Here is a 112,868-nt window from a genome sequence, read left to right as displayed (position 1 = left end):
AATTGGCAAAATTCCGTGAGTTAGCGCCAGAAATCGACATCGTTATTACAACCGCGTTGATCCCGAACCGTGAAGCGCCTGAGTTGTGGACCGAAGATATGGTCGCCGCAATGAAGCCCGGTTCCGTGATTGTCGACCTTGCCGCCGAGAAGGGGGGCAACTGTAAGCTCACCGTGGCGGACGAGAAAATCGTCACTAAAAACGGCGTAACAATCATTGGCTACACCGATTTTCCAAGCCGGATGGCCGCACAAGCTTCGACGCTTTATGCGACAAACATCCGTCACATGTTGACCGATCTAACGCCGGAAAAAGACGGCAAGATCAATCACAACATGGAAGATGACGTGATCCGTGGCGCGACCGTGACCTTTGCCAAAGAGATCACCTTCCCGCCACCCCCTCCCAAGATCGCAGCGATCGCAGCGCAAAAACCCAAAGAGGTGGCGCCACAGCTTACCCCCGAGGAAAAACGTGCGGCGGAAGTTGCGGCGTTTAAGGCGCAAACCAAACAACAAGTGACTTTGCTCGTTGTTGGGGCCGTGATTCTGCTCGGGGTTGGCCTTGTCGCCCCCGCGAGCTTCATGCAGCACTTCATCGTGTTTGTGCTCGCGGTTTTTGTTGGCTTCCAAGTTATTTGGGGCGTGGCACACTCGTTGCACACACCTTTGATGGCGGTGACCAATGCGATCTCGTCGATCATCATTCTGGGAGCGCTGATGCAAATCGGATCAGGCAGCTTCCTTGTGATCCTCCTTGCTGCGGTTTCGGTCTTTATGGCTGGGATCAACATATTTGGTGGCTTCCTCGTAACTAGGCGCATGCTTGCCATGTTCCAGAAATCTTAAGGGGGGCTGATTGATGGATTACGGATTTACAACCGCAGCCTATGTTGTCTCGGCTGTTCTTTTCATCTTGTCGCTAGGCGGATTGTCAGGGCAGGAAAGTGCGAAACGCGCTGTTTGGTACGGTATCGCGGGGATGGGTTTGGCCATTTTCGCGACATTGATTGGACCGGGGCTTGGCCTTTGGTGGCTCTCGGTTCTACTGATCGCGGGTGGTGGTGCTATTGGTTATCAGGTCGCGACACGCGTTCAGATGACTGAGATGCCACAACTCGTGGCGGCGATGCACTCGCTCGTTGGTTTGGCTGCTGTGTTTGTCGGCTTTGCCGCCCACATCGAGCTTGGCCGCGTGTTGGGCATGGATGCTACTACTCGGCAGGGTCTGGAAGGTTTTGCAGGCCTTTTGGCGCATAAAACCGGCGTTGAAGTCGCAATCCTGCGGGTAGAGTTGTTCCTTGGTATCTTTATTGGTGCGATCACCTTTACAGGTTCCGTTGTTGCTTATGGCAAGCTCGCGGGCAAGGTAAGCACAGTCGCAACGAAACTTCCGGGCGGCCATACGCTTAATGCAACGGCTGCTGGTATTTCGCTGATTTGCTTGGTTTGGTACTTCAATACTGGCGGGTTCTTTCCACTGTTCTTGATGACACTGGCCGCGCTTTTCATCGGCTATCATTTGATTATGGGCATCGGTGGCGCGGATATGCCGGTCGTTGTTTCCATGCTCAACAGCTACTCTGGCTGGGCGGCGGCGGCGATTGGTTTCTCTCTGAGCAACGACTTGCTGATCGTTGTGGGGGCCTTGGTTGGCTCCTCGGGTGCGATCCTCTCCTACATCATGTGTAAGGCGATGAACCGCAGCTTTGTCAGTGTGATTTTGGGCGGCTTTGGCGGCACAAGTGGGCCTCAAATGGAGGTCGAAGGCGAACAAATCGCCATTGACGCCGACGGGGTTGCCGCAGCGCTTGAGGATGCGGATAGCATTATCATCATCCCAGGGTACGGCATGGCCGTGGCACAGGCGCAGCAGTCGGTTTCCGAATTAACAAAACGTCTGCGCGCCAAGGGGAAGAACGTCCGTTTCGCGATCCACCCTGTTGCGGGTCGCCTTCCGGGGCACATGAACGTTTTGCTTGCCGAAGCCCGTGTGCCCTATGACATCGTTCTGGAGATGGACGAGATCAACGCCGACTTCCCGCAAACGGATGTTGCCATTGTGATTGGGTCTAACGACATCGTAAACCCCGCCGCACAGGACGATCCAAACAGCCCCATTGCCGGTATGCCGGTGTTGGAATGTTGGAAAGCCAAGCAAGTGTTTGTGTCTAAGCGTGGTCAAGGTACGGGCTATTCCGGTATCGAGAACCCGCTGTTTTATAAAGAGAATACACGGATGTTCTATGGGGATGCGAAGACTTCTCTTGATCTGCTGTTGACCAAGATTAGCTAGTCAGCCATTTACAAAACCACAGAGCGCCCCGCAAGAAATTGCGGGGCGTTTTGCGTTGGGGCGGCTTGTATACCAATGCACACTTCTAACATGTTGAAAAACATACAGCTATTTCTTGCGGTGAAGCCCGTCGTACATTATTCAATCGAAAACTCAGGAAAAGGCCCAGTCCATGGTGAAAGACCACTCACAGCGCTATCAACTCGCCAATGCGCTCCATGATCGCCCGTTTCCAGCGATACAAGCGCCCTCACAAGTGGCCTTTTTGGCGCTTCTGACGGGTCCCGCACCGCACCGCGACCTGTCGGCAGAACGCGCCCATCTTTTGATGCTGTTGGACCGTCACGGTGCAGCGCATCCTGCACCGGACGCCACGCATTATTTTGGTGCGATCGGGCGACATTTCTTGAAGTGGGAGAGCCACAGCGAATTTGTCACCTACACAATCATCACCGAAGGCGAGGCGCTCCGTCCCTTCGACCCCGTTGAATTTGATGTCTTCCCGCCCGATTGGCTTGACGCGGCCCCCGGAGAGCGGATCACATCGATGCTCATCCATGTCGCAAAAACTCCCGAGATTGAGAGCCTGACCCGCGACCTCAAAGACTGGTTTGTGCCAGAGAGCCTCGCGGTGAGTTATGTCGTGGATCAGTCGGCCGTTATTGCTTCGGATTTTCGGATTGATAGCGCGGGGCATGTACGATTTGCGTTGTTTGTGGCCCGGAATGTCGGGGTGCAACGGGTTGGCCGTATTATGCAGCGCATTTGCGAAGTTGAAACCTATAAGACGGCAGCACTACTGGGGTATTTGCGCGCCCAGCGGTTGATGCGGGATTTGGGCGGAATGGACGCCCAGCTGACCCAACTTGTGCTGGAAATGTCGGACTTGGAGGTCGCGCCCGAAGCGACTTTGGCTGCGCTGCTTCCCCTTGCGGCGCGCCTTGAGCAGGAAACCGCAGACGTGAGCTATCGGTTTGGGGCGACGCGCGCGTATGAGGCGATTGTCACACAGCGGATCTCGGTCCTGCGCGAAGAGCGTTTGAAGGGACATCAAACCCTTGCGGAGTTCATGATGCGCCGATTTGATCCCGCGATGCGTACCACCCAAGCGGCCTCGCGATTGTTGCAAAGCATGTCGGATCGGGCCCTGCGTGCGGGCGATCTGCTCCGCACCCGCGTAGATGTTGAGCGCAGCGCCCAGAACCAAGCCATCCTGCAAAGCATGGACAAACGCGCCGACCTTCAATTGCGCCTGCAAGAAACCGTCGAGGGCCTCTCGGTCGTTGCTGTCAGCTATTACACGGTCAATCTGTTGATGTATGTCCTTGCCCCGTTTGCCGCAGCTTATGGGGTGAACAAGGCGTGGCTTGTGACAGGGCTTGTGCCGATTGTTATGCTTTGTGTTTGGGCGGGTGTTCGGCGGGTAAAAGGGCGGATATCCAAACGACATTCGAGCGATTTTTAAAGCGATAATCCTGAAAACGAAAACAGCGCGTGGAGTGATCCGCGCGCTGTTTTTGTATTCTAACGTCCGCGAATGCGTGGGTCGAGTGCATCGCGTAGACCGTCACCAATGTAGTTGACGGCCAGAACGGTGAACGAGATCGCAACGCCGGGCCACATGACGCGTTCGGGGTATTGTTGCAGGTAATCAACGCCGTCAAACAACAAACGCCCCCATGTCGGGAAGTCGGGTGGGAAGCCAAGGCCAAGGAAGGAAAGCGCGCTTTCCGTGATGATCGCATTGGCAATTCCAAGCGTGGCCGACACCATAATAGGTGACATAACGTTGGGCAGGATGTGACGTACGATCATCTTTGTCGGAGGCGTGCCGATGGAATGAGCCGCCAGTACAAACTCGCGCTCCTTGAGCGCCAAAACATCGCCGCGCACGATCCGCGCGGCTTGCATCCAACTGGTCATCCCAATGGCAAACACCATCAGCACAAAGATACCACCCGCTGGACCAAATACGCGGCTTAGCGGGTCTCTGAACAGCATGATGGTGACCAAGAGAAGCGGCAACAAGGGCAGGGCAAGGAATAAGTCCGTGAAGCGCATCAGGAGGCCATCGAGGCTTTTGAAATACCCCGAAACAACGCCGACAAACGTTCCCACAACAAGCGACAGCCCCATCGCGGTTAGGCCGACAGCCATCGACACTTGGCCACCTGCCATCATACGCGCAAGCATGTCGCGCCCGAGTTGGTCGGTGCCAAAGGGATGTCCGAAACTCGGGCTTTGATTGCGGGCGCGGATATCGATGTAGGTCGGGTCGATCGTCCAGAGCCACGGACCGATGAGCACAAAGAGCACAATGAAGGTAAAGAAAACCAACCCCGCCATCGCGCCTTTATGTGTTTTGAATTGATCCCAAACGTCCCACCACTGACTGCGGGGAGCTTCCAAATCGACGATATCGAGGGAATGAACTGCAGGTTTAGTCATAGCGGATCCTTGGGTCGAGGATGCCATAGAGCACATCCGCGATCAGGTTAAAGAGAATGATAAGGATCGCAAAGATCACGGTGAGGGTCTGAACTGTCGGGAGGTCATTGGCTTGGATCGCTGTAATCAGGAGTTGGCCAAGACCGTTTACCTTAAACACCTGCTCGGTGATAATCGCGCCGGAAAAGACCGTTGGCACTCCAAGCGCAATCACGGTCACCACGGGGATCATCGAGTTGCGCAACACGTGCACCAAAACCACAGTTTTCTCGCTCAATCCCTTGGCACGCGCTGTGCGTACATAGTCTTGGTTGAGATTGTCGAGCATCGACGCCCGCATAAACCGGCTGATCTGTGCGGCGTTATAGAGCGCGAGCACAAAGACCGGCATGATCATTTGCTTCACTTGGAACACGAACGAGGACCAACTGTTGACCACATGGGTCGTGTCATAAATCGACGGGAACCATTGCAGCTTCACCGAAAACACCACGATGAGCAGCACGCCGGTAAAGAAGGTCGGAACCGAAAAGCCGATCATCGAGATGAACGTCCCGATTTGATCAAAGATGGAGTATTGCTTATAGGCTGAAATCACCCCGATCGGCAGCGCGATCAGCGTACCTACCACATAGGAAAGCCCAACAACCCAAAGAGTTTGCGGAATACGTTGAGCAACAACATCCATGACCGAGGAGCGCCACTGCCAGCTAATGATACGCGGCATGTCTTGGGAAAAATGGGTGCCAAACATGGCGTCAAAAATATAGATCGGCTCTACGATATAGAATTGGTAAAGCCATTTCACGAAACGGACGGGGATCGGTTGACCCAGTCCAAGGGCTTCGCGCATTTGCGCTTTGACTTCTGGTGGGACCGTCAGTGGCACGGAGGCCATTGGATCGCCTGGCGCGAGTTCAAGCAGGAGGAAGATCACCAACGAAATGAGGATCGTCGTTGGGATCGCAATCAAGAGCCTGCGAATAGTGAATGTCAGCATACGGAAAGTCCTAGGCCGAGTTAGTCGGCTCTATTTTTATGAATTTACCCAAGGTAGGGGCCTATGAAGAGAGGGCGCCCCCATCGCAGGGAGCGCCCAATTTCATAGATTACATGCGATACCAGTCGGCTGCATTCCACAGCTCGCTGTCCCATGTGTTCAGGATCACACCGCCAAGTGTATTGGAGTGCGCAGAAACACGGCCACGATCCACAAGCGGGATGATGACGTATTCTTGCATGAGCATGTCGTTCATAGCTTTCGCCATTACCGCACGATCTTCGATGTCGCCTGTTGTTGCCATTTTGGCCACGAGTGCGTCGTACTCTTCAGAACAGAAGCGTTGCATGTTGTTGCCCTGCCACTGGTTTTCTGGTTGAGGAGCTTGCTTACATTCCCAGTTCGCCATGTAGCTTTCTGGATCTGTGCCGTCAAAGTTGTTGGCGTACATTTCAACATCCGCAAAGAACTTCTGGAAGGTGTCGGGCGAACCGGGGTCACCACCAAAGAACACGGAGGCGTCGATGTTGCGCAGTTCAGTTTCAACGCCGATTCCTTCCCACCACTGTTTGATCAGCGCTTGGAAGTCTTGACGTACAGCATTTGTGGAGGATTGGAACAACATGGAGAGACGAACGCCGTCTTTCGCACGCACACCATCCGCGCCTTTAACCCAACCGTTGCTTTCTAGAAGCTCATTCGCGCCAGCGATATCTTGCACGAGGCAAGCATCGTTTGCAGTCGAAGCATAGATCGCAGGAGCAGGCAAAACGTTACATGTTGGACGTCCAGCAGCGCCGTAACCGATTTCAGTCAGCAACGCACGGTCGATCGCCATGGAAAGCGCTTTACGTACGTTGATGTCTGTTAGGAAAGGGTGTGGATGCGCAATCGTGCCGCGCTCATCGCCGAGGTCAGGGTTAACGTCGGTTTGGTTGACCATGATGCGTTCAACCAATGTTCCGAAGCCGGAAATGATTTCGCCTTTGCCCTTGGCTTCCATCGCTTCGAGAACTTCTGGAGCCAACTGAAGGTTCCAAGCGTAGTCAAATTCGCCTGTTTCCAATACCGCACGACCCGCAGCAGTCGCGTCGCCGCCACCTTTCAACGTTGCCGTTGCAAACGCTGGTTTGGCTGGGTCACGGTAATTCGGGTTCGCGACCAAGGACACAACGTCATTTGGGCGGAATTCGGTGACCATGAAGGGGCCAGTGCCGATAGGGCTAAAGTTCGCGTCTGTGCATTCAGGAGCTTTTGCGCCCAAGCAATCTGCGAATTGTGCTTTTTGAATGATCGGTGCTTGCGCACCTACAAAGGGTCCGTAGGGGAACGGCTTGGAAATGCCAAACGTCACCACAACGGTCAGATCGTCGGGTGTATCGACCGAAACGACGTCATTGTACTTCTCGGACTGGGAGCAACCGCCACCTTCCGTTGTGCAATATTCCCAGGTAAATCTAACGTCCTCTGAGGTGAGAGGGGTGCCGTCGGACCACAAAAGGCCGGACTTCAATTTCCAAGTGATGGTTGTCAAATCTTCGGAAACGCCACCGTTTTCAACCGTTGGAACGCTTTCGACGAGGAAAGGAACAATGGTGCCGTCTTGGTTGTAGCGGGCGAGGGGTTCAATAACCAAGCTGCCAGCTTCAAGGTCTTTTGTCCCGCCGGAAAGATAGGGGTTCATCAGCGAGGGCGCTTGCCAATAAATGATGTTCACATGGCCGTCTGCGCCACGTTCGGCATGGGCCATTGGGGCCAATGCAAAAGCAGCAGCAGCGCCCATTAGGGCTGTTTTAAATTTCATACTTCTCTCCTTGTTGGATGTTCGGACCACAGTTTGCCAAGTTTATCTCAGCGTTTTCCTGTTTACGTTTTTTCAATCGGCAAGATCATTTCGTTTCATACGATACTAACGACTCACTCCAATTATTGGTCCGCTACCGGTGCAGTTCAGGTTAGTTTGCTAAAAATTGCAAGTATTCGATATCATAAAACCTTCGAATGTACGTGGAGTTACGCTCCATTTGCCGAAATCAGTCGTCGATATGCACAAAGTTTGGTTTATATGGTCAACTTTCGGGCATTGTTGCAGGATTATTTGCCGAAAACTTTCTAAACGGAAAGGGGTTTGACTTTGCTCCCACGCGAAGATTAGCGTTGGGGGTATCAAAAACGAAGAAAAGCAAAGCCATGCTGGATCAGCCATTAATCGACATTAAGAACCTCCGCGTAGAGTTTGAAACTAATAGCGGAATCGTTATTGGGGTTGAGGATGTTTCTTTCACAATTAACCCCGGAGAGACCCTCTGTGTAGTAGGCGAATCGGGATCGGGAAAATCGGTTTCATCGCTTTCGATTATGCGATTGGTTGAATTTGGCGGTGGCGATATCGCCGGCGGCTCGATGGTTTTTGATCGGGGTGCCAAGGGTAAAATCGATCTCGCGTCTATTGATGCCAACGATATGCGCAGCATTCGCGGCAACGAAATTGGGATGATTTTCCAAGAGCCAATGACCTCCCTAAACCCGGTCTTTACGGTCGGGCGGCAGTTGACCGAAGGTTTGGTTCTCCACAAAAAGATGTCCAAATCCCAAGCCCGAACGCGCGCCATCGAATTACTGCGAGATGTGCGCATTCCGGAGCCTGAAAACCGCTTGGATCAATACCCGCATGAGCTTTCTGGCGGCATGCGGCAACGGGTTGTCATTGCGATGGCGATGGCCTGCGAGCCGCGCTTGCTTATCTGTGACGAGCCCACGACCGCGCTCGATGTGACTATTCAAGCTGAGATTTTGGCGCTTATCGATCGGCTAAAGCGTGAGCACGGAACCGCGGTTTTGTTCATCACCCATGACATGGCCGTCGTCGCGCAAATGGCGGACCGTGTGATCGTGATGTATCGTGGAAACATGATGGAAGAGGGCACCGTCGAGCAAATCTTCGAAGCCCCAAAGCATGATTACACCAAAGCCCTCTTGGCCGCCGTGCCAAGGCTGGGTGAAATGGATGGGAAACCCGCCCCTGAGCCAATGCGCATTATGGGCGACGAAGAAAAATACGCCGCCGTTGTTGCCAAGGCAAAAGCCAAACATGCTGCGGCCCCAAAGGACGTCAAACCGCTTCTGACCGTCAAAAACCTCACCACGCGTTTCCCCGTCAAGAAGGGTTTGATGCGCCGCACCGTGGCCAATGTGCATGCGGTAGAAGACGTTTCGTTCACTCTCAATCCGGGTGAAACGCTTTCGCTTGTCGGCGAGAGTGGATGTGGGAAATCCTCCTGTGGCCGCTCGATTTTACGTCTGGTGGAACCCCTGAGTGGCGAGGTGGATTTGGACGGGGTGGATATTCTTGGTCTCAACACCAAGGATTTGCGCAAAGCCCGTCGGGATATGCAGATGGTGTTCCAAGACCCGTTTGCCTCCCTCAATCCACAGGTGCGCTTGATTGATCAGGTCGCCGAGCCGATGCGCAATTTCAACCTCGCATCAGGGAGTGAGTTGACCGACCGTGTCGCAAGCCTTTTTGATCGTGTGGAATTGCCGCGCAGCTTCCTAAAACGTTTCCCGCATGAGCTTTCGGGCGGCCAACGCCAACGCATCGCCATCGCGCGTGCCCTTGCGTTGAATCCCAAACTTGTGATCGCAGACGAGGCGGTGTCCGCGTTGGACGTGTCAGTGCAGGCGCAAGTCCTCAATCTGTTGATGGAATTGCAAGCCGACCTCGGCATCGCGATGCTATTCATCAGCCACGATATGGCCGTTGTCGAGCGTGTTAGCCATAACACGGCCGTCATGTATTTGGGGCGTATCGTCGAGATTGGACCGCGCCAAGAAGTGTTTCAAAACCCACAACACAGCTACACCCAGTCCCTTATGTCTGCGGTGCCTGTGGCGGATCCACGGCGTAGAAAAATCAGTTCGGATGTCTCCTTTAAGCCCATTCCTTCGCCCATTTTCCCGAAGGATTATCAGCCAGAGCCTTCGACCTATACTGAAGTATCAAAAGGACATTTTGTCCTTAATTCATAATAATTTACCTTAAGACCTTAAGGTAAGGAGTTAACATGGGTATATCCCTCACTACCAGAGAGATCCTTGAAAAACTGGTGAGTTTTAACACCGTCAGCGATCGGTCGAACTTGCCGCTGGTTGAATGGGTTGAAACCTATTTGAACAGTCACGGCGTTGAGTCTTTTCGCGTCTATAATGAGACCGGCGAGAAGGCCTCGCTCTTTGCGAATGTCGGCCCAATGGTGGCGGGCGGAGTGATCCTTTCGGGGCATACCGACGTTGTGCCCGTAGCGGGCCAAGCATGGCATACTGACCCGTTTGAAGTGGTCGAAAAAGACGGCAAACTTTACGGGCGTGGCACTGCGGATATGAAGGGGTTTGACGCCCTAGCGCTTTGGGCGGTTCCGCATGCGCTGGCGGCGGGTATCAAGCGCCCGTTGCAAATTGCCTTGTCCTATGACGAGGAAATTGGCTGTATTGGGGCCCCGCCGATGATTGCGGCGATGGCGTCCCTTCCCAAGGCGCAGGCAGCGATTATTGGCGAGCCGTCGAGTATGAAAACGGTCACCAGTCATAAGGGCGGTATCGGGTTTAAAATCCATGTGCGCGGGTTTGAAGTGCACAGCTCCCTTATCCACACAGGTGTGTCCGCAATCATGTTTAGTGCTGACTTGATCCAGTGGGCCAGTGCTGTGAATGCAAAGCACGCCGAGACAGAGCCCAGCCCCTTGGCCGCAGAATTTGATCCGCCCTATACGACGGCGCACGTTGGAAAAATTTCTGGCGGCACGGCCCATAACATCACCGCCAAAGACTGCTATTTCGACATCTCCTTTCGGGTTGTCCCGGGCGAGACGACAGGAATGTGGAAAGAGCGTTTGCGCGCGAAGGTTTCAGAAATTGAGGCTGAAATGCAGGCCATCCACCCCGACACCGGCATTGATATTTCTCCCGATTTTGGCGTTCCTCCTCTGGCCCCTGAGGTGAATGGTGCCGCCGAAACTCTCGTCCGTACTTTAACGGGGGACAACGCCACGCATGCGGTTTCTTATGCCACAGAAGCCGGGCAATTTCAGGAGGGTGGCCATTCGGCGGTTGTCTGTGGGCCCGGCGATATTGCACAGGCGCATCAACCAAACGAATTTTTAGAAATCCGTCAACTAGAGGCCGGAGAAGCCTTTATGAGACGACTTATTACACATCTCGCACAGGATTAAGATATGCCCGTAAAGAACCGTTTTTCCGAACTTTTATCCGAAATTACAGAATGGCGTCGTGACTTTCACACCCACCCTGAAATCCTGTTTGAAACGCACCGGACCTCGGCGCGCGTTGCCGAACTTCTGCGGGAATTTGGTTGTGATGAAGTTGTCGAAGGCATTGGCCGCACCGGTGTTGTTGGGGTAATCAGGGGCAAGTCCGACACCAAAAATAAGGTCATTGGCCTGCGTGCTGATATGGATGCCTTGCCGATCCTTGAGGATACTGGGGTGGAATACGCCAGCCAAACCCCCGGTGCGATGCACGCATGTGGTCATGATGGGCATACGGCGATGTTGCTTGGTGCGGCGAAATACCTGTGCGAAACCCGCAATTTTGACGGTACAACCGTGGTGATTTTCCAACCCGCAGAAGAAGGCGGCGGTGGTGGGCGCGAGATGTGTGAAGACGGCATGATGGACCGCTGGAACATCCAAGAGGTCTATGGCATGCACAACTGGCCTGGCCATGCGCTGGGAAGTTTTGCCATCCGTCCGGGCGCGTTTTTTGCTGCCACGGACCAGTTCGAAATCTTCGTAGAGGGCAAGGGCGGACACGCGGCCAAGCCACAGGAAGTTGTGGACACCACCGTACTCGCCAGCCAAATCGTGCTCTCGCTGCAAACCATCGCTAGCCGTAATGTGGACCCTGTTAAGCAGGTCGTGGTGTCGGTGACCAGCTTTGAAACCGAGAGTAAGGCCTTCAATGTAATCCCACAGAAGGTGCACCTTAAAGGCACGGTTCGCACGCTATCAAACGATGTCCGCGACTTAGCCGAAGAGCGGATAAAAGCGATTGCGTCGCTAACAGCCCAAGCTTTGGGCGGCACCGCCGAAGTGAAATACATGCGCGGCTATCCCGTGATGGTGAACCACGAGGTTGAAACCGAATACGCGGTGAAAGCCGCCGAGAAAGTTTCGGGGGCTTGTGCGGATGCGCCGTTGGTCATGGGCGGCGAAGATTTCGCCTTCATGCTCGAAGAACGCCCCGGCGCGTATATTTTGATGGGCAATGGCGACACGGCAGCCGTGCACCACCCGAAATACAATTTCGACGACAACGCGATTCCTGCGGGATGTAGCTGGTGGGTTGAAATGGCAGAAAGCCGTATGCCCGTTTAAATCTATCGCAAAAATACAATAAAGGCCGGCCACAACAAAAACGTTGGGCCGGCCTTTTTCAATCTAAGTGGCGCAGAAAACGGGGGGTTATCCGCCTGTGTGGCTCATGTGGCGGGTCATTTGGCCGCCGAGCTTTTGGCGCGAATAGTCAAAGTCATGGCCTTTGGGTTTAAGCGCAATTGCCTCGCGAATGGCTTGCAAAAGGCCATCGTCGCCTTCGCTGGCACGCAGGGGCGCACGCAGGTCGGATTTGCCTTCTTGGCCGAGGCACGTGTAAATTTCGCCCGTACAAGTGACGCGCACGCGGTTACAGCTTTCACAGAAATTATGGCTTAGGGGCGTGATGAAACCAACCCGTTGCCGCGTTTCGCCAATCCGCACATACCGCGCGGGGCCGCCTGTGCGATCGGGCAAATCGGCCAGTGTATATTTCGTTGCCAGCGTGGAGCGCAGCTCCTCCAGCGACCAGAATTGGCCGATCCGTTCCAGTTCGCCGATGTCGCCCATCGGCATGACCTCAATAAAGGTCAAATCCATGTCGCGCGCGGCGCAAAACTCGGTGAGGGTAAACAATTCATTCTCGTTGAACCCCTTGAGGGCCACGGTGTTGAGTTTGACCTTTAGCCCCGCGTTAAGCGCGGCCTCAATCCCCTCAAGCACTTGGTATAAGCGCCCCCAGCGGGTGACCTCGGCAAATTTTTCTTCATTCAATGTGTCGAGTGAGACATTGATCCGCTTAACCCCATATCCGGCCAATTCCTGCGCGTATTTGGATAGTTGTGAGCCGTTTGTGGTGAGGGTAAGCTCGTCCAACGCACCACTTTTCAGGTGGCGTGACATGGACGCAAAGTAGCTCATGATGCCGCGCCGCACCAAAGGTTCGCCGCCAGTGATACGTAATTTACGTACCCCAAGGCCGATGAAGGCCGAGGACAAGCGATCCAATTCCTCAAGAGTTAGAAGCTCTTTTTTAGGGAGGAAATTCATCACCTCCGACATGCAATAAACGCACCGAAAATCGCAGCGATCTGTGACAGAAAGGCGCAAATATGTGATCGGGCGCAAGAAGGGGTCAATAAGGGGGTCAGTCATGTGGCGAGCCTATGCCCGTGCCGAACAGGGAGCAAGTCACAATCGAGTAATTTCAATTTGAAGCAGTCCCAAGCTTCCAAATCGCGTCTAACATGGATTGCGATTGGCGCTCCAACAAGTTTCCGTTCCATTTGATCCTCAGGTAAAGTGCTAAAGGTCTGATAATGTCGGCAATACCGTTTGGATAGGACTAGCTGTAAATGTGAAAAAGATCGTATAAAGTGCTCGATGGGGTGCGCAATGGCAAACCTGCATAGCAAATCAAATCGATCGCGTTTGGCGCGAAGAGCTACGCCGCATTAACCAACTGTTGCCAAAGGGGGGGCTGTTGGCTGGCGATGGTGCGGGTTCGAATTGCTGGGGTCTTCCTCGTAAAATACGCGATTCTGCGACGGGAAAAGTCTCCACGCAAGGCATTGGCACGGCAGATGATTTGCCAAACGTCGGAACCATGACGTGGGTTGGCGCTCCTTCTAAAGCTCAATCGGTAGCAGCTTCTTTGTAAGGAATTAAAACCGACTTGACGGTTGGCAATGCTTGTCAGGGTTGGGTTGAAATGAAGATTGAGCGTCCCGAAATCTTGACGCCTAAGAAAATCTCGCAATTCAGAAGTGATGCCACTGTGATCTCTGGGGCTTTGGGGTCGATACATGTCTTGCTGATATAACACAGGGGCTAGTTGAAGAATGGTTCACCCTCACGTTTATACGAACAGATTTCCCTCTGGGTATTCTTCCATTTATCTTACACCAAAAACCGTCAAGAATTATTGAACTCAAGGCAACACAGTTTGCTTCAATTGATTGTCCGAATTCCGTACCGCCGATAGAGGACAGTCGAATGTTCACTTCATTTAGCCTACCGTTTTCTCTTGCTTTGTAAGCGTCACTCGCTTGACCTTCGTTATAATTGTCTGGGGCGTTTTGCCGAAAAGATTTATTTTTTGCAGCTATTTTTTTCCAATAAGGCGGTGGTGATCTGAGAACAATTTGAGTTACGCCTTTGAGCGACTCTAAGTTCCTGTGGTGCTCTAAAAACGCGTTGAAATGCTGTTTTTTGAATCGAAAAAGAGGGAGATGTTACAAAGAAACGGCTTCGCATCGAGAAATGGATAGAATTCGAACATTGCACCATCTTCTTCAATCCTCTCAACCAAGCCCGAACCAAAAGAGGCCTGTTAGGGCCTCCAAAGTGAGCTGCACCAAAAATTGGCACTACCCGGATTCCCCTGAATCAACGTGCAAGGAGTCTTTCGCGGCCGTGTTGGGAATAGGGGGAGAGAGTTTTCGGTGGGTTGATGAATACCCGCCACCTGTGAGCACGAAAAAGAGACCCGTCGTGGCTAAAAGTACAAAGCAGGCTGCAAGAAAATCTGGGTGCCGAGGCATTCGTCAACTATCCCATTAAAAACGACGGACTAGAACTACATACCCTGCCAATGTGCACTCATTGAAGAAATAGGAATTCTGGCAAAACATAGGGGCATTTTCAGAAAAGAATAAAACTGCCCCGATCCGGAAACTGGCCCACCTTGCGGCGAATACCTGCAATCTGCTCCTAATGTCGAAATCTACGCCCCGCCGTTTTAGTCAAAATCTATGGATTTGGATTAGTGCCGCAAGCAGGCGTTTTATCATGTCAAAACTTTCGAGTAGCATTATGAAATTATGCCTAAGGAAAAGCAGAAGACGATATGGGAACGTTAAAAACGGCCCTGAAAGCTGTAGGTCAGCGCATTGGATAAGGTTCGGAAACCAACCTGAGAAACTTAGGTGATTGGGCATCTGGAATCGTCGCCGCGTTGGTGGATGATTTAGGCGTCGTATTCACGGCTTCGCCCTTTGGCTAGCCTTACTTTTTTGGTTTGTTTCTGCGATGCTAATTGCGACTTTGGCGCTAATACTCGAGGGGGAGGACGGGTCTAGTGATCCTGTATGGTTGATTATCCCTACGATTGTCGACTGCGGTTTCTGTTCTTTCGGTATCCGCAGATCGTTGAACTATTATCTGAATATTAGTTCAATTAATCTGAAGCTTTTACTTGATCGAACCTCCATGAATGCGGATCATAGCTGTTCCCCGACGCCAGAACACCAAGTGCTAAAGCCGCAGTACTTTCCATCGGCGTTACGCGCCAAATTCAGCTAGTGCCCGTGACCGAAAACAGCGGAAGAGAGTGATCGTTCAGCAGTTTTACTCCGCACTGTGCGGACCATTTATCCCACGCGCTGGCGATGCTGATTTCAGTCTTTGCCTTGTTGCCAATGTTGCCCTTGAGTGGGGGGAATATCTCAACGGCGAAGTCAACGGCATTACAAAAAACGCTCAGGGGCACCTGGGGCAGCGACAAGAGCGCCGCGCATTCAATTTCTGTTAATCGCATATTCAATTTCTCCTATTTGAGGGATGCGAATCATAATATGGCATAGGTGACTGACAGGACGGGCAGCCTCACCGTTACCTATTTTTGGATAAGTTCCTTTTATTTGAGACACCCCAGAAATTGTTGTGACAAAATATGGACAAAGGCAGGTAGAGTTATTTTATTACAATTACTTAGTTTGAATAAGCTCTGCCTTGGGAGGGGTGCATGTCTCGACGATTGATTGAAGTGACCTGCAATGCGGTGCCAAGTTGGAACGAACTGCGCGAAGCGTTCCGTTGGGATATCCCGCAGGACCTCAATATTGCAGAGGCCTGTTGTGACAGTTGGGCGCGCTCGCACCCTGACAAAGTGGCCGTCATTCATGTTGCCGAGGATGGCAGCGAAGAGCGCTGGACTTATGACGGTTTGATGCGCGCCTCCAACCGTTTGGCAGGGGCGTTTGCGGTGCAGGGTGTTACGCGGGGGGATCGGGTTGCGGTTCTTTTGCCCCAAGGCCCCGCCGTTTTACTCGCCCATTTTGCAGCTTACAAATTGGGAGCGGTTGTCCTGCCACTTTTTACGTTGTTTGGCGAAGATGCCCTGACATACCGGTTGCAGGATAGCGGTGCGAGGGTGGTGGTCACCGACGGGGAGAATATTGAGAAGATTGCGAAAATAAAGGACGGTTTGCCGGACTTGAAAACGGTTTACTCAACCGAAGCGGCAATTGGGGATGTGCGGTCCCTTTGGGAGGAAATCAACGCAAATGACGACGCGTTCGACTGCGAGATGACCCATCCAGAAACACCCGCAGTCTTGATCTATACCTCGGGAACAACCGGCGATCCCAAAGGGGTTTTGCACGGACACGGGTTCCTTTACGGACATCTCCCATCGATTGAATTACACCACCAAGGCTTCCCGATCGAAGGCGATTGTGGCTGGACACCCGCCGATTGGGCATGGATCGGCGGGTTGATGGATATGGCGATGCCGTGCCTGTTTTACGGTGTGCCGCTGATCAGTCGGCGCATGCGCAAATTTGACCCCGTTGAGGCCTACGCGCTGATCGCCCGCTACCAAATTCGCAATCTCTTTATGCCGCCCACAGCGCTTAAATTGATGCGCGGAACCCCAGTTCCAGAAGGGGTGAATATTCGCACCATTAGCTCAGGCGGGGAAAGTTTAGGGGCGGATTTGCTGATGTGGGCAGAGAAAACACTGGGGGCTCCCGTAAACGAACTGTACGGGCAAACGGAATGTAATTTGGTGGTCTGTTCGGCCAAGTCGTTCGACACACATCGCCCCGGATCGATGGGGCGCGCCGTGCCGGGGCATATCGTTGCGGTGATAGACGCTGACGGGAATATTGTCCCTGCGGGGGAAATTGGCGAAATCGCGATCCACGCGCCCGATCCCGCGATGTTTTTGCGCTATTGGAATAAACCCGAGGAAACGGCAGCGAAATTCACGGGTGATTGGCTGCGAACGGGCGATCTGGGGTCCTGCGACACGGAGGGATTTTTCCGTTTTTCATCGCGTGACGACGATGTGATCACATCCGCAGGCTATCGTATCGGACCCAGTGAAATCGAGAATTGTTTGACGTCGCATCCATTTGTGGCCATGGCCGCCGTGATCGGTGTACCCGACGCGCTGCGCACGGAAGTCGTGACGGCTTATGTCGTCTTGAGGGAAGGGGCAATTTGGGACGGGCTTGAGGAGGAGTTGATCGCCCTTGTGAAAGCACGCATTAGCCCGCACGTCGCGCCAAAATCCGTGACCGCCATCGACTCCATGCCGATGACAGCCACAGGTAAAATCATGCGCCGCGCCCTGCGAAACCGCTAGTTTTCGGAAAACCCCTCTGAAAACGTTGGGGCTTCGACTTCTGGGGCCGGGTGTGGAACCGTGTAATCCTTCATGTGCCGCGTGGCTTCTTTTTGGGCAAAGGGTTTGAGGCGTGGACCAAATTCGTTCAAAAATGCCTGTGCGCGCGGCACGTCGTGTTTGGAAAGATCGCGAATCCACCACGAAATCGCCTTTTGGATGAACCATTCCTTGTCGTCGACCATCCGCGCGGCCCATGCCAAAACGCGTTCGCGTGTGGCGATGTCGTCGGGTTTCGGGAAGTTTTGTTTGGTCCAAGGTAGTGTGATCACAAGCGCAGCACGTCGGGTCCACATATGATCTGAGTCGATCCATGTCTCGACCTCATCAAGGCGCGAAGGGTCGGCGACCACCCGTTTTTGGCCCGCTATACAGGCATGATCCGCAATGGCCCATGCGTCAAAATCTGGCACCCAACTCGTGATGAGATCCCATGCTTCCTCGTCGGGGCGCAAACGCGCTTGGGTCAGGAGTTTTGCCGCCGCGATCCGCGCCTCGTGGCAATCTGTGGCCCATAATGCGCGTGCCAATTCAACGCGTTGCGGCACGTCAAGTTCGGCGCGCCATGTTGCGACACATGCGTCAACCTCTGGGTTTGATACCCCAAGATACTTGCGGTCTGCCTTGTGATAGGCGCGCAACTGGAGGGCCTGTATTTCACTTCCTGTCGCCGCAAGCGCGGCCATCGCCGTTTCAATATTCATTCTACAGTCACCGATTTTGCAAGGTTGCGGGGTTGGTCGACGTCAGTGCCTTTGGCAATCGCGGTGTAATAGGCCAAAAGCTGTGCGGGAAGTGCGTACAGGATGGGCGCAAAAACGGGGTCGACTTCGGGCATGGTAAGTGTCTCCCAAACCCCTTGTCCCGCCTGGGCAATCCCCTTGGCATCCGAAATCAGCAGGACTTTTCCGCCGCGCGCCATAACCTCCTGCATATTGGAAACGGTTTTCTCAAAAAGGGCGTCCCGTGGGGCCATCACCACCACCGGAACCTTGTTGTCGATCAGGGCAATAGGGCCGTGTTTCAGCTCTCCACTGGCATAGCCTTCGGCGTGGATATAACTCAATTCTTTGAGCTTGAGCGCCCCTTCAAGGGCAAGCGGGAACATCGCGCCACGCCCAAGGAAAAGCACGTCTTCTGCTTTTGCAATCTTGCGCGCGATCTTCTTGACGTCGCTGCTGATCGCCAAGGAATGGCTGATGAGGCTGGGGATTTTCTTGAGATTTTCAAGATGTTTAGCCGCCGTTCCTACGTCGATTCCGCTGCGTTGTTGGGCCGCTTTGAGGGTCAGTAAACTAAGGAGGGAGAGTTGGCAGGTAAACGCTTTAGTCGATGCAACCGACACTTCAACGCCCGCCAGAATGGGCAGCGCGAGGTCACTGTCACGGGCCATCGAACTCTCTGTGACGTTCACAACCGAGAGGATCATGTCGGCCTTGCCTTTGGCGTAATGGAGGGCCGCCAAAGTGTCGGCCGTCTCACCTGATTGACTCACGAAAATGGCCAATGTACGGGCGGGGATGGGGGGCTCGCGGTAGCGGAATTCGCTGGCGACATCCACTTCGACAGGGATACGGGCGATTTGTTCAAACCAGTATTTCGCCGTTAGGCACGCGAGGTACGCCGTACCGCAGGCGACCATGGTGATGCGGTCAAACTTGGTGAAATCAAGCGCCTCGGGCAGGGTGATTTCGCCATTTTGCACATAGTGGGTCATGGCTTCTGCTAGAACGATGGGCTGTTCGGCGATTTCTTTGGCCATGAAGTGTTTGTGGCCGGCTTTTTCGATGCGTGTCGCGTCGAGGTGAACGGTCTTGATCGGGCGGCTAACGGGAGCGCCATCGGCCCCAAATATTTTGGCACCAGCGCGGGTGACGATCGCGTGGTCGCCGTCTTCAAGGTAGGTGATTTGGTCTGTCATTGGGGCAAGCGCGATTGCGTCCGAGCCGATGAACATTTCACCGTCGCCATGACCAATCGCCAATGGCGAGCCTTTGCGCGCAGCGATCAACAGGTCGCCTTGGCCCTCAAAGAGGAAGCAAAGACCAAAGGCCCCTTCGAGGCGGCCAATTGTGGATTTGGCCGCGGTGATCGCGTCCATGCCACCGTCCATATAAGACTGGGTAAGCAGGGCGATTGTTTCGGTGTCTGTCTCGCTGTCAAAGCGATAACCTGCGTCGGATAACTCGCGGCGAAGCTCTTGAAAGTTCTCGACAATTCCGTTGTGAACAACGCAAACGGGGCCAGCTTTATGCGGGTGGGCATTGCCCACCGTTGGCGCGCCGTGGGTGGCCCAGCGGGTGTGGCCAATGCCTGCTTTTCCGGCCAGTGGTTCGTGCACAAGGAGGTCTGAAAGATTGACAAGTTTGCCAACAGCGCGACGTCGATCCAGAACCCCATTGTCAACGGTTGCGATGCCCGCGCTGTCATAGCCGCGATATTCAAGCCGTTTGAGGGCTTCGACCAAAAGAGGGGCAACTTCGTGATGCCCGAGAACACCAATTATTCCACACATTATTTTTTACCTGCCGATTTTTTAGCTTTGATTGCCACTAAGCGAGAGAAAAGTTTCTCCGCGAGGCCGAGTTTATTAACTTGTTTCGCGCGTCCGATTGCGAGGGCTTCGGCGGGAACATCTGTCGTTATCACCGACCCACTGGCGGTCATTGCCCGATTGCCAACACTCACGGGGGCCACGAGCATGGTCGACGAGCCGATGAAAACATCGTTGCCGATTTCAGTCCGATGTTTCATGACGCCGTCGTAATTGCAAGTGACGGTGCCCGCGCCAAGGTTGCTGCGCAAGCCCACGGACGCATCGCCGACATAGGACAGGTGATTGACTTTGGCCCCTTCGGCGATGGTTGCGTTTTTGATTTCGACGAAATTTCCAATGCGCACATCTTCGGATATTTCCGCTCCGGGGCGCAGACGCGCATAGGGACCGATAATCGCACCACGGCTCACGTGACACCCTTCAAGATGACTAAAAGCGCGGATTAGCGCGCCGGATTCAATCGTCACTTCGGGGCCGAAAACCACATTCTGCTCAATGACCGCGTCGCGGCCAATGAAGGTATCGCTGGCGAAAAAGACGGTTTCAGGGGCGAGCAGGGTGACGCCGTTTTCCAACGCTTCTGCGCGTTTCATTGATTGGAAAATGCCTTCCGCGCGGGCAAGTTCGGCGCGGGTATTGATGCCAAGGGTTTCGGATTCATCGCAGGTAACGAAGCCAGCGGAGAGGCCGCGTTCACATGCAATGGCCACCACATCAGGGAGGTAAAATTCGCCTGCCGCATTGTCATTTTTAACGGCGTCCAGAAGATCGAAAAGTACTTTAGAGTCGGCGGCAATGACGCCGCTATTACAAAGTGTTACCGCCCGTTCTTCAGGTGTTGCGTCCTTGAATTCGACGATGCGCTCTAACGTAGAACCTTCCGTGATCAAGCGCCCATAGCGGCCAGCATCCGCAGCTTCAAACCCAAGCACGACAACCGCATGATCCTTGCGGGCCTCCGCGAGTTTTTCCAGTGTTTTTGGCGAAATAAACGGGGTGTCGCCATAGAGGACGAGGGCGTCGCCGTCAAAGTCCGCCAACGCGTCACGCGCTTGTAATACGGCGTGGCCGGTCCCTAGTTGCTCCTCCTGCAAAACAACATCCACAACGCCAAGCGATAATGCTTCTGCGCGCACCAATTCTGCCTCATGGCCCGCAACAACAACACAGCGTTGGGGCATCAAGGCGTCTGCTGAGCCCATCGCATGCGCGAGCAAGCTTGTTCCCGCAATCTTATGGAGAACTTTAGGCAAGTCCGAATTCATGCGGCTGCCTTGTCCGGCGGCCAGAATAATGAGGGCTGTTGGCATTTTGGTTCTTTTCTGTTGTGCTTTGTGCAAGTCTTGGCCTGTTCATAACTCTATGGTCGAGTAGGGCAAGGGAATTGGTTTCAATATATCTTGCAGCTTATTACAAGGATGGGCGACAAATTGCCAAATGATTATAAAAAATGCGTGGTTTTCGATCTTGATGGGACGTTGGCTGACACCAGTGCCGATCTGATTGCAGCGGCAAATTCCTGCTTTCGTGGCCTAGGATTTGGCGATGTTTTGGACCCCGTTGCGGATTCCCTCACAGCGTTTCACGGTGGGCGCGCGATGTTGCGCCTTGGTTTTGAGCGCTTGCAACATGAGGGGTTCGATGCGGCGATTGACGTGCAATATCCAGTTCTTCTGGAAGCTTACAGGCAAGATATTGATACGCATACCACCCTTTATGAGGGCGCAATGGAAGCCGTAGAACTTTTGAAATCAGGCGGGTATGCAGTGTCGATTTGCACAAATAAGCCCGAAGGTTTGGCGCAATCCCTGCTGGAACGCATGGGCATTCGCGGCGCGTTTGATGCCCTTATCGGAGCGGACACATTGCCAACGCGTAAGCCAGATGTCGCCCCGTATCACGCCGCCGTTGTGCGGGCGGGCGGGGCGGTTGAGCGTTCCATCTTGATCGGCGACACCATCACAGATCGTGATACCGCGCGCGCCGCGGGGGTTCCGATTGTGCTTGTTGGCTTTGGCCCATCGGGGGATGCGGTGTCGTCGTTGGAGCCAGATGCGATTTTGGAGCATTACGTCGATTTGCCCAGTTTGGTTAATCGTTTGATTGCTTAGCGCGCGCTTGACGCGACTCGTATTCTTTGATTAACTGAACAAGTGTTCAATAAATTTCGGAGAGAGCTATGTTCACCGCGACAATGCAGTTTGATTTAGGCGAAGATGTAAATGCGTTGCGCGACATGGTGCACCGTTGGGCGCAGGATCGGGTCAAGCCATTGGCCGCGCAGGTCGACTCGAAAAACGAATTCCCCGCCGAGTTGTGGACGGAAATGGGCGAGCTTGGATTGCTGGGCATTACTGTTCCAGAGGAGTTTGGCGGCGCGGATATGGGGTATTTGGCCCATGTCATCGCGATTGAGGAAATCGCCCGCGCCAGCGCCAGCGTCAGCCTGTCTTATGGGGCGCATTCCAACCTGTGTGTGAACCAGATAAATTTGAACGGCACTCCGGAACAGCGGGCAAAATACCTCCCTAAATTGATCTCGGGCGAACATGTCGGCGCCTTAGCGATGTCCGAGGCGGGGGCGGGCTCTGATGTTGTGTCGATGTCGCTGCGGGCCGAGAAAAAAAACGGCTATTATTCATTGAATGGAACGAAATTCTGGATCACGAATGGCCCCGATGCGGACACGCTCGTGGTTTATGCCAAGACCGATCCCGAAGCCGGAAGTCGTGGCGTGACGGCATTTATTATTGAGAAAACCATGGTTGGTTTCTCGACCTCAGAGCATTTCGATAAGCTGGGCATGCGGGGCAGTAATACAGCGGAATTGATTTTCGAAAACGTCGAAGTTCCGTTCGAAAACGTTCTTGGCGAAGAGGGGCGCGGAGTACGCGTTTTGATGAGTGGTCTGGACTATGAACGTGTAGTTCTTTCGGGGATCAATACGGGCATCATGGCCGCCTGCCTGGACGAGGTCATGCCCTATATTTCTCAGCGCAAACAATTCGGTAAACCCGTCGGTGATTTCCAGCTTATGCAGGGGAAAATCGCTGATATGTATACCAAAATGAACTCGTCGCGTGCCTATGTTTACGAGGTAGCGAAGGCTTGCGATCGCGGGCAAGTTACCCGTCAGGACGCGGCCGGATGCGTGCTGTATTCTTCGGAGGAAGCGATGGTCGTGGCCCACCAAGCGGTACAAGCGATGGGCGGGACTGGCTTTATGAATGAAAGCACTGTGAGCCGACTTTTCCGCGACGCAAAATTGATGGAAATCGGTGCAGGCACCAGCGAAATCCGTCGTATGTTAATAGGTCGTGAAATGATGGCGTCTATGACGTAGGTTCATGTTTCAAATTTCCTGAAAGGCATTTTATGAACCGCTTATTTTCCGTTATTGCATCTCTTGTGACACTCTTCATTGCTGGGGGCGCACAGGCGCAAGACATTGAATTCAGTTCAGATTTGTCGCTGAGCTGCTATTATGAAAGCGATGATATGGGCCAGCCCCACGGCTGTATTGGCCTCTCGGCAAACCAATGTATGGAAGTCTCGCCCAGTGGGTATTCCAATCGCGGAATGGACGCGTGTTTCGGGGCTGAAATCGAATTATGGGACGGATTGTTGAACCTTTCTTACCAATCATTGCGGGAAAGTGATCAACAGGCCGATGGGGCTTCTGGCGGTACGCGGGCTACTGCTTTGCGCGACATGCAGCGCGCTTGGATCGTTTTTCGCGACAATACATGCAAGTATGAATACGCTCAATGGGCAGGGGGCAGCGGCGCAGGCCCTGCATATGCGTCCTGTGTGATGAATATGACTGGCCAGCAAGCCATGGCGCTAGATGTCATGCTTTCGAAAAATTTGGCGCAATAACAGGCCTTTAACGGCCAAAACGAGGATCCGATGAAGTTAAACAGTTTAGTTCTTCCTAACTCCGAGGCTTCCTTGGCCAACCGTGCGGCCCATCTTGAGGCGCTGGAGGTTATTCGTTCGGCAGCATCGCTTGCGACGGAAGGCGGTGGAGAGAAATCCCGCGTCCGCCATCTCTCGCGTGGTAAAATGCTACCTCGTGAGCGGGTGGCCAATCTCCTTGATCCTGGGAGTCCGTTTCTTGAGGTCGGCGCGACGGCGGCCCATGGGTTATACGATGGCGCGGCGCCCTGTGCTGGGGTGATTGCGGGGGTCGGGCAGGTGATGGGGCAAGACGTGATGGTTGTGTGCAATGACGCTACGGTTAAGGGCGGCACCTATTATCCGATGACGGTGAAGAAGCATTTGCGGGCGCAAGAGATCGCGGCGGAGTGTCGTTTGCCCTGTGTTTACTTGGTGGATTCAGGGGGGGCGAACCTTCCCAACCAAGATGAAGTGTTTCCTGATCGCGATCACTTTGGTCGGATTTTCTATAATCAGGCGCGGATGAGTGCGGCGGGTATTCCGCAAATCGCGGTTGTTATGGGGTCTTGTACGGCGGGCGGGGCCTATGTTCCTGCGATGGCGGATGTTAGTATTATCGTTAAGGATCAAGGGACTATCTTTCTTGCGGGGCCGCCGCTGGTGAAGGCGGCGACGGGGGAGATTGTGTCGGCGGAAGATTTGGGCGGCGGGGATGTGCACACGCGCCTTTCGGGGGTGGCCGACTATTTGGCCGAGGATGACGCCCATGCGCTTGCGCTGGCGCGGCAAGCGGTTGGCAATTTGAATATGCGGTTGCCCGACACTGTGAAATGGCAAACGCCGGAAGAGCCTGCCTATGATCCGGAGGAATTGCTCTCGGTTGTGCCCGCTGACTTGCGCACGCCCTATGACATTCGCGAAGTGATTGCGCGGGTTGTCGATGGCAGTCGGTTTGATGAATTCAAGGCGCGCTTTGGCGAGACATTGGTGACGGGGTTTGCCCATCTCAAGGGTTGTCCGGTCGGGATCATTGCCAACAATGGGGTACTGTTTTCGGAGGCCGCGCAAAAGGGTGCGCATTTTGTTGAACTCTGTTCGAAACGCAATATCCCCTTGATTTTCCTACAAAATATCACCGGATTTATGGTGGGACAAAAGTACGAAAACGAAGGGATTGCGCGTCATGGGGCGAAACTTGTGACGGCTGTGGCGACCACGAATGTGCCCAAGGTAACGATGGTTGTGGGCGGCAGTTTTGGCGCGGGAAATTACGGTATGTCGGGGCGGGCCTATCAGCCGCGCTTTATGTGGAGTTGGCCCAATAGCCGAATTTCCGTGATGGGCGGGCCACAAGCTGCGGGTGTTTTGGCGACGGTCAAACGCGATGCGATTGAGCGGGCGGGCGGGGAATGGAGTGCGCAGGAAGAGGCGGATTTCAAACAGCCGACGATTGATATGTTTGAGGCGCAAAGTCATCCGCTGTATGCCTCTGCGCGGCTTTGGGATGACGGAATTATCGACCCGCGCAAAACCCGCGACGTGTTGTTTTTGAGTTTGAAGGCGGCGTTGAACGCGCCGATTGAAGAGACCCGTTTTGGCATTTTCCGCATGTAATTTTAAACTTTTTAAACTCTGACACAGTCGGTTTTTAAAAAGTTTAAAGTTTTATTTTAGGGGGACTGGAGGGGCGACCACAAGATATTGTGGGGTGCGTTGAAGAGAAGGGACGACATCAGATGGCACGGATTACAACACGATTGACCGAAAAATTCGAGTTGGACACGCCCATTATATCGGCGCCCATGGCTTTTGCTGCGGGGGGCGAATTGGCGCGGGCGGTGAGTCTGGGTGGTGGGCTTGGATTGATCGGCGGAGCTTATGGCGATCCGGATTGGGTGGACGCGGAGTTTGCCAAGGCGGGCGATGCCAAGGTTGGAGTTGGGTTCATCACATGGAAGCTTGCCGCGCATTCGCAGGTTTTGGAGCAAGCGTTGGAGCGCTCCCCAGCGGCGGTGTTTTTATCCTTTGGCGACATCGCGCCGTATGTGGATCGCGTGCATCGTGCGGGCGTTGCGTTAATTGCGCAGGTGACAACATTGGCCGATGCACAGGCGGCCTGTGGCGCGGGCGCGGATGTGATCGTGGCGCAGGGGTCCGAGGCGGGAGGCCACGGCGAGGCCCGCGCGACGATGACGCTTGTGCCCGAGGTTGCCGATTGGGTGGCGCGCAATATGCCCCATGTTTTTGTCGTTGCGGCGGGGGGCATTGCTGACGGGCGTGGCCTTGCTGCGGCGTTGATGTTGGGGGCGCAGGGCGCGGTGATTGGCTCGCGGTTTTGGGCCAGCGACGAGGCCATGGTGCATCCAAAGATGCATGCGGCGGCGATGGCGGCGACGGGCGATGATACGATCCGTTCCTCGGTGATGGATGTGGCGCGGCATTTGAAATGGCCGCCCAGATTTACCGCGCGGGTGCTCAAGAATGCGTTTACCCGCCAGTGGCACGACGATTTGGACGGGTTGCTTGCGGTGGCGCAGGTTGAGGCCGAAAAATGGCGGCGTGCATGGGAGGCGGGGGACGTGGAGGGGGCGAACACTTTTGTGGGGCAAGCGGTTGGTTTGCTTCACGATATTCGCCCTGCGGCCCAGATAATTGAAAATATAACAGATGAAGCGGCCACCCTTTTGGGGCATGGGCCTGCATTTTTGGAGGCCTGAATGTTTGGCAAGATTTTGATTGCGAACCGTGGGGAAATCGCCTGTCGGGTCATGGAAACGGCCCGCGATATGGGTGTTCGGACGGTTGCGGTTTATTCCGATGCTGATGCGGGCGCGCGGCATGTGGCCTTGGCGGATCAGGCGGTTCACATTGGAGGGTCCGCCCCAGCGCAGAGTTATTTGCGCGGCGATGTGATCATTCAGGCGGCGCTGGAGACGGGGGCCGAGGCGATCCATCCGGGGTACGGGTTTTTGTCGGAAAATCCAGAGTTTGTGGAGGCTGTGGAGGCGGCGGGGCTTGTGTTTATCGGGCCGTCGGCCGCGGCGATCCGCGCGATGGGTCTGAAGGATGCGGCGAAGGTTTTGATGATTGAGGCGGGGGTGCCGGTGGTGCCCGGGTATCACGGTAAAAATCAGGACGCAGCGTTTTTGGCCAAGGAGGCCGCCGCCATCGGCTGGCCCGTTCTGATCAAGGCGGTCGCAGGCGGCGGGGGCAAAGGCATGCGTCTGGTTGAAGCGTCCGAGGGTTTTTCCGACGCATTGGACAGCGCGCGCAGCGAGGCTTTGGCGGCGTTTGGCAATGCGGATGTGTTGATCGAGAAATACGTGACGGCGCCGCGCCATATCGAGGTGCAGGTGTTTGGCGACGGGGTGGAGGCGGTGCATCTGTTTGAGCGCGATTGCTCGTTGCAGCGGCGGCATCAGAAGGTGATTGAGGAAGCGCCTGCGCCCGGAATGACGGCGGATGTGCGTGCGGCGATGGGGGCGGCGGCGGTCAAGGCGGCCAAGGCGATTGGCTATGCGGGTGCGGGGACGATCGAGTTTATCGTAGACGGGTCAGGGGGCCTGCGCACGGACGGATTTTGGTTCATGGAGATGAACACGCGCCTTCAGGTGGAGCATCCTGTGACCGAGGCGATTACGGGGGTGGACTTGGTGGAATGGCAGCTGCGCGTTGCCGCGGGCGAAGGGCTTCCGGCCGTGCAAGAGCAACTGACGATCCAAGGGCATTCGTTCGAAGCGCGGCTTTATGCAGAGGATGTACCCGCTGGATTTTTGCCTGCAACGGGGCGACTTGCGCACCTGAGTTTCCCAGAATTTGCGCGGGCGGATACGGGGGTGCGCGGGGGCGACGAGATTTCGCCGTGGTATGATCCGATGATTGCCAAGCTGACCACGCATGGCGCGACCCGCGAGATTGCCTTGGCAAAGTTGGAGCGGGCGTTGTCGGCAACGCAAGTGGCGGGGTTGGTCACGAATTTGGCGTTCCTTAAGGCACTCACGCGGCATGCGGGTTTCAAGCGCGGTGAGGTCGATACGGGCTTGATCGGGCGGGATTTAGCGGCGTTGACGGTTGAGCCGATTGCCTGTTCGCGCACGCGTTCGCTGGCGGCGCTTGGGTTTGCGGGGCTTGCTGAGGACACATCCACCGAGATGGGATTTGCGCTTTGGGAGCGCGTTCCGCAGGAGGTTGCGTTTACCTACCGTGATGAGATTGTGGCGGTGCGGGTGACGTCCTTGGGTGCAGGACGGTTTGATGTCTCAATTGCCGATACAACCCATAATGTTGAGCAAAAGGGCGATCAGTGGTGGATAGATGGTCAGAAAACCGGAGCGCAGATCATGCGGTTTGGGGATGCGTTGAGTGTGTTTTTTGGCAATACCTATGTGTTTGAAGCGATTGATCCTTTGGCGCGCGGGGGTCAGGAGGGGCCTGCGGGGGATATTGTTTTTGCACCAATGCCCGGATTGGTGAAAGCTGTCTTTGTTGAGGCGGGAGCGAAGGTCGTGCAGGGCGAGCGGTTGGCGATTTTGGAAGCGATGAAAATGGAGCACTCCTTATTGGCGACGCGGGACGGTGAAATTGCTGAGGTTTTTGTGGCTTCGGGGGATCAAGTTGTTGCGGGTGCGCCGTTGATTGCACTTGTGGAAGAGGCGGGTGAGGCATGATCCGCCTTCATCACGCGCACCAGACGCGCTCGATGCGCAGCCTTTGGCTGTTGCACGAGTTGGGCGTTGAGTTTGAGGTTGTGGAGCATGCGTTTGGTAAAAACTTGCGTTCGGTTGAGTATTTGACGCTCAACCCGGCGGGGCGGGTACCAGCGCTTGAGATTGACGGGCGGGTCCTTTTTGAAACGGGGGCGATCACGGAATATTTGTGCGAAGTGTTTCCAGAGGCGGGGCTTGGACGTGCGGCGGGCAGCGGCGAGCGCGCCGATTGGTTGGTTTGGGTGCACTTTAGCGAAACCATAAGTCAGCATGCGGCGGCGCTTACGCAGCAGCATATTGCGTTGTTTGAGGATTGGATGCGCAGCCCGATTGTGATGAAGCTTGAGGTCGCACGCATTGGCAAATGTTATCAGGCTTTGAACGCACGGTTGGAGGGACGGGAATACGTTCTGCACGGCGGGTTTTCTGCAGCGGATATTTCATTGGGGCAGGCGCTTTATATGGCGGTGCATTTCAAATCTTTGGAAGGATTTGAAAACGTTCAGGCCTGGTATGAACGGATCACGGCGCGGGCGGCGTTTCGGGCAAGTCTACCGCCAGAGGGCGCGACGCTTTTGTATCCAGAGGAATTTTATCCCGTACAGGAAGGAACATGATGGACCGCGCAGAGGTTTTTGAAGTTGGACCGCGAGATGGGTTGCAGAACGAGAAGACGCAGATTTCGACACGGGACAAGATCGCTTTGGTGGATTGCCTGAGTGGTGCGGGGTTTCGGCGCATTGAGGTTGCGAGTTTTGTTAGTCCGAAATGGGTGCCGCAGATGGCGGATTCAGCGGAGGTTTTGGCGGGGATTGCGCGCAAAGAGGGCGTTTCCTATGCGGCGTTGACGCCCAATATGCGCGGATTTGAGGGGGCTGTGGCGGCCAAGGCGGATGAGATTGCGATATTTGGCAGCGCGTCTGAGGGGTTTTCGCAGGCGAATATCAATTGTTCCATTGCGGAGAGTTTGGCGCGGTTTGCGGATGTTTCAGAGGCGGCACGCGGCGCGGGCATTCCGGTGCGGGGGTATGTGTCTTGTGTGGTGGAGTGCCCCTATGATGGCGCGACCGCGCCGGCGTCTGTGGCGCGGGTTGTGGCGCAATTGCTGGCGATGGGATGCTATGAGGTGTCGCTAGGCGATACCATCGGGCGGGGCGCGCCGGAAGCTGTGGATGCGATGTTATCGGCGGTGCTTGAGGTTGCGGATGCGCGGCATTTGGCGGGACATTTCCACGATACGTCTGGGCGGGCGTTGGAGAATGTGACCGTGGCGCTTGAGCGCGGATTGCGGGTCTTTGACGGCGCGGTTGGCGGGCTGGGCGGTTGTCCCTATGCGCCCGGAGCGGCGGGGAATGTGGCGAGCGAGGCATTGGCGCGGCATTTGGCGGCGTTGGGATATGAGACGGGTTTGAACATGGATGTTTTGACCGAGGCCGCCGCAATGGCGCATAGGATGCGAGGAGATAGCCATGTTTGAAACCATTACGATAGAGACGGATGGGCGGGGGGTGGCGACGCTGACGTTGAACCGACCTGATAAACACAACGCGCTTTCGGCGCAGATGATTGACGAGGTCACGCGGGCCGCAGGCATGCTCGGTGCGGATGACGCGGTGCGGGTTGTGGTGCTCACGGGGGCAGGGCGCAGTTTTTGTGCGGGGGGGGATTTGGGCTGGATGCAGCAACAGATCGCCGCTGACGCGCCGACCCGCCGACGTGAGGCCGCGAAGCTCGCCTATATGTTGCAAGCGCTCAATACGATGCCCAAACCGCTGATCGGGAAAATTCAGGGCGCGGCGTTGGGGGGCGGCATTGGGATGGTCTGTGTTTGCGATATTGCGATTGGGGTGGAGGGGGCGAAGTTTGGCCTGACGGAGACCAAGCTGGGTCTGATCCCCGCGACGATCGGGCCTTATGTGCTGGCGCGGATGGGCGAGGCGCGCGCGCGGCGGGTGTTTATGAATGCGCGGATTTTCCTAGGGGTCGAGGCGGTGACGCTGGGGATTTTGGCGCGGGCGGTGGCGGTGCAGGATTTGGACGCGGCGGTGGAGGCGGAAGTTGTGCCCTATTTGGCCTGTGGGCCGAAATCGGTGGCGGCGGCGAAGGCTTTGGCGCGACAGTTTGGGCCTGTGATTGATGCGGCGGCGATTGACGCGAGTATTGATGCGCTGATTGCCTGTTGGGACGGGGCGGAGAGTGCTGAGGGGATTGCGGCGTTTTTTGAGAAGCGGGCGGCGGCTTGGGTTGTTTGAGTGTTTCTTCTGGACCGCAATAGGTTGAATGAATACGTTCGAGCGAATTGTAGTTTGCTCTGAGGGTATTGCGTGCACGACGATAGCAAGAATGAAGAAATTTCGGTCTCGGTGAAAGCGTCAAAGGAGCTGACTGGATTTGGTTTAGAAGCTAAAGCAAAAAGCAGAGCCGTTAGTGCTTTTGACCGGTTAATTGGAGATGGGGCAAGCTATTTAGGCAATTATTTTAGACGAAGTGTGAGCGAAAACCAAAGCGACATCGAAGCAAAGGCTGCCCTCAAATCGGCCGCGGTGACGGCTCTTGCAGCCGAAGTATTGGGAAACCCTGAACTTGCTGCCGATATCCTTGGGATTGAGCTTTCCCAAGCGGCGAGACGGCACAGCAATAAAGAGAGTGTTGTTTTGGCGGCGATGGAGCAGTTGAAAATTGCACCTCCCTCGGACGCCCAGCAGAACGATGGACCAGAAGCCCTGTCGGAAGATTTCTTGAACCGATTTGAGCGTCATGCTGAGGATGCTTCGGCTGATAATATTCAGGAAAAATGGGCCAGTGTTTTAGCCTCGGAAGTGCGACAGCCTGGGACGTTTAACAATCGTGTCATGCGGATTTTGGACGAAGTTGATGTTGAAACTGCCATGGACTTTAACAAGCTGAGCGGTTTTCAAATTTCAGGGAGCGTTCCAAAATGCCTCCATAAAATAACTTTTTCTGAAGAGGCAAGATTTGAAGAATATGGCCTTTTGAAAGTTAGTGGTCTTGGTGTTGTAAATTCTGGGTTGGCACTTTTAATGGAGGACGGATCAGAATTTTTTTGTGTTAAGTTTGAGAATTTGGCTATTGTTGTTAAATCTCTTGATGTGGAAGCGACAATCAATAAGCGGAAGGGACAAGGCGTGATCTTTTGGAATGATCTAAGAAATGCGCCTGAAATTCCAGTTTATCTACCAACTACCGCTGGGGCATGTCTGTTTGGGATTGTTGAAGACAAGAGCGTCGAAAATGCAAAGCGCCTTTTGGAAGAGCTTCGAGAGCTTGGTCTAGAAGTCAGATTGTTAAAGGCGGAAAGTGGGCGCGACGGCGAATTTGTTGACACGATGTTTTAGCGCGGGCAATCCTGATGTTTTTTGTAAAGTAATTGCCTTCTTGGATGTCGGAAGGCGATTTCAAGTGTCTGTGACAATTAATCCGCAAAAACAGCGGTAAAGAACCCGTACGCTCGGTTGACCAAGCCATTAGGCAAGAGTAAACCACCATGAGCTAAAAGGCATAAATCAACACGCCTTCAAAGGAGCCAAACGTGGAAGAGCTACTTTCAGAATACCTCCCCATCCTTGTTTTCTTGGCGATTGCCGTTGCGTTGGGGATCGTTTTGATTCTCGCGGCGGTGATCCTTGCGGTAAGGAATCCCGACCCTGAAAAAGTAAGTGCGTATGAATGTGGCTTTAATGCCTTTGACGACGCGCGGATGAAATTTGATGTGCGGTTCTATCTTGTCGCCATTTTGTTCATCATTTTCGACCTTGAGATTGCATTTCTGTTTCCTTGGGCGGTGGCGTTTAAGGATGTCGGGATGGTTGGGTTTTGGTCGATGATGGTGTTCCTTGGGGTTCTGACCATCGGCTTTGCCTATGAATGGAAGAAGGGGGCGCTGGAATGGGCCTAAGTACAGCACAAAACACGGCGGGCGTTGATAAAGACGTGGCGACCGCAACTTTGAATGCGGAACTTCAGGACAAGGGCTTTTTGCTCACCTCCTCCGAGGATATTATCAATTGGGCCCGCACAGGTTCGCTGCACTGGATGACCTTCGGGTTGGCCTGTTGTGCGGTTGAGATGATGCACACCGCGATGCCGCGTTATGATGTTGAGCGGTACGGTTTTGCGCCGCGCGCCAGCCCGCGCCAGTCGGACGTGATGATTGTGGCGGGGACGTTGACCAACAAGATGGCGCCTGCGTTGCGCAAAGTTTACGACCAGATGCCCGAACCCCGCTATGTGATCTCGATGGGATCCTGTGCGAATGGCGGCGGCTATTATCACTATTCCTATTCGGTTGTGCGCGGATGTGACCGCATCGTACCGGTTGATATCTATGTTCCGGGATGCCCACCGTCCGCCGAGGCGTTGCTCTATGGTATCCTGCAATTGCAACGCAAAATCCGCCGTACTGGCACGATCGTAAGGTAGGCCTGATGTCTGAAGCCCTGAATGAACTTGGTGCGCTCCTTGAGTTAAACCGTCCCGATTGCGTCATTTCCTATGCGGTTGAGCACGGCGAATTGACGGTAAACGTTGCCCCTGCGGCGCTTGTGGGTCTGGTAGAATACCTTAAATCGGATCGCAATTGTCGTTTTTCGACCTTGGTTGATATCACGGCCGTTGATTACCCCAGTCGCGAAAAGCGGTTTGATATGGTGTATCATTTCCTCTCGATGTACCAAAACCACCGCATCCGTTTGCGCGTGATGGTGCGCGAGGACGAGATGGTGCCGTCGATCGTTACGGTCTATCCTGCGGCGAATTGGTTTGAGCGCGAAGTCTATGACATGTTCGGCATTCTGTTCGCGGGGCACCCCGATTTGCGCCGTATTTTGACGGACTACGGGTTTCGCGGCTTTCCGCTGCGCAAGGATTTCCCGACAACGGGCTATACCGAAGTGCGGTATGACGAAGTTGAGAAACGCGTTGTCTATGAGCCGGTAAGCCTCGTGCAGGAATACCGTCAATTTGACTTCATGTCGCCATGGGAGGGTGCGGAATACATCCTGCCGGGGGACGAAAAATCACCTGAGGCTAAAGGCTAATAATGGCGCAAGAGGCGACACTTTTGTACGGGGTAGGAGCGACCAAGTCTGGCACGACTTGGCTGCACGACTATCTTGTGTCGCATCCCCAAGCCGTGACGCCGCCACGCAAAGAATTGCATTATTTCGACAGCCTGTCGGGGGAAGTTGCGTTTTCCCTCGAAGGGATGCAGGAAACCATCGGTTCTGAAATCCAATCGTTGCAAGATCGCTTGTCCAAAGCCCCCGCCGATAAGAAACGCCCCATTCTGCGCCGCATTGGCCGTTTGGAGGATTTACGCGCGATATATGTTCAGGGCGGTCCCGAGGGGCTTGAGACCTATCGCCGGTATTTCGCATCTGAAATCGCCCGCACGGGTGCCAAGGTTGCCACCGATATTACGCCTTCCTATGGCATGTTGTCGGATACGTGGTTTGCGCGCCTTGTTACGGCGATGCCGGTCACGCGGTTTGTTTATGTGATGCGGGATCCGGTGGATCGTTTGTGGTCCAACATTCGGATGAATTCCAATAAAAAAGCCAAAGAGGGCGAGTCCGTTGCCGAGCTTTGCATGAATACGGTTGATCGCCTGCTTGTGAAGGGCCGCCATGGCACGCTTGAGCGGAGCAACTATGCCGCGACCCTTGATAAGCTGGAGCGGCATGTGCCCGAAAGCAATCGCTTGGTGATGTTTTTTGAGAATATGTTCTCGCAAAACATGATGGATGTCTTTTGTAAGTTTTTGGGTATCTCGGAACATCCTGCGAAGGTCGGTCGCCCGTCCTATGTTGGCATTGCTTTACGACTTGATGACGCACGACGCCGAGGGCTCGCTGAGCTGCTCGCGCCACAATACGCTGCCGTAGAAGCGCGTTTCGGGGCTCTTCCCGACCGCTGGCAGCAGAATATGACGAAGGTGTAAGATATGGACGGAAATTTCGAAGACGCGCTTACGGGCGAACAGAAAATCCGCAACTTCAACATCAACTTTGGGCCCCAGCACCCTGCGGCTCACGGCGTGTTGCGTCTTGTTCTGGAGCTTGACGGCGAGATTGTTGAGCGCTGTGATCCCCATATTGGCTTGCTGCATCGTGGCACCGAAAAGCTGATGGAAAGCCGCACCTATCTGCAAAATCTGCCGTATTTCGACAGGTTGGATTATGTGGCGCCGATGAACCAAGAACACGCATGGTGTTTGGCGATCGAGAAGCTGACGGGCACGGTTGTGCCGCGTCGCGCCAGCCTGATCCGAGTGCTCTATTCCGAAATTGGCCGTATCCTTAGCCACCTGTTGAACACCACAACACAGGCGATGGACGTTGGCGCCCTTACGCCGCCGCTTTGGGGTTTTGAAGAGCGCGAAAAGCTGATGGTTTTTTACGAACGGGCCTGTGGCGCACGCCTGCACGCGGCCTATTTCCGCCCCGGTGGCGTACACGTGGATTTGCCCCCTGACCTCATTGAAGACATCGACGCATGGACGCATACTTTCCCGCAAGTCCTCGCGGATATTGATGGATTGCTGACGGAAAACCGTGTGTTTAAACAGCGCAACGTGGATATCGGTGTCATCTCCCAACAGGATGCCCTTGATTGGGGTTTCTCTGGGGTGATGGTACGCGGGTCTGGCATGGCGTGGGATTTGCGCCGCAGCCAACCCTATGAGTGTTACGACGAGTTTGAGTTCGACATTCCCGTCGGCAAAAACGGCGATTGTTATGATCGCTACTTGTGCCGGATGCAGGAAATGCGCGAAAGCATTAAAATCATTCGCCAAGCTTGTGAAAAGCTGCGTAATGAGCCGGGTGATGTGCTGGCGCGCGGTAAAATTACGCCACCAAAACGCGGCGATATGAAGACCTCGATGGAGGCGCTCATTCACCACTTTAAACTTTATACCGAAGGGTTCCACGTTCCTGCGGGCGAAATCTATGCCTGTGTTGAAGCGCCTAAGGGCGAATTCGGCGTGTTCCTTGTGGCCGATGGCAGCAACAAACCCTATCGCGCCAAAATCCGCGCACCGGGCTTTTTGCACCTGCAAGCTATGGACTATGTGGCCACGGGCCATCAACTGGCCGATGTGGCCGCAATTATCGGCACGATGGACGTCGTGTTCGGGGAGATCGACCGCTAATGCTTCGCCGTCTACATAAAATCCAACCCGAGAGCTTTGCCTTCACCCCTGAAAATCAGATTTGGGCCGAAGCACAGATGACCAAATTCCCCGAGGGCCGTCAGGCGTCGGCGATCATTCCAATCTTGTGGCGTGCCCAAGAGCAAGAAGGCTGGATCACCCGTCCGGCGATTGAATATGTCTCGGATATGCTTGGCCTTGCGTATATTCGCGGCCTCGAAGTGGCGTCGTTTTACTTTATGTTCCAGCTCCAGCCTGTTGGCTCTTTGGCGCATATCCAGATTTGTGGCACCACGTCTTGCATGATTTGCGGCGCCGAGGATTTGGTTGCTGTTTGCAAGGAACTTATCAGCGAGAAACCCCACGCGCTCTCAGAAGATGGCAAGTTTTCGTGGGAAGAAGTTGAATGCCTTGGAGCCTGCGCGAATGCGCCGATGGCCCAAATCGGCAAGGATTATTACGAGGACCTGACGGCGGATAAATTCCGCGCATTGATGGCGGATTTTGCCGCGGGTAAAATTCCTGTTCCGGGCCCCCAAAACGGTCGTTATGCGGCGGAGCCCTTGTCGGGCCTGACCTCGTTGACGGAATACGACAGCGGCAAAACACAGTATAACGCCAGCGCGCAGCTTGCGGTGGATCATGGCGATACCATTAAGCGGATCGACGGAACCGAAGTGCCGTTGCTCACACCTTGGTTGGGTAAATCCACGACGGCGAAGAAGCCTGCCGCCAAGAAAGCAGAGGCGCCCAAAGTGGCACCTGCGCCAAAGAAGGCCGAAGCTGAATCCGCCGCCGTTGCTGAGAAGAAACCACGCACTATGACCGCGCCGCGCAAAGCAGGTGCGGATGATTTGAAGCTGCTCAGTGGTGTGGGACCGAAGCTGGAAACCACGCTGAACGAGCTTGGGTTTTTCCACTTTGACCAAATCGCAAAATGGGGCGCAGAAGAAGTGTCATGGGTTGATGCGCGTCTGAAATTTAAAGGGCGTATCGAACGGGATGGCTGGATAGAGCAGGCAAAAACTTTGGCTGCAGCCGCGGACAAGAAATAGAACTTTCGAAACCTTCCTGAGGTAAGAGACATTAAATGACAAAAACGACCGCATATTCAAACCTTTCCAACACGGCCCTTCGGGGCGGTGCGCGGGTAGGGTATGGTTGTTTGAAGTGTTCTGTAGTCAATTCTAGGGGAGAGTTTTATGCCTGATCGAAACAAAGAGAGCCTGTTTAGTTGTCCCAATCTCTGTTGGATGATTGCCGTGGTTCTCGGTTTTGCCGCCTTTATGCTGTTGCTGTCGAAAATGGGGCAGGGCGCTCCTATCTCGATGCTTCTGGGAATCGCCGTGTTCTTTGTTGCGGGTTGGCTTTTGGGGAAAGTTCTCTGTTCAGAAACGGAAACAACGCCCGAGACCGCTTCGGTGAAACCCGCAGAAACGCCGCGCCCTGTTTCCACGGCCACGACTGAGCCTAAAGAACCTGCCGCTGTCGTGACAGTTTCCGAAGCCGTGGTGAAAACTGCGCCTGTAGCTCGCGATAGAAAGCCTGTTGCGCCGAAGGCCGAAGCTGAGAAGGGCGACCCCAAAAAGCCAGCGCCGGAAGCGGCTGCACCTAAGGCGGCACCCGTAGTTGAGACGGCTGCACCTGAAATTAAAGATGAGAAAAAACCGCGCACGATGAAGGCGCCCCGCAAGGCAGGGGCAGATGATTTGAAACTGCTCAAAGGGGTTGGGCCAAAGCTTGAGAAAACGCTGAACGAGCTTGGATTTTTTCATTACGATCAAGTCGCTAAGTGGAGTGATGCAGAAATTGAATGGGTCGATGCGCGGCTCCGATTCAAAGGGCGCATTGAGCGCGACGGTTGGATCGAACAAGCAAAAATCCTCGCGGACGGCGGGGAAACGGAATTTTCCACACGCGGTAAAAAGGCGTAAGGAATGGTAAAAAAGGCCCCAGATTCAGAGGGTTCCTCTCAGGCAAAATCGCGTCTCTTGGCGCTGGTGATTGCGGGTTCGGGAATTTTCTGGGTTGTGGGGCAAGCGTTGGGAACAAAACTCGGCTGGACGCAAAGCACGCGTTTGCTGATTGATCTCTTCGCGATGGCGGGCTTCTTTTGGGGGCTGGTTGTTGGACTACAAATTTGGCGCGCGCGCCAGGGTTAATAACGGCTGTGACTTTACAGCAATTGAAGGATGATGCGGATGCTCAAGGATCAAGATCGGATCTTTACCAACCTATACGGCATGCACGATCGCAGCCTTGCGGGCGCTCAGGCGCGCGGCCATTGGGATGGCACGGCGGGTATCATCAAAAAGGGCCGCGATTGGGTTGTGACTGAAGCCAAAGCCTCTGGCCTTCGGGGGCGTGGTGGCGCGGGCTTCCCGACGGGTCTTAAGTGGTCATTCATGCCTAAAGAGAGCGATGGTCGCCCTAGCTATCTGGTGATCAACGCCGATGAATCCGAGCCCGGAACCTGTAAGGACCGCGAGATCATGCGCCATGATCCGCACACATTGATCGAAGGAGCGCTGCTCGCCTCCTTCGCAATGGGTGCCCACGCGTGCTACATCTATATCCGTGGCGAATTTATTCGCGAGCGCGAAGCGCTGCAAAGCGCGATTGATGAATGTTATGACGCGGGCTTGCTTGGTAAAAATGCGGCGAAATCCGGTTGGGATTTTGACCTGTATCTGCACCACGGGGCAGGGGCGTATATTTGCGGCGAAGAAACTGCATTGCTCGAAAGTCTTGAGGGCAAAAAAGGCATGCCGCGGATGAAGCCACCGTTCCCAGCGGGCGCGGGTCTTTATGGGTGCCCAACAACGGTGAACAACGTGGAGTCGATTGCGGTTATCCCGACGATCCTACGTCGCGGTGCGGATTGGTTTAGCTCAATGGGCCGTCCGAATAACTCGGGCACGAAATTGTTTGGCATTTCTGGCCACGTGAATACCCCCTGTGTGGTTGAGGAAGAAATGTCTATCCCGCTGCGCGAATTGCTCGAAAAACATTGCGGCGGTGTGCGCGGTGGTTGGGACAATCTTAAGGCGGTTATTCCGGGCGGTTCTTCGGTTCCACTGTTGCCAAAAGATGTTGCCGGTGAAGCCTTGATGGATTTTGACTGGCTGCGTGAGCAACGGTCTGGTTTGGGAACGGCGGCCGTCATCGTGATGGACCAAGATACCGACGTGATCAAAGCGATCTGGCGGTTGAGCAAATTCTATAAACACGAGAGTTGTGGCCAATGTACGCCTTGTCGTGAAGGCACGGGCTGGATGATGCGTGTGATGGATCGTCTGGTCAAAGGCACCGCTGAAATTGAAGAAATCGATATGTTGCTTGATGTGACAAAACAAGTTGAGGGCCACACGATTTGTGCGCTCGGCGATGCGGCCGCTTGGCCCATTCAAGGCTTGGTGCGCCACTTCCGCGACGAGATCGAAGACCGCATTAAGCATAAAAGAACCGGCCGCGTCAGCGCCGTGGCGGCGGAGTAAAGAGCATGACAGACCTACGCAAAATCATCATCGACGAAACAGAAGTTGAAGTCGATCCCGCGATGACGCTCATTCAGGCGTGTGAACAGGCCGGCGTGGAAATTCCGCGTTTTTGCTATCACGAGCGCCTGACGATTGCGGGCAACTGTCGCATGTGTCTGGTGGAAGTTGTGGGCGGTCCGCCCAAGCCAACGGCCTCTTGTGCGATGCAAGTTAAAGATTTACGCCCCGGCCCAGAGGGCCAGCCGCCCGTTGTACGCACCAACTCGCCGATGGTCAAAAAGGCCCGCGAAGGCGTGATGGAATTCATGCTGATCAACCACCCGCTGGATTGCCCGATTTGCGACCAAGGCGGCGAGTGCGATTTGCAAGACCAAGCGATGGCCTATGGCATTTCGCAAAACCGCTATAACGAACCAAAACGCGCCTCGGATGACTTGGACTTGGGGCCGCTTGTGGCGACCACAATGACCCGTTGTATTTCCTGCACGCGCTGTGTGCGCTTCACATCCGAAGTCGCGGGTATCTCGCAGATGGGCCAAACGGGCCGTGGCGAAGATGCTGAAATCACAAGCTATTTGAACGAAACCCTCGACAGCAACTTGCAAGGTAACATCATTGATTTGTGCCCTGTTGGCGCGCTGACCTCTAAGCCATACGCGTTTACGGCGCGGCCTTGGGAATTGACCAAAACCGAAACCATCGACGTGATGGACGCGCTTGGCAGCAACATCCGCGTGGACACAAAAGGCCGCGAAGTGATGCGCATTTTGCCACGCAACCATGATGGCGTGAATGAAGAGTGGATTTCCGACAAAACCCGTTTTGTGTGGGATGGCTTGCGTCGTCAACGTTTGGACACACCCTATATTCGTGAAAACGGCAAGTTGCGTAAAGCCAGTTGGGGCGAGGCCCTTGCGGCCGCCGCGGCTGGTCTTAAAGGCAAAAAAGTTGCCGGTATCGTGGGTGATCTTGCGCCTGTGGAAGCGGTTTACGCGCTTAAGGGTATCGTCGACGGCCTTGGTGGCAACGTGGAATGCCGTACCGACAACGCGAAATTGCCAGAGGGCAACCGCGCGGGTTATGTGGGAACGGCGACGATTGAGGACTTGGATACAGCCGAAGCGATCATGTTGATCGGCACCAACCCTCGTGTTGAGTCGCCAGTTTTGAACGCACGTATTCGCAAGGCTTGGACCGCAGGGGCCAAAGTTGGCGTCATCGGCGAAGCGGTTGATCTGACGTATGAATACTTCCACCTCGGCACCAGCCGTGCGGATTTGGTCAAACTCAACGAAGGCGATCATTCCGACGCTTTGAGCCGCAAATCGATTGTGGTTATCGGTCAAGGCGCGTTGCAGGAAGCGGATGGCGAAGCGGTCCTTTCCCAAGCGATGAAATTTGCCGAAGCCACCGAAAGCAAGTTCATGGTACTTCACACTGCCGCCGCGCGAGTTGGTGCGATGGACGTGGGGGCTGTGACGGACGGCGGCCTGACGGCGGCGCTTGATGGTGCGGAAGCTGTTTATAATTTGGGCGCCGACGAAGTTGAAATCGCAAAAGGGGCCTTTGTTATCTACCAAGGTTCGCACGGCGATCGCGGGGCGCACCGCGCCGATGTGATCCTACCAAGTGCTGCCTATACGGAAGAAGGCGGCCTGTTTGTGAATACAGAAGGGCGTCCACAATTGGCCCATCGCGCCGGATTTGCACCGGGGGAAGCCAAAGAAAACTGGGCGATCTTGCGGGCTTTGTCGGCGGAATTGGGCGCGACATTGCCCTATGATAGCCTTGCTGCGTTGCGGACCGCTTTGATTGCGGACGTGCCGCACCTTGGGAATATCGATGTGGTTGCGGAAAATGCATGGAAACGCGTGCCGCTGCGCAAACCTGCGAAGGCGGATCTGCGCAATGCGGTGAAGGATTTCTACCTGACCAATCCGATTGCCCGCGCCAGCCAGTTGATGGCCGAACTTTCGGCAAATGCAAAAGCTCGCAATGAAACCGCGGTGGCTGCGGAATAATGACGGGTTTCTTCACACATAAAACGGCCTTGACCCTCGCTCTTGCGGGCGGTGTTTTGGCGGGGTGTGAGGGAAATGACGTACCGCGTGCGGAATTGCCTTTCACGCCCACATATAATGGCATCGAAACCCGCCTTTTGGACGGGGATTTGGTGAGCTTTATTGTGGAAATGGAAGGCGCGCGCGACAATCAAGACGTTGCGGATTATGGCAAATGTGCTGCGGCGCAATATGCAGTGATCCGTGGATATGGTTTTGCGCGACATGTGCGCACAAACGTGAACGAAGAGGGTGGCATTTGGCGTGGGGATGCTGTTTACACCATCTCAAACGCGTTACCCGATGGTCTGATTACGATCGACGCAGAAGTCGTCGTTGCGGACTGCAAAGAAACTGGGATACCGACGGTGTGAGGATCTATGGCTGAATTTCTATCAACCCCTTGGGGGACTTTCCTCCTCATCATAGCACAATGCCTTGGCGTATTGGCTTTCGTGATGATTTCCTTGCTGTTTTTGGTCTATGGCGACCGGAAAATTTGGGCGGCGGTGCAGATGCGTCGCGGTCCCAATGTTGTGGGGGCATTTGGCCTTTTGCAATCGGTGGCCGATGCGTTGAAATACGTGGTCAAAGAGGTTGTTGTGCCCGCGGGTGCGGATAAAACGGTCTTCTTCCTTGCGCCGCTGACCAGCTTTGTTTTGGCGATGGTGGCTTGGGCGGTGATCCCGTTCAACGACGGTTGGGTGCTTTCTAATATCAACGTCGCGGTGTTGTTTGTGTTCGCGGTGTCCTCGCTTGAGGTTTATGGTGTGATCATGGGCGGTTGGGCGTCGAACTCTAAGTATCCGTTCCTTGGGTCTTTGCGCTCGGCGGCGCAGATGATTTCCTATGAGGTCTCGCTTGGCCTGATCATCATGTCCATCATCATCTCGACCGGTAGCTTGAACTTTACCGATATCGTGAATGCGCAATCGGGCGACCTTGGGTTGTTCAACTGGTATTGGTTGCCACACTTCCCGATGGTCTTTTTGTTCTTCATCAGTGCCTTGGCGGAAACTAACCGCCCACCGTTCGACCTTCCGGAAGCGGAATCCGAACTGGTAGCAGGCTATCAAGTGGAATATTCCGCGACACCGTTCCTTTTGTTTATGGCGGGTGAATACATCGCGATCTTCTTGATGTGCGCGCTGATTACCCTGTTGTTCTTTGGCGGCTGGTTGTCCCCGATCCCCGGCATCCCTGATGGCGTGCTTTGGATGGTTGGCAAAATGGCGTTCTTCTTCTTCCTCTTCGCGATGGTGAAGGCGATCACGCCACGGTACCGCTACGACCAATTGATGCGCATTGGCTGGAAAGTGTTCCTTCCCATGTCGCTCGCTTGGGTCGTAATCGTTGCCTTCTTGGCACAATTTGGAGCCTTTGGCGGCGCGTATGCCCGCTGGGCAGTAGGGGGCTAAGTCGATGGCTATGGATTATACCCGCGCGGTCAAATATTTCTTCTTGGCGGATTTCGCCAAGGGGATGGCCCTTGGCCTGAAATACTTTTTCGCGCCCAAAGCGACGTTGAACTACCCGCACGAGAAGGGCCCTTTGAGCCCGCGTTTTCGTGGCGAGCATGTTTTGCGCCGCTATCCCAATGGCGAAGAGCGCTGCATCGCGTGTAAATTATGCGAGGCGGTCTGTCCCGCGCAAGCGATCACTATCGACGCCGAACCACGCGAGGACGGCAGCCGCCGCACCACGCGCTATGACATTGATATGACCAAATGCATCTATTGCGGCTTCTGCCAAGAGGCGTGCCCCGTCGATGCGGTTGTTGAAGGGCCGAATTTCGAATTCTCGACCGAAACCCGCGAAGAGCTGTTTTACGACAAAGAGAAACTGCTCGCGAATGGGGACCGTTGGGAAGCTGAAATTGCTCGCAACCTCGAAATTGACGCGCCTTACCGCTAGGCCGTCCCACGACACCGCCCCTTGAGGGCACATCAAAGTCCCGAATGGGGACAGGAAGAAGGACAGTAAAATGGGCATTGTTGATTTCGCCTTTTATGTCTTTGCCATAACAACTGTTGCGGCGGGGCTGTTTGTGGTTGTGTCGCGCAACCCTGTGCACTCGGTGCTTTGGCTGATCCTTGCGTTCCTGTCGACGGCAGGGCTTTTCGTGATCCTTGGCGCGGAATTCGTAGCGATGCTTTTGGTGATCGTTTACGTCGGCGCGGTTGCCGTGCTGTTCCTCTTTGTGGTGATGATGCTCGATGTGGACTTCGCTGAGTTGCGGGGGGGGATGGCCAAGTTTGTGCCATTTGCTTTGCTGATTGGCGTTGTTTTGTTGATGGAACTCGGGCTTGCGATTGGCGTTTGGAATGCAGCGGACACCGCTGAGGCCGCGCGCGCCGCCGTTACGCCCAACCCAAGCGACGTGCAAAATACGGCCGCTTTGGGGCAACTTATCTATGACGATTACATCTACCTGTTTCAGGCCTCGGGCCTGATTTTGCTGGTGGCGATGATTGGCGCGATTGTGCTGACGATGCGCCATCGTCCGGATGTGAAACGCCAAAACGTGTTGGAACAGATGCATCGTGATCCCGCGAAGGCAATGAAAGTTGTCGACGTGAAACCGGGGCAGGGTTTGCTGTGAATTTATGGCTGGTTATCGGTGTTGCGATGATTGCCTTTGGACTGGCGGTGCGTTGGTATCGCAAGAAGAACGAGAAAGACGAGGACTGAAATATGGTCGGACTTGAACATTATCTCGCGGTGGCGGCGGCGTTATTCGTCATCGGTATTTTCGGGCTTTTCCTGAATCGCAAGAACGTCATCGTCATTTTGATGTCGATTGAGCTTATGCTGCTTGCGGTCAACATCAACTTTGTCGCGTTCTCAAGCTATTTGGGCGATCTTGTCGGGCAGGTGTTTACCCTGTTTGTCCTGACGGTTGCCGCCGCAGAGGCCGCGATCGGCCTTGCGATCCTTGTTTGCTTCTTCCGCAACCGCGGCACGATCGCGGTCGAAGATGTCAACGTGATGAAGGGCTAGCGCATCATGGAAAAAATCATTCTTTTTGCACCGCTCGTCAGCGCGCTAATCGCGGGTTTTGGCTGGCGTTATATCGGCGAGAAGGGCGCGCAATATTTGACAACGGGTCTGTTGTTTCTTGCGGCCTTCCTCAGCTGGATCGTCTTCTTCACGTTTGATGGCGAAACGCGCTATATCCACATTCTCGACTGGGTTCAGTCTGGCAGCCTTGATGTGGCCTGGGCCATTCGTCTGGATCGCCTCACCGCGTTGATGTTGATCGTTGTGACAACGGTTTCGAGCGTCGTTCACCTTTATTCCATTGGCTATATGGACAATGATCCGGCGTGGAAAGTTGGCGAAAGCTACAAGCCACGGTTCTTTGCCTATTTGAGCTTCTTTACCTTCACCATGCTCATGTTGGTGACAGCCAACAACCTTCTCCAAATGTTCTTTGGTTGGGAAGGCGTTGGGGTTGCCTCCTATTTGCTTATTGGTTTCTACTACCGCAAGCCTTCGGCAAATGCGGCGGCGATGAAAGCCTTTATCGTCAACCGTGTTGGAGACTTTGGCTTCCTGCTCGGGATTTTCGGTTTATTCTATCTGACCGATAGTATCTCGTTTGACGAAATCTTCACGGCGGCGCCTAAGCTTGCTGAAACGCAACTTCATTTCCTTTGGACAGAATGGAACGCTGCTAACCTGTTGGCATTCCTCTTGTTCATTGGTGCGATGGGTAAATCGGCCCAGTTGTTCCTGCACACATGGCTTCCCGACGCGATGGAAGGTCCGACACCTGTTTCGGCGCTGATCCACGCGGCGACGATGGTTACCGCCGGTGTTTTCCTTGTGTGCCGCATGTCTCCGTTGATGGAATTTGCACCAGACGCCACCACATTCATCGTTATCATTGGGGCAACCACGGCGTTCTTTGCGGCGACCGTTGGTCTTGTGCAAAACGATATCAAACGCGTCATCGCTTATTCCACCTGTTCTCAGCTTGGCTATATGTTTGTGGCGGCGGGTGTTGGCGCTTACTCGGCGGCGATGTTCCACTTGTTCACACACGCGTTCTTTAAGGCGATGTTGTTCCTTGGCGCTGGCTCTGTGATCCACGCGATGCACCACGAACAAGACATGCGCAACTTTGGCGGTCTTCGTAAGAAGATCCCGATGACCTATTACGCGATGTTGATCGGCACGTTGGCCATCACGGGTGTTGGCGTTCCCCTTACTACCATCGGTTTCGCTGGGTTCCTGTCCAAGGATGCGATCATCGAAAGCGCATGGGGCGCGCAAAACGGCGTTGGCATGTATGCCTTCTGGATGCTTGTTATTGCGGCCTTTATGACAAGCTTCTACAGCTGGCGTTTGATGTTCATGACCTTCTTTGGCGAAGCACGCGGCGACAAGCACACGCATGAGCATGCGCATGAAAGCCCGATGGTGATGTTGATTCCACTCGGCGTTCTTGCGCTTGGGGCGGTGTTCTCGGGGATGATTTGGTTTGGTAGCTTCTTTGGCGACCACGATCAGGTCAATAAGTTCTGGGGTGTGCCAACGCATGAAGTTGTCGCAACTGAGGGCCACGCAGAAGAAGCGGATACACATGCAGAACCCGCAACCGAGGCTGCTCCTGAAGTTGAACACGTTGTTGCGACAGGTTGGACCAAAGGGCAGGGCGCACTTTACGTTAGCCCCGACAATCATGTCATGGACAACGCGCACCACGCACCTAAATGGGTCAAAGTTTCGCCCTTCATCGCGATGATGCTCGGCCTTGGATTGGCGTATTTGTTCTACATCGTAAATCCAAAGCTTCCAGTAAGTTTGGCAAAAACAAACCAGCCTATCTATCTGTTCTTGCTCAACAAATGGTACTTTGACGAAATTTACGACGTGCTCTTTGTGCGCAGCAGCAAAGCAATTGGCCGTTTCTTCTGGAAGGTGGGCGATATGAAAATTATCGACGGGGGTCTCAACGGACTCGCCATGGGGATCATCCCCTTCTTTACCCGCCTCGCAGGGCGTGCCCAGTCGGGTTACCTGTTCCACTACGCGCTGGCCATGGTGCTCGGTTTGGTGGTGTTAATTACTTGGATGACAATCAGCGGAGGGGCTGAATAATTATGGAAAACCTTCTTTCCATCGTCACTTTTGTTCCGCTTTTGGGCGCGCTCGTTTTGGCGTTGTTCCTTCGGGGTGACGACGCCTTTGCCCAACGCAATGCGAAATTGGTGGCGCTGGCCACAACCACTGCGACGTTCCTGTTGTCCCTCGGTGTCCTGACTGGATTTGATGCTTCAAACACAGGTTTCCAATTCGTTGAGGAATCTCAATGGATTATGGGCCTATCCTATAAAATGGGTGTGGATGGTATTTCGCTTCTCTTCGTGATGCTGACCACGTTCCTGATGCCTTTGGTGATCCTGTCCTGCTGGAGTGTAACTACTAAAGTTAAAGACTATATGATCGCTTTCTTGCTCCTTGAAACGCTGATGCTCGGTGTGTTCATGGCGCTTGACCTGATCCTGTTCTACGTCTTCTTTGAGGCGGGTCTTATCCCGATGTTCCTAATCGTGGGGATTTGGGGTGGCAAGGATCGCATTTATGCGGCGTTTAAATTCTTCCTCTATACGTTCTTTGGGTCTGTTCTCATGCTGGTCGCGATGATCGCCATGTATCTGGATGCAGGCACAACGGATATCGTGCAGCTTCTGACCCATGATTTCGCGTCAGAAACCATCCAAGTGCTTGGGTTTAGCATTGTCGGCGGCATGCAAACGCTTCTGTTCCTTGCCTTCTTTGCCAGTTTCGCGGTAAAAATGCCGATGTGGCCTGTGCACACTTGGCTTCCTGACGCACACGTTCAAGCGCCGACTGCGGGTTCTGTTGTTCTGGCGGCGATCCTGCTGAAAATGGGCGGCTATGGCTTCCTGCGGTTTAGCCTTCCGATGTTCCCTGTTGGCGCCGAGCATATGACAAATTTTGTCTTTACGCTTTCCGCCATCGCGATTGTCTACACGAGCCTCGTGGCCCTCGTGCAAACCGACATGAAGAAGCTGATTGCTTATTCCTCGGTGGCGCACATGGGGTATGTGACGATGGGGATTTTCGCGGCCAATCAACAAGGTATCGACGGCGCGATCTTCCAAATGATCTCGCACGGCTTTATCTCAGGCGCGCTCTTCCTCTGTGTGGGCGTGATTTATGACCGCATGCACACACGCGACATCGCGGCCTATGGCGGCCTTGTAAACCGGATGCCTGCCTATGCGTTGATCTTCATGTTCTTCACCATGGCGAACGTTGGCCTTCCTGGGACATCCGGCTTTATCGGGGAATTCCTCGTGCTCGTGGGCGTGTTCCAAGTCAACACATGGGCAGCTTTGATTGCGGCTTCTGGCGTGATCTTCTCGGCGGCTTATGCCTTGTGGCTCTATCGTCGGGTCGTTATGGGCGATTTGCTCAAGGAGAGCCTCAAGTCGATCACAGACATGACGCGCCTTGAGAAATCGATCTTTGCCCCACTGGTTGCCATGACGATTTTGCTCGGGGTTTATCCAAACCTTGTTCTTGATCTCATTGGCCCCTCCGTTGAGGCGCTTGTCACCAATTACCACGCTGCTCTGCCTGCTTTGGCGGAAGCTGGCGCAGCAGTTACACACTAAAGGTGGGTCCGATGCTTTCTGCAGATATCTCCGTAGTTCTCCCAGAGATCGTCTTGGCTGTTTTTGCCATGGGGGCGCTGATGTTTGGCGTCTTCACGGGAAAAGACGAGGCCGCACCTTCGATCCTTTGGGCCACGGCCATTGTGATGGTGGTTCTTGGCCTCTGGATTTTTTCAGCGGGCGAGGGGGCAAGCACGGCCTTCAACGAAGCCTTTATTGATGACGCATTCTCGCGCTATGCAAAGGTTGTGATCCTGTGGTCCGCCGCCGCCATCTTGGTGATGGGGCAGGGCTACATGACCAAAAACGACCTGCTGCGCTTTGAGTATCCAGTTTTGATTGCGCTTGCGACTGTGGGCATGATGATGATGGTGTCTGCGGGCGATCTGATGGCGCTTTACATCGGTCTCGAGCTACAATCGCTGTCGCTTTATGTGGTGGCTTCGCTGCGCCGTGACTCGGTTAAATCCACCGAAGCTGGCTTGAAGTATTTCGTGCTTGGCGCGCTCTCCTCGGGGTTGCTGCTGTATGGCTCGTCCCTCGTTTACGGCTTCTCAGGGACAACAGTTTTCTCCGATATTCTCGCGTCGGTTCAGGGCGAACACTTGCCGATTGGCATGCTTATTGGTCTCGTGTTTATCGTGTCTGGTTTGGCGTTCAAAGTTTCGGCAGTGCCGTTCCACATGTGGACCCCTGATGTTTATGAAGGTTCGCCCACTCCTGTTACTGCGTTTTTTGCCACGGCGCCGAAAGTGGCGGCAATGGGCCTGTTCGCCCGCGTGGTTTTTGATGCTTTTGGCAATACCATCGGCGATTGGAGCCAGATCATCGCGTTGATCTCGGTGCTTTCCATGTTCCTCGGCGCGATTGCCGCAATTGGCCAAACCAATATCAAACGCCTGATGGCGTATAGTTCCATCGCACATATGGGTTTTGCCCTTATGGGGTTGGCGGCTGGAACGGTTGAAGGTGTTCAGGCGATGCTCATTTATATGACCATCTATGTCACCATGAACGTCGGAACATTCGCCTTTATCTTGATGATGCAACGTGATGGCAAACCCGTGACGGACATCAAAAGCCTGAACCGATATGCCACTCAAGAGCCACTGCGCGCCCTTGCACTTTTGGTCCTTATGTTCAGCCTCGCAGGCGTCCCCCCTATGGTTGGTTTCTTTGGTAAACTGGCCGTGCTTCAAGCGGCGGTGTCGTCGGGTATGGCGTGGCTTGCAATCGCGGGTGTGATCGCTTCGGTGATTGGCGCGTTCTATTACCTGCGCATCGTTTATTACATGTACTTTGGCGAAGAAGTAGATCCGCTTGATCGCGTATCTTCGCCCGTTCTCTGGGGATTGTTGATGGCATCGGCGGCGATTATGGTTGTTGGAATGGTCAACCTTTTTGGCATCGAACCCCTCGCAAATGCGGCTGCGGCGGCTCTTGTCAAGTAAGGCGCCTCCCATGTCGGCCTGGCCTGCGGGCTATGGCCGACACATCCTCGCAAGTGTGGACAGCACGCTCAACGAGGCGGCGCGGCTTGCGTCAAAACTCGCAGCCCCCACGTGGATTCTCGCCCATGAACAAACCGGTGCGCGCGGCCGTCGGGGACGCGCGTGGTCTATGCCAAAAGGCAACTTCGCCGCCACCCTCACCATGCGCCCGAACGAGCCTCCGGCAATCGTGGCTTTACGCAGTTTTGTGGCGTCTCTCGCCCTTTTTGACGCCCTAGTTGATTGCACCGGACGGGCCGAACCTTTTGCCCTCAAATGGCCGAATGACGTTTTGCTCAATGGGGGAAAGCTCGCGGGTATCCTCCTTGAAAGCTCAACCCAGCCCGATGGAACAACACCGCTTTCTATCGGCATCGGCGTCAACCTTGTGGCCGCTCCAAGCAAGGATGAAGTCGAGGAGGGGGCTCTCGCACCCGTCGATCTATTGAGTGAAACGGGCGCACGTGTGACGCCAGAAGAATTCCTTGAACTGCTCGCCGTGAGCTATGCCCGCTGGGAAAACAGTTTTACGACCTATGGTTTTGCCCCGACCCGCGAAGCATGGCTGGCGCGGGCCGCGCGTTTGGGCGAACCTATTCGCGCCCGCACCACAAACGACGAGCTTTTCGGCACATTTGAAACCATTGATGACGATGGTAAACTTATACTCCTGACCTCTTCAGGGCGGCACGCTATTCCTGCGGCTGATGTATTCTTTTAGGAGGCCCCATGCTTCTTGCGATTGATTGCGGCAATACAAACACGGTTTTTTCAATTTGGGACGGGGAGAAATTCCTCGCGACGTGGCGCTGTTCCACAGAACATCAACGCACGGCGGACCAATATTACGTGTGGCTTGCCACCCTCATGCAAATGCGCAAACTTGAGGTTGAGATCACCGATGTGATCATCAGCTCCACCGTGCCGCGCGTGGTTTTTAACCTGCGTGTGTTCACGGATCGTTATTTCAACACCCGCCCGATCGTGGTGGGCAAACCCGAGTGCCTCCTGCCGGTCGCCGTGCGGGTTGATGCGGGAACCGCCGTTGGACCAGATCGGCTTGTGAATACCGTTTCCGGCTTTGACCTTTATGGCGGCGACCTGATCATCGTGGACTTTGGCACCGCGACCACCTTTGATGTGGTTGACCAAGATGGCGCCTATATCGGCGGTGTTATTTCGCCAGGTGTAAACCTGAGCCTTGAGGCGCTTTCCCAAGCCGCCGCCGCCCTCCCTCACGTGGATGTGACCAAACCCGCCAAAGTTATTGGCACAAACACCGTTGCTTGCATGCAGTCGGGCATTTTTTGGGGTTACGTTGGATTGGTGAACGGGATATGCGAACAGATTAAAGCCGAGTTTGGCCGTGAGATGAAAGTTATCTCGACTGGCGGACTCGCCCCCTTATTTCAACAGGGCCACGCGCTCTTTGACCACTTCGAAGATGATCTCACCATGCATGGTTTGACTGTCATCCACAAATACAACAAGGATACCCAATCCAAATGAGCAGAGATCGTCTGATCTATCTCCCCCTTGGCGGCGCCGGTGAAATCGGTATGAACGCCTATGTATACGGTTACGGCCCCAAGGGTCGCGAACGTCTTATTCTCGTCGACCTCGGCGTGACTTTCCCCGATATGGACAGCACCCCCGGTGTTGACCTGATCATGCCCGACATCACGTGGCTTGAGAAAAACAAAGATCGCCTAGAGGCGGTTTTCATCACCCACGCCCACGAAGACCACATCGGCGGTATCGCCCATATGTGGCGCAAACTTGGTGCGCCGGTTGTTTATGCGCGGGTCTTTACGGCCCACCACGCACGCCGCAAAATGGAAGAGCAGGGTGCGGATCCGAGCGCCGTCAACACCGTTCCGGTCTATCCTGCCGTCACGGAAGCGGGGCCGTTTAAGGTGTCCTTCTTCCCTGTCGCGCACTCGATCCCCGAAAGTTCGGGCCTTGTGATCGACACACCTGCAGGTCGTATCGTGCACACGGGCGACTTCAAGCTCGACGAAACACCTGTTTTGGGCGAAGCTTTTGATCCCAAACTCTGGGCCGAGATCGCCAAACCTGGCGTCAAAGCTCTGGTTTGTGACTCAACGAATGTGTTTTCCGTCAAAGCAGGCCGTTCAGAGGCCACTGTTGGCCCAGAAATTGAGCGCCTCATCGGTGAATCCGCGGGTATGGTTGTTGCTACAACTTTCGCGAGCAACGTTGCGCGTTTAAAAACGCTTGCGCTCGCAGGGCAGCGGTCCGGACGTTCGGTTGTGCTCTTGGGGCGCGCCATGCGTCGCATGGTGCAGGCGGGTATGGAAACCGGTTTGCTCAAGGATTTCCCAACGGTTATTCCTGTTGAGGAAGCCCGCGAAATTCCCCGCAACAACCTGTTATTGTTGGCCACGGGATCACAGGGCGAACGCCGTGCCGCCGTCGCGCAACTCTCGCGCGGAAAGTACCTCGGGATGTCGATGAAAGAGGGCGACACGTTGTTGTTCTCGTCTAAAACCATTCCCGGAAATGAACGTGGTGTGATCTCGATCATGAATGCATTTTCGGAAATGGGCGTTGATATTGTGGACGACGACGATGGCCTTTACCATGTGTCCGGCCACGCTAATCGGCCAGATATCGAACGCACACATGAGATTTTCAAGCCACAAATGTTGATTCCGATGCACGGTGAACACCGCCATTTGCGCCAACACGCAAAACTTGGTGAAGCGCGCGGCATTGCGAGCCTTGTTGCGGTGAACGGAATGATGGTCGATTTTGCTGGAAACCGTCCCTCCGTGGTCGAGTATATTGATACAGGCCGTACCTATCTCGATGGCTCCGTGAAAATCGGCGCAATGGACGGGGTTGTGCGGGAACGCATTCGCATGGCGCTGCATGGGCACGTAATGGTTAATGTCATTATCGACGAGGATGACACGCCGCTTGGCGAGCCATGGGTCGAGACGATGGGCCTCCCCCGCAACGGCACAAGCAATGCAGATTTGGTTGAAGTGCTTGAGGGTGATCTGACGCAGGTGATGATGCGTATGGACGACAAAACGCTTTTGGACGACGATAAAATCGAAGAGCAAATCCGTCGCGCGACACGTATAACCACACAGAATGAAGTTGGCAAAAAGGCAGAAGTGACTGTTGTTGTGAGCCGTTTGATGGGGGCTTAGCCCCCCTCTAGACCAACTTAAGGGCTAAGAGATAAAAAAAGGGCGGTCGCATGGACCGCCCTTTTTTATTTGGTTTTATTTAGGTTTTTGACCTTCGCTTAACTCGTCCGGCGCTCTTCAAAGCTCATAGCAATGAATCCCGGTAGATGGTCGCCCATTCCGACAACACGGTTGTCGCGGCCGCGACCCTCACGTTGTTGGTGGTTGGCGGGCGCTTCTTTGGGGGCGCGTGGCTGTCTAGGTTTAGGCTCAGGCGTTGGTTGCTCTAAAGCGACGACGTTGTCGACAACAACGGGGGCTTCGGCCTCAACAGTTTGTGCAACCTCAGGGGCCGCTGCATCCGTTTTTGCACCACCGCGACGACGACGTGTCCGCTTTGGTTTCTCGGAAACTTCTGCTTCGGGTTTCGCCTCAACAGGGATTTCGGTGGCAGCTTCAACAGGTTTAGCCTTAGCCAAAGGGTTCTCCATGACGGGAACGTCCATTTTCACCAAACGTAGGATGTCTTCAAAATTGCGTTCATCCTGTGTAGAGCAAATGGTGATGGCTTTGCCGGAACGTCCTGCACGACCTGTGCGGCCGATCCGGTGCACATAGTCTTCGGCGTGGCTTGGAACGTCAAAGTTAAAGACGTGGCTCACGTTGGAGATATCAAGTCCGCGTGCGGCAACATCTGACGCGCAGAGAAAACGAATTGCCCCTTCGCGGAAGCCAGAAAGCACCGCCATACGCTTGCTTTGTTCTAGATCGCCGTGAATAGGTTCCGCGTTATACCCGTGTTGTTTTAGGGATTTCGCGACAATATCCACGTCAACCTTGCGGTTGCAGAACACGATGGCATTGGAACATGCGTCGCCTTCTTGCTCGATCAAAGCCCGCAAAACATCACGTTTTTCTTTTGCGGCGCGGTCCTTGCGGCTTGGTTTGACCATCACAACGGATTGCTGAATCGTTTCGCTCGTTGTGGCCGCACGGGCCACTTCGACTTTAACGGGGTTGGACAAGAACGTATTGGTAATCCGTTCAATTTCAGGCGCCATCGTGGCCGAGAAAAACAGGGTTTGGCGGGTAAAGGGGGTAAGGCTAAAAATGCGTTCGATATCGGGGATGAACCCCATATCAAGCATCCGGTCAGCCTCGTCGACAACCATGATTTGCACGCCAGTGAGCAACAGTTTGCCACGCTCAAAATGGTCGAGCAGACGGCCAGGTGTCGCAATTAGAACGTCAACACCACGATCAATCAGTTGGTCTTGCTCCTTGAACGAGACCCCACCTATCAACAGCGCCTTGGTCAATTTTGTTCCCTTGGCGTAAACGTCAAAGTTTTCTGCAACTTGTGCCGCAAGTTCGCGGGTAGGGGCCAAAACAAGGCTGCGCGGCATCCGTGCACGGGCACGCCCTTTGGCGAGCATCGTAATCATCGGAAGGGTAAAGCTGGCGGTTTTACCAGTGCCCGTTTGGGCGATGCCCAAGACATCACGCCCTTCGAGTGCTGGAGGAATCGCACCTGCCTGAATCGGCGTTGGCGTGTCGTAACCCGCAGCTTCAATAGCTTTGAGAACTTTGGGATTGAGTTTTAGATCGCTAAATTTAGTCATTGATGTCCATCTATTACGGCATCGGGCCGCAAGGTTGAGGGACGCCTGCTACAACGCGTCCCAGCGTTCAAGAGCCGCAGAATGCGGACTGCACTTGCCAATAAACCAGATTGGCGCGCGGGTCAATGAAGGCGACGAATTTGCGGCAGGTTGATGCCACAAGTGCACCAATTCCATCACGTTTCCGTGATTGTTTCGTTGTTGCGCGGGCCTTTCCGACTCGCTGCTCGACGATCCCGTAAAATCCGAAAACGCGAAAACATCGATTTATTAGTGGAAATCAGTCGATTAAGCATCGTGTGGCACAAATCTTCCATGATCGGATCGTCGCAGGCATTTAGGTAAAGCTTGCCAAGCAACTGTTGGTCGAGATCACCGCCAGCGATGGCATATTTCGACATTCCTAGGGGAAGCTTAAGGTTTTTATCCATCCGAAAGGGATGTGGCTTGCCTGGAGCGAATCCGGCGTGGAGGCGTTCGCTCTCATACAGTTTGAACAAGCCAAAGAGCATTTCCAGATTGCTCCCGACCTTGATTTGTGTCGAGTTTTCGCCGTGGTCGCCGAAGGTGGTTGCGGCAGAAATGAGCCAGCGCATGTTGAGTTGCGCGATCAAAAGCGGGCGATAGTCCCGCCATAATGTATGGAACAAGGCGATCGTTTCAGGGGGCGGGGCGTCGCGCCGTAAGCACGCGATACAGAGGCCGTGGACCACCAAAATTTCCGATTTTCCCTCGAACTCTTGGCTAAACTCAAGCTGTTTAGACCATAGATCAACAACGGGCCGCCGATCCCGCGCTTCGGGCTTAATATAGGGGCCAGCGGTAACTGTTTTGGCCACAGTTTCCGGAAGATTTGCCGCCGCATAGGGCAAAATTCCAGTGATGTCCGCGTATTGCGTTCGGTGGGCCGAAATTTTTCTGAGGACGCCTTCAAACCCTAATGGATAAGCCCCATTTGGATTGCTGTCGGTACCGGTCATGGTGTCTCCTTGAGGGCGAACTTTGGGTCGAGCCAAGCAGAAATACACGCATGATGCAAATTCTTTCACTGCGAAATTATCGCGCAGTGCCCCTATAAATGCAGGCAAGAATATCCATAGATTAGACCATCATTTCTTTGGTTGCCGTCAACGTCACGTCAGGGTAGTCGCGCCCAATACGGTCGATATCCCATTGTAAACGCGTCAGAAAAACAATGTCACCGTCGTGGTCGTGTGCGATATGCTGTTTGTTGGCGGCTTCGAATTTCTCAATTGCGGCTTTTCCGCCCGTGGCCCATCGAGCGCTGGTGAATTGGGATGGTTCAAAGCGCACAGGGAGGCCGTACTCAAGTTCTATGCGACTGGCGAGAACTTCAAACTGAAGTGCGCCAACAACACCGACAATAAAGCCGGAACCAAAAGCGGGTTTAAACACTTTTGCGGCGCCTTCTTCGGCAAATTGCATGAGGGCCTTTTCAAGGTGTTTACCCTTCATCGGATCGCCCGAGCGCACGCCTTGCAAGAGTTCGGGGGCAAACGATGGGATGCCCGTGGCGCGTATGACTTCGCCTTCGGTGAGCGTGTCGCCGATGCGCAATTGACCGTGGTTGGGAATGCCAATGATGTCGCCCGCCCAAGCTTCCTCGGCTAATTCGCGGTCAGAGGCGAGGAAGAGAACTGGGTTCGAAATGGACATCGGCTTCTTGGTGCGCACATGGGTAAGCTTCATGCCGCGTTTGAAATGACCCGACGCAAGACGCACAAAGGCGACGCGGTCGCGGTGTTTTGGGTCCATATTCGCCTGAACTTTAAAGACAAATCCGGTAACTTTTTTCTCTTCTGGGTGAACCGCGCGAGGACTGGCGGCTTGGGGCTGAGGTTCGGGGCCAAATTTCGCGATACCGTTCATCAGTTCTTTGACGCCAAAACTGTTGATGGCGGAGCCGAACCAGATCGGGGTCATGGTTCCGTCGAGCATGGCTTGATGATCGAAAGCGGGCAGTAAAGCACGCGCCATTTCGATTTCTTCGCGGAGTTTTTCAAGCAATTCCGCTGGGACGTGTTGCGCAAGTTGTGGGTCATCGAGGCCATTAATTTCGATGCTCTCGGCGACTTTGTTGCGGTCGGCGCGGTCCATAAGTTCCAGCCGGTCACGCAGAAGATCATAACAGCCCAAAAAGTCGCGCCCCGAGCCGATGGGCCAACTTGCGGGACACACATCAATGGCAAGATTTTCTTGGATTTCGTCTATGATATCAAATGTTTCGCGGCTTTCTCGGTCCATTTTGTTACAGAACGTCAGGATCGGCAGGTCGCGCATCCGGCAAACTTCGAACAGTTTTTGGGTCTGACTCTCAATACCTTTTGCGCCGTCGATGACCATCACCGCAGCGTCAACGGCCGTTAGGGTGCGATAGGTGTCTTCGGAAAAATCACTGTGGCCGGGCGTGTCGACAAGGTTGAACCGGTAGGGGCCAAAATCAAAGGACATCGCCGAAGCGGAAACCGAGATCCCGCGGTCTTTTTCCATTTGCATAAAGTCGGAGCGCGTACGGCGCGCTTCGCCCTTGGCCCGCACTTGGCCCGCCATTTGAATAGCACCGCCAAACAGAAGAAACTTCTCGGTGAGGGTCGTTTTCCCAGCGTCAGGGTGCGAAATGATCGCAAATGTACGGCGCCGAGCGATCTCGGGCGGTAAATTGCTAGCGGAGGCGATGATATCTGTCATTGCGGCGGTATAGCTTGGCGATCACAGGCGTGCAATCGAAACGCGCATGGGCGTGTCGGTGAAATGTACCTTATGACCCAAGGGATGAACGGCGAAGGCGCTCGGCGGCGTTGTTCTCTGCAAGGTTTGCGCGTGTGACTTCAATATCGCGATGCAACTGTTGGGGATGACTGACGATTTCCCGCTCCAGACGTTCTGCGAGGTCGGGCGGTAAAACAGCGGTCGTGCGTTTGGAAAAGGGGAGGCTTTCGGCGGCAATGCCTTCAGCATAAATAATCTGGTGGTGATCAAAGAGGATTTGGAAATGCTCAACAAATCCACCTTCAAGGACTGTCACGGTCTCGCCATTCACCAAGTCGCTGGCCCGTACAAAAACTTCGGGACGGCCGAGTTTGAGGTCGTCGCGTCGTTGGTAGATAAACAGCCGGTGATTCGGACTGACGTGCAGGTCGTTTTCGTTATTAAGCGCACCGGCCTTGATCACGATGGGGGCGAAATCTCCTACGGCGCGACTGGTGTGGTTGCCGATCCAGCGAATGACTTGAGGGCCGTTGTCACGGGTTAAAATACGGTCTCCAATACGTAGGTTTTCGATTGGATTTTGGCGGCCATCGGCCATTGTAATGTGGGTTCCGCGCATGAACGAGACACAGGCGACTTCGGCGAGACGTGTACGTGCAGCATCGGGATCAACCCGCATTAGCCGGTATTCGGTTTGCCGTTTTAGCGACGAAAGCGGTAGCAAATAGACCGCATCCAGGGCGTTTTCCGAAGGGTCGACCTCGGCTAAAACGAGGGCTTCGATGGTTTCTCCGCCCTGTGACATAAGGGTGATCGCGCAATCAAGGTGAAGTTGAAATCCGGCGGTGCCCACCAAACTGTTTGTCGACACAATAAACGGTCCGCTTTGCGACTCAGTGACGGTGATATTTGATTCACGGGCGTCCATGGCAAGGCTATAGATATCATCCAAACAGAGGTCGTCCGCATCGGCCAGATCATCGCCAAGATTTGCCCCGTGAAAAACCTTAAAATCCGACGCCAAATAGACGGGTAAATCCCGAATATGCGTTGCAGTAACGCTCTGTGCCGTGAAATTTTTCGGAGCCGTAATCGTCATGGTCGTGTCGTCCAGATTTGGGGCACGCCTCTTGGGCGGTGCTCCTAGTTAAATTGGTTCTAGTTAATAAGTGTTCAATAGAAGGGGCAACATTAAGGCAATGGGTGTGAAAAGGCTCGTTTTTTTTCCTTTCAATGCGTGGTTGGTGCCCATTTTTTGGGGCTGACGTTGGCTTCCATCTTTTGTGGAACCTGATAGGAATTAGAAAAGCAACAAAGGGAGTGACGATATGGACATGGGAATTGCAGGAAAACGGGCATTGGTTTGTGCGTCCTCCAAGGGTTTGGGCAAGGGTTGTGCCGAGGCTTTGGCGGCGGAAGGTGTTGATCTTGTGCTCAACGCGCGCACAGTCGGCCCGCTGGAAGAAACCGCGCAGAAAATTCGCGACACCTATGGGGTGAAAGTCATAGCAGTTGCTGCGGATATTACCAGCGAAGAGGGGCGCGCAAAGGTCCTTGCCGCGGCGGGGCACGTCGATATTTTGGTGACGAATGCGGGCGGGCCACCTCCGGGCATTTGGTCGGACTGGGATCGCGACGATTTCGTAAAAGCGTTGGATGCCAATATGTTGACGCCTATTGCTTTGATGAAAGCGCTCTTGCCAGCGATGATCGATCAGGGATGGGGGCGGGTTGTCAACATCACGAGCCAGTCGGTGAAATCCCCGATTGCAGCGCTTGGATTGTCCAATGCGGCACGGGCAGGTTTGACCGGCTATGTTGCGGGGACATCGCGCCAAGTGGCGCCTTCGGGAGTGGTGATTAACAACCTGCTTCCGGGTATTCACGCAACCGATCGCGCGGTTTCGTTGGACTCGGGTGTCGCAAAGGCGCAGGGCATTTCGATGGAGCAAGCGATTGAAACGCGCTCAGCGGGTATTCCAGCGCGCCGCTACGGAACGGCGGGTGAATTTGGCGCAACTTGTGCGTTTATGTGCAGCCAATATGCTGGCTATATGATCGGCCAAAACATCCTTTTGGATGGCGGTTCAATGAACGCAACAATGTAAAACAAATGGCGCAAACGGGCCAAAACGAAGGTCACGTTTGCGTCAGACTGCCCTTTTTGGGGTCGTGCCCCCGTCCAAAATAGTGATTTTCTGGTGGGAACAAAGTTTCCCCACATGGGGTTTCACGAGATTGGGGACATACATGCAAGCTTACTGGATCATTGGCGGATTTGGCCTTGTCGCTTTGGCGAGCCTTCTTGTGGCGCCCAAACGCGCGACTGTTGAGGGTTTTTTTCAGGGGCAAATCGGTGGCGCGTCGCCCGGTCTTTGGACGCTTGTTCTCTCTCAGGTCACCACATGGATTTTTGCGCGCTCCCTGATGAATTCGGCCATTTTGGGGTATTTTTACGGGATGGCCGGCACAATGGCCTATGCGGCGTATTACCTGTCGTTTTTAACGGGCGGATATGTAGTTGGGCACTTGCGCGGGGCGGGGGCAGGGTCGGTTCAGGACTGGCTGGCGGTACATTTTGGCGGCACGGGAACCAAATGCTATAACGTGGTTATTGCGCTGCGACTTTTGTCCGAAGTTTTCGCCAACCTGCTGGTTGTCGGGCTTGTTATCGGTGCCTTGATGCCCGATGTCGTCAATGCGCCGAGAGCGGCGATCCTCCTCGTTTCTATCCTTGGGTTAGCCTATTCCGCATGGGGTGGCCTTTCGGCGGCTCTGCGCACAGATGTGTTGCAAATGCTTGTTTTTATTGTGGTTTTTACCGTGGCGTTCCTCGCTCTCGTGTTCCAACCCGACTTTTCTCTTGCCAAAATCGTTACAAGCACTGGCACGTCGGGCAGCTATAACGGCTGGATCCTTATGGCGGTCGCCGCCCTTCAGGTGTTCTCCTACCCGATCCATGACCCTGTAATGATGGATCGCGGATTCTTGGCCGATGAGCGCATAACCAAAGCTTCCTTTCTGCACGCCTTTTGGATTTCGAGCCTCTTTATTATTGGGTTTGGGATGTTTGGTATTCAAGCGGGGTTGATGGGCGCGGAGTATCAAGGCGAGTTGCTGGGCACTTGGGCGGCAATTTTCCCTCAAGGGATTTTTATCGCCCTAATGTTGTCGCTGCTGATTTCCGCGCTCTCGACTCTTGATAGTGCACTGGCTTCTGCGGCGCGTCTCACGGTTGAGGAGTTGAAAATCCTGCCGCGCAGTTTAGCGGGGGGGCGCTTGGCGATGGTCGTCTTTATGGTGCTGGGGGCGGCTCTTACGCTTTGGGGAAACAGCAGCCTGTTCGATGCCGTTGCCGTCTCGGGAACCGCGTCGATGTTTTTAACGCCAACCCTTCTTGTTGGTTTGATTTTCGGACGGCCCATCGCCCTGTGGTCCTTTTTGGTCAGCTATGTCGCGGCGCTTATTGGGGCGGCGTTGTATTTTCTGCGTGCCAACGAAACTGTGGCGATGATCCTCCCCGAAGGGCATAAGTACGAACAGCTCTTGTTGATTTGCATTGTCGTTCTTGCGGTAGGATTTGTCGCAACCTTCCTTGGGATTGAACGTGGTCAAAGGGTTGCCCAGCCTTAGCCACACTGTTATCTGACATAGAATTGGTCTTCTCGACCGTTTCCCTCAGGTTAAGGCCGCTCAGTGACGCAACTATCGCCCTCCAAAATCGAAATGGAAACACCACGCCTTGAAATTCGCCGGATTTCGCGGGCGTTTAGCGGTCGTAATGTGGTTGATGATGTGTCGCTCAGGGTGATGCCGGGGCAGGTGACTTGCCTGCTTGGTCCATCAGGATGCGGAAAATCAACCACCCTTCGGATTATTGCTGGCGTCGAAATGCAGGACCGAGGCGAGATTTACGTCGATGGCAACCTCGTGTGTGATACGATTTATCGTGTGCCGCCAGAAGGGCGTTCTATTGGCCTGATGTTTCAGGATTTCGCGCTGTTTCCGCATTTAACCGTCGCCAAAAACGTAGCCTTTGGCCTAACGGGAACCCGCGACGAAAACATGGCGCGGGTTGAGGAACTTTTGACGCGGGTGGGGTTAGGGCACTTTGCTCAAAGTTATCCCCATGAGCTTTCGGGCGGCGAGCAACAGCGGATTGCCCTTGCACGTGCCCTTGCACCACGCCCGTCGATTATGCTGATGGATGAGCCGTTTTCAGGCCTTGATAACCGATTGCGCGACGACATTCGCGACGAAACACTCGCGGTCCTCAAGGATGAAGGCACCGCCGTTTTGCTGGTCACGCATGAACCCGACGAGGCCATGCGTATGGCCGACGAAATCGCCCTGATGCGCGATGGCCGGATTGTACAACAGGGTGCGCCCTATAACCTTTATAACAGCCCCTTTGATCTTGAAGCGGCGAAGTTCTTTAGTGATATCAATGTGATCCGTGGCGAAGTTCAAGGCGCCTTGTGCGACACACCCTTCGGTCAATTCCTCGCTCCCGGAAAGCCCAATGGGACCGTGTTAAATATCGCAATTCGGCCACAACATCTGCGCATCGATTTTGATCGCGCGGGCCGTGGTCCAAACCCCACGACCGTTGATGGCTCCCCTGCACGCGGTATTGTGACCCGCGCGAGGTTTATGGGGCGAGAGAGTCTTGTGGAATTCAAAATGGACTATGATGATTCCATTTTGAGCGCGACTGTACCGTCCGTTTTCTTGCCAAAAGAGGGCACTCCCTTGTGGTTGATGATCCGTCGGGACCGTTGTTTCGTGTTCAACGCTTAAAAGTGATGGGCCTTGAAGTGCCCTCGAAATTGCCAATAGCTTCTATTTGGACGCAAATTGGTGTATTCTGCGACAACGCGCCCACCGAATAATCACAAAAACATGGCCTCTGCGTGCATTTGGGTATTTGAAACCGCGCGTTTAACCAATACATACAGTAGGGAAACTAGGAAGGTGAGCCGGTTGGCGCACCAAAGGAGTACAAAATGCTAAATAATATTGGCCCAATGGGTCTCGTTCTTATCGCCGTTGTTGTGTTGGTTCTCTTTGGCCGTGGTAAAATTTCGTCTTTGATGGGCGAAGTTGGCAAAGGCATCACCAGCTTCAAAAAAGGCATCAGCGAAGGCCAGAAAGAGCTTGCGGACTCAGTCGAAGAGCCACGTGATATCACACCTGAAACTGAGACAAAAAAAGACGAAGCCTGAATTAGTCAGAGCAAACGCGGTTAGGGTCGTTTCAGATGTTTGATATTGGTATGACCGAACTGTTGGTTGTGGGCGTTGTGGCGTTGATCGTCGTGGGCCCCAAGGACTTGCCCGGAATGTTTCGCACTGTGGGGCGGTTCACGGGCAAAGCGCGCGGTATGGCGAAGGAATTCCAACGCGCGATGAACGATGCTGCGGATGAGGCCGGTGTGGCCGATGTTGCAAAAGACCTCAAAAACGTGACGTCCAAGAAAAACCTTGGCTTGGACGCGCTTGAAGACGCGGCCAAAAAGTTTGAAGACTGGAATCCAAAGTCTAATAGCTCGGCCGCAGCCAAGCCGGGTGTGAAAACCGCAGAATTCACTCCAGAGCGCGCAGAGAAGGCCGAGAAAATTCACAAAGCGATGGCGAACAAAGCGACCGAGCGCCACGCTAAGGAAGCGGCGGAAGCTGCGAAGGCGGATGTTGCTGATCCCATTGTGAAGACCGCCACAAAAGCGCCTGCGAAAAAAGCGGCGGCCAAAAAGCCAGCAGCGACAAAGGCCACTCCAAAAACGGCCGCCAAAAAGACGCCGGTGAAAAAAGCGGCGGCACCAAAATCGACAACCAAAGCTCCTGCCGCCAAGAAAACAGCCGCTAAAAAAACCACTAAGAAAGCAGATCCTAAAACATGAGCGAAAACGTCGAAGACAGCTCCGCCCCGCTGATCGAACACCTCGCAGAGTTGCGCACGCGTTTGATTCGTTCTGCTGTCGCTTTCATTGTGGCGATGCTGTTTTGTTTTACCTTCGGCTCACAGCTTTTGGATTTCTTACTCAAGCCAATCGAAGAAACCATGCGCCAACTTGGCGATCCAAATCCCGCGATGCAGTACACGGCGCCACAGGAGTATTTCTTTACGCTTGTACGGCTTTCTATGGTGTTTGGGCTTGGGCTTTCCTTTCCAATCATCGGCACCCAACTGTGGCGTTTTGTGGCGCCCGGCCTTTATAAAAACGAGAAGAACGCGTTTCTTCCGTTTCTCTTGGCGTCGCCGATTATGTTCCTGCTTGGCGCCGGATTTGCACATTATGTGGTGACACCGATGGCGATGAAATTCTTCCTTGGCTTCGCGGATGCGACGTCCATTTTAGGGTCGGTGGTTCCGACGGATGGGGTCCCTATTCCGGTCGATCCCGACGCTGGAATCAAGATCAATTTCAATGGGAAAGTCAACGAAACCCTTGATATTACATTGAAAATGATCGTGGCTTTCGGGCTGTGCTTCCAACTTCCGGTCCTGCTGTCCCTTATGGGCAAAGCGGGCCTTGTGTCGAGCAAAGGCCTTGCTAGTGTGCGCAAATACGCCGTGGTGGGCATCCTCGTGCTCGCTGCCCTCGTGACGCCGCCCGACGTGATCACACAGGTCATTTTGTTTGTTGTGGTCTTTGGCCTTTATGAGGCTTCAATCTGGCTCGTGTATTGGATCGAAAAGCGGCGCGAAGCCAAGCTGAAGGCCGATGGGCTTTGGGATGAGGACATTCACGGCGACGGTAATTTTGGGGTCGATGATGAAGAGACTCCGCCAGAAGACGATGGGAAAGCGGCTGATGAGTGAAGTGCTTCTAACACGGATTGCTGAGGCGCTGGAACGCATGGAGCCAGCGCCGGTTGCCGCCCCAGATTTCTCAAAGGCCGATGCTTTTGTGTGGCACACAGAGCCAAATCGGTTTTCACCCGTCGCGAAGGTCAGCCGTGTGCAGCTTGATCTCTTGGTTGGCATCAATCGCTCGCGCGATACTTTGCTTGAGAATACGTTGCAATTTGCGCGCGGGTTGCCCGCCAATAATGCGCTCCTTTGGGGGGCGCGGGGCATGGGGAAATCCAGCCTTGTGAAGGCGATCCACGCCGAAGTTTTGCGCCAAGGGCACGACTTGAAAATCGTTGAAATTCAGCGCGAAGACCTGCCTTCGATTGGGCATCTCTTGGCCTTGATCCGTGATGCTGATGCGCGGTTTTTGATGTTTTGCGATGACTTGTCGTTCTCGCATGACGATCAACATTACAAATCTCTGAAGGCAGTTTTGGACGGGGGAATCGAAGGGCGGCCAGATAATGTTGTGTTCTATGCCACCTCCAATCGCCGCCACTTAATGCCGCGCGATATGATCGAAAATGAGCGCTCCTCCTCCATCAGCCCGTCAGAGGCGGTTGAGGAGAAAGTTTCCCTCTCAGATCGCTTCGGGCTGTGGCTTGGGTTCCATCCCTGCTCGCAAGACGAATATCTTGAAATGATCCGTGGCTATTGCCGCGCGCACGGGATTGAAATTGACGAAGAAACCCTCTGGGCGGAGGCCATTGAATGGCAAGCCACACGCGGAAGCCGTTCGGGGCGGGTTGCTTGGCAGTACTTCACTGATCTCGCGGGGCGACGCGGCATTTCGCTCTAGTTGCCGAAAAAATGATACAAAAAAACGCGGCTCCGAAGGGACGCCGCGTTTTTTGTTTTTAGCCTTCTGACCTTAGCTGACAAAAGGCGTAGGATCGACGCTGTCGAAACCTTGGCGAACCTCAAAATGCAGGAATGCAGGGTTGCCTGCCCGCATTTTAGCAATGTTTTGGCCGCGCGTGACGGTCTCGCCTTTTTGGACGGTTACCCCGTCAACATTTGCATAAACCGTCAAAAGCCCATCCGCGTGGCGAATAACAACGATGGTTACACCTTCGGTGTCCACGGTCACGGCAGCTACTTTTCCTGCCTCCGCCGCCTTAATCGGCGTGCCGACGGCGGCGGAAATATCGATCCCGTCGTTTTTACCTTTTTGGTATTCGCGGATGATTTTCCCGCTTACCGGCATTTGCAATCTCGTCGCCTTTTCGGACGCTGCGGTTTGCTGCGCGCCCATATCAGGTGAGGCAGGGGTGGGCACGACTGCTGCGGCAGCTAGGGGCGTTTCGGCGGGAAGCGCTACGGCGGCACTCGGTGGCAAGGGCGTTACTGAGCCTTGACCGGGTTGGGTTTCGACGGCTGAAACCGTAACGATCTCTTCTGCTTCGGCGTCCGGTAGCGGAATGAGCAAATATTGACCTTCGCGCACGGCAAGATCGCTGCCGAGGCCGTTCCATTCCGTCAGCGAGCGCACAGAAACATTATACAGGCGTGCCACGGAATAGGCAGTTTCCCCCCGTTCAACTTTGTGACGGACGGGTTCTGCTACCTTGGCGGTGGCGGGTTGAGCGGGCGTCGAGGCCGGTTTTATGGGCGTTCCTGCGCGGTCGATGGCGTCACCGGCCAAAGTGGTAATATCTATCGCGCCTGAAGTGATTGTTGACGAGGTGGCGGGTTCAGCAACCCGTTGTGGGAGCGCCAGAAGTTCGCCTGACCGCATTTGAGTGCTCGGACTTACGCCATTGTACTTCGCCAATTCATTTTCATTCAAACCCAAACGTCCAGCAATATCGGCAACTGTTTCGCCCTTGCGCGCCAAAACCACTTGATAGCTCGGGTAGGAGACAACGCCGCGTGCATCCGGTTTTGGTGCAGGCTCCGTTGGACGGGTGGATTGGGAGGTGGTCGTGAAGGAATTACCGAAATTGCCACGCAAATCAGTGTCAAAGCCGTCGCTACAAGCGGTCACCGCAAATAGGGCGCTCGTTACGAGTAGAGTGCGAGACGCGGTGCGCGCGTTGTGAAAAAAAGGCACCGAATAGGGGGGGGTGGGTAATTTCTGCATGGTTCGTCCTCAACTGCCTTTGCCCGTTTGGCGGGCTTATTTAATCTCTTATACACGAATTTAAACGGGTTTGCAGGCCTATTCTTCGTCGCCCAACCCTTCGAGCAGTGGAACAAAACGTACGCCGCGTAATTCCTCGTAGTCAAAACCCGTTTCAGATCGTGTGACTTTGATCAATGTTTGTACGGTGTCGGATTGCCCAACGGGAAGGACCATAATTCCACCGACGCGCAATTGTGCCAGCAGGGGCCCGGGAGCGTCCTCGGCGGCGGCCGTGAGAAGTATCCGATCAAACGGGGCGTGGTCTTCGAGGCCGCGACTGCCGTCGGCGGTGAAGGTTATAATGTTTCCGATGCCCATTTGCGCAAAGATATCTTCGGCCTCTCGCACCAAGCGACGGTGCCTATCGACGGTGTACACCCGCCTCGCCAATTGACTGAGAATAGCGGCCTGATAGCCAGAACCCGTGCCAATTTCGAGAACTTTGTTACGCGGCTGGACGTTTAAGGCCTGCGTCATCAGGCCCACGATCGAGGGTTGGCTGATCGTTTGGCCACAGGCGATGGGGAGGGGCATATCCTCATAGGCGCGATTCGCGAAAACCCCGCGCACAAAGGGACCGCGATCAATGGTTTCCATGGCCGTCAGGACGCGTTTATCCGTGACGCCTTTTGAGCGCAGTGCATAAAGAAACTGCATTTTGCGCTCGGCTAAACTCATGTGTCGATAGCGTCTTTAAGGTCTTGCAGGACGTTATGGGCGGTCAAATCGGCGCGCATGGGGGTAACCGAAGTATAGCCCGCGAGATTGGCCGATGCATCGGTGCCTTCGCCCGTCTCGACTTGCTGATCGCCGCCTTTAATCCACAGGAATCGGCGGCCAGAAGGCGACAAATGCGGTTCTGCAGAGAAGCTCGTACCTTTGCGAAATCCCTGAACCGTTGTGCGAATGCCTTTGACGTCCGCTGCCGCGAAGGGCGGGAAATTAACGTTGTAAAACAGGCGGTAATCGGCGGTATCCTTAGGCGCGGCCTTGAGGATCGCGCGGATTGTGTCGGCGCCATGACTTGCGGCGGCCTCAAACGGATTCGCGAGTGTCGCGTTCGCGGAGCCAAAATATTGCGACAAAGCGATAGCAGGGATGCCTTGAAGCGCGGCTTCCATAGCGCCGCCAATTGTGCCCGAATAAAGGGTGTTTTCAGCCGCGTTATTGCCACGATTCACACCAGACAACACTAGGTCGGGCCAATTGTTGGGCATGACATCGTAGAGCGCGGCGAGGACACAGTCGGCGGGGCTGCCTTCGGTTGTGTAATTGCGTTCGCCCAGTTTCGCCATGGCCATAGGATTGGTGTAGGAAATCGAGTGGGCGACGCCGGATTGCTCGAAGGCGGGGGCGACGGACCAAACCTCGCCCTTGGGGCCTGCAAGCTCGGTTGCGATACCATGCAATACCCGCAACCCCGGGGCGTTAATACCATCGTCATTCGTGATTAAAATGCGCATTCAAAGGTTCCAGTCTTCTTGTTTATAGTCCTAGTGCAGGCAGGCACACAGGTAAAGAATGCACTAAGATGCGTTATGTTTTTCTAACTTTTTGCAAAAAATACGTGCATTTTTGACTCGCTTTGGACGATTATGATCGCAAAATAACGAAGATTTTAGGGTTCGATGCTGTTTGGCTATTTTAAGAGGTCCATAACACGGGCGGCTTGCCCCTCCGCATCCATCAGTTTTGTGCGATCTTCACCAGGGAAAAAGCGTGCACGCAAGCTCGAAGGCATGGGTGCAGGTTGGTGAATGATGACTTTGGGGCCGGTTTTGACCGATTCTGCCTGCCAGCTGCGCACAAGGGCCATTTGCGCGGCTTTGCTTGCGCCGTAGCTGCCGAAAAAGCTTTTGCCAGCCATGTCGTCGTCAAGGAAAACCGCTTTGCCAGCAGGCGCAACCGAAAGAAGTGGCGCGACATAGGTAATCAAACGCTGTGTCGCTGTCAGGTTGCAAGCGATGGATTTATCGAAATCTTTGGTGTCCACATGGCCGGCAGGGGCCAGAGGCGCGCCGTGAATGGCGGTGTGCACCCATGTATCAATGTGGCCCCAACGCTCAAATATCGAGAGGCAAAGATGTTGCATTGCCCCTTCGTTGGTTACGTCAAGGGGGGCCAAGGTTGCCGCTCCGCCTTGAGCTTGAATACGATCATCCAACTCCTCCAAAGCGCCCGTCGTTCGAGCCACGGCCACAACATGGTGCGTTTTAGCGAGCGCCAAAGCCAGCGCAGCACCGATGCCACGGGACGCTCCGGTTACAAGAGCGATTTTTACGGGAGTGTCTGGGACGGGGTTTTGCGATATATCGGTCATGCTTTCATTTCTCACTTGCGTCTCTTTCATGCAAGGGGTTCCTTGACTTTTGCGGCATATTGCCCAAAAAGCGTACTTGAGAGCATGTATCCAAGGAGACCCCAACATGACATTAACCAAAGCCCTGATCGGTTCCAATTCCCTCGCAACCAAAGGGATGATGGTCCTGCTCGGTTCTGCATTCATCGCATTGGCGGCCCAAGTGTCCGTTCCAATGTTCCCCGTTCCGATGACAATGCAAACCCTTGCAATTATGATCGTTGGTTTGACTTTCGGCTCCCGTCTGGGCGCTGTAACGTTGCTTGCCTACCTCGCTGAAGGCGCTTCTGGTCTGCCCGTCTTCGCGCACGGCGCTTCAACCCTCGCATTTGTTGGACCAACCGCTGGTTTCCTCGCTGGCTTCGTTGCCATGGCATTCCTCGCAGGCCTGGCCGTCGAGAAGGGCATTGCTAAAGGTTTTGTTGGCACAGCTCTTACCGCCATCGTTCTTTCCGCGTTCATCTACATTCCAGGCGTAGCTTGGGCGATGTGGATTGGCGAAGTTGCGGGCCTTGACGCTGCTAAATGGGGTGCGGATAGCTTCGCTTCCATCTGGAAATGGTACATGTCGCCCTTCCTTATTGGTGACGCAGTGAAAGCGGTTATCGCGGCTCTTGTCGTGACGGGCGCATGGAAAGTTTTAGACGCACCTAAAGCGAAATAAACACTCCAAAATTAATACCTTGAAGCGCCGCCTCGGTCCCCGAGCGCGGCGTTTTTCGTTGCACTCTCATCGTGCCTGCCGAGCATCGCGAGGCTACGCCCAACAGGAGTAACCCCCGCAGGGGGGGTGATCTTGGCGGGAGCATTTCCTTTTTCTTCTGGAGCTTATGGGGTCTCGTGAAGCGCCGCGAGGGCGGCCTCGCACATACCGTATTCAAGCCACTGACAGCCGGCGCACACCTGCTTCAAGCTACCCACGGGGACGTGTTTTTTAATCCGTGCCTTGGCTTCGCCCCACGTCAAAACCTCATTGGCCGACAATTGAAGCGCGGCAGCGTGGCTGCGATCCAACGCCTTGATCTTGGGTTGATTGCTGCACAGACGGCCGCGGCGTTTGGGGCAGGGGCCGCAGATATCATCGGTCATCCCTACGGTCTGAATCTGCCGCTCATCGCCGCCCTCTGCGCGCAATTGTTCCACAACAATGGCGTGCATGTTTTCGGTAAAGCTCTCGGAATAGCCTTTGCCCTGAAATCCTAGCGCGCACAAAAAGTGGTGCGGGCGGAATTTCAGGGGGGCATTCATTATTCAGCAGCAGTTTTTAGTGTAAATCCTTTGGCCATCATATCGGTCGGGCGCACGGGATATTCGCCCGAGAAACAGGCGTCGCAATATTTGGGGGCTTTGGCATCACGGCCCTCGGGAACGCCCGCTGCACGATAAAGTCCATCGAGTGTGACAAACTTGAGGCTGTCAACGCCAAGGTGCACGCGCATCTCTTCTTCGTTCATATTCGCGGCCAGAAGCTTGTCGCGCTCAGGGGTGTCTACCCCATAAAAACAAGGCCACATTGTGGGCGGTGAGGCGATACGGAAGTGAACCTCCGCAGCTCCAGCATCCAAAATCATTTGTTTTATCTTGCGGCTAGTCGTACCCCGAACAACCGAGTCATCCACCAAGATCACCCGTTTGCCCTTAATGAGCGCGCGGTTGACGTTGAGTTTGAGGCGCACACCCATGTTGCGGATTTGCTCGCTGGGCTCAATAAACGTGCGCCCCATGTATTGGTTACGGATGATGCCCATAGCATAGGGAATACCGCTTTCTTTTGAGTATCCAATCGCCGCAGGGGTGCCTGAATCGGGCACAGGGCACACAAGATCTGCGTCAACAGGCGCTTCACGGGCCAGTTCTACACCGATCTGGTGGCGCGTTTCATAGACCGAACGGCCGCCCAGAATGGAATCGGGACGGCTAAAGTAAACATGTTCGAAAATACAGAACCGTGAGGGTTTTTTCTCAAACGGGTGATAGCTTTCAACACCGTCCTCGGTGATGACAACCATCTCGCCGGGCTCAATCTCGCGAATGAAATCAGCGCCAACAATGTCGAGCGCACAGGTTTCGGAACTCAGCGCCCAGCCGTCGCCCAACTTACCCAAAACCAGCGGGCGCACACCAAGTGGGTCGCGCACACCGATTAATTTGGTGCGTGTCATTGCCACAACGGAAAACGCGCCCTCGACTGATCGGAGCGCGTCTTTCATACGTTCGGGAATGTTGCGTTGCATCGAACGCGCCATCAGATGGATGATACATTCGGAATCAGACGAACTCTGGAAAATCGAGCCGCGTTCAATCAAATCGCGTCTTAGGGCATCTGCATTGGTGATATTACCGTTATGCGCAATCGCTGCTCCGCCCATGGAAAACTCACCAAAGAAGGGCTGTACGTCGCGGATGGCCGTGGCCCCCTTGGAGCCCGAAGTGGAGTAGCGCACATGGCCAATTCCGATGGGCCCGGGCAGGGTTTGCATCACAGAATGAGAGGTGAAATTGTCGCGAACATAGCCAAATCGACGGGCGGAGTTAAATCCGTGTTCGTGATCGTGGACTACAATGCCACCGGCTTCTTGACCGCGATGTTGTAGAGCGTGCAAGCCGAGTGCAACGAAATTAGCCGCATCGGCAACGCCGACGACGCCAAAAATTCCGCATTCTTCTTTTAGCTTGTCGTCATCGAACGGGTGGCTGGGGGGCATATCGCGCATTGGCAGGTGGCTCCGATTCCATAGCTTTGGTTCTTCGACCCCCTCTTACGGGAGCCAAGCGGGGATGTCATCCGTCGGATGATAGGAAATTGTCATATTTTTGATAAAGAGCGTGGCTTTTGTCGCTTTGCCGTTGATTGGGCGAAAAAATGTAAAAAGGCCGCCCCAAAAGGAGCGACCTTGATGTCAAAGGTTGCCTGAAAAACAGGCCTATTCGGCGGGAACCACTTCTGCAGGAGCCGCTTCAGCAGGTACGATATCTGCTGGCGCTTCGCAAAGTGCGAGGTAGGAATTGACGCGCGCCTGCAACCAGCCCGGAACATCGTCTGGTACATTTTCGCCAACTTGGCCCACAAGGGAGCTAAAAATCACAGCACTGCGGCTGTTGTCGACGACTTCAAACGTTTGATCCGTAACCGCCCAGTCGTAAATAAAGAGCGACACCACAACCAGCAGAACACCGCGCGCCGCGCCAAAGAGAAAACCGATACCTTGGTCAAGCCCGCCCAAAATGCTGCGTTGGACCATACTCGAAAACAGCGGGGTGAAAATCGCCATAACGACCAAACCAACCACAAGCACGATGACAAAAGCCACCATCAGCGACAATTCACATTGTCCGCCAATCATGTCTTTCAGGATGGGAATTTCGCGCACCAAAGGCTCGACCTTAGGGGCGAAAATATAGGCCACGATTGCCGCAACCACCCAACTGGCAATCGAAAGCGTTTCGCGAACAAAACCACGGGAATACGCCAATACCGCCGAGAGGATAATCACAATGGCTACGACGCCGTCTACTATGGTAAAACCTTCCATATCTTCTCCTGTTGGGGGTTAAGAGTCCCCGAATACGTCTTTTACGAAAGTGGTAAGATCGGACACTGTGCTGATCTTCATTCCCGTCTGATCTAGTTTTTTCCCACCCGAAGGCATGATAGCTGAGCTAAAACCAAGTTTCTGCGCTTCTTTCAACCTGTTTTCCGTTTGTCCAACGGGTCTAAGTGCCCCTGATAAGCTAATTTCGCCAAAAACCACAGTGTCAGAGGGCAAAGAATGATCTTCGCGCGCAGAAAGTAGCGCCGCCGCAACAGCCAAGTCGGCCGCAGGTTCGGACACACGCAGCCCGCCGGCGACGTTTAGGTACACATCGAGCCCCGTAAATGGCACGCCGCAACGTGATTCTAGGACGGCCAAAATCATCGCCAAACGGCTCCCATCCCAACCCACAACCGTGCGGCGGGCTTGGGAATGGGGCGAGGGGGCGACGAGGGCTTGCAGCTCAACGAGCATCGGGCGGGTGCCTTCGATGCCGGAAAAAACAACCGACCCCGGTGCGGGGTTTTCACGATCGCCCATAAACAGCGCCGAGGGGTTTTTTACTTCCGCCAAGCCCTTGCCCGTCATTTCAAAGACGCCGATTTCGTCCGTCGGGCCATAGCGGTTTTTCACGGCGCGCAGAATGCGGAATTGGTGGCCGCGTTCGCCCTCAAAATACAAAACCGTATCGACCATGTGCTCGACAACGCGGGGGCCAGCGATTTGGCCGTCCTTGGTGACATGCCCCACAAGAATTACCGCCATGCCTTTGCGTTTGGCAAAGGTCGTCAACTCATGGCACGCCGCGCGCACTTGGCTTACAGATCCGGGCGCGGAATCGACATTGTCGGACCACATGGTTTGAATGGAATCGATGATCGCGAGGTCGGGTTTTTCGATCTCAAGCGTCGTAAGAATATCGCGTAAATTGGTCTCAGCGGCGAGCTTGACTGGCGCCTCTTGGATGCCTAACCGTCTCGCGCGCATCCGGACTTGGGCGCTGGCTTCTTCGCCCGAAACATAGATGGTTTTTAAACCGGCACGGGCAAAACTCGCGGCGGCTTGCAACAAGAGGGTCGACTTACCGATACCCGGATCGCCGCCCACCAGAACTGCGCTCGAGGGCACTAAACCTCCGCCCAACACACGGTTTAACTCGCCGGATCCTGAACGGGTGCGCTTGGGGGGATCTTCTTCGGTTGCAAGATCAAACAAGGCAATAGGACTGCCACGTTTTGCGCCAAGCGACTTGCTAGGAGGGCCAGAGGAAAAGGGTATTTCCTCGGAAATCGTGTTCCATTCGCCGCAGGAATCACATTTTCCAGACCACTTGGTATAAGTAGAGGCGCAGGTTTTACAGACGAAGTTTTTGGTTTTTGCCATAAGGGGTTATTGCCTAAGCCGCGCGCTTTTCCAAGCTCTCAGTTGCAAAAGAAATCGCAAAACTCGCGAGAACGCATCCGGTGAAGGCATAGAGGCCCCAGCCTGTCTCGACCCGCCCAACTCCGATGCCTTTGACCACCACAATATAGAGCGCGAGCAGGAAAACATCAGCCATCGCCAATTTCCCAAGAACGCGTAACGCAGGGAGGACACGTCGATCCAAAAGATCAAACTGCACAAGCGCCAGTCCGACGGTTTTGAGGTAGGGAGCAAAAAGCGCGAGGACCGTCACCAAAAGGGCGAGAAACATGTCCGTCTTCCACAGGCTTTGCAGCCCCGAAACGACCGATATTTCCGACAATTTAAACAGTGGAAGCAAGCCCGCTCGCAACAGCGGTGCAAACCACGCGATTGGAAAGGCAATAAGCAACAAAAGGTTGGCAATACGCAGAAATTTCATAGGCGTAGAGGTCGCAGTTTACCGCATGCTTTTCAAGAGGTGCTCTGCTAAATTGAGAATTCGTGCTCGCCTGACGGACGTTTATGCGATGAAGCGTAACGACGGGTCGAATTGTTGCGTCGATTGCAAAACGCCACGGTCGCAATCCAGAAAACCACAGGGGTGGTGGCAACAGCAAAGGCTTCAATAGGGAGGGACGTCGCCAGAAAAATATCTCTACCAATATACACTGTCACATAGGCACCCCATGCGACATTAATGATATATACCGCCCAGTGATCGCTACGGGAATGCAAAACGCGGCGCGCTGCAAAATAGGTCACAATCGCGGGAGCAGCGACAAAAAACAGCCTGAGATAAAGTTCGGTGATCGTCATTTTTAAGGCCTCCGTTCTAGACTCTAACCCAGTCTGAATTTGGCTAATCTTCCCTAACAAATAGTTAAGGGCTTAGATAAATTTTGAAATTTATTGGAGCTATCGAACGGATTCGATAGGGCCATGTGCGCTGCCGCTGATAAATTGGGTGAGATAAGGATCGTCGCTTTGATCCATTTGCGCGACCGGACCTGTCCATTGAATAACGCCATTATGCAGCATGGCAACTTTGTCGGCAATGGCGCGGACGCTGGACATATCGTGGGTGATTGTGATCGCGGTTGCCCCCATTTCGACAACGATTTCACGTATTAACTCGTTGATAACACCAGACATAATTGGATCAAGACCCGTCGTGGGTTCGTCAAAGAAGATAATCTCGGGTTCGGCGGCAATTGCACGCGCCAAGCTCACACGTTTTTGCATGCCACCCGAAAGTTCAGAGGGAAAAAGATCGGCCACATCGGGGGAAAGGCCCACGCGGCGCAGTTTTTCAATGGCAATTTCGCGGGCTTCGGCTTTTGGCCGTTTTAGGCCGCCGCGCAAAAGGCGAAACGCCACATTCTGCCATATCGGCATAGAATCAAAGAGCGCGCCGCCCTGAAACAACATGCCAAAACGCGCAAGGAAAGCATCCCGCTCGGCGGTTTCGACGTTTTGCCCGTCAACGATGATCTCTCCAGAATCAGGGGTGACAAGCCCAAGGATGCATTTGATGCATATGGATTTCCCGGTGCCCGATCCACCAATGATAACCATGCTTTCACCGCGCGGGACCTCTAGGTCGACACCGCGCAATACTTGGTTGGAATCAAAGGTTTTATAAATTTTTGAGAGCGTAATCATATGGTGAAAAACACGCTTGTTAGGAGGAAGTTTGCCGCCAAAATTAGCACGGCTGCGGCTTCGACTGCACCTTTGGTTGCGCGACCAACCCCTTGAGCCCCGCGACCGGAATTCATACCATAGTAGCATCCCATTAAAGCGGAAATAACTCCGAAAGCCGCACCTTTGACGAGGGAAGAAATGATGTCCAGTGGTTCAAGGAAATTCATCGTATTATGGAGGTAGGCGGCGGAATTGAACCCCAAGCTGCCGGTTCCAATCAAGTACCCCCCGAAAATGCCGATGATATCGCCCACCGCCACAAGCAACGGAACGGTAATCAACGCAGCAACCACCCGAGGTACAACAAGATACTTAATCGGGTGCGTTGAGAGCGTCACGAGGGCGTCTATTTGTTCGGTCACGCGCATGGTGGCGATCTCCGCGGCAATGGACGAGGTCACGCGTGCGGCAATCATAAGGCCGACCAAAACGGGGCCTAGTTCGCGCACCATACCGATGGCGACAATTTGCGGAACGACTGCTTCGGCCGAAAACCGTGCACCGCCCGCATAGATTTGCAACGCCAAAGCCCCGCCCGTGAAAATCGCAGTCAATCCAACGACTGGAAGGCTTAAATACCCAATATTCAGAAGGGATTGCAGGAGTTCTTTAAAGTAAAATGGCTGGCGAAATGTATGACCCGCAACTTGGGATGCAAAAGTCGACACCCGCCCAATGGACGCCGTGAAGCCCATGACCGCGCGCCCCAAGGCCGCCAGAGGCGAAGCCATCGCGCGCAGAATCATGAAAGAACTTCGCCATAGCGCCGCGCGTGGCGAGAGCCAAGGGAGGTCAGGATTTCATAGCCAATGGTTCCGGCGGAAAGCGCTAAGTCGTCAACGCCTTGGTGTCTGCACAGGATGTCGAGTTGATCGGGGTGTTCGGTTAAATGGGTGACGTCGACCGTGATCAAATCCATCGAAACGCGGCCTACCAGCGGGCAGGGAATATCGCCAAACCAGAGGGTCGCATTGTTACTAAGGGCGCGGGGCAATCCATCGGCGTAGCCCGAGGATAGCGTGGCAATCCTGCTGGGAACTTCGGCCTGCCAAGTACATCCATAGCCCACGGTTTCACCCACGTCCAAATCCCGCGTTTGAATCACGGGCAACGACAGGCTAACCACGGGGCTGGCGGCATCAAAAGGCGCGCCGCCATAGAGGCCAATACCGGGGCGCACCAAATCAAAGTGGTACTCGGACGATAGGAAAATACCGCCTGTGGCCGACAAGGAAAGCGGCGCCTGCACACCTTCTGTCATGGCGCGAAAGTTTTGCAATTGTGCATCGTTCGCCGAGTGATTTGGTTCGTCGGCGCAGGCCAAATGGCTCATAACAAGGGTCGGGGATCGCTCTAATGCAATGTCGCGCACAGCGTGCCATTCGGCGGCTTCCATGCCCAGACGGCTCATGCCCGTATCAAGTTGGATACCGAACGGCGCACCGGGCAGGGCTTCGAAATGGCGGGTCAACTGGGCCACAGAATTAAGCATCGGTGTCAGTTGCATGTCGTGAATCATATCTGTAGCGCCGGCCATATGTCCGGAAAACAAGTTGATTTTTGGATTGGGACCAACGGCTTGCCGCACTTGGGCGCCCTCGTTGGCCGTCGCCACGAAAAAGGTGCGGGCGCCGGCATGGAGAAGAGCTTTGGCGACGCGCTCCGCCCCGCAGCCGTATCCGTCAGCTTTCACCACCGCCGCCGTTTCAACCGAAGCTTCAGTGAGGGCATCGAGAACGCGCCAGTTATCTACCAGCGCGTTGAGATCAATTTTGAGTTTACCTGTCGACATGGAGATCGTTCTGACGATTGGCGCACGGGCTGGCAAGGGGAAATCGAAAGGCGAGACAATGGTGCATAAATTAATAGCCGTTGGGTTCGCTTTGCCATGCTTTGACAAGATTGCCGAAGCGGGTGAACTGCCCTTCAAACGAAAGCTCGACGTGGCCGATTGGCCCGTGACGCGCCTTGCCGATAATAACTTCGGCCTTCGCATGGAGCGCGTCCATTTCTTCCTGCCACGCAGCCATTTTGTCCAGCTCGTGATCGCCCGGTTTCTCGCGCTCTTTGTAATATTCCTCACGGAACACAAACATCACGACGTCGGCGTCTTGCTCAATCGAGCCCGATTCCCGAAGGTCGGAAAGCTGCGGTCGTTTGTCTTCGCGGTTTTCAACGCCACGGCTGAGCTGGGAGAGGGCGATGACGGGAATATCGAGTTCCTTGGCAATGGCCTTAAGCCCTTGCGTGATCTCGGAAACTTCGTTTACGCGGCTGTCTTTGGCGGTGGCGGGGCGCACGAGTTGAAGGTAGTCCACAATCAGCACGTCCAGCCCATGCGTCCGTTTCAAACGGCGGGCGCGCGCCGCCAATTGCGAGATCGGCAGGGCGGGCGTGTCATCGATATAAAGTGGGCAGGATTCGAGTTTTTTGGCGGCTTCCACAAAACGGCGGAACTCTTCTTCGGTCATGTCACCGTTGCGAATTTGGCCAGACGGGACCTCTGCGGCCTCCGAAAGAATCCGTGTGGCGAGTTGTTCGGCGGACATCTCGAGGCTGTAGAACCCTACAACGCCACCCTGGATCGCGCCCTCGGTTCCATCAGGCCTTTTGCCCTTCTTATAGGCTTTGGCGATGTTATAGGCGATGTTGGTGGCCAGTGAGGTTTTCCCCATTGAGGGCCGTCCGGCAAGGATCAAAAGGTCGGAGCGGTGTAAACCACCCAGCATTTTGTCCATATCTATCAATCCCATAGAGATCCCAGACATGCCGCCTTCGCGCTGATATGCAGTATTGGCGACAGTTACGGCTTCGGTCACAGCTTTGAGGAAGGATTGAAATCCGCTCTCGGTTTGACCTTGCTCGGCCATTGCATAAAGCGCCTGTTCAGCTTCAACAATTTGCTCTTTGGGTTCGCTCGCGACATTTACATTTGCCGCCTTGTCCATGATCTCGCGGCCTAGCCCCATAAGTTCGCGACGGATCGCCAAATCATAGATAATTTGCGCATAGTCCCGCGCGGCAAAACTGGAAATCGCCGCCCCTGCAAGACGTGCCAAATACGCGGGTCCACCAAGTTCTTTGAGGCCCTCGTCGTCTTCCATGAACGCTTTCAAGGTCACCGGTGACGCGTTCATATTTTTAGCAATACGGTGCGACGCGAGTTCGTAGATTCGCGCGTGAGTCGGCTCATAGAAATGCGTGGCATTGATGACAGAAGCCACGCGGTCGAACACCTCGTTGTTGGTGAGAATCGCACCCAAAAGCTGCTGTTCCGCCTCAATATTATGCGGTTGTGCACTTAACTCAGAGGCCTCTGAGTTCGTTGCAGGAAGCCCTGCGCCATTGCTGACTGGTACGATTTCGTTCATTTGATTCCCCGACCGGATTGGGTGTCTGCTTAGCGCAGACTTCATGGAAGTCGCAAATTGTATAAAGCTGTGGATAACCTTGATTTACCATATCTAGGCATGTCTGTCGACATTTTGCCTAGATATGGATGAAATCTCATTAATATCGTTTTAAGTTTTGTGAGCGTCCTGCCAACCGCGTGGGTCGTTGAGGAAGGCTTCGACTTCGGTCAAGGTTTCCGTATCAAAGGCACCGGACTCCTTGGCTTCGGCCAAAACATCCCACCACGTACAGAGGTGGTGCAGTTGGATTCCGTGGTCGCCGAGGGTTTTCTCGGTTTCTGGGAAAATCCCGTAATAGAAAATGACCGCCGTATGCGCACAGGTCGCGCCCGTTTCGCGAATGGCATCGACAAAGGACAGCTTGCTGCCGCCATCGGTTGTGAGGTCTTCGACGAGCAAAACCCGTTGGCCTTCCGTCATTTCGCCTTCAATTCGCGCATTGCGGCCATAACCTTTGGCCTTTTTGCGCACATAACTCATAGGGAGGGCCATGCGTTCGGCGACCAATGCGCCAAAGGGGATGCCTGCGGTTTCGCCACCAGCCACGTTGTCAAAGGCTTCAAAGCCCGCGTCGCGCATGACCGTGATGGTTAGGAAATCCATCAAAGTGCTGCGAATGCGGGGATAGGAAATTAGCTTACGGCAATCAATATATGTCGGGCTGGGAAGGCCGCTGGCGAGGATGAAAGGCTCCCGCGTGTTGAAATGTACCGCCTTGATTTCCAAGAGCATTTTCGCGGTAAGACGCGCAATTTCGGTGGCGTCGGTATAGGATGTTGGGATCATGACAGGTCCTTTGTTTTCGCTAGGCGGTGACGGTCCAATGCAGGGGGAAACCGGGGTCAAAGACGGTGACGGTTTCCGCGCCGACTTCGATTTTTGAGGGGTATGTAACGGGCGCGCCCTTGGTCAGGGTGAGCGTTGTGTCATTTACGGGGAGGCCGTAAAAAGCGGGGCCGTGCAGCGAAGTGAAGCCCTCTAACCAGTCTAATGCGCCCGCCTTTTCAAAGACTTCCGCAAGGATCGACATTGTATTCGTGGCCGTAAAACATCCCGCACATCCACAGGCGTTCTCTTTGAGGAGGTCGGTATGCGGTGCGCTGTCTGTTCCAAGGAAGAATCGTGTATCGCCACTGGTTGCGGCTTCAAGAAGGGCAACGCGGTGCGTTTCGCGTTTTGCTACGGGAAGGCAGTAATAGTGGGGCTTGATGCCGCCCACGAGGATGTGGTTTCGGTTGATCACAAGGTGGTGCGTGGTGATTGTTGCGCCCAAATTGTCTTGCGATTTTGCGTAATCGACGCCGTCCTTTGTGGTGATGTGTTCCATCACCGTTTTTAAGCCCGGGGTGGCGCGGCGGATTGGATCAAGGACGCGGTCGATGAAAACAGCTTCGCGGTCAAAAATGTCGACCTCAGCGTCAGTGACTTCTCCGTGCAGGCAAAGAGGCAGGCCAATCTCGGCCATTTTTTCCAACGCAGGGCGCACTTTGTCAAAATCGCTGACGCCACTTGCGGAATTTGTGGTGGCTCCGGCAGGATAGAGTTTCACGGCGGAAATCAACCCGCCCGCATAGGCTGCGGCGATATCGTCTGGGTCGCTTTGCTCAGTCAAATAGAGGGTCATCAAAGGCGTAAAGTTGCTTCCCGCTGGCAGTGCCGCGAGGATACGATCCCGATAGGCCAAGGCCTGAGCGCTCGTCACAACGGGTGGAACGAGGTTTGGCATAATGATCGCACGCCCAAAATGGCGGGTGGTTTCAGGCAGCACCGCTTTAAGCATTGCGCCATCGCGCAGGTGGAGGTGCCAATCATCGGGGCGTTTGAGCGTGAGTTTTTGGGTCATATCCTTGCGCTACACAATTAATGCAGGTTTTTCCAGCGTGGATTGCAGGTTAGTTTTCATGAAACGATTAGGGAGTGACCGGCTGTACAATTTTTCGCCTATTTTTTAAGCTCAGGCATATTTTTTCGGCACAGGTGCGTGAGTGATCTCCCATTATCTTGCTGGCGGCATACCTGCTGCCTAAGTTTCTCGCGAAACGAGGGGTTATGCTGGATTTAGAGGCACAAATAGAGAGCGGGTCTGAATGCACTGCATCGCCTAGATTGCAGCGCATGGTTGGGCGAGGTTTTGCCTCGGTTCACGCTGTGTCCGGACGAATCCGTTTGAAAGATTTGCACCAATCTGGGTCCGCAAAAGTGTTCCTACCAAAAATCCATGCGCCCACGCCTGAAATCGTGTTTTTGAACACAGCGGGCGGCGTCACGGGGGGCGACCACATCTCGTATGGTCTTGGTGTCGGCGCGGGCGCGCGGGTGAATGCGACGACCCAAACCGCCGAACGCGCCTATCAATCCGTGAGTGGCACGGGGCGGGTTGATGTGAATTTGACCGTCGGTGCAGGTGGGCGTTTGGATTGGCTGCCTCAGGAAACCATCCTGTTTGAAGGCTCGAATATGGCGCGTAAGACGCTTGTAGATTTAGATTCTGACGCTCAGTTTCTTATGGTTGAAACCGTGATTTTGGGGCGCGCAGCGATGGGGGAAACGCTCGTTAGTGCAACCTTTTCGGATTGGCGGGAGGTGCGTCGTAACGGGCTCCCAGAATGGATTGAACCCTTCGCGCTGGATAAACGCAACTTTACACACCCCAAGCGCGCAGCAACGCTTTCTGGCGCGCGCGCCCTTGCGACAATCGCGTTTTTTGCACCGCAAGCACAGGACGCCCTTGGGCCCGTCCGCTCTATTCTATCCACTTTTTCGGATGTCACAGCGGCGGCAAGCGGGTGGAACGGAAAGCTTATTGTTCGGCTGTTTGCGGATGACGGATGGCCGTTGCAGCGTGTCGTGGCGAAAGTTTTAAATGAATTGCGCGTCGATCCACTGCCGCGTGTCTGGCAAAAATAGGGAAGAAAATGAACCTAAGCCCAAGAGAAAAAGATAAACTCCTAATCAGTCTGGCGGCGATTGTCGCACGCGGACGCCTCGCGCGTGGTGTTAAGCTGAACCACCCTGAATCGATCGCAATTATTACGGATTACGTTGTCGAAGGCGCACGCGACGGGCGCTCGGTGGCGGACCTGATGGAGGCCGGCGCGCATGTTATTTCGGTTGACCAATGCATGGAGGGTATCGCCGATATGATCCACGATGTGCAGGTCGAAGCCACCTTTCCTGACGGCACAAAGCTTGTGACCGTTCACCATCCCATTCGATAGATACAAAGGAGGAGCAGCCATGATCCCGGGAGAGATATTCACCGTCGACGGCGACATAACCCTAAATGCGGGCGCGGAAATATGCGTCTGTATGGTCGCCAATACGGGCGATCGGCCCGTTCAAGTCGGAAGCCACTATCATTTCGCAGAAACGAACGCCGCTTTAGACTTTGATCGCGCGGTGGCACGCGGCATGCGGTTGGATATTGCCGCGGGTACGGCCGTGCGCTTCGAGCCTGGACAAAGACGCGAAGTGACCTTGGTTCCGCTCGGGGGTAAGCGCGAAATCTATGGGTTTAATCAAAAGGTTATGGGGCCGCTTTGAAGCGAAATGACATAATTCGAGAGAAGAGATTCCCGCCGCACTGCGGTCAATGGGACGGAAATTAAAGGAAAGCCAATGCCTGCGAAAATTTCACGCGCGACCTATGCCGATATGTATGGGCCAACCACAGGCGACCGCGTCCGGTTGGCGGATACGGATTTGATCATCGAGGTGGAGCGCGACCTGACGACCTATGGTGAGGAAGTTAAATTCGGTGGCGGCAAGGTCATCCGTGACGGCATGGGGCAAAGCCAAATTTCGCGTGTGGGCGGGGCCATGGATACGGTAATTACCAACGCCCTCATTGTCGACACGACAGGGATTTACAAGGCGGACGTGGGTTTGCGTGGTGGATTTATCTCGGCGATTGGCAAGGCGGGCAATCCGGATACCCAATCCAATGTGGATATTATCATTGGCCCCGGAACGGAGATTATCGCGGGCGAAGGGCGTATTTTAACGGCGGGTGGGTTTGATAGCCATATCCACTTTATCTGTCCGCAACAAATGGAAGACGCGTTGCACTCGGGCGTGACGACCATGCTTGGCGGCGGGACGGGCCCCGCGCATGGCACATTGGCCACCACTTGTACGCCCGGTCCGTGGCATATCGGGCGGATGTTGCAAGCCGTTGATGGCATCCCGATGAACATTGGATTGTCCGGCAAAGGCAACGCAAGCCGTCCCGAAGCCCTCGTGGAAATGATCAAGGGCGGCGCCTGTGCGATGAAATTGCACGAAGACTGGGGCACAACTCCGGGGGCGATTGATTGCTGCCTTTCCGTCGCAGACGACATGGACGTTCAGGTGATGATCCACACGGATACGCTAAATGAAAGTGGCTTTGTCGAGAACACCGTTGCCGCCATCAAGGGGCGCACAATCCACGCGTTTCACACCGAAGGCGCGGGCGGTGGTCATGCGCCGGACATCATTAAAGTTGTTGGGGAACAACATATTATACCGTCGTCAACCAACCCGACGCGCCCGTATACTGTCAACACTATCGAGGAGCATTTGGATATGCTTATGGTGTGTCACCACCTTGATAAATCCATCCCCGAGGATGTGGCCTTTGCCGAAAGTCGTATTCGGCGCGAAACGATTGCCGCCGAAGATATCCTGCATGACCTCGGCGCATTTTCGATTATCGCGAGCGATAGTCAGGCTATGGGACGCGTGGGCGAAGTTTTGATTCGCACATGGCAAACTGCGGATAAAATGAAAAAACAACGGGGCCGTTTAAGCGAAGAAACAGGCGACAACGACAATGTTCGGGTCAAACGCTATCTGGCGAAATACACAATTAATCCGGCAATTGCCCATGGGATTTCGCGCCATATTGGTTCAATTGAAGTTGGGAAACGCGCAGATTTGGTGCTGTGGTCCCCCGCATTTTTTGGTGTGAAACCCGAAATGGTGTTGATGGGCGGGATGATCGTTGTGGCGCAAATGGGCGATCCAAATGCCTCTATCCCAACGCCACAGCCCGTTTATTCACGCCCGATGTTTGGTGCGATGGGCGGAGCGGTTGCGCATTGTGCGGTCACGTTCGTGAGTCAGGCCGCACAGGCAGACGGAATTGGTGCAGCCCTTGGACTTCGAAAAACGACTTTGGCGGTGGAAAATACCCGTACCATCGGGAAATCCGACATGGTGATGAACAGCGCGACCCCGCATATTGAGGTCAATCCAGAGACCTACGAAGTGCGGGCCGACGGCGAGCTTTTGACCTGTGAACCCGCCAAGTCCCTGCCGATGGCCCAACGCTATTTCATGTTCTAGGGAATGAGCCAACGCGTGGGAAATAAGTCGACGGGGCAGGCAGTGCGGCGTCCTAAGTTAACAAAAGACGCCGCCCTGTTCGACAAGGTCGATCACGTCGTCGTTTTGCCATTCGCAAGAACTAGACTTTTCTTGAATGTTGATCTGTGTGCGAAAGCGCGTCGTCCAATATCGAGGGTCAAGGCGGACTTCAATCGGAAGGCGGCTTGGGTCAAATTCGCGGGCTTCTTCACGCTCAACAATCACGTTGCACGTAAGTCCTGGGTGAAGGCCATAATCGCCCTTTTCAAGGAAAGTAATGCGAAGGCGCGCTTCCTCCTCTTTAAGAGCGGAAATGCGGGACCGAATGGCAGCCAGACGGTCGGCAGAGGGATGTAGATTGAGCATGGGATTCTCCTGCAGCTATACCAAGAGATTGGACCAAGGGTGGTTAAAAAAATGCAAATAAATTCAGTAAAAATAGGGTTAACAGGGGTGGGTATGCGTTCACTGCATGGCCGCTTTTCCCATTTGTCTATTGCTGCATCGCAGCATGCTGCCCATATTGGAGGGAGAGATACATATATTTATTCCCCCAAAGTGGAGAGACAAAATGGCCTACGCATCAACCGAATTACTTGCCCAAAAGAAATCAGTCTGGGCTTCCGTATCCAACGGATTTTCCGCGTTTTTCACAGCCCTGATCGAATCAAATTCACGGTCGGACCAAGTCGAACGTTTTCAAAACATGAGCGATCGTCAATTGGCGGACATCGGTCTGGATCGCGACGATATTGTACGGCACGTCTTTGCCGACAAAATGGGCCTCTAACACCTTCTGAGGTGCAGGAATGAGCGCGCCTGCTGTGGCGGTGCTGACCTGCAATACAGTTCTGAATGCCCATGATTTTGGGCATCTTTTGGCGAGCGGACAGGCGGCCTGTGCTCAGGTTTCCCTCGCGTATGAAGACCGCCTTTTGCGCCGCAAGCGGCTTAAACTTTGCGACGGCCTTGTGGTTCTTCTGGATCTTGAAAAAGTCACAAACCTAGAGCACGGTGGTGCGCTGGCTTTATCAGACGGTCGCCATGTGCAAATCGTTGCGGCGCCTGAAGCGGTTTTGGTGATCTCTGGCCCCAATCTGCCGCGCTTGGCTTGGCACATAGGTAATCGTCACACGCCGTGTCAGATAGAAAATGATCGCCTGATTATCCTTCATGATCATGTATTTGCGCAAATGCTTACGCATCTAGGCGCAGAGGTTGTCCCCCTCACGCTGCCCTTTACGCCGGAGGGTGGCGCTTATGGGCATGGTCGCACCTTTGGACACAGCCACGGCCCCGCGGATCATGCGCATGAGCACTGAATCCACATGAATCCTGATCTCCTTACGCTCACACAATGGCTCTCGCCAGCATTTCCCCTCGGGAGTTTTGCTTATTCGCATGGCCTTGAAACCGTTGTGGAAAACGGCGCCGTGTCAGACCGCGAAACGTTAACCGATTGGATCGCGGACATCCTGCGTTTTGGCACAGGGCATGTGGACGCGATTTTGCTTTGTCAGAGTATTTCAGGTGAAGATATGGCCGATACCGCACGGGCGCTTGCCGCGAGTAAAGAGCGCTTGCATGAGAGCGAAGCGCAGGGGCGCGCCTTTGTTGAAACGGTGAATGGTATGAGCGGAGCACAGGCCCAACACGCACCTTTTCCCGTGGCAGTGGGCGTGGCCGCGCGCGGGTTGACGCTTGCACCACAAGAGGTTGTGAGCCTTTATTTACATGCCTTTGCTTCGAATTTGGTGTCTGTGGGGGTTCGGTTTATTCCTTTGGGGCAAACCGACGGGCAAAAAGCTCTCGCGGCCTTACACCCTGTTATCTTGGAAGTTGCCGCACAGGCCGCGACACAGACTTTTTCGGATATGGCGAGCGCCGCATTTGGCGCGGATATTGCCGCCATGCAGCACGAAACACAGGACGTCAGGATATTTAAGACATGAGACACAAAGCCTACCTTTATGCGTCTCTGAAGGCGCTCGAAATGGTTAACAAAACTGGGAGAAATGCACGTCATGGCCTCTAAAAATGGACCGCTTCGCGTTGGTATTGGCGGGCCCGTTGGGGCAGGGAAAACGACTCTCACTGAACAGTTGTGCCGCGCCTTGACTCAGAGCTATTCGGTGGCTGTCATCACCAACGATATTTATACACGCGAAGATGCGGACGCCCTCGTGCGGGCGCAAGTCCTTCCGGAAGCGCGGATTCGGGGGGTGGAAACAGGGGGGTGCCCCCATACGGCCATTCGCGAAGATGCGAGCATCAATCTGGCGGCCATTGCCGATTTAAACGCAGCCTTTCCCGATCTTGATGTGATTTTCATCGAAAGCGGGGGGGATAATTTGGCAGCCACGTTTTCGCCTGAACTGGCGGATTTGACCCTCTATGTAATCGACACCGCCGCGGGGCAAGATATTCCTCGTAAAAAGGGCCCGGGCTTAACGCGCAGTGATCTTCTTATTATTAACAAAGTGGATTTAGCACCCTATGTCGACGTGGATTTGGCGTTGCTCGAAAGTGACGCCGCCAACGCACGACAAACCCGTCCCTTCGTGATGGCATCGTTGAAATCAAATATCGGGGTCGCCGAGATCGTCTCCTTCATAACACGGGAGGGTGGGCTTTAAGGTGTTGTTCTTAAACCGTTTCATTATCCGCTTTGGGAGCGTCCTGCGAGGATTTGTGTGTTTGGATTTCTTTGAGACGACGACGAAAACGCGGCCCGCCCCCAGTTCGCTCAATCACGTTTTTGCACAGCGCTTCGATCAAGACAACACGGCCATCATCCTCAAGGCGGGTGAGTAAATTGCGCAGGTATTGGCCGTTGTCGCGGCGGGCCCGATAGAGTTCAAAGAAGTCGGCCGCCATCATATCCCCCGTTAGCGCAGTTTCGATCAGATCTTGGAGAATCTCCATCGTCCGCAGGCTATCTTCAATTCGGGGGCCCAAATTCGGACATTTCACCATTGTGGTATTTGCGCGGGTGAATAGCGAAGCATGCATGGCGTCGAATTCTTCTTCGGGATCAAAAATGATAAAGGCGCGGTCAGCACCTTCGATCATATCTGGGCCAAATCCATAGCGATCTGTAAAGCATTTACGACGCTGCCCTTTGAAGCGCGTGTCCCATCCTGTGACGGCGGGGTCGAGGGTGGCCTGTGGTTGCACGGCGATGACCGTCGCGCCCGGTGCGGCGACAGAATAGGCTACAGCCCCATACCCGCCCATGTTGGCACCATAAAAAACAACGTTATCGAAGTCTTCAAAGAAACCGTCATCCACCAGTCTGTCAAAATACCCGTAGAGAGATGCGTCGCGAAACCAAGTGTCGCCATGCGCCAGAATACACAGGTTAGAATAGCCGTTTTTGGCAACCATTTCAAAGCCTAAGGGCTGTGCCTCGGGGTCGTGGGTGCGGATGCCGCTTATACTTTCAAACGTGACAATCAAATCGGGACCTTCGTCCGTTAAGATTGCAGAATGCTGTTTGCCGATGGGTTCAAAATAGCCACGCTCCTCGCCAATAGGGTCGAGCCTGTCGAGCCAAGCTTGCGCCTCGGTATCCAGATTATGAGTGGCATTCTGCGACATTCTTATCCCTTTGTACTCGTTGCCCAATATATGAGCCCTTATTCCACCTGTTGGTTACATTATGGTCAATGAATCGGGCAAAATTTGGAAGGAAGCGTGAGGTTTTTAAGTGTGTGGGCCTTTATTTTTCATCCAAAGGCTGAATTTTGACGGATAACTGCGCTCGTCGTCCAATTCTTAGTAACTCCTGTGCCTTTTTCTTGGCAAGGGGTTCGGTTGGAGGCGTGAGAAGGAGGCGTCCGTACAAAGCCCGCGATTCGTCTTCTAGGATCAACCGGATGAAAGTGGAGTCGCGCCAGTCGGCAGCCCTTTGATGAAGGTCGTGCAACACGGGGTCCGCGTGAAGCTGGGCCAAGAGGGGGGCGGACAGGCCACGGTGGCGCAAAATACTATCGTCATGCGCTTGGTTGAAGTTACGCTCGACCCAATAGTCCATCCCCATCAGTTTTTCGCCACGGTTCACCCGACCCCGTGCGCGTTTGAGCACATAGCTTTGGCGCGCACCTAGGGCATAGTGGTTGAGTTGGGCCAGCAGATAATTGTCGCGGCCGAATTGATTAAACAGTCGACGGGTTTTGATTGGCGGGTCGAGAATTTCCTTGCCGCGCGTGTCGAACCATCGCGCCTCATCAAGACGGGATTTGTCGGGGCTACGGGGGCGGTGAACGCCAATTTTCGAATAGATTCCGTCGTTTTTAAACAGTGTTTTGAACATTGACGCCCGCCAAGGCCAATACAGAACGGCGGGGGCGGCTTGTTGAAATTGCTCGGTAACAGGCGCATCCACAAAGGCATCCACATCGGCGTTGCCAAACAAGCGCCACGTTAGGGCAAAGGCGGTGGCATCGGGGACGGCGTCCATCAGAGCCTTGAGCGTGCCGTCGCCCACGTGAATATTCACAAACTCGTCGATATCGAGGCACATGAGCCAATCGGCGTTCTGAGTGAGGGGGTGTTTGTCGGCCTGTTTAAGCGCGGACCATTGTATTCCCCCTTCGTCATAGGGGCCAGGATTGGGAATATGCGTCAGGTGGCCTAATTCTTGGAGGCGATCAAGCATGGCATCGGTGCCATCCGTACAATCGTTGGAAAACACGAGGAAGTCTGTGAAACCAATGGCGCGGTGATGGGCGAGCCATTCCAAAAGGAAGGCGCCTTCGTCGCGAACAGTGAGGATGGCGGTAATTTTCATAATCCAAGCCTAGCAGGAAGGGCGCGCAAGCCTAAAGGGGCAATAGGGTCTTGGTCACGGATTTATGAACGGCGGGACAGATCATGCCCCGCCAATCTCAATTCCTCAAAAGAACGCTTGAAGACCAGTTTGTGCTCGCCCAAGGATGAGTGCGTGCACGTCGTGGGTGCCCTCATAGGTGTTGACGGTTTCAAGGTTAACCATATGGCGCATGACTTGGAATTCCTCGGAAATACCGTTGCCGCCGTGCATATCGCGACTCATGCGGGCGATATCGAGGGCTTTGCCGCAATTGTTGCGCTTCATCATCGAGATCATCTCAGGCGCGGCATTGGCAGCATCCATCAAACGGCCTACTTGGAGTGAGCCTTGCAGGCCAAGGGTGATCTCGGTCTGCATATCGGCCAGTTTCTTTTGGAACAATTGGGTCTGGGCGAGGGGGCGGTTGAACTGGTGACGATCAAGGCCGTATTGCCGCGCCGCATGCCAGCAGAATTCGGCAGCGCCCAAAACACCCCAGCTGATGCCGTAACGCGCGCGGTTCAAACAGCCAAACGGACCTTTGAGGCCTTGTACGTTTGGTAGGAGTGCATCTTCGCCGACTTCGACGCCCTGCATGACGATTTCCCCAGTGATAGAAGCACGCAAGGAAAGCTTGCCCGCGATTTTAGGAGCTGTGAGGCCTTTCATGCCTTTCTCAAGGATGAACCCGCGAATTTTGCCGTCATGGGCATCAGATTTGGCCCAGATAACAAAGACATCCGCAATGGGGCTGTTGGAAATCCACATTTTATTACCGGTGAGGCGATAGCCGCCGTCGATCTTCTCGGCGCGGGTTTTCATACCGCCGGGATCGGAGCCCGCGTCGGGCTCGGTGAGGCCAAAACAACCAATCAATGTACCTGCGGCAAGGCCGGGGAGGTATTTCTGGTGTTGTTCGGGGGAGCCGTAAGCATGGATGGGGTACATCACGAGGCTGCTTTGCACGGACATCATCGAGCGATAGCCCGAATCTACCCGCTCGACTTCACGCGCGATCAGCCCGTAGGAGACATAGCCTGCGCCCAAACCACCCAAATCCTCGGGAATCGTTGCCCCCAACAGGCCTGCCGCGCCCATTTCGGCGAAAATTTCGGGGTCTGTGGTTTCTTCGCGGTAGGCTTTGATGATGCGTGGCTGCAGCTTATCCTGTGCAAAATCACGTGCGCCGTCGCGCAACATTTGCTCTTCTTCGGTGAGTTGATCGTTCAGACGAAATGCATCCTCCCAATCAAATTTACCAAGATCGGGGGCGTTTTTTCCAGTGAGATGTTGCATAGTGGGCCTCTTGCAAAAATATCAGTTGCCCATCGGTAGCCCAGCATTTCAGGAAGTGCAATCAGCGCAATTCCAACGAATTCTTTCTGATGTGCATACGTCGGCGCATTTACTGGGTGAAAAAGCGCGTGAAGCACCCAAAAGGCCCCACACCTAAAACGAACCACAGGGTGGCTAGTCGAAAAAACCTTCAAGCTCGGAAATGCCGCTGATTTTTTCAAATTCCGGTTGGTCTTTGATCGGGGCTTCTTCCCATGTGAGGGCCACAATCGCCATAAACTCGGTCTCGCCGGTAAACATGAAAACCGCTTCGTCGCTTTCACTGCTCTGCGCGATGGCGCGGGCTGTGTGACCATATAACAGGTGATCAGAAGTCAATTCAGCGAGGAGCTCTTTTTCAAGCGCTTGGGGGTTTACGGGGGCTTCCCAGCCAGCGGGGAGGGTCAGTCTATCATTGCTCATCCCCAAGGGTTATCGCAGAAATTAGGGGAGTTCCATCCTGAATTTTCGTCACTGACGATTCCCAAAACTGGGTGGCTTGTGGACATCATTCCTTAAAAGGCAGCGGTCTGTTTTAGAAAGCGCGCGGTCTTTGGTCGGTAGGAGGCAGAGGCGAGCGGGCTGTGTGTTGGCCCAATTGGGGCGAAACCGATTGTGGACGTGGGGGGATTTGATAGACTTCATCCAAAGAGGTGAGGAACGTAAATAGGATGACAACCGGATATAACGATATTCCCGAAGTAGCTTTGGCGTGGCACCGCGCAGGTATTGGGGCTGCCTTGGCCACAGTGGTCGAGACGTGGGGCTCTGCGCCGCGCCCTGTGGGCAGTCAACTTGCCATATCAGGAGAGGCGGGGCTTGCGGGGTCTGTGTCTGGGGGCTGTGTTGAGGGGGCCGTTGTGACGGAGGCGCTTGATGCCCTTGAGGATGGCAAACGCCGGATCTTGGAGTTTGGTGTGTCCGATGACGAGGCCTTCGCGGTTGGTCTGGCATGTGGGGGGCGTATACGGGTGATGGTAGAGCCTGTAGGGAGCGCGCTGCCTTTAGATATCTTGGAGGCCTTAGTTGCCAAACGTGCGGCACGGGAGCCTGTGGCCTATGTGGTCAATACCGAGGAGGGGAATGTATCCCTTGCCCAGTATAACACCCATGAAGCAAGGTTTCGGGCGGATAGGTCGGGATTTGAGGAAGATGGGCAAACGTTTATTGGTCTGCACAACCCGCCCCTACGCATGGCGATTGTCGGCGCGGTTCATATTGCGCAACCCTTGGTGGGAATGGCGCGCGCCGCTGGGTATGATCCCTATGTGATCGACCCGCGCGCGGCCTTTGCCACTCAAGAGCGGTTTCCCGACGATAAAGTCGAAAGCGAAGCATGGCCCGATGAGGCGCTGACCGCATGGGGGATTGATACGCGTACGGCCGTCATCACCCTGTCGCATGATCCCAAAATAGATGACCCCGCCATAACCACTGCCCTTGCATCACAGGCGTTTTATATCGGTTCGCTTGGGTCCACACGCACCCATGCCAAGCGGGTGACACGCCTTGAAGCGGCGGGATTTAGCGCCGAGGATATCGCACGTATTCACGCGCCCGTTGGACTAGATATCGGGGCAAAATCACCTGCGGAGATTGCGATTGCTATCATGGGGGAAGTGACCCGTGTGTTACGGCGCGGCGCATGAAGTTTGGCGAGGTTCCTATAGGGGAGGCTGAGGGCGCGATCCTAGCGCATTCGCATCCGTTACCGAAAGGGCGTTTGCGCAAGGGGCATGTGCTTGAGGCCAAGGATATCGCGGCCCTAGTGGGTATTGGGCGTACATCTGTTGTTGTGGCGCAATTGGAAGCGGGTGACATTGAGGAGAACGATGCCGCGCGGCGGATTGCGGCGGCGTTGGTTCCAGAGGGGAGCGGCCTCCATGTGACGCGCTCTGCGACGGGGCGGGTGAATGTGCTTGCTGCGGGGGCAGGGGTTGCGGAAATTAATGTTGCGGCAATCCATGCGCTGAATGCGATCAACCCGATGGTGACGGTTGCCACCGTTGCGCCTTATGCGCGGATGATTGAGCGCGGGATGGTCGCGACCGTCAAGATCATTGCCTATGGGGTACGTGAAGCTGATGTGGACGCGGCCTGTGACGCGGCGCGGGGAGCGTTGATGCTACATCGCCCCAAATACCAAACCGCGCGATTTATCCAGACTTCCCTTCAGGACGAGGAAACCGACAAAGGGTTCGAAGCCACAAAAACACGGCTTGCCGCGCTGGGCGTGTCGCTCGTGCGCGATGCGATTGTCCCCCATGAAATCGCAGACTTAAGCGCCGCGATCACACAGGCCCGTGGGGACTTTATCCTCATTCTCACAGCCTCAGCCACCTCCGATATCCGCGACACGGCCCCCGCAAGCTTGATTGCCGCGGGGGGGGAGGTAGACGTTTTCGGAATGCCGGTCGATCCGGGGAACTTGCTGTTTTTCGGCACCCTTGACGGGAAACCCGTGATTGGCCTTCCTGGTTGTGCCCGCTCACCCGCCCTTAATGGTGCAGATTGGGTGATGGAGCGGCTTCTGTGCGGAGTAGCGGTCACGCAGCAAGATATTTCACATATGGGGGTTGGGGGGCTTCTGAAAGAAATTGCAACCCGCCCCCATCCAAGGGACCTTAAAATTTAGGCGAGGATTGGCGTTTTTTTGTGTTTACCCGCATGTTTGTGTTTTCAGCACGGAGGGAGCATGATTAACCTAGATAAAATATGAAACGGAGGAATGAACCCATGGTGAAAGTCAGCATGTCGGTGAACGGCAAGCCAGCGGAAGCAGAGGTCGAGGGACGCTTGTTGTTGTCGCATTATTTGCGCGACAATTTGCGCCTTACGGGGACACATATTGGATGTGACACCAGCCAATGCGGCACGTGTGTTGTGCATGTCGATGGTAAGGTCGTGAAGTCCTGCACGATGTTCGCCGCCGAAGCCGAAGGCAAAGAGGTTACCACGATTGAAGGGATGGCCAACCCCGATGGCAGCTTGAGCAAAATTCAAGCAGCCTTCCAAACACACCATGGCCTTCAATGCGGATTTTGCACTCCGGGCATGGTGATGTCGACCGCAGCCCTCCTTAAACGAAATCCAGATCCAAGCGAGACAGAAATTCGCGACTATTTGGAGGGAAATATTTGCCGCTGCACCGGTTACCATAATATTGTGCAAGCGATTCAGGCGGCAGCAGCCAGCTAGTTCCGAAGTCTTTAGGTGTGAAGGGCGACGGGGGCGAGGGCAATTGGATCGCTGCTTTGCAACAGAGCGCTAAGAATGTAACCTAAATGGGTATGACACTGTCGCCTTGGCGCGTTTTGGGCCGCACTGCAGGCCACGCCTGTCGCACAACAGTAGGACGGGAATAGGAGAGAACGATGTATGCATTTGAAATCGAGCGGCCAACCACGGTCGCACAGGCCGTAGAAGCGCTCAAAAACGAGGTTGCACAGGCGCTGGGCGGTGGTCAAACTCTGATCCCGACCCTCAAACAGCGTCTCGCTGCGCCGGAAGTCCTCGTGAGCCTTTCGGGAATTGCCGAAATGCAGGGGATATCGGTTTCCGAAGGTACGATTTTAATCGGCGGTGGGGTTACCCATGACGATGTTGCCATCGGCGCAATGGCCTATCCAACGCTCGCGGCTCTCGCGGGGGGGATCGGCGATCCAGCTGTGCGCAATCGCGGTACCCTTGGCGGCAGCCTCGCCAACAACGACCCTTCCGCCTGTTACCCCGCTGCGGCGTTGGCATCGGGCGCGACGATCACGACGAATGCGCGCGAAATTCAGGCGGATGACTATTTTCAAGGGATGTTTGAGACCGCCTTGGATGACGGCGAAATCGTTGTTGCCGTGAGCTTTCCAATCCCAGAAGGGGCGAGCTATCAAAAATTCGTGCAACCAGCCTCGCGCTTTGCGCTGGTCGGTGTCTTTGTCGCGAAATATGCCGACGGGGTGCGCGTCGCGGTAACCGGCGCGGCCGAGGAGGGCGTTTTTCGGTGGCGCGAAGCAGAAGCGGCCCTGTCGGCCGATTTCTCGGCAGCAGCTTTAGAAGGGCTTTCCCACCCAGCAGAGGGGATGATCGGCGACATGCATGGCAGCGCAGAATACCGCGCCCATTTGATCAAGGTTTTAGCAAGCCGCGCAGTGGTAGACATGGCGTAACTTGGCCGCGATGAGAATAGAGCACGCCCTGAGGGAAACCTCGGGACGTTTTTTTTGATATCTTCCATTTTATCAATAGCCTTCGAGGGAATGATCACAGCGGGGAGAGGCAGGTTTTGCATGGGAATATCGGCGGATTTTAGCCCCAATTCAAGGATATGCGCCAGATATTGCCGATTTTTGAACACAGAAACTTTACCTCGTCTTGTAAAGAAACGCTCAAACCTTATTTCGGTAGCAGAGGCAAAACCGCCTTCAATAAACAGATTGTTATTAGGAGAAGTCCACAATGCGTATCGCAGTTATTTCAGCTCTTTGCATCGCAAGTGTAACCGCCACCCAAGCCGCAGCCCAAGATTGGTCTGCTGAAGTTTACGGAGGGGGAACCTTCGAGGGCGACCTCGCAGTTGGAGGCACAGATGAAAAAGTCGACTCCGGTACGACATATGGTGGTGGCCTTTATTACTCCGGTCTCGGCGGGATGGATGCCCTCGAATTGGGTTTCGATTTGAGCCGCACCAACGCGGATTACAAAACGTCCGGTGAAGATCTCCAATCAACCGCCGCTATGGCTATAGCGCGCTATAGCTTCGTCAACAGTGGCCCGCTCAAAGCTTATGGCGCACTTGGTCTCGGTTGGGTTGAAACAGCCTCTGCGGGCGACGAGGACTCCGGCCTTGGTGGTCGTGCGGCGCTGGGCATCAGCTATGACGTGAGCGAAACAATTGGCGTATTCGGCGAAGTTCGGCACACGCGCGCCTTTGACAGCTCCACACTGAATGGTGTGTCGGGTATCGAAAATCGCAACAACGCAGTTGTTGTAGGTCTTAGCACCCAGTTCTAACGCCATTCGTGCACGTCTTCCCAGATGTAAGCACATTTTGACGTTAGGAGAAGGCCCTCGAATTTCGGGGGCCTTTTTCTTTGCCTACTGATTCCAACAAAAAAGGCCCCCGAAAACGGAGGCCCTTTGGTGAACTTTTGGTGACTTACTTCGGAAGGGGGCCGATCATCATGATCATTTGGCGGCCTTCCATTTTCGGCATGCTCTCGACTTTACCTTGTTCTTTGGTGTCATCGGCAACACGTTCCAAAAGCTGACGTCCCAAGTTTTGGTGCGCCATTTCGCGCCCTCGGAACCGTAGGCTGATTTTTACTTTGTCGCCGTTTTCCAAGAATTTGTAAACGTTACGCATCTTGACATTATAGTCATTAATATCCGTGTTCGGACGGAACTTAACCTCTTTAATCTCAATGATTTTTTGCTTTTTCCGCGCTTCGTTCTCGCGCTTTTGCGTTTCGTATTTGAACTTGCCAAAATCCATGATCTTGCAAACCGGAGGGATCGCGTTTGGCGAGATTTCCACCAGATCTAATCCGGCTTCTTCGGCCATGACCATGGCACGTGCAGGCGTTACAACGCCGCCGTTTTCACCATCAGCGCCAATAAGACGGATTTCTGTTGCGCGGATTTTATCGTTGATACGAGGGCCCGTGTCGCGTTGCGGCGGGGCGTTATGTGGCTTGCGAGCTATGGCTTTGATCCTTTGATCGTTGTGGTTACTTTGCGGAACTTAATATCGTGCGCGGCTTCTTACAACCCAGTAAACGCGCGGAATGGGCGATCTGATGCCGGATTCGTTGAATGAATCGTTCATTGCTGTTGCACCGACCCCAATTGATGCTAAATGCACAGCTATATGCCGCATCTAAAGGATTATAGAGATGAACAAAACTTGGATTATTGCCGCACTTATCATCGCCGCCGGATTGGGTGGATATACTTATTATTCCAACCAAGAAGCTGCGAAAGAAGCCGCTGAGCAAGCTGCCGAAGCTGCAAAAGAAGCTTCGGAAGAAGCTGCAGAAGCTGCAAAGAAAGCTACAGAAGAAGCTGCTGAGGCCGCAAAAGTGGCTGCAGATGCCGCTCAAAAAGCGACAGAAGAAGCTGCTGAAGCAGTAGAAGAAGCCGCTGAAGAAGCTGCTGAAACCGCAACGGATGCGGTGGATGATGCTGTGGAAGCCGTAACGGACGCTGCAAGTGATACAACGGATGCCGCAACGGATGCTGCTACAGACGCAACAGATGCCGCAACGGATGCGACAGACGAAGTTGAAGCTGCTGCTGACGACGCAGCCACTGATATGGCTGATGCTGACCCATTGTCGGCTGAAGGCTTCGACCTCGACAAAGTCAATGCGATGATCGACGGATCAAGCCTTGATGTAGTTCAAAAAACCACGTTGAAAACAACGGTGAAAGCCGCCAGTAACAACCCTGATCTTTTGAAAGCTACACTTGCTCAAGTGAAGTCTGCTTTGGGACTTTGATCGCGATCTGCCGCGCTTAACTGCGCGGCAATCGCATAAAAAAAGCGCCGTGAGAGTGATCTCGCGGCGCATTTTTTATTTTTATTTTGGGGTGTTAGCCAACAAAGGCTTTTTCCACCACAAACTCTTTAGGTTCGGAATTGGCCCCTTCGCGCAAACCTGCCGCTTCCAGAATTTCGGTGATATCCTTGTTGAGGCCCATTGAGCCACACACCATCGCGCGGTCGGATGCCGGATCAAGGGGGGGGATGCCCAAGCGCTCAAAGATTTCGCCAGATTTCAAATGATCGGTAACGCGGCCCATCACGGGGCTCTCTTCGCGGGTCGTCGTGGGGTAGTATTTCAACTTGCCCTCGATCATTTCGCCAATCAGCGGGTCCGCCTCGAGGCTCTCGACCAACTGACGACCATACTCAAGCTCGGCGACCTCGCGGCACGTATGCGTTAGGATGATCTCGTCGAATTTCTCATAGGTCTCGGGGTCGCGGATCAAACTCGCGAAGGGGGCAAAGCCGGTTCCCGTCGCGAAGAAATACACACGTTTGCCTGGCAGAAGCGCGTCATGCACGAGGGTGCCGACTGGCTTGGGACGCAAAATAAGTTCGTCGCCGACCTTAATGTGCTGCAATTTGCTCGTGAGTGGGCCGTCCTGAACCTTGATGGAATAGAACTCCAACTCCTCGTCCCAGCTTGGGGAAGCAATGGAATAGGCGCGCAAAAGCGGCTTGCCGTTGTCGCCCATTAGGCCAATCATCACAAACTCACCGGAGCGAAAACGAAACGACGCGGGACGTGTAACGCGGAAGGAAAAAAGGCTATCCGTCCAATGTGTTACGGCAGTAACGGTCTGCGCATTGGGGAGCGCTTTTACGGGTTTAACGGGGGTATCAGTCACGGTTACCTGTTCATTCATATCTGTATCGCAAAGCGGCGCTTTGCCCTCTGTGTCTGGTCTATAAGGGATTTTGTGCGGCGTTTCTAGGCGCGTAGCCGCGACTGATAGTCATGGTCTTGCCATTTCACGCGAAACGCCCACTCCTCGGCGGGTTGACGGGCCGCGAGGGCGTCAGAAATTTCCACTTCGTCAAAACCTGAGCGGCGGGCCATAGCGTATTGATCCGAGATCACATGCCCCTTGGCGCGTAGGCGGCCCACAAATCCCATCAAGCGCAAACGGCGCGCGATGGTGAAGCCGCGCCCATCGGCGGAGGAGGGAAAATCCACGCGGATCATGTCGATATCCGACAAATGACCCTCGAGGCTAGCAGGGTCGCAATCGCTCGGAAGGTCAACGGCGACATTGATAGCGCCTTTGGCAACGGGAAGGTCTTCGAGCGTGAGAAAGGCATCGACCCAATCGTCGGTTCCAAAGCCACTGTCGTTAATCAGTACTGTCATTGTCCGGCTCCTTGGGTCGCTGAGACCGAGGTTTGTTCCACAGGTAGGGGGCCGCGCACCATTTTGCCATCGACAAAGTGGATGCCGCATTCGACCTTTTCTTGGCCGCGCCAACGGCCCGATCTAGGATCTTCGCCTTCGGCGACGGGGCTTGTGCAGGGCGCACAACCAATCGAGGGGTAGCCTTTGGCCACTAAGGGGTGGCGCGGCAGGCGGTTGTTTTCCATATAGGCCCGCAAATCTTCAGGCGCCCAATAAGCGAGAGGGTTAACTTTGATACGCGTGTCATCTTCGTTTTCAAAGAAATCCAGAGCGACACGGCTCCCCGCTTGAAAGCGTTTGCGCCCTGTAATCCAAGCGTCAAATCCGCCCAATGCCTTTTGCAAGGGCTCCGTTTTGCGCAGGGAACAGCATGCGTCCGTATCGCGCTGATTAAGTGTGCCGTCGGGATCGATCTCGGCGATATCGGCGTCACTCGCGCGGATGACTTGCACATTGGTCAGGCGCAAACGCTCAGATAACTCCATTTGATACTCAAGCGTTTCCGTAAAAAGCATTTCCGTGTCGATAAAGACGATCGGCGTGCTGCGATCCATGATCGAAATCATGTGCAACAGCACCACAGATTCTGCCCCGAAGGATGAAACCAAGCCAATACGTCCGACTTGCGGGTCGCTCAACGCACGTTCAAGGACCGCCGTTGCGCCGTGATGGGCATAGCGCGTGTTGAGTTGCGCAACCCGCTCTACGACCGAAAGGTTCAGTGGATCATGCAGCATTACGCTTCGCAGCCTCCGGATAAAGGACGTCTTTGAACGGCGCCATGCCCAAGCGGCGGAAAGTCGCGAGGAATGTTTCATCGTGGTTTAGACGCAAATCAAGATAGCCCATGATCAGACGTTCAATCGCAGGGACAATCTCGTCATAAGCAAATCCAGGGCCTGCGCGTTCGCCGATCACGGTTGTTTCTGTACCGTCACCGCCAAGGGTGATTTGGTAGTTCTCGACGCCAGCGCGATCTAGACCAAGGATGCCGATATGGCCCACGTGGTGGTGACCACAGGCATTGATGCAGCCTGAGATTTTGATTTTGAGCGCGCCAATTTCATGCTCCAGTTTTAACTCGTCAAACCGTGTAGCAATTTTCTGGGCCACGGGAATGGAACGGGCCGTTGCGAGGGCGCAATAATCCATGCCGGGGCAGGCGATAATGTCGGAAATCAGCCCGATGTTGGCTGTCGCCAAGCCCGCGGCGCGCAATTCGGCGTGAATCGCGGGTAGGTGGCGTTTGTGAACATGCGGCAGGATCACGTTCTGCTCATGGCTGATGCGCAATTCATCGTGCGCATAATCCCGCGCGACCTGTGCCAATACGCGCATTTGCGCGCTGGTTGCGTCGCCGGGGGTTTCGCCATGTGCCTTGAGCGAGATTGTCGCGATTGCGTAACCAGAATGTTTGTGCGGCGACAGGTTGGTGTCGGCCCACGCGCGAAACAGTGGATCCGCATTGTAAGCAGCATCATAGGCGTCGTCCGGCGCGTCCGAATAGATTGGGGGTGCAAAATACGTCGCGATTTCAGTAAGCAAAGCCTGATCGCCACCCGCAAAGGTTGGGCGCAATTCGGCGAAACGCTCTTCTACAAGGGCACGAATGGTATCGAGGCCATTTTCGTGGACCGTGATTTTTAGGCGAGCTTTATATTTATTATCCCGACGTCCCAAGAGGTTATAAACGGAAAGGACAGCCTCAACATAGGGCAACAAAACCTCGCGCGGCAAGAAGTCGTTAAGGACCTTACCCACCATTGGCGTGCGGCCAAGGCCACCCCCTATGAGGATTTGATAGCCTGTTTCTCCAGCATCATTTTCAACGATATTGACCGCCAAATCGTGAGATTTCAGAACCGCGCGATCCGCTTTGCTTGCGCCAACTGCGATCTTGAACTTGCGGCCCAAGAATTGAAACTCGGGGTGGTCGGTGGACCATTGACGCAAAAGCTCGGCTACGGGACGTGGGTCTTCGATTTCGTCAACAGCAGCCCCCGCAAACGGGTCGCTGGTGACGTTGCGAATGGTGTTGCCGGAGGTCTGGTTCGCGTGCATTTGCACATCGGCCAGCGCGTCGAGCATATCTGGCACGTCCGACAGTTTGGGCCAGTTGTATTGGATGTTCTGACGCGTGGTAAAGTGGCCATAGCCTTTGTCCCACGTGTCGGCAATATAAGCGAGCTGGTCCATTTGCGCGGAGGAAAGCGAGCCGTAGGGGATGGCCACGCGCAGCATATAGGCGTGAAGCTGGAGATAGAGACCGTTCATCAAACGTAGGGGTTTGAATTCGTCCTCTGTGAGGCTGCCCGAAATGCGACGTTCAACTTGTTTGCGGAATTGTGCGGTGCGTGCGCGCAGGAAAGCTTCGTCAAAATCGTTGTACTTATACATTTGGGAGCTCCGCCTGTTTTCCGTGGTTGTAGTTTGAGGGGCCAGCTGCGCGAAATTCTTCGCGGAAGTGGACAGGGACGGGGCCCGCATCGCTTGCGACAGCATCCGCAAGGTAGGCCCCGACAATCTGACCTACTTGAGCTTCGGCCAATTGAAGGCGCACCGCAGCGCGCACTTCGTCGGTGAGTAGTTCAGCATCTGCATGCCGATGCGCCCATTTGCCATCGGCGCTGAGATAGACCACATCCCCAGAGATGAGTTCATTGGCGGTGACAACTTTTGGCGTAAAAGCTCGGGCCATTACAGAAGCTCCTTTGGTTCGGGGACGCGAGGTTTTATGGCCTCAAACTCAAACGAATTTTGAGATTGCGTCTAAATACGTTGATACTGACCTCTAATATAGGATATTTTCCCTAATTATTGCTATGCCCTCTTGCTAATAAGGAAGAATGTTCCGATTGTCGCGCGCAGAAGAACATGAGTTCTGGAATTAGGAAGGAATTGGGATGGCTGTCCGTTTGGATGATGTAGATCGGAAAATCCTGAGTGAGCTGCAGCGCGATGCTGCGCAGTCTTTGGATGATATCGCGACGAAAGTGGGTAGTTCCAAGACACCGGTTTGGAATCGTATCAAGAAAATGAGGGAGGCCAAAATCATCGGCCAGCAAACGGTGGTTCTTGATGCGGAGGCGCTTGGGTTTGAAGCCTGCTTCTTTGTTCTAATCCGCACGTCAGAGCATGAAGGGGAGTGGCAACAGGCCTTCCTGAAGGCGCTGCTTGAACGTCCCGAAGTGCAAGAAGCGCATCGCCTCGCGGGCGAGATCGATTATATTCTAAAAGTGCGGGTCAAGAATGCGCGGGCTTATGATGTGTTTTACCAAGCCCTGATTTCGGAAGTGCGCATTTACAATGTGACGGCGCTGCTTTCGATGGAAGAGATCAAATCGACAACGATGTTGCCGCTTTAGGGTTTTGCCGAAGAGCCGCCGAGAAAGGCATCGAGCCTTCCTCGGCGGCGGTGCTCATTGCAGGCGTCAGCGCGTTAACATGAGGCGGTCCAAACCGCGGAAATGGTAGATCGGCGCGTATTTCGGCTTTTGGGCGAGTGCCAAATTCGGCATGCGTTCAAACAAAATCGGGAGCGACGTTTGCAGCTCCAACCGGCCAAGGGGTGCGCCGATGCAGAAATGCGCGCCAGCCCCGAAACTTGCGTTAACTTGTTTGAAGCGTTGTGGCTGGAATTGGTCTGCGGCCTCCCATCTTTGCGGGTCGCGGTTTGCCGCGGCGAGCAGGCAGGCGATGCGATCCCCGCGCGAAAACCTATGCGGGCCAATGTCGACATCTTCATAAACATATCGCGTAAACATATGCAGGGGCGGGTCATAACGGAGCATTTCTTCGACGGTTTTTTCGATCGTATCTGACGTCACCACCTCTGCCGAAAAATCGTTCTGGAGCATGGCTTTGAGGCCGTTACCTAACGTATGAACCGTTGCCTCATGCCCCGCGTTTAGCAATAAAACACAGGTCGCAATTAGCTCGTCGGTTGACAGTTTTTCGCCGTCTTCTTCTGCGGCAATCAGGTGGGTAATCAAATCGTCTTGGGGTTTGTCACGCCGAAACGCGATATAGTCGCGCAAGAAGTCAGAAAACGCGCGGCCTGCAGTTGCCGCCGCAATTTCGTCTTCCGTGGTACGCCCCGCTTTATACATGCCAACAATCGCGTGGGACCAAGCGAGGAGGTCAGGTGCGCGCTCTTCTGGCACGCCTAAAAATCGCGCGATAACGATGACGGGAAGTGGTTCGGCAAAATGCTTGATGAGGTCAAATTCCCCCTCAGGCAAGCGGTCGATTAACTCATGTGCAAGCTGAGCGATTTCTGGCCCCAAAGAGGCAATGCGGCGACTGGTGAAGGCGCGTAAAACGAGGCCGCGCAAGCGGGTGTGACGCGGCGGCTCCAATTCCAACATCGAGTGGTTCTCGATAGCCCAAAATCCAGCCTGATGGGCAGGGGGGGCAACAGCCATTTCGGCTGGAACTTCGCGGCCCATACGACGGTCGCGCAGGATCGCATTTACTGCAGCATAGGAAACAGCACAGGGCATGTCATAGTCGGTCCAATGAAACATTGAGCCACATTCCCGCGCGCGTTCGTAAAATGGATAGGGGTCTTGAACAAATGCGGGGTCTGTTGGCGATTGGGAAAGTGTTTTCATGGAAGCCTCGTGAAGTTGAAAACCCAACCTTTCAAATGCGGGTGGTCAAGGCAAGGGCGGATGCCTATCCTGTGGCAAAAGGGGAGCCTATGCCACGTCGTTTTGGTGCAATTATCGCGTATTTATGTGCCGTTACCGGATTTTCGGCGCTGGTTTGGTGGTTTGCTTTTACGGCGGCCCTTACGCCGCTGGCGGAACGTGGACACGCGGACCTTTCGCTTGCATCGGATCGGTTGGTGGGGGAGTTGCAAAGGTTTCAGCAGGTTGGGGTTTTGCTCGCAGATCATCCGTCGCTTTTGAGTCTTGCAAAAGGCGGAGTCGACCCAGACACTTTTTCAGTTTTGCTCGAAGCTGCGGACAAAACAGGCCCGCTTGAGATATTTTTGGTGGGGGCTAATGGCGAGGTTTTGGCAAGCTCTGAAGGGGTAAAGACCAACGAGAGAAACCAAAACTCAAAGGCATATTTTCAGCGTGCGATGGATGGTGCCTTGGGGGCATCCCATTTTTTAATCGAGGATATAGGCGCGCGAATTTTCTATTTTTCTGCGCCGCTGCTCGCGGGAGGTGCCCCCTTTGGCGCGGTGGTTGTCAAAGTCGATATCGAGGCCGTTGAGGAGAGTGATTGGCGAGGGGATCCGCAGGCGATCTTCTTCACGGATGAGGCGGGTGTGGTCTTTGTTTCAAACCGTTCAGAACTGCTGTTTCGGGAACGCAACGCATTGATCCCCTTAGAGAACCCGCATCCGTTCCTTGAACATTCTACGCAGATTATTTCTGGCCATGAGATTTGGCGCACAAATGGGTGGCCGTATATCCCTGCGCGGGCTTTGCATTTGACGCAACCCGTACCGGTGATCGGGATGACGGGCGAAGTGTTGATTTCCACAGCGCCCGCAGAACGAAATGCATGGCTTCAAGCACTTGTGGCGGCGGCGCTTTGTGTGACGTTTGGCGCGTTTCTGTATCTGGCCTCTGAGCGCAGGCGAGGGTTGGCGGACCTTTTGGCAGTCGAAGCAGAAGCCAAAGCTGAGCTAGAGGGGCGGGTCCAATTGCGCACCCAAGAGCTCTCAAATGCGAACACGGATTTACGCCGTGAAATTACCGAACGCGAGGAGGCAGAATCCGCCTTGAAACAGGCGCAAGCCGATCTCGTTCAGGCTAGCAAACTCACCGCCCTTGGGGAAATGTCGGCAGGGATTAGCCACGAATTAAACCAACCACTGATGGCCATTCGCTCGTTTGCAGAAAACGCCGAGGTGTTTTTGGAGCGGGGGAATACCGAAGTTGCAGGCCAAAACCTCGCGAGGATTAGTGAATTGTCGCGCCGCATGGGGCGCATAATCAAAAACCTGCGTGCCTTTGCGCGGCAAGAATATGAGCCGATTACGAATGTCGACATTTGTTCCGTTGTTGATGCGGTTTTGGAGATGAGTGAAGAGAGACTTTTGCGGGAAGACATTGCCGTGGATTGGCAACGGCCCCAAACCAGCATTTGGGCGCGTGGTGGCGAGGTGCGTTTGCAGCAGGTTTTGACCAATCTTTTGGCCAATGCCGCGGATGCAATGGACGCGAGCGCGCTTAAGAAAGTATCCATTCGGATTGACACACAACCTGAGACTTGTCGCATCCATCTGCGTGATTTTGGCCCCGGAATTGACGCCCCCGAAAAGATTTTCGACCCGTTTTATTCGACCAAGAAAATTGGGGCCGCCGAAGGCATGGGGCTTGGGTTGAGTATCTCATATGGCTTGATCCAAAGCTTTGGGGGGAATATCCGTGGGCGTAACCATCTAGAGGGCGGCGCGGAATTCATTGTGGAATTGGCGGCGGCTCGAACCGGTGTGCAGGAGGAATAAGCGCGTGATTTCAAGGGTTTTGCTGGTAGATGACGATGCGCATGTGCGCGAAGCTTTGGGGCAAACACTCGCCTTGAACGATCTTGTACCGACACTTGCTGCGAGTTTTATCGAAGCAAAAGACCACATTTCGGCGGGCTTTCAGGGAGTTATACTAAGCGATATTCGGATGCCAGGAAAAGATGGGTTCCACCTTTTGGAATACACCCAGAATATTGATCCCGATTTGCCAGTTATCCTACTGACGGGCGAGGGCGATGTGCCGATGGCTGTGCGGGGTATTTCGGCGGGCGCGTTCGATTTTATTGAAAAACCTTGTGCGCCCCAAGACCTAGTGCTCGCTGTCCAAAAAGCATTACGCACGCGTAGTCTCGTACTTGAAAACCGACGTCTAAAACAGCAGCTAGAAAAGGGGGATGCAGCGGAGCGGATGCTCTTTGGACAATCAAAGCCGGCGGATGAGTTGCGAAACCGCGTGCGCATCGTTGCTGCAACCAACGCGGATGTGTTGATCGCAGGTGTGACAGGTTCGGGCACGTCCAAAGTGGCGGAAGTGATCCACCTGTTATCCAACGTTGCGATGTCGACCTTTGATAAAATTGCAGCTTCGGAGTTGAGCGTCGATGCGTTGGAAGGCGCGTTGGCCCAAGCGAAAGACGGAAGCCTGTTTATTGACGGTATTGCATCCTTGCCACCCGCAACGCAGTTCGCGCTTTTGCAGCACATGGAGTTGGGTACGGGGGCGCGAATTTTGGCGGGCACGTACAAAGATTTGTCAGAGTATGTCGAACATGGACGGTTTAATGAGGAGCTGTTTTTTCTCCTCGATGTGATGCGTGTGCGTATTCCAAGCCTGCGCGAGCGCCCGGAGGACATCCCCGTGCTGTTTCGCAATTATGTGCTGTTGGCTTGCGAACAGGCTGCTTTGCCTGTCCCAGAAATTACACCAGAGGTCATTGCACGCCTTATGGCGCAGGAATGGCCGGGGAATGCGCGCGCCTTGATGAATGCGGCAATGCGGTTTGCAATGGGGTTTGCCGAGGTCGAAGTTGCGGATGATCTGGGCCTTGCTGAGCAGTTGTCGCGTGTCGAGCGCTCGTTGTTGACCGAGGCGCTGCGCAAGCACAAAGGCAACGCCAGTGAAGTCGCACGGGTTTTGAAACTGCCTCGCAAGACATTGTACGATAAGTTAACGCGTCACGGGATTCGTGCGGAAGTGTATCGATAAATCTGTGTGAAAAACCGCACAGTTCGGTTTTGACGGTGTGTGGAATTTCGCCAATTTGAGGAACGCAATTAGAATAGATGATATTTTTGGAGATATAACGCTCTGTTTTTTAAGCACTCTTTCCTAAAGGGACCCGCGGAAATATTTTTCCTTGAACGTGCACCGTCTGCGCGTGTTTGGTGTGGCATGGTTCATTCGAGCCAACATAATCGGACTTTGGGAGGAGCCCTCGCATGAAATTTATTACTGCAACTGCCGCAATCGTGGCCGCATCTTTTACCGCTAACGCTGCCGCAGCGAGCTGTGAAGAAGGCGAAATCGTCATCAAATTCGCGCACGTAACCGCCGCCGTGAACCACCCGAAAGGGATCGCCGCTTCGTTGCTTGAAAGCCGCGTGAATGAAGAAATGAACGGCGTCGCCTGTATGGAAGTCTATCCAAACTCCACGCTATATGATGACAACAAAGTTCTTGAAGCGATGCTGCAAGGCGATGTCCAATTGGCCGCGCCGAGCCTCTCAAAATTTGAGAAGTTCACCAAGCAATACCGCATTTTCGATCTACCCTTCATGTTCAAAAACGTCGCCGCCGTTGACGAGTTCCAATTCTCAGAAGCGGGCCAAGCGATGAAGGACTCCATGCAAAACCGTGGCCTTCAAGGGCTTCAATTCTGGCACAATGGCATGAAGCAATTGTCCGCGAACAAACCGCTTATTTTGCCAACAGATGCAGAAGGTCTAAAATTCCGGGTGCAATCAAGCGACGTGCTTGTTGCACAAATGGATGCCATCGGCGCTTCCCCACAAAAAATGGCTTTCGCAGAAGTTTACGGCGCGTTGCAGCAGGGCGTTGTTGATGGTCAAGAAAACACTTGGACCAACATCTTCGGCAAGAAGTTCTTTGAAGTTCAAGATGGTATCACCGAAACCAATCACGGTATTCTCGACTATATGGTCGTAGCGTCTGTGGATTGGCTGGACAGCTTGGATGCCGATGTGCGGGATCAACTCCTTACAATCCTTGAGGAAGTGACCGTCTCGCGCAATGCCGAGGCGACTATGCTTAACGAAGAAGCCAAAGCTAGTGTTATTGCTGCGGGGAGTGAAGTTCGCGAACTCACAGTTGAGCAGCGTGCCATTTGGGTCGAAGCAATGAAGCCTGTTTGGGAGCAATTCTCCGGCGACGTTGGACAAGAAAATATCGACGCAGCACAAGCGATCAACGCAGGTCTATAAGAACTTCTGGCGCGGAGAGCCTCGGCTTTTCGCGCCCTTTTTCCATCTAAATTTCCGTGTAAGTGCGGCAAAAAAGGGGGGCGGGGACATGCATTCCAATAAAGGCACAAGCCTAATTGATGAAATAGAAGAAACGTTAATCGCAATTATTCTAGGGGCAATGACCCTCATTACATTCGCCAATGTCGTGGTCCGCCAAATGGACGGCAACATTCTATGGGCGCTTGAATCGACTGTTTTCCTCTTTGGATGGCTTGTCTTGCTCGGGGCCTCTTATGCGGTCAAAAAGGGCGCACATCTGGGGGTTGATGCCGTTATCAATCTATTTCCAGCCAAAGGACGCCGAACGTTGGCGCTGATTTCTATCACAATTTGCATCGTTTTCTCGTTCTTGATGCTCAAAGGCGCGTGGGATTACTGGGCGAACTTCGCCAACCTTCCGGGCACAAACGGACGCTGGTTCCCACTGGGTTTTGAAGACTCGTTCCGTGGCAAAGGTTGGTACGAAACCAACGACATCCCACATCCCGCATTTCTAGGCTGGATGGAGGGCTTTTTTAACGAAGGCGTCGCGTATGAAAAATTACCGCGCCTCGTGCCCTACATGGTCCTTCCGCTGTCTATGGCCTTGTTGTTATTCCGCTATATTCAGGTTGGTGTCTCGGTTTGGCGGGGCGATATTGATCGGATTGTGGCCAGCCACGAAGTTGAAGATGAAATCGCAGAAGTGCGGGAACGCCTTGGGGAGCACGGCTAATGGAAGTCTCAATTCTATTTATTATGGTCGTTGGTCTGATGTTGATCGGCGTGCCAATTGCGATCTCTCTGGGGATGAGTTCTGTGCTGTTTTTGCTCTGGTTCTCAGACAGTTCCATGGCCTCCGTCGCACAGACTTTGTTCAGCGCCTTTGAGGGGCACAGTACCCTCCTTGCGATCCCGTTCTTTATTTTGGCCTCAACCTTCATGTCCACAGGAGGGGTCGCGCTGCGGATCATTCGCTTCTCGATCGCTTGTGTCGGGCATATGCGGGGCGGTTTGGCGATTGCAGGGGTGTTCTCGTGCATGATTTTCGCAGCGCTTTCGGGCAGTAGCCCCGCGACGGTCGTTGCCATTGGTTCCATTGTGATCGGGGCCATGGTGAAAGCGGGTTATACCAAAGAGTTCGCCGCGGGCGTGATTTGTAACGCAGGGACGCTTGGGATCTTGATCCCGCCATCGATTGTGATGGTTGTCTATGCTGCGGCGGTAGATGTTTCCGTCGGGCGGATGTTCCTTGCGGGGGTCATTCCAGGCCTGATGGCGGGCTTTATGCTCATGATCGCGATCTATGTCATGGCGCGCATCAAGAACATGCCGAAGGGCGAATGGGCTGGTTGGCGTGAAGTCGGGGCTAGCTTTCACGAGGCGGGTTGGGGTTTGTCCTTGATTGCGGTTATCATGCTTGGGATTTATGGCGTTCCCGGGCTTTATCCAGCGATATTTACCCCCACAGAGGCGGCCGCTGTTGCCTCAGTTTATGCCTTTCTAATCGCGAATTTCGTATACCGCGACATGGGACCGTTGGCAACTGAGGGCGAAGGCAAAAACAAAAGCCTGCTGAAAAAACCACACACACTCGTGACGGCTTTTTTCCACCGTGACACGCGAGATGCGCTCTTTGAAGCGGGTAAGTTGACGGTAACGTTGATGTTTATCATTTCGATGGCTTTGATCCTGAAACATGTTTTGACAGACGAGCAAGTACCCCAAAACGTGGCTAAAGCGATACTTGCGGCTGGATTCGGCCCCATTATGTTCCTTGTCGCCGTGAACGTGATCCTTCTGATCGGGGGGCAATTTATGGAGCCGTCCGGTCTTTTGATGATTGTCGCACCACTGGTGTTTCCAATCGCGATGGAACTTGGGATTGATCCCATTCACTTGGGTATCATCATGGTCGTGAATATGGAAATTGGGATGATTACACCGCCAGTTGGGCTGAACCTTTTCGTGACGTCCGGCGTCGCGGGAATGCCGATGATGAGCGTTGTGCGCGCAGCTTTGCCGTTCCTTGCGGTGTTGTTCGTCTTCCTGATTATCGTGACCTATGTGCCGATCATTTCGACCTTCTTGCCTGATCTGATGATGGGGCCGGAAATTATCACCAACTAACCGCAAATGCGGTGGCGCGGCAGGCCAAAACCTGCCGCGCCCATGGTATTCGGTAGCCGTGCCTTTGGCACGGCGGTTGCGTTTGTAAGGACGTGTTTCGTCTAAAGTCAGGCCAGAGAAAGGGCCGAAATAATCCCGTTGAAATCAGATGCCTTAAGAGAAGCGCCACCAACGAGGGCCCCGTCCACATTGGACGTTGCGAATATATATTCAGCATTTGAGGGCTTTACGGAGCCGCCGTACAGGAGGCGTATGGATTCTGCTGTTTCTGTGCCAAAGCGGTTGGCAAGTTCCGCGCGGATGAAATCATGGACTTCTTCGATTTGTTCAAGGGTTGGGATAAGGCCTGTCCCGATGGCCCATACGGGTTCGTATGCGATCACAGTGTTGCCACCCGTCGCAGCATTTGGGGTGGAATGGGTCAGTTGATCTGCAATAACAGCGAGGGTTTCACCCACTTCACGTTGCGCCAAAGTTTCGCCAATGCAAATAACAGCAATGAGGTTTTGATCCCACGCCGCCGCAGTTTTAGCAGCAACAATTGCATTGCTTTCGCCATGATCTGTGCGCCGCTCTGAGTGCCCCGTCAAAACATAGGTCGCCCCAGCGTCAGCGAGCATAGCAGCCGATACATCGCCTGTATGTGCGCCATTTTGAGCGGCGTGACAGTCTTGGCCACCGATTGCGATTTTGGCATTGGATTGGGCCGCGCGTGACACAAGAGGCGCTGGCGGACAGATCAGAACGTCTATGTTTTCGGGGGACACAAGGTTCGCCAACTCGGACAGATTTGCACCGGTCCCGTTCATTTTCCAATTTCCTGCGGCAAGTTTTCTGCGCATTTTGGCAGTCTCCAGTCGGTTAAATGTTATAACGGGCCGAGGAGATTGCTAGCGGATCAAGACGGGGTTGGGAAGTGTGGCCTTTAAAACCTGCAGAATTTTTTCAATGCAGGAGGGCAAAGCGGTTTGAAATCCCAGTGGGAAAACCCGAAGCCCTAAGCTCCGGGAATTGTCAAACCTTGCGCGGCCATCTCTTCTACGTCCGCGAATTTAATCGATTCTCCACAACCACAGGCGTCAACAACATTGGGATTGATGAATTTAAAACCCGCTTCTAGCAAGGATACTTCATAATCAATTTTGGTTCCAAAAAGAAACATTTGCGCCATTGGGGCGATCATCACAACGGCATCGCCCTCGCGGATCACTTCGTCATGCGGGTTTAATTCGGACACATATTCCATCGTATATTCCATGCCCGCACAGCCGCCTTTTTTGACCCCAATGCGCAGCCCTTCCGACCCGTCCCGCGCCATCAAACGCGAAATCTGTGCGATGGCTGAAGGGGTCATCGTCACCGCGTTTTTGCCGGGAATGCCAAACATATTCTTTTCCTACTCAAATTCCTTAAGGTGGTACCTTACAAAAATGGGGTTACATGAACCCAAGTTCAAGGCGTGCTTCGTCGCTCATCATTTCCATACCCCAGGGTGGCTCCCATGTGAGATCAACTTCTATCGATTTTACACCGGGTAGGGATTCGATGGCTTCGGCTACCCAGCCGGGCATTTCACCAGCCACAGGACACCCCGGTGCCGTGAGGGACATGATGACGCTTGTGTCACCTTCCTCATTGATTTCAATCGTATAAATCAGACCCAAATCGTAAATATTTACAGGGATTTCAGGGTCATAAACTGTGCGGCACGCATCCACAATCGAGTCATAAAGCGCGTGTTCGCTACTGGATGGTTTGATCAAAGGAGCCCCTTCGATCGGGGATTGAGAAGTCGCGTCCATTTTGGGCCTCATTTATAATAGTTGACCAATTATATAGGGATAACGAAGCAAACGTCCAGAGGGGCTCGTACCCAATGTTGTGACCGGACTCCCCAACGCTCATAAAGGCAGGAAGGTGCTTTGTTTTTTCTGACGTAAAACAAAATGAGTGGTGCTCGAACGCACAATACCGAGGCTCAAAATGCCTTTCATCAGGAAGGTTTCAAGGTCCTCTGGGTCTTTTGCGACGATTTTAAGCAGATAATCATCTGAGCCTGTGATCGAAGCACATTCGACGATTTGTTCTTCGCGGGCAACAAATGCATCAAAAGCGTCTATTGTCGTTTGAGTATGATCTAAAAGGGAAATATGAATATAGGCCTGTGTATTGAGGCCAATTTTTCGGGCGTCCAGAATGGCGGTATATTGTGCAATTGTGCCGTTTTCCTCCAGCTTTCGAACGCGGCGCCAACAAGGGGATGTCGAGAGGTTCACTTCGCGGGCGAGATCTTGCAGACTCATTTTTCCATCACGCTGGAGCGCGGCTAATATGGCGATGTCGTGGGAATCTAAAGCATCCATTTGGTGGTGATTTCCAGTTACTTTGACTTTTGAGGGAAGATTTGCCTCATTATTGCGCTAAAGACAGGTTTGAAGCAAGATTTTTCCCCTCGTTTGTGAAATCCTTCTTATAGCGAAGAGGAGGCCGCAAGTGACCAAAATGAGTGCATATTCTGCAAAAATTCCCGACGAAATGGGGCACATCGCTTATTCTGAGGAAGAAGATGGCGTTTGGCGCGACCTTTATGCAGCCCAAGAGTTACCCGTTCACAGACATATGGCCGAGCCGTATTTGCGGGGGTTAAAGGTCTTGGATTTGCCACATGATCGCGTTCCACAATGCAACGAGGTTTCCGACCGGCTGCGTGACTTGACCGGTTGGCAAGTGGCACCCGTGCCTGCACTCATCGGTTTTGGGCGATTCTTTGGAATGTTGGCGGATAAAACCTTCCCCGCGGCCTCGTTTATTCGTAGCCGCAAGGATTTCGACTACATCGAAGAGCCTGATATTTTTCACGAGATTTTCGGGCACACGCCGCTTTTGGCCGATCCGCGGATTGCGCGTGTGTCTCAGGCCATTGGTAAAGCGGGTCTAAAGGCCGAGGCTAAGGACTATAGTTGGCTGATCCGGCTGTATTGGTTTTCGATTGAATTTGGCCTTTTACAGCAAGGGCAGGGCGTGAAGGCTCTAGGGTCAGGGCTGGCGTCGTCGCCCACCGAGCTTGCCTATTCGGTCAGTTCCGAGGTGCCAGAGCGGCGGGAGTTTAATCTGCTCGACGTGCTGCGCACCCCTTATCGGATTGATATTCATCAGCCAGTCTATTTCGTGATACAATCGATTGAGGAGCTGGAGGAAATGTCGGAGCGCGATCTGCTGGCGGATGTGCGAGTCGCACAATCCATGGGCCTCTTTGCTCCGACTTACCCAGAAAAAGCCGCGTCCTAGGCGCAGATATGGAGCGAAATTATGACGGAAGTTTGCATGTTGAGTGACAAGTCCTGCGCACCTTGCCAAGGGATTGGCGAAGCGATGGAATTGAGCGCCGCACAAGGAATGATGGCGCAATTAGCGGACGGGTGGGTGTTGGCCGACGATGGCAAAAGCTTGACCCGCGAATACACGTTCAAGGGATTTGCCAAGGCCGTCTATATGGCTAACACGGCGGCGTTTTTGGCGGACCAACAGGGGCACCACCCCGACGTGAGTTTTGGGTGGGGGTATTGTCGGGTTTTGTTCACCAGTCACGAGTTGGGCGGATTGTCGGAGAATGATTTCATTTGCGCCGCCAAGCTCGATCAAATGGTGGCCGTCACTGCGAGAGCTTGAGGGCAAAGCGGCCTGTTTGGGAAAATAGCTTGGCATTCGACGTAAATTCCCTACAAGGGCCAATTCCATACTTTGTGGTCCACTAGGGGCCGTTCCGAATCCAAATCGAGTGCCAAAATGACGCAAAAGTTCACCTTTGATCTGCAAGCCACCGACGGACAAGCCCGCACGGGTGTGATTTCCACGCCGCGCGGTGACATTCGCACACCGGCGTTTATGCCCGTTGGGACGGCGGCGACGGTCAAGGCGATGTTGCCCGAAAGCGT

Annotated in this window: 114 protein-coding genes (2 of these 114 cut by a window edge); 70 read left to right on the top strand and 44 right to left on the bottom strand. The window is 54.2% G+C overall.

What is annotated here, in order from left to right; all coding sequences use genetic code 11:
• The 3 genes from AB9F26_RS12360 to AB9F26_RS12350 all read left to right on the top strand — a co-directional run.
• On the top strand, window positions 1-848 hold the 3' portion of the coding sequence (locus AB9F26_RS12360) for a Re/Si-specific NAD(P)(+) transhydrogenase subunit alpha (protein ID WP_369757717.1). It extends 727 nt beyond the left edge of the window; 848 of the gene's 1,575 nt are visible here — the last part of the coding sequence; its start codon lies beyond the left edge, outside the window; it ends in the stop codon at window positions 846-848.
• 13 nt (window positions 849-861) lie between these two features.
• A complete protein-coding gene (locus AB9F26_RS12355; protein WP_335586425.1) occupies window positions 862-2,295 on the top strand; it encodes an NAD(P)(+) transhydrogenase (Re/Si-specific) subunit beta in 1,434 nt (477 codons plus the stop codon).
• A gap of 172 nt (window positions 2,296-2,467) precedes the next feature.
• On the top strand, window positions 2,468-3,760 hold the full coding sequence (locus tag AB9F26_RS12350; RefSeq protein WP_369768182.1) for a DUF3422 family protein: 1,293 nt from the start codon (window positions 2,468-2,470) through the stop codon (window positions 3,758-3,760).
• 59 nt (window positions 3,761-3,819) lie between these two features.
• Here AB9F26_RS12350 and AB9F26_RS12345 read toward each other — a convergent pair whose 3' ends face one another.
• The 3 genes from AB9F26_RS12345 to AB9F26_RS12335 form a co-directional block, all read right to left on the bottom strand.
• Complete coding sequence (locus AB9F26_RS12345; RefSeq protein ID WP_038999823.1) at window positions 3,820-4,743, bottom strand: ABC transporter permease; 924 nt, start codon at window positions 4,741-4,743, stop codon at window positions 3,820-3,822.
• The gene (locus AB9F26_RS12340; protein WP_369754615.1) at window positions 4,736-5,743 is read right to left on the bottom strand and encodes an ABC transporter permease; all 1,008 of its coding nucleotides are present in this window, start codon (window positions 5,741-5,743) and stop codon (window positions 4,736-4,738) included. Before AB9F26_RS12340 ends, AB9F26_RS12345 begins: the two co-directional genes overlap by 8 nt.
• Window positions 5,744-5,852: 109 nt before the next feature.
• Window positions 5,853-7,547 (bottom strand): peptide ABC transporter substrate-binding protein, encoded by a 1,695-nt coding sequence (locus tag AB9F26_RS12335; protein ID WP_369754614.1) that lies wholly within the window; start codon window positions 7,545-7,547, stop codon window positions 5,853-5,855.
• 386 nt (window positions 7,548-7,933) lie between these two features.
• Between AB9F26_RS12335 and AB9F26_RS12330 the strand changes: the two genes are divergently transcribed.
• From AB9F26_RS12330 to AB9F26_RS12320, 3 genes are read left to right on the top strand one after another with little or no spacing between them, the layout of a single operon-like run.
• On the top strand, window positions 7,934-9,772 hold the full coding sequence (locus AB9F26_RS12330; RefSeq protein WP_369768181.1) for an ABC transporter ATP-binding protein: 1,839 nt from the start codon (window positions 7,934-7,936) through the stop codon (window positions 9,770-9,772).
• A 35-nt stretch (window positions 9,773-9,807) separates the two neighbouring features.
• Complete coding sequence (argE, locus tag AB9F26_RS12325) at window positions 9,808-10,971, top strand: acetylornithine deacetylase (RefSeq protein ID WP_369768180.1); 1,164 nt, start codon at window positions 9,808-9,810, stop codon at window positions 10,969-10,971.
• Between the two features lie 3 nt (window positions 10,972-10,974).
• Window positions 10,975-12,135: a M20 aminoacylase family protein gene (locus tag AB9F26_RS12320; RefSeq protein WP_369768179.1), complete on the top strand. Its 1,161-nt coding sequence runs from the start codon at window positions 10,975-10,977 to the stop codon at window positions 12,133-12,135.
• An 87-nt stretch (window positions 12,136-12,222) separates the two neighbouring features.
• On the opposite strand, the gene moaA is transcribed toward AB9F26_RS12320, so the two are convergent.
• Both moaA and AB9F26_RS12310 read right to left on the bottom strand, forming a co-directional pair.
• Window positions 12,223-13,227: a GTP 3',8-cyclase MoaA gene (gene moaA / locus AB9F26_RS12315; RefSeq protein ID WP_369768178.1), complete on the bottom strand. Its 1,005-nt coding sequence runs from the start codon at window positions 13,225-13,227 to the stop codon at window positions 12,223-12,225.
• A gap of 2,140 nt (window positions 13,228-15,367) precedes the next feature.
• Window positions 15,368-15,610, bottom strand: coding sequence for a hypothetical protein (locus AB9F26_RS12310; RefSeq protein WP_369768177.1), 243 nt, complete (start codon window positions 15,608-15,610; stop codon window positions 15,368-15,370).
• A 207-nt stretch (window positions 15,611-15,817) separates the two neighbouring features.
• Here AB9F26_RS12310 and AB9F26_RS12305 point away from each other — a divergent pair, with 207 nt between their 5' ends.
• A complete protein-coding gene (locus AB9F26_RS12305; RefSeq protein WP_335586417.1) occupies window positions 15,818-17,443 on the top strand; it encodes an AMP-binding protein in 1,626 nt (541 codons plus the stop codon).
• Here AB9F26_RS12305 and AB9F26_RS12300 read toward each other — a convergent pair.
• The 3 genes from AB9F26_RS12300 to glmU are packed head-to-tail and all read right to left on the bottom strand — an operon-like array spanning window position 17,440 to window position 21,349.
• On the bottom strand, window positions 17,440-18,186 hold the full coding sequence (locus AB9F26_RS12300) for a DNA alkylation repair protein (RefSeq protein ID WP_369768176.1): 747 nt from the start codon (window positions 18,184-18,186) through the stop codon (window positions 17,440-17,442). The genes AB9F26_RS12305 and AB9F26_RS12300 overlap by 4 nt on opposite strands.
• Complete coding sequence (gene glmS, locus AB9F26_RS12295) at window positions 18,183-19,997, bottom strand: glutamine--fructose-6-phosphate transaminase (isomerizing) (protein ID WP_369768175.1); 1,815 nt, start codon at window positions 19,995-19,997, stop codon at window positions 18,183-18,185. The genes AB9F26_RS12300 and glmS overlap by 4 nt, the downstream gene beginning before the upstream one ends.
• Window positions 19,997-21,349 carry a bifunctional UDP-N-acetylglucosamine diphosphorylase/glucosamine-1-phosphate N-acetyltransferase GlmU gene (glmU, locus tag AB9F26_RS12290; protein ID WP_369768174.1) on the bottom strand — a complete coding sequence of 451 codons (1,353 nt, stop codon included), beginning with the start codon at window positions 21,347-21,349 and terminating at the stop codon, window positions 19,997-19,999. The genes glmS and glmU overlap by 1 nt, the downstream gene beginning before the upstream one ends.
• A 120-nt stretch (window positions 21,350-21,469) precedes the next feature.
• On the opposite strand from glmU, the gene AB9F26_RS12285 reads away from it, so the two are divergent.
• The 32 genes from AB9F26_RS12285 (at window position 21,470) to AB9F26_RS12130 (ending at window position 52,698) form a co-directional block, all read left to right on the top strand.
• Window positions 21,470-22,150, top strand: coding sequence for an HAD-IA family hydrolase (locus AB9F26_RS12285; protein ID WP_335586413.1), 681 nt, complete (start codon window positions 21,470-21,472; stop codon window positions 22,148-22,150).
• Between the two features lie 68 nt (window positions 22,151-22,218).
• A complete protein-coding gene (locus AB9F26_RS12280) occupies window positions 22,219-23,382 on the top strand; it encodes an isovaleryl-CoA dehydrogenase (RefSeq protein WP_369768173.1) in 1,164 nt (387 codons plus the stop codon).
• A 32-nt stretch (window positions 23,383-23,414) separates the two neighbouring features.
• Window positions 23,415-23,918, top strand: a complete 504-nt coding sequence (locus tag AB9F26_RS12275) for a lysozyme inhibitor LprI family protein (protein WP_369768172.1) — start codon at window positions 23,415-23,417, stop codon at window positions 23,916-23,918.
• Between the two features lie 30 nt (window positions 23,919-23,948).
• Complete coding sequence (locus AB9F26_RS12270; RefSeq protein WP_335586410.1) at window positions 23,949-25,553, top strand: carboxyl transferase domain-containing protein; 1,605 nt, start codon at window positions 23,949-23,951, stop codon at window positions 25,551-25,553.
• A gap of 122 nt (window positions 25,554-25,675) precedes the next feature.
• Window positions 25,676-26,656 carry a nitronate monooxygenase gene (locus tag AB9F26_RS12265; RefSeq protein WP_335586409.1) on the top strand — a complete coding sequence of 327 codons (981 nt, stop codon included), beginning with the start codon at window positions 25,676-25,678 and terminating at the stop codon, window positions 26,654-26,656.
• Complete coding sequence (locus tag AB9F26_RS12260; RefSeq protein ID WP_369768170.1) at window positions 26,657-28,606, top strand: biotin carboxylase N-terminal domain-containing protein; 1,950 nt, start codon at window positions 26,657-26,659, stop codon at window positions 28,604-28,606.
• Window positions 28,603-29,262 (top strand): glutathione S-transferase family protein, encoded by a 660-nt coding sequence (locus AB9F26_RS12255; protein WP_369768168.1) that lies wholly within the window; start codon window positions 28,603-28,605, stop codon window positions 29,260-29,262. Before AB9F26_RS12260 ends, AB9F26_RS12255 begins: the two co-directional genes overlap by 4 nt.
• Window positions 29,259-30,122, top strand: a complete 864-nt coding sequence (locus AB9F26_RS12250; protein WP_335586295.1) for a hydroxymethylglutaryl-CoA lyase — start codon at window positions 29,259-29,261, stop codon at window positions 30,120-30,122. The genes AB9F26_RS12255 and AB9F26_RS12250 overlap by 4 nt, the downstream gene beginning before the upstream one ends.
• Complete coding sequence (locus AB9F26_RS12245; RefSeq protein ID WP_335586296.1) at window positions 30,115-30,897, top strand: crotonase/enoyl-CoA hydratase family protein; 783 nt, start codon at window positions 30,115-30,117, stop codon at window positions 30,895-30,897. Before AB9F26_RS12250 ends, AB9F26_RS12245 begins: the two co-directional genes overlap by 8 nt.
• A gap of 72 nt (window positions 30,898-30,969) precedes the next feature.
• Complete coding sequence (locus AB9F26_RS12240) at window positions 30,970-32,001, top strand: DUF2806 domain-containing protein (protein ID WP_335586297.1); 1,032 nt, start codon at window positions 30,970-30,972, stop codon at window positions 31,999-32,001.
• A gap of 194 nt (window positions 32,002-32,195) precedes the next feature.
• Entirely contained in the window at window positions 32,196-32,561 is a 366-nt protein-coding gene (locus AB9F26_RS12235) for an NADH-quinone oxidoreductase subunit A (RefSeq protein WP_039000547.1), read from the top strand.
• Window positions 32,552-33,085: an NADH-quinone oxidoreductase subunit B family protein gene (locus tag AB9F26_RS12230; RefSeq protein ID WP_369768167.1), complete on the top strand. Its 534-nt coding sequence runs from the start codon at window positions 32,552-32,554 to the stop codon at window positions 33,083-33,085. The genes AB9F26_RS12235 and AB9F26_RS12230 overlap by 10 nt, the downstream gene beginning before the upstream one ends.
• Before the next feature lie 5 nt (window positions 33,086-33,090).
• Window positions 33,091-33,702, top strand: coding sequence for an NADH-quinone oxidoreductase subunit C (locus AB9F26_RS12225; protein ID WP_369768166.1), 612 nt, complete (start codon window positions 33,091-33,093; stop codon window positions 33,700-33,702).
• 2 nt (window positions 33,703-33,704) lie between these two features.
• Complete coding sequence (locus tag AB9F26_RS12220) at window positions 33,705-34,604, top strand: sulfotransferase (protein WP_369768165.1); 900 nt, start codon at window positions 33,705-33,707, stop codon at window positions 34,602-34,604.
• A 3-nt stretch (window positions 34,605-34,607) separates the two neighbouring features.
• Window positions 34,608-35,816: an NADH-quinone oxidoreductase subunit D gene (locus tag AB9F26_RS12215; protein ID WP_039000543.1), complete on the top strand. Its 1,209-nt coding sequence runs from the start codon at window positions 34,608-34,610 to the stop codon at window positions 35,814-35,816.
• The gene (gene nuoE, locus AB9F26_RS12210) at window positions 35,816-36,871 is read left to right on the top strand and encodes an NADH-quinone oxidoreductase subunit NuoE (RefSeq protein WP_369768163.1); all 1,056 of its coding nucleotides are present in this window, start codon (window positions 35,816-35,818) and stop codon (window positions 36,869-36,871) included. The genes AB9F26_RS12215 and nuoE overlap by 1 nt, the downstream gene beginning before the upstream one ends.
• A 147-nt stretch (window positions 36,872-37,018) precedes the next feature.
• Window positions 37,019-37,750: an NADH:quinone oxidoreductase gene (locus AB9F26_RS12205; protein WP_369768162.1), complete on the top strand. Its 732-nt coding sequence runs from the start codon at window positions 37,019-37,021 to the stop codon at window positions 37,748-37,750.
• Window positions 37,751-37,753: 3 nt separating this feature from the next.
• The gene (locus AB9F26_RS12200) at window positions 37,754-37,978 is read left to right on the top strand and encodes a DUF5337 domain-containing protein (RefSeq protein WP_369754591.1); all 225 of its coding nucleotides are present in this window, start codon (window positions 37,754-37,756) and stop codon (window positions 37,976-37,978) included.
• A 39-nt stretch (window positions 37,979-38,017) separates the two neighbouring features.
• On the top strand, window positions 38,018-39,313 hold the full coding sequence (gene nuoF, locus AB9F26_RS12195) for an NADH-quinone oxidoreductase subunit NuoF (RefSeq protein WP_369768160.1): 1,296 nt from the start codon (window positions 38,018-38,020) through the stop codon (window positions 39,311-39,313).
• A gap of 5 nt (window positions 39,314-39,318) precedes the next feature.
• Window positions 39,319-41,337, top strand: a complete 2,019-nt coding sequence (gene nuoG, locus AB9F26_RS12190; protein WP_369768158.1) for an NADH-quinone oxidoreductase subunit NuoG — start codon at window positions 39,319-39,321, stop codon at window positions 41,335-41,337.
• On the top strand, window positions 41,337-41,750 hold the full coding sequence (locus AB9F26_RS12185; protein ID WP_179946747.1) for a hypothetical protein: 414 nt from the start codon (window positions 41,337-41,339) through the stop codon (window positions 41,748-41,750). The genes nuoG and AB9F26_RS12185 overlap by 1 nt, the downstream gene beginning before the upstream one ends.
• Window positions 41,751-41,756: 6 nt before the next feature.
• Window positions 41,757-42,794, top strand: coding sequence for an NADH-quinone oxidoreductase subunit NuoH (nuoH, locus tag AB9F26_RS12180; RefSeq protein ID WP_369768157.1), 1,038 nt, complete (start codon window positions 41,757-41,759; stop codon window positions 42,792-42,794).
• A 4-nt stretch (window positions 42,795-42,798) separates the two neighbouring features.
• Window positions 42,799-43,290, top strand: coding sequence for an NADH-quinone oxidoreductase subunit NuoI (nuoI, locus tag AB9F26_RS12175; RefSeq protein ID WP_039000536.1), 492 nt, complete (start codon window positions 42,799-42,801; stop codon window positions 43,288-43,290).
• 70 nt (window positions 43,291-43,360) lie between these two features.
• On the top strand, window positions 43,361-43,978 hold the full coding sequence (locus tag AB9F26_RS12170; RefSeq protein ID WP_039000535.1) for an NADH-quinone oxidoreductase subunit J: 618 nt from the start codon (window positions 43,361-43,363) through the stop codon (window positions 43,976-43,978).
• Complete coding sequence (locus AB9F26_RS12165; protein ID WP_156477532.1) at window positions 43,975-44,067, top strand: LPXTG cell wall anchor domain-containing protein; 93 nt, start codon at window positions 43,975-43,977, stop codon at window positions 44,065-44,067. Before AB9F26_RS12170 ends, AB9F26_RS12165 begins: the two co-directional genes overlap by 4 nt.
• A gap of 3 nt (window positions 44,068-44,070) precedes the next feature.
• Window positions 44,071-44,376: an NADH-quinone oxidoreductase subunit NuoK gene (gene nuoK / locus AB9F26_RS12160; protein ID WP_039000533.1), complete on the top strand. Its 306-nt coding sequence runs from the start codon at window positions 44,071-44,073 to the stop codon at window positions 44,374-44,376.
• 6 nt (window positions 44,377-44,382) lie between these two features.
• Entirely contained in the window at window positions 44,383-46,482 is a 2,100-nt protein-coding gene (gene nuoL / locus AB9F26_RS12155; protein WP_369768155.1) for an NADH-quinone oxidoreductase subunit L, read from the top strand.
• A gap of 2 nt (window positions 46,483-46,484) precedes the next feature.
• Window positions 46,485-48,026, top strand: a complete 1,542-nt coding sequence (locus AB9F26_RS12150; protein WP_335586305.1) for an NADH-quinone oxidoreductase subunit M — start codon at window positions 46,485-46,487, stop codon at window positions 48,024-48,026.
• Window positions 48,027-48,037: 11 nt separating this feature from the next.
• A complete protein-coding gene (gene nuoN / locus AB9F26_RS12145; RefSeq protein ID WP_369768154.1) occupies window positions 48,038-49,477 on the top strand; it encodes an NADH-quinone oxidoreductase subunit NuoN in 1,440 nt (479 codons plus the stop codon).
• A 10-nt stretch (window positions 49,478-49,487) separates the two neighbouring features.
• On the top strand, window positions 49,488-50,237 hold the full coding sequence (locus AB9F26_RS12140; RefSeq protein ID WP_369754586.1) for a biotin--[acetyl-CoA-carboxylase] ligase: 750 nt from the start codon (window positions 49,488-49,490) through the stop codon (window positions 50,235-50,237).
• 8 nt (window positions 50,238-50,245) lie between these two features.
• Entirely contained in the window at window positions 50,246-51,025 is a 780-nt protein-coding gene (locus tag AB9F26_RS12135) for a type III pantothenate kinase (protein ID WP_039000527.1), read from the top strand.
• Window positions 51,022-52,698, top strand: a complete 1,677-nt coding sequence (locus tag AB9F26_RS12130) for a ribonuclease J (protein ID WP_335586308.1) — start codon at window positions 51,022-51,024, stop codon at window positions 52,696-52,698. Before AB9F26_RS12135 ends, AB9F26_RS12130 begins: the two co-directional genes overlap by 4 nt.
• A gap of 98 nt (window positions 52,699-52,796) precedes the next feature.
• Here AB9F26_RS12130 and AB9F26_RS12125 read toward each other — a convergent pair whose 3' ends face one another.
• The 4 genes from AB9F26_RS12125 to AB9F26_RS12110 all read right to left on the bottom strand — a co-directional run bounded on the left by AB9F26_RS12125 (window position 52,797) and on the right by AB9F26_RS12110 (window position 58,128).
• Complete coding sequence (locus AB9F26_RS12125) at window positions 52,797-54,299, bottom strand: DEAD/DEAH box helicase (RefSeq protein WP_369768151.1); 1,503 nt, start codon at window positions 54,297-54,299, stop codon at window positions 52,797-52,799.
• 176 nt (window positions 54,300-54,475) lie between these two features.
• Window positions 54,476-55,279 carry a hypothetical protein gene (locus tag AB9F26_RS12120; protein ID WP_369768150.1) on the bottom strand — a complete coding sequence of 268 codons (804 nt, stop codon included), beginning with the start codon at window positions 55,277-55,279 and terminating at the stop codon, window positions 54,476-54,478.
• A 121-nt stretch (window positions 55,280-55,400) separates the two neighbouring features.
• Window positions 55,401-57,008, bottom strand: a complete 1,608-nt coding sequence (locus AB9F26_RS12115; protein WP_335586311.1) for a peptide chain release factor 3 — start codon at window positions 57,006-57,008, stop codon at window positions 55,401-55,403.
• A gap of 70 nt (window positions 57,009-57,078) precedes the next feature.
• The gene (locus tag AB9F26_RS12110; protein WP_369768148.1) at window positions 57,079-58,128 is read right to left on the bottom strand and encodes a Hint domain-containing protein; all 1,050 of its coding nucleotides are present in this window, start codon (window positions 58,126-58,128) and stop codon (window positions 57,079-57,081) included.
• Window positions 58,129-58,357: 229 nt separating this feature from the next.
• On the opposite strand from AB9F26_RS12110, the gene AB9F26_RS12105 reads away from it, so the two are divergent.
• The 7 genes from AB9F26_RS12105 to AB9F26_RS12075 all read left to right on the top strand — a co-directional run bounded on the left by AB9F26_RS12105 (window position 58,358) and on the right by AB9F26_RS12075 (window position 64,683).
• Window positions 58,358-59,137 (top strand): SDR family NAD(P)-dependent oxidoreductase, encoded by a 780-nt coding sequence (locus AB9F26_RS12105; RefSeq protein ID WP_369768146.1) that lies wholly within the window; start codon window positions 58,358-58,360, stop codon window positions 59,135-59,137.
• 142 nt (window positions 59,138-59,279) lie between these two features.
• Window positions 59,280-60,662, top strand: coding sequence for a sodium:proline symporter (locus tag AB9F26_RS12100; RefSeq protein ID WP_369768145.1), 1,383 nt, complete (start codon window positions 59,280-59,282; stop codon window positions 60,660-60,662).
• 93 nt (window positions 60,663-60,755) lie between these two features.
• Window positions 60,756-61,829 carry an ABC transporter ATP-binding protein gene (locus tag AB9F26_RS12095; protein ID WP_335586319.1) on the top strand — a complete coding sequence of 358 codons (1,074 nt, stop codon included), beginning with the start codon at window positions 60,756-60,758 and terminating at the stop codon, window positions 61,827-61,829.
• A gap of 206 nt (window positions 61,830-62,035) precedes the next feature.
• Window positions 62,036-62,254, top strand: coding sequence for a twin-arginine translocase TatA/TatE family subunit (locus AB9F26_RS12090; RefSeq protein WP_039000520.1), 219 nt, complete (start codon window positions 62,036-62,038; stop codon window positions 62,252-62,254).
• 35 nt (window positions 62,255-62,289) lie between these two features.
• Window positions 62,290-62,928, top strand: a complete 639-nt coding sequence (gene tatB, locus AB9F26_RS12085) for a Sec-independent protein translocase protein TatB (protein ID WP_335586315.1) — start codon at window positions 62,290-62,292, stop codon at window positions 62,926-62,928.
• Entirely contained in the window at window positions 62,925-63,851 is a 927-nt protein-coding gene (gene tatC / locus AB9F26_RS12080; RefSeq protein WP_335586316.1) for a twin-arginine translocase subunit TatC, read from the top strand. Before tatB ends, tatC begins: the two co-directional genes overlap by 4 nt.
• Window positions 63,844-64,683 carry an ATP-binding protein gene (locus AB9F26_RS12075; RefSeq protein WP_335586317.1) on the top strand — a complete coding sequence of 280 codons (840 nt, stop codon included), beginning with the start codon at window positions 63,844-63,846 and terminating at the stop codon, window positions 64,681-64,683. The genes tatC and AB9F26_RS12075 overlap by 8 nt, the downstream gene beginning before the upstream one ends.
• 72 nt (window positions 64,684-64,755) lie before the next feature.
• Here AB9F26_RS12075 and AB9F26_RS12070 read toward each other — a convergent pair whose 3' ends face one another.
• From AB9F26_RS12070 to AB9F26_RS12055, 4 genes are all read right to left on the bottom strand, one after another.
• Window positions 64,756-65,967, bottom strand: coding sequence for a peptidoglycan DD-metalloendopeptidase family protein (locus AB9F26_RS12070; RefSeq protein ID WP_369768144.1), 1,212 nt, complete (start codon window positions 65,965-65,967; stop codon window positions 64,756-64,758).
• A gap of 78 nt (window positions 65,968-66,045) precedes the next feature.
• Complete coding sequence (locus tag AB9F26_RS12065) at window positions 66,046-66,687, bottom strand: protein-L-isoaspartate(D-aspartate) O-methyltransferase (RefSeq protein ID WP_039000516.1); 642 nt, start codon at window positions 66,685-66,687, stop codon at window positions 66,046-66,048.
• Window positions 66,684-67,472 carry a 5'/3'-nucleotidase SurE gene (gene surE / locus AB9F26_RS12060; RefSeq protein WP_039000514.1) on the bottom strand — a complete coding sequence of 263 codons (789 nt, stop codon included), beginning with the start codon at window positions 67,470-67,472 and terminating at the stop codon, window positions 66,684-66,686. The genes AB9F26_RS12065 and surE overlap by 4 nt, the downstream gene beginning before the upstream one ends.
• Window positions 67,473-67,648: 176 nt before the next feature.
• Window positions 67,649-68,329 (bottom strand): SDR family NAD(P)-dependent oxidoreductase, encoded by a 681-nt coding sequence (locus tag AB9F26_RS12055; RefSeq protein ID WP_369768204.1) that lies wholly within the window; start codon window positions 68,327-68,329, stop codon window positions 67,649-67,651.
• Between the two features lie 106 nt (window positions 68,330-68,435).
• Here AB9F26_RS12055 and AB9F26_RS12050 point away from each other — a divergent pair, with 106 nt between their 5' ends.
• Window positions 68,436-69,032: a biotin transporter BioY gene (locus AB9F26_RS12050; protein ID WP_335585518.1), complete on the top strand. Its 597-nt coding sequence runs from the start codon at window positions 68,436-68,438 to the stop codon at window positions 69,030-69,032.
• A 164-nt stretch (window positions 69,033-69,196) separates the two neighbouring features.
• Here AB9F26_RS12050 and AB9F26_RS12045 read toward each other — a convergent pair whose 3' ends face one another.
• From AB9F26_RS12045 to pyrC, 12 genes are all read right to left on the bottom strand, one after another.
• Complete coding sequence (locus AB9F26_RS12045) at window positions 69,197-69,616, bottom strand: DUF1284 domain-containing protein (RefSeq protein ID WP_335585517.1); 420 nt, start codon at window positions 69,614-69,616, stop codon at window positions 69,197-69,199.
• Window positions 69,616-71,082 (bottom strand): amidophosphoribosyltransferase, encoded by a 1,467-nt coding sequence (gene purF, locus AB9F26_RS12040; protein ID WP_039000510.1) that lies wholly within the window; start codon window positions 71,080-71,082, stop codon window positions 69,616-69,618. The genes AB9F26_RS12045 and purF overlap by 1 nt, the downstream gene beginning before the upstream one ends.
• A 210-nt stretch (window positions 71,083-71,292) precedes the next feature.
• Window positions 71,293-71,901 (bottom strand): CvpA family protein, encoded by a 609-nt coding sequence (locus AB9F26_RS12035; RefSeq protein ID WP_335585516.1) that lies wholly within the window; start codon window positions 71,899-71,901, stop codon window positions 71,293-71,295.
• Window positions 71,902-71,919: 18 nt separating this feature from the next.
• Complete coding sequence (radA, locus tag AB9F26_RS12030) at window positions 71,920-73,284, bottom strand: DNA repair protein RadA (RefSeq protein WP_335585515.1); 1,365 nt, start codon at window positions 73,282-73,284, stop codon at window positions 71,920-71,922.
• 13 nt (window positions 73,285-73,297) lie between these two features.
• Window positions 73,298-73,744, bottom strand: a complete 447-nt coding sequence (locus tag AB9F26_RS12025; protein ID WP_369768142.1) for a paraquat-inducible protein A — start codon at window positions 73,742-73,744, stop codon at window positions 73,298-73,300.
• A 47-nt stretch (window positions 73,745-73,791) separates the two neighbouring features.
• The gene (locus tag AB9F26_RS12020; protein WP_369754572.1) at window positions 73,792-74,121 is read right to left on the bottom strand and encodes a hypothetical protein; all 330 of its coding nucleotides are present in this window, start codon (window positions 74,119-74,121) and stop codon (window positions 73,792-73,794) included.
• A gap of 99 nt (window positions 74,122-74,220) precedes the next feature.
• Complete coding sequence (locus tag AB9F26_RS12015; protein ID WP_369768141.1) at window positions 74,221-74,967, bottom strand: ABC transporter ATP-binding protein; 747 nt, start codon at window positions 74,965-74,967, stop codon at window positions 74,221-74,223.
• Complete coding sequence (locus AB9F26_RS12010; RefSeq protein ID WP_369768139.1) at window positions 74,964-75,755, bottom strand: MlaE family ABC transporter permease; 792 nt, start codon at window positions 75,753-75,755, stop codon at window positions 74,964-74,966. Before AB9F26_RS12010 ends, AB9F26_RS12015 begins: the two co-directional genes overlap by 4 nt.
• Entirely contained in the window at window positions 75,752-76,801 is a 1,050-nt protein-coding gene (gene alr / locus AB9F26_RS12005) for an alanine racemase (RefSeq protein ID WP_335585510.1), read from the bottom strand. The genes AB9F26_RS12010 and alr overlap by 4 nt, the downstream gene beginning before the upstream one ends.
• A gap of 70 nt (window positions 76,802-76,871) precedes the next feature.
• The gene (locus tag AB9F26_RS12000) at window positions 76,872-78,380 is read right to left on the bottom strand and encodes a replicative DNA helicase (protein WP_335585509.1); all 1,509 of its coding nucleotides are present in this window, start codon (window positions 78,378-78,380) and stop codon (window positions 76,872-76,874) included.
• Between the two features lie 150 nt (window positions 78,381-78,530).
• Window positions 78,531-79,208, bottom strand: coding sequence for an orotate phosphoribosyltransferase (locus AB9F26_RS11995; RefSeq protein WP_335585508.1), 678 nt, complete (start codon window positions 79,206-79,208; stop codon window positions 78,531-78,533).
• Window positions 79,209-79,227: 19 nt separating this feature from the next.
• Window positions 79,228-80,265, bottom strand: a complete 1,038-nt coding sequence (gene pyrC / locus AB9F26_RS11990) for a dihydroorotase (protein WP_369768138.1) — start codon at window positions 80,263-80,265, stop codon at window positions 79,228-79,230.
• A gap of 206 nt (window positions 80,266-80,471) precedes the next feature.
• On the opposite strand from pyrC, the gene AB9F26_RS11985 reads away from it, so the two are divergent.
• The 4 genes from AB9F26_RS11985 (at window position 80,472) to ureC (ending at window position 83,750) form a co-directional block, all read left to right on the top strand.
• On the top strand, window positions 80,472-81,329 hold the full coding sequence (locus tag AB9F26_RS11985; protein ID WP_369754565.1) for an urease accessory protein UreD: 858 nt from the start codon (window positions 80,472-80,474) through the stop codon (window positions 81,327-81,329).
• 8 nt (window positions 81,330-81,337) lie between these two features.
• Window positions 81,338-81,640, top strand: coding sequence for an urease subunit gamma (locus tag AB9F26_RS11980; RefSeq protein WP_369754564.1), 303 nt, complete (start codon window positions 81,338-81,340; stop codon window positions 81,638-81,640).
• Window positions 81,641-81,659: 19 nt separating this feature from the next.
• Window positions 81,660-81,965: an urease subunit beta gene (locus AB9F26_RS11975; protein ID WP_369754563.1), complete on the top strand. Its 306-nt coding sequence runs from the start codon at window positions 81,660-81,662 to the stop codon at window positions 81,963-81,965.
• Window positions 81,966-82,040: 75 nt separating this feature from the next.
• Window positions 82,041-83,750: an urease subunit alpha gene (gene ureC, locus AB9F26_RS11970; RefSeq protein WP_369754562.1), complete on the top strand. Its 1,710-nt coding sequence runs from the start codon at window positions 82,041-82,043 to the stop codon at window positions 83,748-83,750.
• A 57-nt stretch (window positions 83,751-83,807) separates the two neighbouring features.
• On the opposite strand, the gene AB9F26_RS11965 is transcribed toward ureC, so the two are convergent.
• Window positions 83,808-84,137, bottom strand: a complete 330-nt coding sequence (locus AB9F26_RS11965; RefSeq protein WP_335585503.1) for a hypothetical protein — start codon at window positions 84,135-84,137, stop codon at window positions 83,808-83,810.
• A gap of 205 nt (window positions 84,138-84,342) precedes the next feature.
• Between AB9F26_RS11965 and AB9F26_RS11960 the strand changes: the two genes are divergently transcribed.
• From AB9F26_RS11960 to ureG, 4 genes are all read left to right on the top strand, one after another.
• Window positions 84,343-84,561, top strand: a complete 219-nt coding sequence (locus AB9F26_RS11960; protein ID WP_335585502.1) for a DUF1127 domain-containing protein — start codon at window positions 84,343-84,345, stop codon at window positions 84,559-84,561.
• A gap of 19 nt (window positions 84,562-84,580) precedes the next feature.
• Window positions 84,581-85,093: an urease accessory protein UreE gene (locus AB9F26_RS11955; RefSeq protein ID WP_335585501.1), complete on the top strand. Its 513-nt coding sequence runs from the start codon at window positions 84,581-84,583 to the stop codon at window positions 85,091-85,093.
• A 6-nt stretch (window positions 85,094-85,099) separates the two neighbouring features.
• Window positions 85,100-85,723: an urease accessory UreF family protein gene (locus AB9F26_RS11950; RefSeq protein ID WP_335585500.1), complete on the top strand. Its 624-nt coding sequence runs from the start codon at window positions 85,100-85,102 to the stop codon at window positions 85,721-85,723.
• 72 nt (window positions 85,724-85,795) lie between these two features.
• A complete protein-coding gene (gene ureG / locus AB9F26_RS11945; RefSeq protein ID WP_335585499.1) occupies window positions 85,796-86,407 on the top strand; it encodes an urease accessory protein UreG in 612 nt (203 codons plus the stop codon).
• Window positions 86,408-86,417: 10 nt separating this feature from the next.
• Here the strand turns inward: ureG and AB9F26_RS11940 are convergent, their stop codons facing one another.
• The 4 genes from AB9F26_RS11940 to AB9F26_RS11925 all read right to left on the bottom strand — a co-directional run bounded on the left by AB9F26_RS11940 (window position 86,418) and on the right by AB9F26_RS11925 (window position 90,342).
• Complete coding sequence (locus AB9F26_RS11940; protein WP_335585498.1) at window positions 86,418-87,371, bottom strand: phosphoadenosine phosphosulfate reductase; 954 nt, start codon at window positions 87,369-87,371, stop codon at window positions 86,418-86,420.
• Window positions 87,372-87,492: 121 nt separating this feature from the next.
• Window positions 87,493-88,563 carry a glycosyltransferase family 2 protein gene (locus tag AB9F26_RS11935; RefSeq protein WP_369768137.1) on the bottom strand — a complete coding sequence of 357 codons (1,071 nt, stop codon included), beginning with the start codon at window positions 88,561-88,563 and terminating at the stop codon, window positions 87,493-87,495.
• A 105-nt stretch (window positions 88,564-88,668) separates the two neighbouring features.
• On the bottom strand, window positions 88,669-89,880 hold the full coding sequence (locus AB9F26_RS11930) for an acyl-CoA dehydrogenase (RefSeq protein WP_369768136.1): 1,212 nt from the start codon (window positions 89,878-89,880) through the stop codon (window positions 88,669-88,671).
• Window positions 89,881-90,054: 174 nt separating this feature from the next.
• Window positions 90,055-90,342: a hypothetical protein gene (locus AB9F26_RS11925; RefSeq protein WP_335585495.1), complete on the bottom strand. Its 288-nt coding sequence runs from the start codon at window positions 90,340-90,342 to the stop codon at window positions 90,055-90,057.
• Between the two features lie 248 nt (window positions 90,343-90,590).
• Between AB9F26_RS11925 and AB9F26_RS11920 the strand changes: the two genes are divergently transcribed.
• From AB9F26_RS11920 to AB9F26_RS11900, 5 genes are all read left to right on the top strand, one after another.
• Window positions 90,591-91,568 (top strand): XdhC family protein, encoded by a 978-nt coding sequence (locus tag AB9F26_RS11920; RefSeq protein ID WP_369754554.1) that lies wholly within the window; start codon window positions 90,591-90,593, stop codon window positions 91,566-91,568.
• Entirely contained in the window at window positions 91,565-92,554 is a 990-nt protein-coding gene (locus AB9F26_RS11915; protein WP_369768135.1) for a molybdopterin-binding protein, read from the top strand. Before AB9F26_RS11920 ends, AB9F26_RS11915 begins: the two co-directional genes overlap by 4 nt.
• A 101-nt stretch (window positions 92,555-92,655) precedes the next feature.
• Window positions 92,656-93,117, top strand: a complete 462-nt coding sequence (locus AB9F26_RS11910; protein WP_369768133.1) for a (2Fe-2S)-binding protein — start codon at window positions 92,656-92,658, stop codon at window positions 93,115-93,117.
• Between the two features lie 176 nt (window positions 93,118-93,293).
• The gene (locus AB9F26_RS11905; RefSeq protein WP_335585491.1) at window positions 93,294-94,079 is read left to right on the top strand and encodes a xanthine dehydrogenase family protein subunit M; all 786 of its coding nucleotides are present in this window, start codon (window positions 93,294-93,296) and stop codon (window positions 94,077-94,079) included.
• A 289-nt stretch (window positions 94,080-94,368) separates the two neighbouring features.
• Window positions 94,369-94,923 carry an outer membrane beta-barrel protein gene (locus AB9F26_RS11900; protein WP_335585490.1) on the top strand — a complete coding sequence of 185 codons (555 nt, stop codon included), beginning with the start codon at window positions 94,369-94,371 and terminating at the stop codon, window positions 94,921-94,923.
• 145 nt (window positions 94,924-95,068) lie between these two features.
• Here the strand turns inward: AB9F26_RS11900 and infC are convergent, their stop codons facing one another.
• Window positions 95,069-95,614 carry a translation initiation factor IF-3 gene (infC, locus tag AB9F26_RS11895; protein ID WP_082802370.1) on the bottom strand — a complete coding sequence of 182 codons (546 nt, stop codon included), beginning with the start codon at window positions 95,612-95,614 and terminating at the stop codon, window positions 95,069-95,071.
• A 190-nt stretch (window positions 95,615-95,804) separates the two neighbouring features.
• Between infC and AB9F26_RS11890 the strand changes: the two genes are divergently transcribed.
• Window positions 95,805-96,410 carry a hypothetical protein gene (locus tag AB9F26_RS11890; protein WP_369768132.1) on the top strand — a complete coding sequence of 202 codons (606 nt, stop codon included), beginning with the start codon at window positions 95,805-95,807 and terminating at the stop codon, window positions 96,408-96,410.
• A 94-nt stretch (window positions 96,411-96,504) separates the two neighbouring features.
• Here the strand turns inward: AB9F26_RS11890 and AB9F26_RS11885 are convergent, their stop codons facing one another.
• The 5 genes from AB9F26_RS11885 to AB9F26_RS11865 form a co-directional block, all read right to left on the bottom strand.
• Window positions 96,505-97,323 (bottom strand): ferredoxin--NADP reductase, encoded by an 819-nt coding sequence (locus AB9F26_RS11885; protein ID WP_335585488.1) that lies wholly within the window; start codon window positions 97,321-97,323, stop codon window positions 96,505-96,507.
• Window positions 97,324-97,388: 65 nt separating this feature from the next.
• Entirely contained in the window at window positions 97,389-97,808 is a 420-nt protein-coding gene (locus tag AB9F26_RS11880; protein WP_335585487.1) for a DUF934 domain-containing protein, read from the bottom strand.
• Window positions 97,805-98,587, bottom strand: coding sequence for a phosphoadenylyl-sulfate reductase (locus tag AB9F26_RS11875; protein WP_335585486.1), 783 nt, complete (start codon window positions 98,585-98,587; stop codon window positions 97,805-97,807). Before AB9F26_RS11875 ends, AB9F26_RS11880 begins: the two co-directional genes overlap by 4 nt.
• Entirely contained in the window at window positions 98,577-100,247 is a 1,671-nt protein-coding gene (locus AB9F26_RS11870; protein WP_335585485.1) for a nitrite/sulfite reductase, read from the bottom strand. Before AB9F26_RS11870 ends, AB9F26_RS11875 begins: the two co-directional genes overlap by 11 nt.
• Entirely contained in the window at window positions 100,240-100,548 is a 309-nt protein-coding gene (locus tag AB9F26_RS11865; RefSeq protein ID WP_335585484.1) for a DUF2849 domain-containing protein, read from the bottom strand. Before AB9F26_RS11865 ends, AB9F26_RS11870 begins: the two co-directional genes overlap by 8 nt.
• Window positions 100,549-100,753: 205 nt before the next feature.
• Here AB9F26_RS11865 and AB9F26_RS11860 point away from each other — a divergent pair, with 205 nt between their 5' ends.
• Window positions 100,754-101,215, top strand: a complete 462-nt coding sequence (locus tag AB9F26_RS11860) for an Lrp/AsnC family transcriptional regulator (RefSeq protein WP_335585483.1) — start codon at window positions 100,754-100,756, stop codon at window positions 101,213-101,215.
• A gap of 66 nt (window positions 101,216-101,281) precedes the next feature.
• Here AB9F26_RS11860 and AB9F26_RS11855 read toward each other — a convergent pair whose 3' ends face one another.
• Window positions 101,282-102,463, bottom strand: a complete 1,182-nt coding sequence (locus AB9F26_RS11855; protein ID WP_335585482.1) for a cytochrome P450 — start codon at window positions 102,461-102,463, stop codon at window positions 101,282-101,284.
• A gap of 89 nt (window positions 102,464-102,552) precedes the next feature.
• Here AB9F26_RS11855 and AB9F26_RS11850 point away from each other — a divergent pair, with 89 nt between their 5' ends.
• From AB9F26_RS11850 to AB9F26_RS11830, 5 genes are all read left to right on the top strand, one after another.
• Window positions 102,553-104,319, top strand: coding sequence for an ATP-binding protein (locus AB9F26_RS11850; protein WP_335585481.1), 1,767 nt, complete (start codon window positions 102,553-102,555; stop codon window positions 104,317-104,319).
• A 4-nt stretch (window positions 104,320-104,323) separates the two neighbouring features.
• Window positions 104,324-105,547: a sigma-54-dependent transcriptional regulator gene (locus AB9F26_RS11845; RefSeq protein ID WP_369768131.1), complete on the top strand. Its 1,224-nt coding sequence runs from the start codon at window positions 104,324-104,326 to the stop codon at window positions 105,545-105,547.
• A gap of 233 nt (window positions 105,548-105,780) precedes the next feature.
• Window positions 105,781-106,782, top strand: a complete 1,002-nt coding sequence (locus AB9F26_RS11840) for a DctP family TRAP transporter solute-binding subunit (RefSeq protein WP_369768129.1) — start codon at window positions 105,781-105,783, stop codon at window positions 106,780-106,782.
• Window positions 106,783-106,870: 88 nt separating this feature from the next.
• A complete protein-coding gene (locus AB9F26_RS11835) occupies window positions 106,871-107,539 on the top strand; it encodes a TRAP transporter small permease (protein WP_335585478.1) in 669 nt (222 codons plus the stop codon).
• Entirely contained in the window at window positions 107,539-108,933 is a 1,395-nt protein-coding gene (locus tag AB9F26_RS11830) for a TRAP transporter large permease (RefSeq protein ID WP_335585477.1), read from the top strand. Before AB9F26_RS11835 ends, AB9F26_RS11830 begins: the two co-directional genes overlap by 1 nt.
• Before the next feature lie 107 nt (window positions 108,934-109,040).
• Here AB9F26_RS11830 and tpiA read toward each other — a convergent pair whose 3' ends face one another.
• From tpiA to AB9F26_RS11810, 4 genes are all read right to left on the bottom strand, one after another.
• Window positions 109,041-109,775 (bottom strand): triose-phosphate isomerase, encoded by a 735-nt coding sequence (gene tpiA / locus AB9F26_RS11825; protein ID WP_335585476.1) that lies wholly within the window; start codon window positions 109,773-109,775, stop codon window positions 109,041-109,043.
• A gap of 155 nt (window positions 109,776-109,930) precedes the next feature.
• Window positions 109,931-110,320 carry an iron-sulfur cluster assembly accessory protein gene (locus AB9F26_RS11820; protein WP_039000467.1) on the bottom strand — a complete coding sequence of 130 codons (390 nt, stop codon included), beginning with the start codon at window positions 110,318-110,320 and terminating at the stop codon, window positions 109,931-109,933.
• A 49-nt stretch (window positions 110,321-110,369) separates the two neighbouring features.
• Window positions 110,370-110,735, bottom strand: a complete 366-nt coding sequence (locus tag AB9F26_RS11815; RefSeq protein WP_039000466.1) for an SUF system Fe-S cluster assembly protein — start codon at window positions 110,733-110,735, stop codon at window positions 110,370-110,372.
• A gap of 99 nt (window positions 110,736-110,834) precedes the next feature.
• On the bottom strand, window positions 110,835-111,296 hold the full coding sequence (locus AB9F26_RS11810; protein ID WP_039000465.1) for an Lrp/AsnC family transcriptional regulator: 462 nt from the start codon (window positions 111,294-111,296) through the stop codon (window positions 110,835-110,837).
• A gap of 79 nt (window positions 111,297-111,375) precedes the next feature.
• Between AB9F26_RS11810 and phhA the strand changes: the two genes are divergently transcribed.
• From phhA to tgt, 3 genes are all read left to right on the top strand, one after another.
• The gene (gene phhA / locus AB9F26_RS11805; RefSeq protein ID WP_369768203.1) at window positions 111,376-112,221 is read left to right on the top strand and encodes a phenylalanine 4-monooxygenase; all 846 of its coding nucleotides are present in this window, start codon (window positions 111,376-111,378) and stop codon (window positions 112,219-112,221) included.
• A gap of 21 nt (window positions 112,222-112,242) precedes the next feature.
• Window positions 112,243-112,602 (top strand): 4a-hydroxytetrahydrobiopterin dehydratase, encoded by a 360-nt coding sequence (locus tag AB9F26_RS11800; protein WP_335585475.1) that lies wholly within the window; start codon window positions 112,243-112,245, stop codon window positions 112,600-112,602.
• Between the two features lie 117 nt (window positions 112,603-112,719).
• Window positions 112,720-112,868 carry the 5' end (the start) of a tRNA guanosine(34) transglycosylase Tgt gene (gene tgt, locus AB9F26_RS11795; protein ID WP_335585474.1) on the top strand. Its footprint extends 982 nt past the window's final position, so the window shows 149 of its 1,131 coding nt (coding positions 1-149); it begins with the start codon at window positions 112,720-112,722; its stop codon lies beyond the right edge, outside the window.

This window comes from Falsihalocynthiibacter sp. BN13B15, assembly GCF_041205415.1.
GTDB lineage: Bacteria > Pseudomonadota > Alphaproteobacteria > Rhodobacterales > Rhodobacteraceae > Falsihalocynthiibacter > Falsihalocynthiibacter arcticus.
Note: the sequence above shows the minus strand (reverse complement) of the source record. Positions and strands in the feature narration are given on the sequence as shown.

Bases quoted from the DNA above. Each gene is read 5' to 3' on its own strand.
- AB9F26_RS12355 (WP_335586425.1), top strand. From the start codon at position 862: ATGGATTACGGATTTACAACCGCAGCCTATGTTGTCTCGGCTGTTCTT.
- AB9F26_RS12350 (WP_369768182.1), top strand. From the start codon at position 2,468: ATGGTGAAAGACCACTCACAGCGCTATCAACTCGCCAATGCGCTCCAT.
- AB9F26_RS12345 (WP_038999823.1), bottom strand. From the start codon at position 4,743: ATGACTAAACCTGCAGTTCATTCCCTCGATATCGTCGATTTGGAAGCT.
- AB9F26_RS12340 (WP_369754615.1), bottom strand. From the start codon at position 5,743: ATGCTGACATTCACTATTCGCAGGCTCTTGATTGCGATCCCAACGACG.
- AB9F26_RS12335 (WP_369754614.1), bottom strand. From the start codon at position 7,547: ATGAAATTTAAAACAGCCCTAATGGGCGCTGCTGCTGCTTTTGCATTG.
- AB9F26_RS12330 (WP_369768181.1), top strand. From the start codon at position 7,934: ATGCTGGATCAGCCATTAATCGACATTAAGAACCTCCGCGTAGAGTTT.
- argE (WP_369768180.1), top strand. From the start codon at position 9,808: ATGGGTATATCCCTCACTACCAGAGAGATCCTTGAAAAACTGGTGAGT.
- AB9F26_RS12320 (WP_369768179.1), top strand. From the start codon at position 10,975: ATGCCCGTAAAGAACCGTTTTTCCGAACTTTTATCCGAAATTACAGAA.
- moaA (WP_369768178.1), bottom strand. From the start codon at position 13,227: ATGACTGACCCCCTTATTGACCCCTTCTTGCGCCCGATCACATATTTG.
- AB9F26_RS12310 (WP_369768177.1), bottom strand. From the start codon at position 15,610: ATGCGATTAACAGAAATTGAATGCGCGGCGCTCTTGTCGCTGCCCCAG.
- AB9F26_RS12305 (WP_335586417.1), top strand. From the start codon at position 15,818: ATGTCTCGACGATTGATTGAAGTGACCTGCAATGCGGTGCCAAGTTGG.
- AB9F26_RS12300 (WP_369768176.1), bottom strand. From the start codon at position 18,186: ATGAATATTGAAACGGCGATGGCCGCGCTTGCGGCGACAGGAAGTGAA.
- glmS (WP_369768175.1), bottom strand. From the start codon at position 19,997: ATGTGTGGAATAATTGGTGTTCTCGGGCATCACGAAGTTGCCCCTCTT.
- glmU (WP_369768174.1), bottom strand. From the start codon at position 21,349: ATGCCAACAGCCCTCATTATTCTGGCCGCCGGACAAGGCAGCCGCATG.
- AB9F26_RS12280 (WP_369768173.1), top strand. From the start codon at position 22,219: ATGTTCACCGCGACAATGCAGTTTGATTTAGGCGAAGATGTAAATGCG.
- AB9F26_RS12275 (WP_369768172.1), top strand. From the start codon at position 23,415: ATGAACCGCTTATTTTCCGTTATTGCATCTCTTGTGACACTCTTCATT.
- AB9F26_RS12270 (WP_335586410.1), top strand. From the start codon at position 23,949: ATGAAGTTAAACAGTTTAGTTCTTCCTAACTCCGAGGCTTCCTTGGCC.
- AB9F26_RS12265 (WP_335586409.1), top strand. From the start codon at position 25,676: ATGGCACGGATTACAACACGATTGACCGAAAAATTCGAGTTGGACACG.
- AB9F26_RS12260 (WP_369768170.1), top strand. From the start codon at position 26,657: ATGTTTGGCAAGATTTTGATTGCGAACCGTGGGGAAATCGCCTGTCGG.
- AB9F26_RS12255 (WP_369768168.1), top strand. From the start codon at position 28,603: ATGATCCGCCTTCATCACGCGCACCAGACGCGCTCGATGCGCAGCCTT.
- AB9F26_RS12250 (WP_335586295.1), top strand. From the start codon at position 29,259: ATGATGGACCGCGCAGAGGTTTTTGAAGTTGGACCGCGAGATGGGTTG.
- AB9F26_RS12245 (WP_335586296.1), top strand. From the start codon at position 30,115: ATGTTTGAAACCATTACGATAGAGACGGATGGGCGGGGGGTGGCGACG.
- AB9F26_RS12230 (WP_369768167.1), top strand. From the start codon at position 32,552: ATGGGCCTAAGTACAGCACAAAACACGGCGGGCGTTGATAAAGACGTG.
- AB9F26_RS12225 (WP_369768166.1), top strand. From the start codon at position 33,091: ATGTCTGAAGCCCTGAATGAACTTGGTGCGCTCCTTGAGTTAAACCGT.
- AB9F26_RS12220 (WP_369768165.1), top strand. From the start codon at position 33,705: ATGGCGCAAGAGGCGACACTTTTGTACGGGGTAGGAGCGACCAAGTCT.
- AB9F26_RS12215 (WP_039000543.1), top strand. From the start codon at position 34,608: ATGGACGGAAATTTCGAAGACGCGCTTACGGGCGAACAGAAAATCCGC.
- nuoE (WP_369768163.1), top strand. From the start codon at position 35,816: ATGCTTCGCCGTCTACATAAAATCCAACCCGAGAGCTTTGCCTTCACC.
- AB9F26_RS12205 (WP_369768162.1), top strand. From the start codon at position 37,019: ATGCCTGATCGAAACAAAGAGAGCCTGTTTAGTTGTCCCAATCTCTGT.
- AB9F26_RS12200 (WP_369754591.1), top strand. From the start codon at position 37,754: ATGGTAAAAAAGGCCCCAGATTCAGAGGGTTCCTCTCAGGCAAAATCG.
- nuoF (WP_369768160.1), top strand. From the start codon at position 38,018: ATGCTCAAGGATCAAGATCGGATCTTTACCAACCTATACGGCATGCAC.
- nuoG (WP_369768158.1), top strand. From the start codon at position 39,319: ATGACAGACCTACGCAAAATCATCATCGACGAAACAGAAGTTGAAGTC.
- AB9F26_RS12185 (WP_179946747.1), top strand. From the start codon at position 41,337: ATGACGGGTTTCTTCACACATAAAACGGCCTTGACCCTCGCTCTTGCG.
- nuoH (WP_369768157.1), top strand. From the start codon at position 41,757: ATGGCTGAATTTCTATCAACCCCTTGGGGGACTTTCCTCCTCATCATA.
- nuoI (WP_039000536.1), top strand. From the start codon at position 42,799: ATGGCTATGGATTATACCCGCGCGGTCAAATATTTCTTCTTGGCGGAT.
- AB9F26_RS12170 (WP_039000535.1), top strand. From the start codon at position 43,361: ATGGGCATTGTTGATTTCGCCTTTTATGTCTTTGCCATAACAACTGTT.
- nuoK (WP_039000533.1), top strand. From the start codon at position 44,071: ATGGTCGGACTTGAACATTATCTCGCGGTGGCGGCGGCGTTATTCGTC.
- nuoL (WP_369768155.1), top strand. From the start codon at position 44,383: ATGGAAAAAATCATTCTTTTTGCACCGCTCGTCAGCGCGCTAATCGCG.
- AB9F26_RS12150 (WP_335586305.1), top strand. From the start codon at position 46,485: ATGGAAAACCTTCTTTCCATCGTCACTTTTGTTCCGCTTTTGGGCGCG.
- nuoN (WP_369768154.1), top strand. From the start codon at position 48,038: ATGCTTTCTGCAGATATCTCCGTAGTTCTCCCAGAGATCGTCTTGGCT.
- AB9F26_RS12140 (WP_369754586.1), top strand. From the start codon at position 49,488: ATGTCGGCCTGGCCTGCGGGCTATGGCCGACACATCCTCGCAAGTGTG.
- AB9F26_RS12135 (WP_039000527.1), top strand. From the start codon at position 50,246: ATGCTTCTTGCGATTGATTGCGGCAATACAAACACGGTTTTTTCAATT.
- AB9F26_RS12130 (WP_335586308.1), top strand. From the start codon at position 51,022: ATGAGCAGAGATCGTCTGATCTATCTCCCCCTTGGCGGCGCCGGTGAA.
- AB9F26_RS12125 (WP_369768151.1), bottom strand. From the start codon at position 54,299: ATGACTAAATTTAGCGATCTAAAACTCAATCCCAAAGTTCTCAAAGCT.
- AB9F26_RS12120 (WP_369768150.1), bottom strand. From the start codon at position 55,279: ATGACCGGTACCGACAGCAATCCAAATGGGGCTTATCCATTAGGGTTT.
- AB9F26_RS12115 (WP_335586311.1), bottom strand. From the start codon at position 57,008: ATGACAGATATCATCGCCTCCGCTAGCAATTTACCGCCCGAGATCGCT.
- AB9F26_RS12110 (WP_369768148.1), bottom strand. From the start codon at position 58,128: ATGACGATTACGGCTCCGAAAAATTTCACGGCACAGAGCGTTACTGCA.
- AB9F26_RS12105 (WP_369768146.1), top strand. From the start codon at position 58,358: ATGGACATGGGAATTGCAGGAAAACGGGCATTGGTTTGTGCGTCCTCC.
- AB9F26_RS12100 (WP_369768145.1), top strand. From the start codon at position 59,280: ATGCAAGCTTACTGGATCATTGGCGGATTTGGCCTTGTCGCTTTGGCG.
- AB9F26_RS12095 (WP_335586319.1), top strand. From the start codon at position 60,756: ATGGAAACACCACGCCTTGAAATTCGCCGGATTTCGCGGGCGTTTAGC.
- AB9F26_RS12090 (WP_039000520.1), top strand. From the start codon at position 62,036: ATGCTAAATAATATTGGCCCAATGGGTCTCGTTCTTATCGCCGTTGTT.
- tatB (WP_335586315.1), top strand. From the start codon at position 62,290: ATGTTTGATATTGGTATGACCGAACTGTTGGTTGTGGGCGTTGTGGCG.
- tatC (WP_335586316.1), top strand. From the start codon at position 62,925: ATGAGCGAAAACGTCGAAGACAGCTCCGCCCCGCTGATCGAACACCTC.
- AB9F26_RS12075 (WP_335586317.1), top strand. From the start codon at position 63,844: ATGAGTGAAGTGCTTCTAACACGGATTGCTGAGGCGCTGGAACGCATG.
- AB9F26_RS12070 (WP_369768144.1), bottom strand. From the start codon at position 65,967: ATGCAGAAATTACCCACCCCCCCCTATTCGGTGCCTTTTTTTCACAAC.
- AB9F26_RS12065 (WP_039000516.1), bottom strand. From the start codon at position 66,687: ATGAGTTTAGCCGAGCGCAAAATGCAGTTTCTTTATGCACTGCGCTCA.
- surE (WP_039000514.1), bottom strand. From the start codon at position 67,472: ATGCGCATTTTAATCACGAATGACGATGGTATTAACGCCCCGGGGTTG.
- AB9F26_RS12055 (WP_369768204.1), bottom strand. From the start codon at position 68,329: ATGACCGATATATCGCAAAACCCCGTCCCAGACACTCCCGTAAAAATC.
- AB9F26_RS12050 (WP_335585518.1), top strand. From the start codon at position 68,436: ATGACATTAACCAAAGCCCTGATCGGTTCCAATTCCCTCGCAACCAAA.
- AB9F26_RS12045 (WP_335585517.1), bottom strand. From the start codon at position 69,616: ATGAATGCCCCCCTGAAATTCCGCCCGCACCACTTTTTGTGCGCGCTA.
- purF (WP_039000510.1), bottom strand. From the start codon at position 71,082: ATGCGCGATATGCCCCCCAGCCACCCGTTCGATGACGACAAGCTAAAA.
- AB9F26_RS12035 (WP_335585516.1), bottom strand. From the start codon at position 71,901: ATGGAAGGTTTTACCATAGTAGACGGCGTCGTAGCCATTGTGATTATC.
- radA (WP_335585515.1), bottom strand. From the start codon at position 73,284: ATGGCAAAAACCAAAAACTTCGTCTGTAAAACCTGCGCCTCTACTTAT.
- AB9F26_RS12025 (WP_369768142.1), bottom strand. From the start codon at position 73,744: ATGAAATTTCTGCGTATTGCCAACCTTTTGTTGCTTATTGCCTTTCCA.
- AB9F26_RS12020 (WP_369754572.1), bottom strand. From the start codon at position 74,121: ATGACGATCACCGAACTTTATCTCAGGCTGTTTTTTGTCGCTGCTCCC.
- AB9F26_RS12015 (WP_369768141.1), bottom strand. From the start codon at position 74,967: ATGATTACGCTCTCAAAAATTTATAAAACCTTTGATTCCAACCAAGTA.
- AB9F26_RS12010 (WP_369768139.1), bottom strand. From the start codon at position 75,755: ATGATTCTGCGCGCGATGGCTTCGCCTCTGGCGGCCTTGGGGCGCGCG.
- alr (WP_335585510.1), bottom strand. From the start codon at position 76,801: ATGTCGACAGGTAAACTCAAAATTGATCTCAACGCGCTGGTAGATAAC.
- AB9F26_RS12000 (WP_335585509.1), bottom strand. From the start codon at position 78,380: ATGAACGAAATCGTACCAGTCAGCAATGGCGCAGGGCTTCCTGCAACG.
- AB9F26_RS11995 (WP_335585508.1), bottom strand. From the start codon at position 79,208: ATGATCCCAACATCCTATACCGACGCCACCGAAATTGCGCGTCTTACC.
- pyrC (WP_369768138.1), bottom strand. From the start codon at position 80,265: ATGACCCAAAAACTCACGCTCAAACGCCCCGATGATTGGCACCTCCAC.
- AB9F26_RS11985 (WP_369754565.1), top strand. From the start codon at position 80,472: ATGCTGGATTTAGAGGCACAAATAGAGAGCGGGTCTGAATGCACTGCA.
- AB9F26_RS11980 (WP_369754564.1), top strand. From the start codon at position 81,338: ATGAACCTAAGCCCAAGAGAAAAAGATAAACTCCTAATCAGTCTGGCG.
- AB9F26_RS11975 (WP_369754563.1), top strand. From the start codon at position 81,660: ATGATCCCGGGAGAGATATTCACCGTCGACGGCGACATAACCCTAAAT.
- ureC (WP_369754562.1), top strand. From the start codon at position 82,041: ATGCCTGCGAAAATTTCACGCGCGACCTATGCCGATATGTATGGGCCA.
- AB9F26_RS11965 (WP_335585503.1), bottom strand. From the start codon at position 84,137: ATGCTCAATCTACATCCCTCTGCCGACCGTCTGGCTGCCATTCGGTCC.
- AB9F26_RS11960 (WP_335585502.1), top strand. From the start codon at position 84,343: ATGGCCTACGCATCAACCGAATTACTTGCCCAAAAGAAATCAGTCTGG.
- AB9F26_RS11955 (WP_335585501.1), top strand. From the start codon at position 84,581: ATGAGCGCGCCTGCTGTGGCGGTGCTGACCTGCAATACAGTTCTGAAT.
- AB9F26_RS11950 (WP_335585500.1), top strand. From the start codon at position 85,100: ATGAATCCTGATCTCCTTACGCTCACACAATGGCTCTCGCCAGCATTT.
- ureG (WP_335585499.1), top strand. From the start codon at position 85,796: ATGGCCTCTAAAAATGGACCGCTTCGCGTTGGTATTGGCGGGCCCGTT.
- AB9F26_RS11940 (WP_335585498.1), bottom strand. From the start codon at position 87,371: ATGTCGCAGAATGCCACTCATAATCTGGATACCGAGGCGCAAGCTTGG.
- AB9F26_RS11935 (WP_369768137.1), bottom strand. From the start codon at position 88,563: ATGAAAATTACCGCCATCCTCACTGTTCGCGACGAAGGCGCCTTCCTT.
- AB9F26_RS11930 (WP_369768136.1), bottom strand. From the start codon at position 89,880: ATGCAACATCTCACTGGAAAAAACGCCCCCGATCTTGGTAAATTTGAT.
- AB9F26_RS11925 (WP_335585495.1), bottom strand. From the start codon at position 90,342: ATGAGCAATGATAGACTGACCCTCCCCGCTGGCTGGGAAGCCCCCGTA.
- AB9F26_RS11920 (WP_369754554.1), top strand. From the start codon at position 90,591: ATGACAACCGGATATAACGATATTCCCGAAGTAGCTTTGGCGTGGCAC.
- AB9F26_RS11915 (WP_369768135.1), top strand. From the start codon at position 91,565: ATGAAGTTTGGCGAGGTTCCTATAGGGGAGGCTGAGGGCGCGATCCTA.
- AB9F26_RS11910 (WP_369768133.1), top strand. From the start codon at position 92,656: ATGGTGAAAGTCAGCATGTCGGTGAACGGCAAGCCAGCGGAAGCAGAG.
- AB9F26_RS11905 (WP_335585491.1), top strand. From the start codon at position 93,294: ATGTATGCATTTGAAATCGAGCGGCCAACCACGGTCGCACAGGCCGTA.
- AB9F26_RS11900 (WP_335585490.1), top strand. From the start codon at position 94,369: ATGCGTATCGCAGTTATTTCAGCTCTTTGCATCGCAAGTGTAACCGCC.
- AB9F26_RS11890 (WP_369768132.1), top strand. From the start codon at position 95,805: ATGAACAAAACTTGGATTATTGCCGCACTTATCATCGCCGCCGGATTG.
- AB9F26_RS11885 (WP_335585488.1), bottom strand. From the start codon at position 97,323: ATGAATGAACAGGTAACCGTGACTGATACCCCCGTTAAACCCGTAAAA.
- AB9F26_RS11880 (WP_335585487.1), bottom strand. From the start codon at position 97,808: ATGACAGTACTGATTAACGACAGTGGCTTTGGAACCGACGATTGGGTC.
- AB9F26_RS11875 (WP_335585486.1), bottom strand. From the start codon at position 98,587: ATGCTGCATGATCCACTGAACCTTTCGGTCGTAGAGCGGGTTGCGCAA.
- AB9F26_RS11870 (WP_335585485.1), bottom strand. From the start codon at position 100,247: ATGTATAAGTACAACGATTTTGACGAAGCTTTCCTGCGCGCACGCACC.
- AB9F26_RS11865 (WP_335585484.1), bottom strand. From the start codon at position 100,548: ATGGCCCGAGCTTTTACGCCAAAAGTTGTCACCGCCAATGAACTCATC.
- AB9F26_RS11860 (WP_335585483.1), top strand. From the start codon at position 100,754: ATGGCTGTCCGTTTGGATGATGTAGATCGGAAAATCCTGAGTGAGCTG.
- AB9F26_RS11855 (WP_335585482.1), bottom strand. From the start codon at position 102,463: ATGAAAACACTTTCCCAATCGCCAACAGACCCCGCATTTGTTCAAGAC.
- AB9F26_RS11850 (WP_335585481.1), top strand. From the start codon at position 102,553: ATGCCACGTCGTTTTGGTGCAATTATCGCGTATTTATGTGCCGTTACC.
- AB9F26_RS11840 (WP_369768129.1), top strand. From the start codon at position 105,781: ATGAAATTTATTACTGCAACTGCCGCAATCGTGGCCGCATCTTTTACC.
- AB9F26_RS11835 (WP_335585478.1), top strand. From the start codon at position 106,871: ATGCATTCCAATAAAGGCACAAGCCTAATTGATGAAATAGAAGAAACG.
- AB9F26_RS11830 (WP_335585477.1), top strand. From the start codon at position 107,539: ATGGAAGTCTCAATTCTATTTATTATGGTCGTTGGTCTGATGTTGATC.
- tpiA (WP_335585476.1), bottom strand. From the start codon at position 109,775: ATGCGCAGAAAACTTGCCGCAGGAAATTGGAAAATGAACGGGACCGGT.
- AB9F26_RS11820 (WP_039000467.1), bottom strand. From the start codon at position 110,320: ATGTTTGGCATTCCCGGCAAAAACGCGGTGACGATGACCCCTTCAGCC.
- AB9F26_RS11815 (WP_039000466.1), bottom strand. From the start codon at position 110,735: ATGGACGCGACTTCTCAATCCCCGATCGAAGGGGCTCCTTTGATCAAA.
- AB9F26_RS11810 (WP_039000465.1), bottom strand. From the start codon at position 111,296: ATGGATGCTTTAGATTCCCACGACATCGCCATATTAGCCGCGCTCCAG.
- AB9F26_RS11800 (WP_335585475.1), top strand. From the start codon at position 112,243: ATGACGGAAGTTTGCATGTTGAGTGACAAGTCCTGCGCACCTTGCCAA.